Annotated in this window: 104 protein-coding genes and 2 tRNA genes (1 of these 106 cut by a window edge); 57 read left to right on the top strand and 49 right to left on the bottom strand. The window is 63.4% G+C overall.

Annotated elements, in window-relative coordinates:
* Nucleotides 1-24: 24 nt before the first annotated feature.
* The gene (locus tag ACVNHC_RS16220) at nt 25-831 is read right to left on the bottom strand and encodes an undecaprenyl-diphosphate phosphatase (RefSeq protein WP_050473342.1); all 807 of its coding nucleotides are present in this window, start codon (nt 829-831) and stop codon (nt 25-27) included.
* A gap of 181 nt (nt 832-1012) precedes the next feature.
* Here ACVNHC_RS16220 and ACVNHC_RS16225 point away from each other — a divergent pair, with 181 nt between their 5' ends.
* Together ACVNHC_RS16225 and queG are read left to right on the top strand one after the other, a co-directional pair.
* Nucleotides 1013-1705 (top strand): glutathione S-transferase family protein, encoded by a 693-nt coding sequence (locus tag ACVNHC_RS16225; protein ID WP_019963659.1) that lies wholly within the window; start codon nt 1013-1015, stop codon nt 1703-1705.
* A gap of 23 nt (nt 1706-1728) precedes the next feature.
* Entirely contained in the window at nt 1729-2904 is a 1176-nt protein-coding gene (gene queG / locus ACVNHC_RS16230) for a tRNA epoxyqueuosine(34) reductase QueG (protein WP_457168043.1), read from the top strand.
* A gap of 52 nt (nt 2905-2956) precedes the next feature.
* On the opposite strand, the gene ACVNHC_RS16235 is transcribed toward queG, so the two are convergent.
* The 15 genes from ACVNHC_RS16235 to rplU form a co-directional block, all read right to left on the bottom strand.
* Nucleotides 2957-3508 (bottom strand): RNA pyrophosphohydrolase, encoded by a 552-nt coding sequence (locus ACVNHC_RS16235; protein WP_058898331.1) that lies wholly within the window; start codon nt 3506-3508, stop codon nt 2957-2959.
* A gap of 86 nt (nt 3509-3594) precedes the next feature.
* The gene (locus tag ACVNHC_RS16240) at nt 3595-4734 is read right to left on the bottom strand and encodes a divergent polysaccharide deacetylase family protein (RefSeq protein WP_094462803.1); all 1140 of its coding nucleotides are present in this window, start codon (nt 4732-4734) and stop codon (nt 3595-3597) included.
* A 137-nt stretch (nt 4735-4871) separates the two neighbouring features.
* Nucleotides 4872-6224, bottom strand: a complete 1353-nt coding sequence (locus ACVNHC_RS16245; protein ID WP_050473337.1) for a S41 family peptidase — start codon at nt 6222-6224, stop codon at nt 4872-4874.
* Nucleotides 6221-7525, bottom strand: a complete 1305-nt coding sequence (locus tag ACVNHC_RS16250) for a murein hydrolase activator EnvC family protein (protein ID WP_457168262.1) — start codon at nt 7523-7525, stop codon at nt 6221-6223. Before ACVNHC_RS16250 ends, ACVNHC_RS16245 begins: the two co-directional genes overlap by 4 nt.
* A 382-nt stretch (nt 7526-7907) precedes the next feature.
* A complete protein-coding gene (gene rlmH, locus ACVNHC_RS16255) occupies nt 7908-8390 on the bottom strand; it encodes a 23S rRNA (pseudouridine(1915)-N(3))-methyltransferase RlmH (RefSeq protein ID WP_019963653.1) in 483 nt (160 codons plus the stop codon).
* A 90-nt stretch (nt 8391-8480) separates the two neighbouring features.
* On the bottom strand, nt 8481-8879 hold the full coding sequence (gene rsfS / locus ACVNHC_RS16260) for a ribosome silencing factor (RefSeq protein ID WP_072242513.1): 399 nt from the start codon (nt 8877-8879) through the stop codon (nt 8481-8483).
* Between the two features lie 243 nt (nt 8880-9122).
* Nucleotides 9123-9767, bottom strand: coding sequence for a nicotinate-nucleotide adenylyltransferase (locus tag ACVNHC_RS16265; protein WP_094462805.1), 645 nt, complete (start codon nt 9765-9767; stop codon nt 9123-9125).
* Between the two features lie 12 nt (nt 9768-9779).
* Nucleotides 9780-11060: a glutamate-5-semialdehyde dehydrogenase gene (locus tag ACVNHC_RS16270; RefSeq protein ID WP_457168047.1), complete on the bottom strand. Its 1281-nt coding sequence runs from the start codon at nt 11058-11060 to the stop codon at nt 9780-9782.
* A gap of 10 nt (nt 11061-11070) precedes the next feature.
* Nucleotides 11071-12222 (bottom strand): glutamate 5-kinase, encoded by a 1152-nt coding sequence (proB, locus tag ACVNHC_RS16275; RefSeq protein ID WP_457168049.1) that lies wholly within the window; start codon nt 12220-12222, stop codon nt 11071-11073.
* Nucleotides 12210-13256, bottom strand: a complete 1047-nt coding sequence (gene obgE, locus ACVNHC_RS16280) for a GTPase ObgE (protein ID WP_050473333.1) — start codon at nt 13254-13256, stop codon at nt 12210-12212. Before obgE ends, proB begins: the two co-directional genes overlap by 13 nt.
* Nucleotides 13257-13283: 27 nt before the next feature.
* Nucleotides 13284-13850 (bottom strand): GNAT family N-acetyltransferase, encoded by a 567-nt coding sequence (locus ACVNHC_RS16285; RefSeq protein WP_457168051.1) that lies wholly within the window; start codon nt 13848-13850, stop codon nt 13284-13286.
* On the bottom strand, nt 13850-14419 hold the full coding sequence (locus ACVNHC_RS16290) for a GNAT family N-acetyltransferase (protein WP_050473331.1): 570 nt from the start codon (nt 14417-14419) through the stop codon (nt 13850-13852). The genes ACVNHC_RS16285 and ACVNHC_RS16290 overlap by 1 nt, the downstream gene beginning before the upstream one ends.
* Nucleotides 14416-15021 carry a GNAT family N-acetyltransferase gene (locus tag ACVNHC_RS16295; protein ID WP_094462809.1) on the bottom strand — a complete coding sequence of 202 codons (606 nt, stop codon included), beginning with the start codon at nt 15019-15021 and terminating at the stop codon, nt 14416-14418. Before ACVNHC_RS16295 ends, ACVNHC_RS16290 begins: the two co-directional genes overlap by 4 nt.
* A 123-nt stretch (nt 15022-15144) precedes the next feature.
* The gene (gene rpmA / locus ACVNHC_RS16300) at nt 15145-15414 is read right to left on the bottom strand and encodes a 50S ribosomal protein L27 (protein WP_019963644.1); all 270 of its coding nucleotides are present in this window, start codon (nt 15412-15414) and stop codon (nt 15145-15147) included.
* 50 nt (nt 15415-15464) lie between these two features.
* Nucleotides 15465-15839 carry a 50S ribosomal protein L21 gene (gene rplU, locus ACVNHC_RS16305; protein ID WP_050473329.1) on the bottom strand — a complete coding sequence of 125 codons (375 nt, stop codon included), beginning with the start codon at nt 15837-15839 and terminating at the stop codon, nt 15465-15467.
* A 957-nt stretch (nt 15840-16796) separates the two neighbouring features.
* Here rplU and ACVNHC_RS16310 point away from each other — a divergent pair.
* From ACVNHC_RS16310 to ACVNHC_RS16330, 5 genes are all read left to right on the top strand, one after another.
* A tRNA-Ser gene (locus ACVNHC_RS16310) sits at nt 16797-16886 on the top strand.
* A gap of 407 nt (nt 16887-17293) precedes the next feature.
* A complete protein-coding gene (locus tag ACVNHC_RS16315) occupies nt 17294-19021 on the top strand; it encodes a hypothetical protein (protein ID WP_457168054.1) in 1728 nt (575 codons plus the stop codon).
* A 101-nt stretch (nt 19022-19122) separates the two neighbouring features.
* The gene (locus tag ACVNHC_RS16320; protein ID WP_457168056.1) at nt 19123-20127 is read left to right on the top strand and encodes a hypothetical protein; all 1005 of its coding nucleotides are present in this window, start codon (nt 19123-19125) and stop codon (nt 20125-20127) included.
* Nucleotides 20128-20563: 436 nt separating this feature from the next.
* Nucleotides 20564-20749, top strand: a complete 186-nt coding sequence (locus ACVNHC_RS16325) for a hypothetical protein (protein WP_457168058.1) — start codon at nt 20564-20566, stop codon at nt 20747-20749.
* Nucleotides 20688-21428, top strand: coding sequence for a reverse transcriptase domain-containing protein (locus tag ACVNHC_RS16330; RefSeq protein WP_457168060.1), 741 nt, complete (start codon nt 20688-20690; stop codon nt 21426-21428). Before ACVNHC_RS16325 ends, ACVNHC_RS16330 begins: the two co-directional genes overlap by 62 nt.
* 349 nt (nt 21429-21777) lie before the next feature.
* Here ACVNHC_RS16330 and ACVNHC_RS16335 read toward each other — a convergent pair whose 3' ends face one another.
* Nucleotides 21778-24183, bottom strand: a complete 2406-nt coding sequence (locus tag ACVNHC_RS16335; RefSeq protein ID WP_457168062.1) for a replication endonuclease — start codon at nt 24181-24183, stop codon at nt 21778-21780.
* Between the two features lie 273 nt (nt 24184-24456).
* On the opposite strand from ACVNHC_RS16335, the gene ACVNHC_RS16340 reads away from it, so the two are divergent.
* On the top strand, nt 24457-25725 hold the full coding sequence (locus tag ACVNHC_RS16340) for a plasmid recombination protein (protein ID WP_457168064.1): 1269 nt from the start codon (nt 24457-24459) through the stop codon (nt 25723-25725).
* Nucleotides 25726-26375: 650 nt separating this feature from the next.
* Here the strand turns inward: ACVNHC_RS16340 and ACVNHC_RS16345 are convergent.
* The 3 genes from ACVNHC_RS16345 to ACVNHC_RS16355 form a co-directional block, all read right to left on the bottom strand.
* Nucleotides 26376-26675: a hypothetical protein gene (locus tag ACVNHC_RS16345; RefSeq protein WP_457168066.1), complete on the bottom strand. Its 300-nt coding sequence runs from the start codon at nt 26673-26675 to the stop codon at nt 26376-26378.
* A 217-nt stretch (nt 26676-26892) separates the two neighbouring features.
* Complete coding sequence (locus tag ACVNHC_RS16350) at nt 26893-28329, bottom strand: hypothetical protein (RefSeq protein ID WP_457168068.1); 1437 nt, start codon at nt 28327-28329, stop codon at nt 26893-26895.
* Nucleotides 28330-28630: 301 nt separating this feature from the next.
* Nucleotides 28631-29248 carry a TetR/AcrR family transcriptional regulator gene (locus ACVNHC_RS16355; protein ID WP_457168070.1) on the bottom strand — a complete coding sequence of 206 codons (618 nt, stop codon included), beginning with the start codon at nt 29246-29248 and terminating at the stop codon, nt 28631-28633.
* 216 nt (nt 29249-29464) lie between these two features.
* Here ACVNHC_RS16355 and ACVNHC_RS16360 point away from each other — a divergent pair, with 216 nt between their 5' ends.
* From ACVNHC_RS16360 to ACVNHC_RS16370, 3 genes are read left to right on the top strand one after another with little or no spacing between them, the layout of a single operon-like run.
* Nucleotides 29465-30538 carry an efflux RND transporter periplasmic adaptor subunit gene (locus tag ACVNHC_RS16360; RefSeq protein ID WP_457168072.1) on the top strand — a complete coding sequence of 358 codons (1074 nt, stop codon included), beginning with the start codon at nt 29465-29467 and terminating at the stop codon, nt 30536-30538.
* Nucleotides 30535-31620: an efflux RND transporter periplasmic adaptor subunit gene (locus tag ACVNHC_RS16365; RefSeq protein WP_050474310.1), complete on the top strand. Its 1086-nt coding sequence runs from the start codon at nt 30535-30537 to the stop codon at nt 31618-31620. The genes ACVNHC_RS16360 and ACVNHC_RS16365 overlap by 4 nt, the downstream gene beginning before the upstream one ends.
* Complete coding sequence (locus ACVNHC_RS16370) at nt 31617-34709, top strand: efflux RND transporter permease subunit (protein ID WP_457168074.1); 3093 nt, start codon at nt 31617-31619, stop codon at nt 34707-34709. Before ACVNHC_RS16365 ends, ACVNHC_RS16370 begins: the two co-directional genes overlap by 4 nt.
* A 79-nt stretch (nt 34710-34788) precedes the next feature.
* Here ACVNHC_RS16370 and murJ read toward each other — a convergent pair whose 3' ends face one another.
* Together murJ and phnF are read right to left on the bottom strand one after the other, a co-directional pair.
* Complete coding sequence (gene murJ, locus ACVNHC_RS16375; protein WP_457168076.1) at nt 34789-36324, bottom strand: murein biosynthesis integral membrane protein MurJ; 1536 nt, start codon at nt 36322-36324, stop codon at nt 34789-34791.
* A gap of 115 nt (nt 36325-36439) precedes the next feature.
* Nucleotides 36440-37150, bottom strand: a complete 711-nt coding sequence (gene phnF / locus ACVNHC_RS16380) for a phosphonate metabolism transcriptional regulator PhnF (protein ID WP_457168078.1) — start codon at nt 37148-37150, stop codon at nt 36440-36442.
* A gap of 154 nt (nt 37151-37304) precedes the next feature.
* Between phnF and phnG the strand changes: the two genes are divergently transcribed.
* From phnG to ACVNHC_RS16430, 10 genes are all read left to right on the top strand, one after another.
* On the top strand, nt 37305-37766 hold the full coding sequence (gene phnG / locus ACVNHC_RS16385) for a phosphonate C-P lyase system protein PhnG (RefSeq protein ID WP_457168264.1): 462 nt from the start codon (nt 37305-37307) through the stop codon (nt 37764-37766).
* Nucleotides 37766-38392 carry a phosphonate C-P lyase system protein PhnH gene (phnH, locus tag ACVNHC_RS16390; RefSeq protein WP_457168080.1) on the top strand — a complete coding sequence of 209 codons (627 nt, stop codon included), beginning with the start codon at nt 37766-37768 and terminating at the stop codon, nt 38390-38392. Before phnG ends, phnH begins: the two co-directional genes overlap by 1 nt.
* Nucleotides 38392-39492 (top strand): carbon-phosphorus lyase complex subunit PhnI, encoded by a 1101-nt coding sequence (locus ACVNHC_RS16395; protein ID WP_457168082.1) that lies wholly within the window; start codon nt 38392-38394, stop codon nt 39490-39492. The genes phnH and ACVNHC_RS16395 overlap by 1 nt, the downstream gene beginning before the upstream one ends.
* Entirely contained in the window at nt 39489-40379 is an 891-nt protein-coding gene (locus ACVNHC_RS16400; protein WP_457168084.1) for an alpha-D-ribose 1-methylphosphonate 5-phosphate C-P-lyase PhnJ, read from the top strand. Before ACVNHC_RS16395 ends, ACVNHC_RS16400 begins: the two co-directional genes overlap by 4 nt.
* A gap of 14 nt (nt 40380-40393) precedes the next feature.
* Nucleotides 40394-41155: a phosphonate C-P lyase system protein PhnK gene (gene phnK, locus ACVNHC_RS16405; protein WP_208977349.1), complete on the top strand. Its 762-nt coding sequence runs from the start codon at nt 40394-40396 to the stop codon at nt 41153-41155.
* Between the two features lie 3 nt (nt 41156-41158).
* Nucleotides 41159-41842, top strand: coding sequence for a phosphonate C-P lyase system protein PhnL (gene phnL, locus ACVNHC_RS16410; RefSeq protein ID WP_457168086.1), 684 nt, complete (start codon nt 41159-41161; stop codon nt 41840-41842).
* Nucleotides 41843-42050: 208 nt separating this feature from the next.
* Nucleotides 42051-43058 (top strand): sulfate ABC transporter substrate-binding protein, encoded by a 1008-nt coding sequence (locus ACVNHC_RS16415; RefSeq protein WP_457168088.1) that lies wholly within the window; start codon nt 42051-42053, stop codon nt 43056-43058.
* A 124-nt stretch (nt 43059-43182) separates the two neighbouring features.
* Entirely contained in the window at nt 43183-44007 is an 825-nt protein-coding gene (gene cysT / locus ACVNHC_RS16420) for a sulfate ABC transporter permease subunit CysT (protein ID WP_019963628.1), read from the top strand.
* A gap of 3 nt (nt 44008-44010) precedes the next feature.
* A complete protein-coding gene (gene cysW, locus ACVNHC_RS16425) occupies nt 44011-44916 on the top strand; it encodes a sulfate ABC transporter permease subunit CysW (protein ID WP_050474320.1) in 906 nt (301 codons plus the stop codon).
* Complete coding sequence (locus tag ACVNHC_RS16430; RefSeq protein WP_457168091.1) at nt 44913-45956, top strand: sulfate/molybdate ABC transporter ATP-binding protein; 1044 nt, start codon at nt 44913-44915, stop codon at nt 45954-45956. Before cysW ends, ACVNHC_RS16430 begins: the two co-directional genes overlap by 4 nt.
* A gap of 35 nt (nt 45957-45991) precedes the next feature.
* On the opposite strand, the gene mepA is transcribed toward ACVNHC_RS16430, so the two are convergent.
* Nucleotides 45992-47005: a penicillin-insensitive murein endopeptidase gene (gene mepA / locus ACVNHC_RS16435; RefSeq protein ID WP_457168093.1), complete on the bottom strand. Its 1014-nt coding sequence runs from the start codon at nt 47003-47005 to the stop codon at nt 45992-45994.
* A gap of 147 nt (nt 47006-47152) precedes the next feature.
* The gene (locus ACVNHC_RS16440) at nt 47153-48244 is read right to left on the bottom strand and encodes a patatin-like phospholipase family protein (RefSeq protein WP_457168095.1); all 1092 of its coding nucleotides are present in this window, start codon (nt 48242-48244) and stop codon (nt 47153-47155) included.
* 205 nt (nt 48245-48449) lie between these two features.
* Here ACVNHC_RS16440 and ACVNHC_RS16445 point away from each other — a divergent pair, with 205 nt between their 5' ends.
* The gene (locus ACVNHC_RS16445) at nt 48450-50066 is read left to right on the top strand and encodes a pyruvate kinase (RefSeq protein WP_457168097.1); all 1617 of its coding nucleotides are present in this window, start codon (nt 48450-48452) and stop codon (nt 50064-50066) included.
* Nucleotides 50067-50082: 16 nt separating this feature from the next.
* Here ACVNHC_RS16445 and ACVNHC_RS16450 read toward each other — a convergent pair whose 3' ends face one another.
* The 4 genes from ACVNHC_RS16450 to ACVNHC_RS16465 form a co-directional block, all read right to left on the bottom strand.
* The gene (locus ACVNHC_RS16450) at nt 50083-50619 is read right to left on the bottom strand and encodes a GNAT family N-acetyltransferase (protein WP_457168267.1); all 537 of its coding nucleotides are present in this window, start codon (nt 50617-50619) and stop codon (nt 50083-50085) included.
* 136 nt (nt 50620-50755) lie between these two features.
* A complete protein-coding gene (locus ACVNHC_RS16455; RefSeq protein WP_457168099.1) occupies nt 50756-51328 on the bottom strand; it encodes a helix-turn-helix domain-containing protein in 573 nt (190 codons plus the stop codon).
* Between the two features lie 64 nt (nt 51329-51392).
* Complete coding sequence (locus ACVNHC_RS16460) at nt 51393-52211, bottom strand: class II glutamine amidotransferase (protein WP_457168101.1); 819 nt, start codon at nt 52209-52211, stop codon at nt 51393-51395.
* 224 nt (nt 52212-52435) lie between these two features.
* Nucleotides 52436-52813: a tautomerase family protein gene (locus tag ACVNHC_RS16465; protein ID WP_050474326.1), complete on the bottom strand. Its 378-nt coding sequence runs from the start codon at nt 52811-52813 to the stop codon at nt 52436-52438.
* Nucleotides 52814-52945: 132 nt separating this feature from the next.
* On the opposite strand from ACVNHC_RS16465, the gene ACVNHC_RS16470 reads away from it, so the two are divergent.
* From ACVNHC_RS16470 to phnE (ACVNHC_RS16495), 6 genes are all read left to right on the top strand, one after another.
* Entirely contained in the window at nt 52946-53542 is a 597-nt protein-coding gene (locus ACVNHC_RS16470) for a hypothetical protein (protein ID WP_374629197.1), read from the top strand.
* A 130-nt stretch (nt 53543-53672) separates the two neighbouring features.
* Nucleotides 53673-54731 (top strand): aromatic ring-hydroxylating oxygenase subunit alpha, encoded by a 1059-nt coding sequence (locus tag ACVNHC_RS16475; RefSeq protein ID WP_122519116.1) that lies wholly within the window; start codon nt 53673-53675, stop codon nt 54729-54731.
* 276 nt (nt 54732-55007) lie between these two features.
* On the top strand, nt 55008-55844 hold the full coding sequence (gene phnC, locus ACVNHC_RS16480) for a phosphonate ABC transporter ATP-binding protein (RefSeq protein ID WP_050474329.1): 837 nt from the start codon (nt 55008-55010) through the stop codon (nt 55842-55844).
* A 64-nt stretch (nt 55845-55908) separates the two neighbouring features.
* Nucleotides 55909-56808 carry a phosphonate ABC transporter substrate-binding protein gene (phnD, locus tag ACVNHC_RS16485; RefSeq protein WP_058898170.1) on the top strand — a complete coding sequence of 300 codons (900 nt, stop codon included), beginning with the start codon at nt 55909-55911 and terminating at the stop codon, nt 56806-56808.
* A 77-nt stretch (nt 56809-56885) separates the two neighbouring features.
* Nucleotides 56886-57764 (top strand): phosphonate ABC transporter, permease protein PhnE, encoded by an 879-nt coding sequence (gene phnE, locus ACVNHC_RS16490; protein ID WP_050474331.1) that lies wholly within the window; start codon nt 56886-56888, stop codon nt 57762-57764.
* 1 nt (nt 57765) lies between these two features.
* The gene (phnE, locus tag ACVNHC_RS16495; RefSeq protein ID WP_457168104.1) at nt 57766-59097 is read left to right on the top strand and encodes a phosphonate ABC transporter, permease protein PhnE; all 1332 of its coding nucleotides are present in this window, start codon (nt 57766-57768) and stop codon (nt 59095-59097) included.
* 67 nt (nt 59098-59164) lie between these two features.
* Here phnE (ACVNHC_RS16495) and ACVNHC_RS16500 read toward each other — a convergent pair whose 3' ends face one another.
* Nucleotides 59165-59692: a GNAT family N-acetyltransferase gene (locus ACVNHC_RS16500; protein ID WP_050474332.1), complete on the bottom strand. Its 528-nt coding sequence runs from the start codon at nt 59690-59692 to the stop codon at nt 59165-59167.
* Nucleotides 59693-59780: 88 nt separating this feature from the next.
* Here ACVNHC_RS16500 and ACVNHC_RS16505 point away from each other — a divergent pair, with 88 nt between their 5' ends.
* Both ACVNHC_RS16505 and lepA read left to right on the top strand, forming a co-directional pair.
* A complete protein-coding gene (locus ACVNHC_RS16505; RefSeq protein WP_050474333.1) occupies nt 59781-60707 on the top strand; it encodes a LysR family transcriptional regulator in 927 nt (308 codons plus the stop codon).
* A gap of 101 nt (nt 60708-60808) precedes the next feature.
* The gene (lepA, locus tag ACVNHC_RS16510) at nt 60809-62614 is read left to right on the top strand and encodes a translation elongation factor 4 (protein ID WP_122519118.1); all 1806 of its coding nucleotides are present in this window, start codon (nt 60809-60811) and stop codon (nt 62612-62614) included.
* Between the two features lie 361 nt (nt 62615-62975).
* Here lepA and ACVNHC_RS16515 read toward each other — a convergent pair whose 3' ends face one another.
* The 9 genes from ACVNHC_RS16515 to uxaC all read right to left on the bottom strand — a co-directional run bounded on the left by ACVNHC_RS16515 (nt 62976) and on the right by uxaC (nt 72129).
* Nucleotides 62976-64499 carry a UxaA family hydrolase gene (locus ACVNHC_RS16515; RefSeq protein WP_457168107.1) on the bottom strand — a complete coding sequence of 508 codons (1524 nt, stop codon included), beginning with the start codon at nt 64497-64499 and terminating at the stop codon, nt 62976-62978.
* Nucleotides 64500-64511: 12 nt separating this feature from the next.
* A complete protein-coding gene (locus ACVNHC_RS16520; protein ID WP_457168109.1) occupies nt 64512-65933 on the bottom strand; it encodes a mannitol dehydrogenase family protein in 1422 nt (473 codons plus the stop codon).
* Nucleotides 65923-66663 carry a 2-dehydro-3-deoxy-D-gluconate 5-dehydrogenase KduD gene (gene kduD / locus ACVNHC_RS16525; RefSeq protein ID WP_019963607.1) on the bottom strand — a complete coding sequence of 247 codons (741 nt, stop codon included), beginning with the start codon at nt 66661-66663 and terminating at the stop codon, nt 65923-65925. The genes ACVNHC_RS16520 and kduD overlap by 11 nt, the downstream gene beginning before the upstream one ends.
* Complete coding sequence (kduI, locus tag ACVNHC_RS16530) at nt 66660-67484, bottom strand: 5-dehydro-4-deoxy-D-glucuronate isomerase (protein WP_050474338.1); 825 nt, start codon at nt 67482-67484, stop codon at nt 66660-66662. The genes kduD and kduI overlap by 4 nt, the downstream gene beginning before the upstream one ends.
* Nucleotides 67485-67511: 27 nt before the next feature.
* A complete protein-coding gene (locus ACVNHC_RS16535; protein WP_019963605.1) occupies nt 67512-67826 on the bottom strand; it encodes a cupin domain-containing protein in 315 nt (104 codons plus the stop codon).
* A 13-nt stretch (nt 67827-67839) separates the two neighbouring features.
* Entirely contained in the window at nt 67840-69120 is a 1281-nt protein-coding gene (locus ACVNHC_RS16540) for a TRAP transporter large permease (RefSeq protein WP_122519122.1), read from the bottom strand.
* A 1-nt stretch (nt 69121) separates the two neighbouring features.
* A complete protein-coding gene (locus ACVNHC_RS16545; RefSeq protein ID WP_457168113.1) occupies nt 69122-69634 on the bottom strand; it encodes a TRAP transporter small permease in 513 nt (170 codons plus the stop codon).
* 74 nt (nt 69635-69708) lie between these two features.
* Nucleotides 69709-70689, bottom strand: a complete 981-nt coding sequence (locus ACVNHC_RS16550; protein WP_122519123.1) for a TRAP transporter substrate-binding protein — start codon at nt 70687-70689, stop codon at nt 69709-69711.
* Between the two features lie 30 nt (nt 70690-70719).
* Nucleotides 70720-72129, bottom strand: a complete 1410-nt coding sequence (gene uxaC / locus ACVNHC_RS16555) for a glucuronate isomerase (protein WP_457168115.1) — start codon at nt 72127-72129, stop codon at nt 70720-70722.
* Between the two features lie 104 nt (nt 72130-72233).
* Here uxaC and ACVNHC_RS16560 point away from each other — a divergent pair, with 104 nt between their 5' ends.
* Nucleotides 72234-72941: a GntR family transcriptional regulator gene (locus ACVNHC_RS16560; RefSeq protein ID WP_058898161.1), complete on the top strand. Its 708-nt coding sequence runs from the start codon at nt 72234-72236 to the stop codon at nt 72939-72941.
* Between the two features lie 283 nt (nt 72942-73224).
* Here ACVNHC_RS16560 and ACVNHC_RS16565 read toward each other — a convergent pair whose 3' ends face one another.
* Nucleotides 73225-74661, bottom strand: coding sequence for a helix-turn-helix domain-containing protein (locus ACVNHC_RS16565; protein ID WP_123193437.1), 1437 nt, complete (start codon nt 74659-74661; stop codon nt 73225-73227).
* 161 nt (nt 74662-74822) lie between these two features.
* Here ACVNHC_RS16565 and ACVNHC_RS16570 point away from each other — a divergent pair, with 161 nt between their 5' ends.
* Nucleotides 74823-75116 (top strand): response regulator transcription factor, encoded by a 294-nt coding sequence (locus ACVNHC_RS16570; RefSeq protein ID WP_019963598.1) that lies wholly within the window; start codon nt 74823-74825, stop codon nt 75114-75116.
* Nucleotides 75117-75184: 68 nt separating this feature from the next.
* Here ACVNHC_RS16570 and ACVNHC_RS16575 read toward each other — a convergent pair whose 3' ends face one another.
* A complete protein-coding gene (locus ACVNHC_RS16575; RefSeq protein WP_163001181.1) occupies nt 75185-76189 on the bottom strand; it encodes a helix-turn-helix transcriptional regulator in 1005 nt (334 codons plus the stop codon).
* Between the two features lie 125 nt (nt 76190-76314).
* On the opposite strand from ACVNHC_RS16575, the gene ACVNHC_RS16580 reads away from it, so the two are divergent.
* A complete protein-coding gene (locus ACVNHC_RS16580) occupies nt 76315-76593 on the top strand; it encodes a DUF1127 domain-containing protein (protein WP_163001182.1) in 279 nt (92 codons plus the stop codon).
* Nucleotides 76594-76796: 203 nt separating this feature from the next.
* On the opposite strand, the gene ACVNHC_RS16585 is transcribed toward ACVNHC_RS16580, so the two are convergent.
* Entirely contained in the window at nt 76797-77771 is a 975-nt protein-coding gene (locus ACVNHC_RS16585) for a complex I NDUFA9 subunit family protein (RefSeq protein ID WP_123193440.1), read from the bottom strand.
* Between the two features lie 174 nt (nt 77772-77945).
* Here ACVNHC_RS16585 and ACVNHC_RS16590 point away from each other — a divergent pair.
* The 12 genes from ACVNHC_RS16590 (at nt 77946) to ACVNHC_RS16645 (ending at nt 87704) form a co-directional block, all read left to right on the top strand.
* A tRNA-Leu gene (locus ACVNHC_RS16590) sits at nt 77946-78031 on the top strand.
* Nucleotides 78032-78181: 150 nt separating this feature from the next.
* Entirely contained in the window at nt 78182-78802 is a 621-nt protein-coding gene (locus ACVNHC_RS16595) for a ribonuclease D (protein WP_457168119.1), read from the top strand.
* 254 nt (nt 78803-79056) lie between these two features.
* Nucleotides 79057-79716, top strand: a complete 660-nt coding sequence (lptC, locus tag ACVNHC_RS16600; protein ID WP_050474347.1) for an LPS export ABC transporter periplasmic protein LptC — start codon at nt 79057-79059, stop codon at nt 79714-79716.
* A complete protein-coding gene (lptA, locus tag ACVNHC_RS16605; protein WP_050474348.1) occupies nt 79713-80258 on the top strand; it encodes a lipopolysaccharide transport periplasmic protein LptA in 546 nt (181 codons plus the stop codon). The genes lptC and lptA overlap by 4 nt, the downstream gene beginning before the upstream one ends.
* Nucleotides 80259-80354: 96 nt before the next feature.
* Nucleotides 80355-81137, top strand: coding sequence for an LPS export ABC transporter ATP-binding protein (lptB, locus tag ACVNHC_RS16610; RefSeq protein WP_457168269.1), 783 nt, complete (start codon nt 80355-80357; stop codon nt 81135-81137).
* A 72-nt stretch (nt 81138-81209) separates the two neighbouring features.
* Entirely contained in the window at nt 81210-82778 is a 1569-nt protein-coding gene (gene rpoN / locus ACVNHC_RS16615) for an RNA polymerase factor sigma-54 (RefSeq protein ID WP_457168122.1), read from the top strand.
* Between the two features lie 261 nt (nt 82779-83039).
* Nucleotides 83040-83645 (top strand): ribosome hibernation-promoting factor, HPF/YfiA family, encoded by a 606-nt coding sequence (gene hpf / locus ACVNHC_RS16620; protein WP_082206083.1) that lies wholly within the window; start codon nt 83040-83042, stop codon nt 83643-83645.
* A gap of 79 nt (nt 83646-83724) precedes the next feature.
* A complete protein-coding gene (gene ptsN, locus ACVNHC_RS16625) occupies nt 83725-84192 on the top strand; it encodes a PTS IIA-like nitrogen regulatory protein PtsN (protein WP_050474443.1) in 468 nt (155 codons plus the stop codon).
* Between the two features lie 189 nt (nt 84193-84381).
* The gene (locus ACVNHC_RS16630; protein ID WP_457168125.1) at nt 84382-85392 is read left to right on the top strand and encodes a zinc-dependent alcohol dehydrogenase; all 1011 of its coding nucleotides are present in this window, start codon (nt 84382-84384) and stop codon (nt 85390-85392) included.
* Between the two features lie 4 nt (nt 85393-85396).
* Nucleotides 85397-85798, top strand: a complete 402-nt coding sequence (locus tag ACVNHC_RS16635; protein ID WP_457168127.1) for a 6-pyruvoyl trahydropterin synthase family protein — start codon at nt 85397-85399, stop codon at nt 85796-85798.
* Complete coding sequence (locus ACVNHC_RS16640) at nt 85795-86880, top strand: glycosyltransferase family 4 protein (RefSeq protein ID WP_457168129.1); 1086 nt, start codon at nt 85795-85797, stop codon at nt 86878-86880. The genes ACVNHC_RS16635 and ACVNHC_RS16640 overlap by 4 nt, the downstream gene beginning before the upstream one ends.
* Before the next feature lie 20 nt (nt 86881-86900).
* On the top strand, nt 86901-87704 hold the full coding sequence (locus ACVNHC_RS16645) for a class I SAM-dependent methyltransferase (protein WP_457168131.1): 804 nt from the start codon (nt 86901-86903) through the stop codon (nt 87702-87704).
* On the opposite strand, the gene ACVNHC_RS16650 is transcribed toward ACVNHC_RS16645, so the two are convergent.
* Nucleotides 87695-88552: a RibD family protein gene (locus ACVNHC_RS16650; RefSeq protein WP_457168133.1), complete on the bottom strand. Its 858-nt coding sequence runs from the start codon at nt 88550-88552 to the stop codon at nt 87695-87697. The two genes, ACVNHC_RS16645 and ACVNHC_RS16650, sit on opposite strands and share 10 nt — an antisense overlap.
* Nucleotides 88553-88833: 281 nt before the next feature.
* Here ACVNHC_RS16650 and ACVNHC_RS16655 point away from each other — a divergent pair, with 281 nt between their 5' ends.
* The 6 genes from ACVNHC_RS16655 (at nt 88834) to ACVNHC_RS16680 (ending at nt 95788) form a co-directional block, all read left to right on the top strand.
* Entirely contained in the window at nt 88834-89367 is a 534-nt protein-coding gene (locus ACVNHC_RS16655) for a cytochrome b (protein WP_050474356.1), read from the top strand.
* Between the two features lie 251 nt (nt 89368-89618).
* Nucleotides 89619-89867 (top strand): acyl carrier protein, encoded by a 249-nt coding sequence (locus ACVNHC_RS16660; protein ID WP_050474357.1) that lies wholly within the window; start codon nt 89619-89621, stop codon nt 89865-89867.
* Nucleotides 89867-91048 carry an acyl-CoA dehydrogenase family protein gene (locus tag ACVNHC_RS16665; protein WP_457168136.1) on the top strand — a complete coding sequence of 394 codons (1182 nt, stop codon included), beginning with the start codon at nt 89867-89869 and terminating at the stop codon, nt 91046-91048. Before ACVNHC_RS16660 ends, ACVNHC_RS16665 begins: the two co-directional genes overlap by 1 nt.
* Nucleotides 91049-91079: 31 nt before the next feature.
* A complete protein-coding gene (locus ACVNHC_RS16670) occupies nt 91080-91988 on the top strand; it encodes an amino acid--[acyl-carrier-protein] ligase (protein WP_050474359.1) in 909 nt (302 codons plus the stop codon).
* Between the two features lies 1 nt (nt 91989).
* Entirely contained in the window at nt 91990-92988 is a 999-nt protein-coding gene (locus tag ACVNHC_RS16675; RefSeq protein ID WP_457168138.1) for a DUF1839 family protein, read from the top strand.
* A 352-nt stretch (nt 92989-93340) separates the two neighbouring features.
* Complete coding sequence (locus tag ACVNHC_RS16680) at nt 93341-95788, top strand: glycosyl hydrolase 2 galactose-binding domain-containing protein (protein WP_457168140.1); 2448 nt, start codon at nt 93341-93343, stop codon at nt 95786-95788.
* Here ACVNHC_RS16680 and ACVNHC_RS16685 read toward each other — a convergent pair.
* The 4 genes from ACVNHC_RS16685 to ACVNHC_RS16700 are packed head-to-tail and all read right to left on the bottom strand — an operon-like array spanning nt 95776 to nt 101267.
* Nucleotides 95776-97524, bottom strand: coding sequence for an alpha/beta fold hydrolase (locus ACVNHC_RS16685; protein ID WP_457168142.1), 1749 nt, complete (start codon nt 97522-97524; stop codon nt 95776-95778). The two genes, ACVNHC_RS16680 and ACVNHC_RS16685, sit on opposite strands and share 13 nt — an antisense overlap.
* Nucleotides 97508-98662, bottom strand: a complete 1155-nt coding sequence (locus ACVNHC_RS16690; protein ID WP_457168144.1) for a glycoside hydrolase family 5 protein — start codon at nt 98660-98662, stop codon at nt 97508-97510. The genes ACVNHC_RS16685 and ACVNHC_RS16690 overlap by 17 nt, the downstream gene beginning before the upstream one ends.
* Nucleotides 98662-100038, bottom strand: coding sequence for a lipopolysaccharide biosynthesis protein (locus tag ACVNHC_RS16695; RefSeq protein ID WP_457168146.1), 1377 nt, complete (start codon nt 100036-100038; stop codon nt 98662-98664). The genes ACVNHC_RS16690 and ACVNHC_RS16695 overlap by 1 nt, the downstream gene beginning before the upstream one ends.
* Nucleotides 100035-101267, bottom strand: coding sequence for a glycosyltransferase (locus ACVNHC_RS16700; protein ID WP_457168148.1), 1233 nt, complete (start codon nt 101265-101267; stop codon nt 100035-100037). The genes ACVNHC_RS16695 and ACVNHC_RS16700 overlap by 4 nt, the downstream gene beginning before the upstream one ends.
* 226 nt (nt 101268-101493) lie before the next feature.
* On the opposite strand from ACVNHC_RS16700, the gene ACVNHC_RS16705 reads away from it, so the two are divergent.
* Entirely contained in the window at nt 101494-102579 is a 1086-nt protein-coding gene (locus ACVNHC_RS16705) for a polysaccharide deacetylase family protein (protein ID WP_457168150.1), read from the top strand.
* Nucleotides 102576-103733, top strand: coding sequence for a glycosyltransferase family 4 protein (locus tag ACVNHC_RS16710; RefSeq protein ID WP_457168152.1), 1158 nt, complete (start codon nt 102576-102578; stop codon nt 103731-103733). The genes ACVNHC_RS16705 and ACVNHC_RS16710 overlap by 4 nt, the downstream gene beginning before the upstream one ends.
* A gap of 14 nt (nt 103734-103747) precedes the next feature.
* On the opposite strand, the gene ACVNHC_RS16715 is transcribed toward ACVNHC_RS16710, so the two are convergent.
* Both ACVNHC_RS16715 and ACVNHC_RS16720 read right to left on the bottom strand, forming a co-directional pair.
* On the bottom strand, nt 103748-105124 hold the full coding sequence (locus ACVNHC_RS16715) for a UDP-phosphate alpha N-acetylglucosaminyltransferase (RefSeq protein ID WP_374629172.1): 1377 nt from the start codon (nt 105122-105124) through the stop codon (nt 103748-103750).
* Nucleotides 105102-107114 (bottom strand): GumC family protein, encoded by a 2013-nt coding sequence (locus tag ACVNHC_RS16720; RefSeq protein WP_457168154.1) that lies wholly within the window; start codon nt 107112-107114, stop codon nt 105102-105104. The genes ACVNHC_RS16715 and ACVNHC_RS16720 overlap by 23 nt, the downstream gene beginning before the upstream one ends.
* Before the next feature lie 335 nt (nt 107115-107449).
* On the opposite strand from ACVNHC_RS16720, the gene ACVNHC_RS16725 reads away from it, so the two are divergent.
* The 3 genes from ACVNHC_RS16725 to ACVNHC_RS16735 all read left to right on the top strand — a co-directional run bounded on the left by ACVNHC_RS16725 (nt 107450) and on the right by ACVNHC_RS16735 (nt 110582).
* Complete coding sequence (locus tag ACVNHC_RS16725) at nt 107450-108253, top strand: WecB/TagA/CpsF family glycosyltransferase (RefSeq protein WP_208999528.1); 804 nt, start codon at nt 107450-107452, stop codon at nt 108251-108253.
* Nucleotides 108254-108381: 128 nt separating this feature from the next.
* Nucleotides 108382-109254, top strand: a complete 873-nt coding sequence (cobA, locus tag ACVNHC_RS16730; RefSeq protein ID WP_457168157.1) for a uroporphyrinogen-III C-methyltransferase — start codon at nt 108382-108384, stop codon at nt 109252-109254.
* Nucleotides 109251-110582 (top strand): cobyrinate a,c-diamide synthase, encoded by a 1332-nt coding sequence (locus ACVNHC_RS16735; RefSeq protein ID WP_457168159.1) that lies wholly within the window; start codon nt 109251-109253, stop codon nt 110580-110582. Before cobA ends, ACVNHC_RS16735 begins: the two co-directional genes overlap by 4 nt.
* Before the next feature lie 72 nt (nt 110583-110654).
* Here ACVNHC_RS16735 and ACVNHC_RS16740 read toward each other — a convergent pair whose 3' ends face one another.
* On the bottom strand, nt 110655-111983 hold the full coding sequence (locus ACVNHC_RS16740; RefSeq protein ID WP_122519146.1) for an MFS transporter: 1329 nt from the start codon (nt 111981-111983) through the stop codon (nt 110655-110657).
* Nucleotides 111984-112223: 240 nt separating this feature from the next.
* Between ACVNHC_RS16740 and cyoA the strand changes: the two genes are divergently transcribed.
* Nucleotides 112224-113116: the 5' portion of a ubiquinol oxidase subunit II gene (gene cyoA / locus ACVNHC_RS16745; protein WP_050474373.1), read on the top strand. 313 nt of this gene lie beyond the right edge of the window; only the first 893 of its 1206 coding nucleotides appear in the window; it begins with the start codon at nt 112224-112226; its stop codon lies off the right edge, out of view.

A 113116-nucleotide genomic window follows, 5' to 3' on the forward strand; every position in this document is an offset into this window, starting at 1 on the left:
TCATCGAGTGTTGGTATGAGCCGCTTATCCGAAGAAATAGAGACCGGCAAAGCCGGCAAGGCCGACGCCAATGCGCCACCAGGCGAAAGGCGCAAAGCCGTGGCGGGAGACGAAGTCCAGCAGCCTGCGCACCACAAATACGGCGGCCACGAAGGACGTGACAAAGCCGATGGCGATGATCGTGGCGTCGTCCATGGAGAGAACATCGCGGTTCTTGTAGAGGTCATAGGCAAAGGCGCCTGCCATGGTCGGCATGGCGAGGAAGAACGAGAATTCCGCTGCAGAGCGCTTGTCCGTGCCCATCAGCAGGGAACCGGCGATGGTCGAGCCGGAGCGCGACACGCCCGGAACCATGGCGAGGCACTGGACGAAGCCGATGGCAAGGCACAGGTGCAGGGGGAAATCCATGGCGTTGTGATAGCGCGGCTTCAGCGGCAGCCGGTCGATCACCAGCAGTGCAACACCGCCCAGCAGCAGGGTGGTGCAGATCAGGGCCGGTGATTCAAACAGCACCGACTTGATGAAGCCATGCGCCAGCACGCCGATGACGGCCGCCGGCAGGAAGGCAAGCAGGATGCCCGCGACAAAGCGCTGGGCGCGCCGGTCGTTCGGCAGGGCGGTGGCGATGGACCACAGGCGGCCGAAATAGACGCTGAGGATGGCGAGGATCGCGCCGAGCTGGATCAGCACCTCGAAGGTCTTGCCCGTGCTCTCAAAGCCGAGGAAGTGGCCGAGCAGCAGGATGTGGCCGGTGGAGGAGACCGGAATGAACTCGGTCAGACCCTCGACAATGCCCAGAATGAAGGCGCTGATGATCGTATCGCTTGTCATCGGAAATGAACTCCTGAAAAGACCTGTTGAGAGGCTATTGAATCCCGCTGCGGGGCATGATCTATGCGGGCGCGCTGGCTCGCGGGAAAAGAGGGCGGCAGCAACAGGATGCTAACCATATCCTACTAGAGTTGTGGCGGGCGCTTGGGGGGCACCCGGCGCTGAAGGTCCAAATCACTGAATGCTCACGCTTTATCATCATCCGTTCTCGCCGTCTTCCCGTTTTGTGCGTCTCATCCTCGGGGAGTACGGCGCAAATTACGAGATGCACACCATCAATCCCTGGGAACGGCGCCGGGAATTCCTGATGCTCAATCCGGCCGGAACCGTGCCGGTTCTGATCGAGAACGGCGGCACGCCGGTCTGCGGTCCCTATGCCATCATGGAATATCTCGATGAAACGCGCGGCTATGCGATGGGCGACCGGCGGCTGATGCCGGACCATCCGGAGCTGCGGGCAGAAACCCGCCGTCTGGTGGAATGGGGCCTGCGCAAGTTCGATGATGAGGTGGCCGGCCATTTCGTGCGCGAGCGTATCTACAAGCAGGACATGCCCCGCTCTGTCGGCGGCGGCGAGCCTGATTCGGCCATTCTGCGCGTGGCGCGCGCCAATATTCACCATCACATGCGCTATTTCGGCTATCTTGCGGCCTCGCGCAAATGGCTGGGCGGCGACCGGCTGAGCTTTGCGGATTTCGCGCTCGCCGCCGAACTGTCCTGCGCCGATTATCTGGGCGAAGTGCCATGGGACACCGAGGAGAACGTCAAGGCCTGGTATGCGCGGGTGAAATCGCGCCCGAGCTTCCGTCCGCTCCTGAGCGAAAAGATGCTCGGCATGCCGCCGTCGATGACCTACGCGGATCTGGACTTCTGACGCAGAGCCGCAACAGCCCAGCCGTGCCTTCAAACCCGGTGCTTTCGGCAAAGGCTCTGGACCGCCTTTGCCGCCAGCTCAGGGACAAGGCCGCCCAGCTGGGCTTTGATGATCTCGCCATCACCCGGCCCGATGCCATTCCGCTAGCGCCGCAGCGGCTGGCGCAGTTTCTCGCCGATGGTCATCACGGCTCCATGGGCTGGATGGAGGAAACGGCGGACCGGCGCGCCAGCCCCGGCGTGCTGTGGCCGGACGTGCGCTCGGTCATCATGCTGGCCATGAATTATGGCCCTGCCGGGGATGCGCTGGAGAACCTTGCCCATCCGGACCGGGGCAACATTTCCGTCTACGCCCGCCACCGGGATTATCACGATGTCATCAAGGGCAAGCTGAAGGAGCTGGCGAGTTTTCTCGTCTCGCGTGCGGGCGGCGGTGATGTGAAGGTCTTCGTCGATACGGCGCCGGTGATGGAAAAGCCGCTGGCACAGGCTGCAGGCCTTGGCTGGCAGGGCAAGCACACCAATCTGGTGTCACGGCGGCTCGGCTCCTGGTTCTTTCTCGCCAGCATCTTCACCACGCTGGATCTTGCTGCCGCAGAGCCGGAGCGCGACCATTGCGGCTCCTGCCGGGCCTGCCTGTCCGCCTGTCCGACAGACGCCTTCCCGCAGCCCTACCGGCTCGATGCCCGCCGCTGCATTTCCTACCTGACCATCGAGCACGCCGGACCGATTCCGGACGAGTTCCGCGTGGCCCTGGGCAACCGCATCTATGGCTGCGACGATTGCCTTGCCGCCTGCCCCTGGAACAAGTTTGCCGTGGAAGCCCGCGAAGCCAAGCTGCAGGCGCGGGAGGATCTGGAGGCGCCGTCACTGGCCACGCTCTTGAGGCTGGATGATCCGGCCTTCCGTCAGCTCTTTTCCGGCTCGCCGGTGAAGCGCATCGGCCGGGACCGCTTCATCCGCAACTGCCTGATCGCGGCAGGAAACAGCGCCGATGCCGGTCATGTGCCACAGGCCGTGGCGCTGCTGGACGATGATGCGGCTGTCGTGCGCGGTGCCGCCGTCTGGGCCCTGTCCCGCCTGCTTGCGCCGGAAGCCTTTGCAGCATTGGCAGAGGCCCGGCTCACCCCGGAAACAGACGCAGATGTGCGCCGCGAATGGCAGGCCGCAAAGGCCAAGGCGGCATCAGAGACGAGGTAAAGCCGGAGCGGTGCCGCAGGCCCGGACATCATGAATGCGCCCTGGAGCAGGATCAAAGCCCCGGCACCAGCCTTGCGAAGGCCTCGACCACCTGCTGATAGACATGCCGCTTGAAGGGGACGATCAACTCCGGAAGCCTTGCTGCCTCCTCCCAGCGCCAGCCGTCGAACTCCTGCGAATGGCCTTTGGGCGGAGTGAGGATGTCGATCTCGCTGTCCTCGCCTTCAAAGCGCAGGGCATACCATTTCTGCGCCTGTCCCCGGTATCTGCCATGCCGGGTGCTGGCGAGCACTTCGGGCGGATAGTCGTAGGTGAACCAGCCGGGGGCTTCGGCAATCAGCGATGCGGAGCGGACGGAGGTTTCCTCATAGAGTTCGCGGAAGGCTGCGGTCAGCGGATCTTCACCCGCATCGATGCCGCCCTGCGGCATCTGCCAGGCGTATTCTTCCTCGATCTTGCGCCCCTTGTGGGCGGCCTTGGGATCGAACCGGTGACCGGCCCAGACACGGCCTTCCCGGTTGACAAGCATGATGCCCACACAGGGGCGGTAGGGCAGCTGGCCGGGTGCACCCGCACCCGGAAAATCATGCAAGGCCTTGCTCACGTCTTACTCCACATACCGTCAGCCAGGTCAGACTATCACAAAACCGCAGGCTGCCATCCGCTGAAACACGGGCGGCCTCTCCGGTATCAGCCTTGCGGTGCTCTGTCGATGGTGGCGCTGACGGGAACCAGCTGCAGGCCGCGCCGTTCCAGATCCGCGGCCCATTCCTGCAGCGTTTTGATGGTAACGGGCAGGGCCGTGCCCGATGCAACGGCAACGCCGCGGGCCCGCGCCAGAGCCTCCAGCTGCAGAAGCTGGCCGTTGATATCTTCTGCCCGCGGGACGGCATCCAGCACCACATCGACCCGGCTGAAGGGTGTGCGGGCCGCAGAGGCGGCCGCCGGTGCGACCGTGCGGGAGGAGGATCCGTCATCCACATACATCAGGCCCCGCTGGGTGACCTGTTCCAGCAGCAGCTGCATGGAAGGCTCGGCTGCGGTGAAACGGCCGCCTTGCGTGTTGATCACGCCGGCATAGTTGGTGGTCCGCGACAAAAGCCAGCTCAGCCGGTCCAGAAACTCGGGGCTGCGCAGGCTCACCAGCAGCGTGTGCGGGCCGGGATCATTGTCCGGATAATCGAACGGCTCCAGCGGCAGCTGCATCAAAAGCTCATGGCCTGCCGCCCGCGCCTGTTTCATCCAGCGGTCGGGTGTGGCGGCATAGGGCGCGATGGCCAGCGTGACTTCCGGCGGCAGGCTCTTCAGCGCATTCTGGCTGCCCGCTTCCGACAGGCCGATCCCGCCGATGACAACGGCAATGCGTGGTGCGGACAGAAGATCACCCGACAGCGGCCTTGCATAAAGATCCAGCGGCCGGATGCCATCACCGCCAACCTTGGGCAAATAGCCATATTCGACACGCTCTGTGACCCGCTGATCGGGCGTCACCGACAGGCCTTGGCCGATGCGGCTCGGCTGGTTGGCCTCATCGTCAAAGCGGGGCCCCAGGGTGGCGTGCTGCTTGCCTGCCCGGCCATCTTCGTCGGAACTGAGATCCTGCTGCACGCTCAAGGCTGCGATGTCACGGGCAGCCAGTCCCTCGACCGTACGTTCCAGCGGCACCACGGCGGTGGGCTCACCGCCGAGCGGATCATCGACGACGCCCATCCACAGCAGGCCGGTGGTGATGACCACCGTCATCAGTCCCATACCGATCAGGCCGAACGGCAAACGGATCAGTTTCCGCTTGCCCATGCCCAAAGGCGCTGTGAGGTCCTTCGCCGCCATGACGCTCCAAATATCCTTGCGCCGCCTTCCGGGTGACGGAACGCGGCGCCTGCCTGCTGGTTCAGATGCTGCTCAACTCCGGCAGGCCTACAAGCGACGAAGGGCCTGCCGGAGAGTGATTTTGCGGACGTCTCCGGTCAGTTCGGAACAGCCGCCTTCTGCTGGTCAGCCGAGGGCGGGAAGGCGCTGTTGGCCTGCACGCCGCGCAGAAGATCCAGCGCAAGGTTCAGCTGCTTGTCGTCCTTCGGGTCGGCCGGCACATAAGCCTGGCTGCCGGATTCTTCCTTCTGCTCGGCGTCTTCCTGATTGCCGGCCGAAAGATGCCCGCGCAGGCCTGCCTCGCCGGTGGTTTCAGCGCGGCCCTGCATGTCTTCCGGCAGGTCCTGCAGGGCAATGATATCCGGCTGGATGCCCTTGGCCTGGATCGAGGTGCCCGACGGGGTGTAGTAGCGTGCCGTGGTCAGCCGGATCGCCCCATTGGCGCCCAGAGGAATGATGGTCTGCACGGAGCCCTTGCCGAAGGACCGGCTGCCCAGAACGGTTGCGCGGCGGTGGTCCTGCAGGGCGCCAGCCACGATTTCCGAAGCCGAGGCCGAACCGCCGTTCACCAGCACGATGACCGGCTTGCCGCGGGTCAGATCACCGGCGCGGGCGTTGTAGCGCTGGGTCTCTTCGGCGTTGCGGCCGCGCGTCGAGACGATCTCGCCCCTGTCAAGGAAGGCGTCGGAGACGGCAATCGCCTGATCCAGCAGACCGCCCGGGTTGTTGCGCAGGTCGAGCACATAGCCCTTCAGCTTGTCGCCACCGATCTTGGTGGAGATTTCGTCGATGGCCTTCTGCAGCCCGTCATAGGTCTGCTCGTTGAACTGGGTGACGCGGATATAGCCGACGTCGCCTTCTTCACGCCAGCGGACGGAGCGGATGCGGATGGTGTCGCGGGTCAGGGTCACGTCAAAGGGTTCGGCACGGCCGTCCCGGCGGATGGTGACCTTGATCTGGGTCTTGACCGGGCCGCGCATCTTCTCGACCGCCTGGTTCAGGGTCAGGCCCTGCACCTGCTCGCCATCGATCTGCACGATGAAATCGCCGGCCATGAGGCCTGCCTTGGCGGCCGGGGTGTCATCGATCGGCGAGACGACCTTGACGAGGCCGTCTTCCATCGTCACCTCGATGCCAAGGCCGCCGAACTCGCCGCGGGTCTGCACCTGCATGTCGCGGAAAGCCTTCGGTGGCATGTAGCTGGAATGCGGATCCAGCGAGGTCAGCATGCCGTTGATGGCAGATTCGATCAGCTCAGCGTCGTCCGGCACCTCGACATAGTCCGAGCGGACACGCTCGAACACGTCACCAAACAGGTTCAGCTGGCGGTAGGTATCCGAAGCTGCTGCGTTGGCTGCGCCGCTCAGACGAATGGGCAGGTTTGAAAAGGTTGTGACCGCCACAGCGCCGATCAGTGCGCCGGTGAACAGCAGAGAAGCTTTCCGTATCATCCGCGAGCCTTTTCTTCCTCTGTGCTGGCCCACCAGGGGGTGGGGTCAATCGCACTGCCATCTTTTCTGAATTCAACATATAGGACCGGGCTGGTCGATCCCAAGCCATAGGTCGAAGCACTCGCCCATTGGGTGGAGCCCATCACACCGACGGGCTCTCCGGCAAGAACAAACTGCCCCAGTTCGACATCAATCCTGTCCATTCCGGCAAGCAGCACATGATAACCGTCGCCGGCGTTCAGGATCAAGAGTTGGCCGAAGGACCGGAAGGGGCCGGAATAGACCACCCAGCCGTCGCCGGGGGCGGTCACCTGCGCGCCCGGACGGGTGGAGAAGGTCTGGCCTTCCGTCTGCCCGCCATAGTCGTCGCTCTGGCCGTAGTCCTTCAGCATGCCGCCTGCAACTGGCCGTGCCAGCAGGCCTTTTGTCTCTGCAAAGGCGACCGCCGGGCTGAGCCGGCCCGGATCGGGCGGCGCCGTGCGGGAGGGCGCGCGGCCGCTCTGGCGCAGGGCCGTGGCAGCCGCTGCCGCCTCCGCAGCCTTGCGGGCGCTCTCGATTTCCGTCTCCAGCGAGGCGATCAATTCCTTGAGAGATCCAGCCCGCGCTGCAAGGTCCTCTGCCTTCTGGCGCTCTGCGGCCAGTTCCCCGGCCGATCTTTCCCGCTCCTGCCGCTTGGCGGCCATCAGCAGTTCCAGACGTGATTTTTCCTCTGCAAGCCGTGTGGCATCGGCCCGCAGCTTGTCCTTCTCGGCCACAATACCGGACTTGAGGCGGTTCAGTTCCTCAAGATCGGAGGCAAGCGCTTCTGCCTCGATGCGCAGGCCCGGCATCACCGCGTTCAGCAGGATGGCGCTGCGCACCGCTGACAGGGCGTCGCTCGGCTGCACCACCAGCGCAGGCGGCGGACGGCGCCCGATCCGCTGCAGCGAAGCGAGGATTTCGGCCAGCGTGTCCCGGCGCTGCCACAGTGAGGCGCGCACGGTATCTTCATTGGCCGTCAGCCGCTCCAGCCGGCGTTCGGTATCGGCAATGTTGCCTTCCAGTCCCTTGATCCGTCCGGCCGTGCTCAGGATCGAGTTGGTCAGGGATTCGCTATCCCGGTCGAGCGAGGCAATTTCCTGCTCGATTTCCTGCTGGCGCCCGGAGGACAATTCGATATCCCGCGACAGGGCCGCCAGTTCCGCTTCGCGTTCCAGCTTGCGCTTCAGCACCTCTGCCGCATGGCCAGACACGCCGGCCTCCACGGCCGGGACGGCCTGAGCCGCGGCGGGCTGCGGAAGAGCCGAAATGAGCGCAAGCAGACCCGCCAGCGCCAGAGGGCGCCGCGACTGCAAAGCTCTGCTGCTTCCCGCCATTCGCAAGGGCTGCACCACGATCGTCCTGTCAGATGTGCCGGAGGCACCTGTCTCGGCATACCCTCCGCCCGGAGAGTGATTCCACCGGGACAGCCAGATATGTGAGGCGAGGATGCGGCCTTGTCATTAACGAAGCGTTTACCGTCCCGTTCGCTCCACAGCAGAGAAACTAGAGCGCAAATGCGGCGGGATCCGGGCCGGAAAAGCCGGTGCAGATGATCATTTTGTCATCTTGTGTGAAGCTGACCGCAGATCTTGCCCATGCCAGGGCGCTGGGATGCCAGCGCATCACGCCTTGGCCTTGCTCAGACACCGCACGGGCTTGCCATCAAACTCTGTGATAGGGGTGGCCGGACTGGATCGTCAGCGCCCGGTAGACCTGTTCTGCCACCAGAATGCGCACGATCTGATGCGGCCAGGTCATGGCGCCGAAGGCAAGCTTCAGGTCGGCGCGGGCCAGAAGATCGGGGCCGTGCCCGTCTGCGCCGCCGATGGCCAGCACGATTTCCGGACAGCCTTCGTCCATCCAGCCGCGCAGAACCTCTGCAAAGGCGGGGCTCGCCATGGTCTTGCCGGTTTCATCGAGGGCAATCAGCCTTGCGCGCGGATGCAGGCCCGAGAGCAGAACCTGCGCCTCTTCCGCCTTGCGGTCCTCGGAGCGCTGGGCACGGCTTTCCACCGTCTCGGTGACATCGACCGCAGTCACGCCAAGAGCCCGGCCGGTCTTGCGGGCACGGTCGAGATAACGGTCCAGCAGCTCGCGCTCCGGACCGGATTTCATGCGGCCGACAGCCGCTATGACATAGCGCATGAATTACGTTCCCCCGGCGTTTGCTGCCGGGAGCTCCAAGGGCCGTCAGGCCAGATGCCTTTTGCGCATCTGGCCGGGCCAGCTTTGGCCTTACTGCACGTCGTTCGCGTCGGCGGACCACATCTTCTCAAGATTGTAGAAGCCGCGGACTTCCGGACGGAAGACGTGGACAATCACGTCACCGGCGTCGATCAGCACCCAGTCACAATGGGTCTGGCCTTCGATACGGGCATTGCCGAAGCCCAATTCCTTGATGTCGCGCAGCAGGTGGTCGGCGATGGCGCCCACATGCCGGTGCGAACGCCCGGAGGCGATCACCATGAAATCGGCCAGCGAGCTTTTGCCCGCGATGTCGAGGGAGACGATCTCTTCCGCTTTCGAAGCGTCGAGACTGGAGAGGATCGCGTCGATCAGAGTGCCTTTGGGAGCTACGTCCAAAGACGGCTGAGTGGGAGAGGACACGTGTGCCTCTCCGGAGTGCAAGGTCATGCTCAGGTGTTTCGCCTTTCGCCACAGGTTGGATAGGGATGCCCGGGCATCCCCGTTTCGCACCACAAGGACGGCAGAGTTTCAGACCCTGGATCTGCCATCTGCCCCAAGAATAGTGCTTCATATCTGTCATTTTCAAGACACAAGCCGTGTCAGTGTTAATTCTTTGCCGTCTCAGGCTTGGGCTGCCGGACGCAGAGGCATCAGGCCCCGCTCGTGTCCGGTTGCTGCAAGTGCCTGTATTCAGAGCCCTTCCTTCTGTCTGGCGCGCAGGACTGTCGAAGAGACCGGGTCCAGCGGCGCATGCAGGAAAACCCAATGCGGCGGCTTCATGGACAGCGCCAGCGGCGCATCCACTTCGGCCAGCCGGTAGCGGGCAAAGGCTCTTGCTGCGGGAGCAAAGAGAGGTGACAGGGACGCGCCGGGCCGGTTGACCACGGCGACGGTGACCTGATTGAGAATTCCCCGCCAGTCCTGCCAGCGGTGGAAGCTGGCGAGATTGTCCGCCCCCATGATCCAGGCGAAGGCAAGATCCGGCCGCAGGCCCTTCAGCCGTGCCAGCGTCTCAGCCGTATAGGCCGTGCGCAGCCGCGCTTCAATGGCCGTCACCTTCATGCGCGGATGGCGCGCAAGGGCGGCGGCCTGTTCCAGCCGCTGGCTTAGCGGCGCCAGGTCGCCGTGGTCCTTCAGCGGGTTTCCGGGCGTCACCAGCCACCACACCTGATCCAGCTTCAGCCGGTTCAGCGCCGTTTCCGCCACGAGGCGGTGCCCCGAATGGGCCGGATTGAACGAGCCGCCGAAGAGGCCGATCCGGTTGCCCGGCTCCGCATGCGGCAGTCTGGTCCAGCGGGGATCGGCCTCGAACCGGCCGGTGGCGGATGATGTCACGTCATGGGTCCGTTACGGGCGAAGCTGGCCGTTGCCGTGCACGCGGTACTTGAAGGAGGTCAGCTGCTCGACCCCCACAGGCCCGCGCGCATGCATGCGGCCCGTGGCAATGCCGATTTCCGCGCCCATGCCGAATTCGCCGCCATCGGCAAACTGGGTGGAGGCATTGTGCAGCACGATGGCCGAATCCACCTCGGCAAAGAAACGGCGCGCCGCCTCTTCGTCCTCGGTCAGGATGCAGTCGGTGTGATGCGAGCCGTAGGTCTCGATATGCTCGATCGCCTCATTCAGCCCGCCGACGATGCGCACGGAGAGGATCTTGTCGAGATACTCGGTCGTCCAGTCCTCATCCGTTGCGGCAAGCGTGCCGGGGCACAGGTGCTGCACTTCAGCGTCGCCGCGCACCTCGCAGCCCTTGTCCTGCAGCGCTTTGATGATGCCGGGCAGCAGGTCCCGGGCAACGGCGCGGTCCACCAGCAGCGTTTCCAGCGCGCCGCAGATGCCGGTGCGGCGCAGCTTGGAATTGACGATCACATCCGTTGCCTTGGCCGGATCGGCCGCCTTGTCGAGGAAGATGTGCACGATGCCTTCCAGATGCGCGAAGACGGGCACGCGCGCGTCGTTCTGCACCCGTGCGACAAGGCTTTTGCCGCCGCGCGGCACGATCACGTCCAGATTGCCGCCAAGGCCCTTCAGCATTTCGCCGACGGCATCGCGGTCTGCCACCGGCACCAGCTGGATGGCATCGCCCGGCAGGCCGGCAGCCTCCAGCCCCTTTTGCAGGGCAGCGTGAATGGCAAGGTTTGATTGCAGCGTGTCGGACCCGCCGCGCAGGATCACCGCATTGCCGGCCTTCAGGCACAGCGCGCCGGCATCGGCCGTCACGTTGGGGCGGCTTTCGTAAATGACGCCGATGACGCCGAGCGGCGTGCGCACGCGCTCGATCTTCAGCCCGTTGGGCCTCTCCCATTCGGACATGACATGGCCGACCGGATCGGGCAGGGCGCCAATGGCCTCGAGCGCCTGGGCGATATCCTCGATCCGCTCCGCCGTCAGGGTGCCGCGGTCGAGGAATGAGGCAATCTGGCCGTTGGCCGTCATGGTTTCCACGTCCTGCGCATTGGCGGCAAGGATCGCAGGCGTTGCCTCGCGCACGGCAGAGGCCATGGCGCGCAGGGCGCGGTTCTTCTGCTCCTCTGGGGCAAGGCTGAGCTTGCGGGCTGCGGCGCGGGCACGCTTGCCCAGATCCGCCATCAGTGCCGTAATGCTGCTTGCTTCAACCTTGTCCTGCATCGGATTTTCCTCAGGCTTCTTTCTCGAACTGGGCGTCGTCCAGCGCCAGATCATCGCGGTGGATCATCTCGGCGCGGCCCGGATAGCCGACGATGGCTTCGATCTCGCGGCTGTTGCGGCCCGCGATCATGCGTGCCTCTGCCGCATCATAGGCAATGAGGCCGCGCCCCAGCACCCGGCCTTCCGGGGAGAGGATCTTGACCGTATCCCCGCGCGAGAAGCCACCCGAAATATGAGTGATACCCGCAGGAAGCAGGCTCTTGCCGGATTTGAGCGCGGAAACCGCGCCTGCATCCAGATGCACCTCGCCGCGCGGCTCCAGATGGCCGTTGATCCAGGCCTTGCGGGCCGTTGCGGGGGTGGAGGCGGCAAGGAACCAGGTGCAGCGCACGCCTTCGTCAATGGCGCGCAGCGGGTTCATGCGCTTGCCCGAGGCAATCGCCATCACCGTTCCGGCGGAGGTGGCAATCTTGGCCGCGTCGATTTTGGTCTTCATGCCGCCGCGCGACAGCTCCGACCCGGCGCTGCCTGCCATCGCCTCGATCTCCGGCGTGATGCGCGGCACTTCGGGCAGGAACACCGCATCCGGATTGGTGGCCGGGGGGGCAGTGTAGAGCCCGTCGATATCCGACAGCAGCACGAGACAGTCGGCAGTCGTCATGGTGGCGACGCGGGCGGCGAGCCGGTCGTTGTCGCCGTAGCGGATTTCGGACGTTGCGACCGTGTCGTTCTCGTTGATGATCGGCACAGCGCGCATGCGCAGCAGGGTGCCGATCGTGGCGCGGGCGTTGAGATAGCGGCGGCGTTCTTCCGTGTCGCCCAGCGTCAGCAGAACCTGCCCCGCCTTCAGCCCCTTGCGGCCAAGGCATTCGGAATAGGCCTGCGCCAGCGCGATCTGGCCCACGGCGGCGGCGGCCTGGCTTTCTTCCAGCTTCAGCGGCCCGCGCGGCAGGCCAAGCACGCCGCGCCCCAGGGCGATGGAGCCGGAGGAGACCACCAGCAGCTCGCAGCCCTTTTCCGCCAGCGCGGCTAGGTCATCGACGATGGCCTCCAGCCACTCGCGCCGCAGCTTGCCGTTTTCGACAAGCAGAGCCGAGCCAATCTTCACAACAATGCGCTTGAACTCGCCAAGCTGCCGGGCTGCCTGCTTCACGGACGCCATCCCTCTTCAGGACGGGAGGGCACCTCGTTTGCGGCGTCCTCCTTGTCCTTGTCGATTGCCCTGATGATCATGCGCAGCGCCGTGTCCACATTCTCGCGGCTGGCCGACGAGAGGATCAGCGGCTTGCGGCCGCAGGCGGCTTCCAGCGAGGCGGCCCGTTCGGCCCGCAGCTCCGGCGACAGCGCGTCGGCCTTGGACATGGCGACGATTTCCGGCTTGTCTTCCAGCCCGTTGCCATAGGCCTCCAGCTCGCCGCGCACCACGCGGTAGGCTTCGCCCGGATCTTCCACGCCAGAGCCATCGACCAGATGCAGCAGCACGCGGGTGCGCTCGATGTGGCCAAGGAAGCGGTCACCCAGGCCCGTGCCTTCATGCGCGCCCTCGATGAGACCGGGAATATCGGCCAGCACGAAGCCGCGCCCGTCCAGCTCGACCACGCCAAGGTTCGGATGCAGGGTGGTGAAGGGGTAATCGGCAATCTTGGGCTTGGCCGCCGACACGGAGGCCAGGAACGTGGACTTGCCCGCGTTGGGCAGGCCGACGAGACCGGCATCGGCGATGAGTTTCAGCCGCAGCCAGATCCACTTCTCGATGCCCTCAAGGCCCGGATTGGCATGGCGCGGCGCCTGATTGGTGGAGGACTTGAACTGGGCATTGCCGAAGCCGCCATTGCCGCCGCGCAGCAGCAGCAGGCGCTGGCCGGGCTCGGTCAGGTCGGCGATGACGGTTTCGTTGTCCTCTTCGAGGATCTCCGTGCCCACCGGCACGCGCAGCACCACATCGTTGCCCTTGGCGCCCGTGCGGTTGCGGCCCATGCCGTGGATGCCGGTTCCGGCCTTGAAATGCTGCTGGTAGCGGTAGTCGATGAGCGTGTTCAGCCCTTCGACGCATTCGACCCAGACGTCGCCGCCGCGCCCGCCGTCGCCGCCGTCGGGGCCGCCGAATTCGATGAACTTCTCCCGCCGGAAGGAGACCGCACCGGCACCGCCATTGCCGGAACGTACATAAATCTTGGCCTGGTCGAGGAACTTCATCTCATGTCCATTTCTGCTGCCCGCGCGTCAGGCATCACTAGATTCCAGAAAACGCGCGCGCTCAAGGCGTGTGCGGATTGAAGCCGCCGCCGTGCCGGTGGCAAGGCTGGCGCAGGTGCCGGTGCCCGTCTCGCGGAACCCCAGCCTGCGCAGCGCAGCCAGCGACGCGGCATTGCCCGTCATGACCTCTGCCTCCAGAGCCTCATGATCTGTGACGGCAAAGAACCAGCCAAGCGCAGCCTTCAGGGCTTCGCTCATCAGGCCCTGACCCCAGAAGGGGCGGCCAAGCCAATACCCGATCAGGGGGCTTGCGTGCAACTCGCGAAACGTGATCGAGCCAATGAAGGCATCATTCCGGTCAATGACCAGATTGACGATGGTCAGATCCGTCCCGTCCATCGCCGCCTGCAGCCAGGCTTGCGCATGCTCTGCCGTATAGGGATGGGGCACCCGCGCCAGCGTGCGGGAGACCTCGATGTCTCCCGCCAGAGCAATAATTTGCGCCGCATCGGCGGCCCGTGCCGGGCGCAAGGTCAGCCGGGGTGTGGCGAGCGGCAGGCCCTGCCATTTGCCGCCGCTCTCCGCCGCGCCCATCAGGCGGCTGCCTTGCGCTGGCGGAAGGCCTTGCCATCCAGCCGCACGACGATGTTGCGCACCTTGCGGTCCAGTGCCCTTGCATAGCGCTCGGTGATGGCTTCCGGCTGGAAGCCAAGCTTGCGCAAGAGTGCCCGCGAGGCGGCATTTTCCTCGAACACCCGCGCGGCAACGGCCGTGCAGCCATGAGCGGCAAAGGCCCAGTCGAGCGCCGCTTCCGCTGCTTCCCCGGCATAGCCGAAGCCCTGGAAGGGGCGGCCCAGCCAGTAGCCGATGGTCGGGCAGCCGGCCGCTTCCGCCAGTTCGCCCGGCGCGTCGATCGCCATGACGCCGATGAAGACGCCGCCCAGCGTGATGGCGAAGACGGCCGCCTCCTCCACCGGATCACAGGTCATCGCCCGGGCGGTGAAAGCCTCGGCCGAGCCCTCTTCATAGGGCCAGGCCATGCTCGTCAGCCAGCGGACAACCTCGAATTCCTGCCCGCACAGGCGGGCGATGGCCTCCGAATCCTCTCCGCGCAAGGGGCGCAGGATGAGGCGGCGGGTGCGCAGTTCCGGCAAGCGGCTCATGACCGGCCTCCCCATTGCTTCAGCGAGCGCCAGACGGAGCGCTCCAGCACGAAGCGCTCGATGGGCACATTGCCGCCAGCCCCCAGTGACCGGGCCATGCCCTGGTCGCGGTACTGGAAGCCGCTCTTGATCAGCACCCGGCGCGAGGCCGGATTGGTGACGCGGCAGCTGCCCTGCAGCTCATACATGTCGCCGTTGCTGAAGGCGTGATCGACCAGCCGGTGCAGCGCTTCGGTGGCAAAGCCGCAGCCCCAGAAGGGCTCGCCCAGCCAGTAGCCGACCTGGATCGGCCCGCCCGGTTCGGCGGCGGCATACTTGGCCTGTCCGATGAAGCGGCCGGTGGCCTTCAGGCGGATGGCAAAACTTGCGTAATGGGGAGTTGCCGTCTGGCTCTTCTGCACGATGGCCCGCGCATCCTCCAGAGCGAAGGGATGGGGCATGGTGGCCAGATGCGAGGCAATCTTGCGGTTGTTGGCGAGAAATACAATGTCTGCCAGATCGTCCTTGCGCGGCGTATCGAGCCGGACACGAACCCCTTCCAGCGGCATCCGGGCCGCAACCAGACTGCTTTCGTCTAAGTATCCTTCACTCTCGACAACCATAACTTCCTCCGGTCAAAGAAAAACGAAAAGGGGAGATGGCGTCCCATCTCCCCTTGAACTTTGACCGGTTCACCAGAACCGCCGGGTCGATCAGGACGCCGGCGAACATGGTTTCACTCGGCTTTACTCCGCTGCTACCGCTGCCGGCAGCACGTTAATGAAGGTTCGGCCGTTGGATTTGGCCTGGAATTCCACTTTGCCCTCTACGGTCGCAAAAATGGTGTGATCCTTGCCCATGCCGACGCCGTTGCCCGGATGCCAGGTGGTGCCGCGCTGACGTGCGATGATGTTGCCCGGAATCACGGCTTCGCCGCCGAACTTCTTGACGCCGAGGCGGCGGCCGGCGGAGTCGCGGCCGTTGCGGGATGAACCGCCTGCTTTTTTGTGTGCCATGACGAAACTCCTCGTCTTTCGCTGTTCAAGTTGCGCTGAGGTGGCGGCGATTACTCGCCAGCAGCTTCCTCAGCCTTTGCCTTCTTGGTGGTCTTCTTCGCCGGCTTTGCGTCGCCGGTGGAGATGGCCGTCACCTTGACCAGCGTATACGACTGACGGTGACCGTTGCGGCGCCGGGAATTCTGACGGCGGCGCTTCTTGAAAATGATGATCTTGCGGGTGCGGGCCTGGTCGACCACTTCCGCAGTCACGGTGGCGCCAGCCACGAGCGGCGCGCCAACGGTGGTTTCTTCGCCATTGCCGACCATCAGGACCTCTTCAAAGGTCACGGTGGCGCCGGCTTCGGCGTCGAGCTTTTCGACCTTCAGAAGGTCGTCCTGTGCGACGGTGTACTGCTTACCGCCAGTCTTGATCACTGCGAACATGTCTTGCACGTCCTTTTTTTCGTTCTGTTGCCGTATCCCCGGATCCCCTCCCGCCGGTCAAAACCACGCCGCAGGCCGCCTGGCCCATGCCGGAGTTTCTTCTCTTCGGGAACAGCCAGCCCTGCGGAAAAACCGGCAGCAATGCTGGATGGTTGGAGGTCTGGAGACAGCACAATGCACGGAGCCTATTGGCCCCATTTCACTGAGCAGAGGCTGTATAACGCCGCGATCAAAGGAAAGTCAATCCACAACCCGCCGCAAACCGCCATTTTTCCTGCCCCGGCAAAGGTGGGCAGGCATGGTGCGGCAGCTTTTGTCGCGGCCGTCAGACGCAGCGCTGCCAGCATGCACAGTGTCGCCCCGGCCAAGCGCAGCGCGAGCCTGGGTCTACTCGCTTGCAGAGGGGCGCCATCGTCCTGAGCCTTGGCAACGGGTTTCCGCCGGAAGCTCCACCGGCCGCTCTGCGAACGAGTGGTTCCCTGATCTCCGCTGCGCTTCGTCCGGGACGGCGCCTCGTGTGCCGGTCCCGTGCAGTCTGCACATGGGCGCCGGTGGCCTCGGCAGGCGGCGCTGCGTGTATGTTGAGGCGGCGTTGCTGCCGGGCATGACGGCTTGCCATGGGGGGAGCTGTCATCCCCACGAAGGTGGGGATCCAGCATCCCCGGAAGCCACGCGGTCAAGTCCGGCACTCATGACGATGGCTGCCGGGCGTGTGGCGGCTTTGACCGGGGAACGGCCTGCTGCATCACCGGCATACGGGTGGCTGAACGGAAAAAGGACACACAAGTGAAGCCTGCTGCTCCTGAAAACACTCTCAACCCCTTGCCGGTCAAGGCTTTCTGCCGGTCCCGGCTGTGCATGGCAAAAAAACCGGCAAAAGCCGAAATTGCCTCTTGCGGGGGTCGGAACCCTTGTCTATGTTCCGCGCCACTTGAGACCACGTTTGACGTGTGCCGCGGAGAGGTGCCGGAGTGGTTGAACGGGACGGTCTCGAAAACCGTTGTGCGGGCAACCGTACCGTGGGTTCGAATCCCACCCTCTCCGCCATAACTTTTCCCACTCTCCGCCATTTCGGCGAACCGCAGAATTCCGCGAATCTTCAGAGAACGGCCAACTTCGATAAGAGGCTGGTATCGTTCATGGTATCGCGCAAGGTATCGTCCGTCGTCTCCCTTGAAACCGTCCGTCAGGCGCGACGCAATCAATCGTCTCTTCCCCCTTCTGGTACCAAAAACCCCCGACAGTACCGTCTCCCGCCTCCAGGGAGAAATCTCGTCCGCTCGGGAAATGTTTATCTTTTTCAAGTCAGATGGCCGAAACATTTGGATCCGGAACGCCGTGTGGCGCCGATCAGGATCAGTCTAGGCGCATGCCCTCATAGGGAGGCTCGACGTCAGGCTGACCTGCTGATTGGTTATGCACGACGCCTCTTCGGACTGGCGAGACGGCACGGCGTGGCAGACGAGAAAGAAAACAAGAACGACACCTCCCCGGAAGAGGTAGCGGCTTCGAAGCCATGGTACGAGGACGCAGAGCTGCGCGGCGAGTTCATCGGCGAGCTTCGAGCCTTCCAACACATCATTTCCAGCCCTCCGCCGCAGGACAGCGCTGTCGACCAGAAGATCCACGCAGCCATGCGCGGGTTTGTAGGTCTGGCGAAGGAGTTGTCCGACCCGGAGAATGCCAACCCCTTGGTGATCGATAACTTCGATGGCCTCCGCGAAAAATACGCGAAGGATCTCGAGGGCGCTCTGCACGAAAAGAGCGGGGCACAACGAACTCCTCATCCCGATGAACAAACCACTCGGCAAGCCCGTATGCTTGCGGACGGGTTGGGACTGGCTTCCGGATCGATAGCTCCAGCAAAAGAGAAGGGAGCCTCGTCCGTAACAGCCTCAGTCCAATCCGACAGAAGGCACCCGACACCCGACGCCGATTTGACGGCACCTAAATGCGAGCCGCCTATCGCCTCAGTGGCCCGTGTCGACCCGGATCAGGCTCCCGTCCGGATCGATGATTCCCATGTCCCTGTTCATCAACTGGACCGAAGAACTGTTGAACGACAGCCATCCGACAAACCCCTGTTCTCATTTGTCGCCGAAACCTACTTATCGAGCTGGCTCAAACGAAACCCGGAAGCCGCGAAGGATGTGGCGTCTGCTAGGTCGCGGAAGGAGGTGTTCATCGAACTGATCGGAGATCATCCGGTAGACACCTATACAGGGGCCGACCTTCAGGCGTTCATCGAGTTCCTGAAATTCTACCCGTCGAACCCGAACTCTCGTCCATCGGGAAAATCCGCCCGGGAAATAATTTCCGCCAACCAGACGTTGGAACTCACCCCGCTTTCGAAGACCTCCATCCAGATGGTCTACGTGTCAAACGTCAAATCCATGATCCGTCACGGAATAGTCGACTATGAGTATATGGACCCCTTTGATGGTGTCCGCCTCCGATATCCAAACTCCGTTCCTGGTCAGGTCGATACGGAACCTTTGAGCGCCGATCAAATCAGCCGGATCTTCCGGGAGGGCGTCGCATCGGGCCTGATGGACAACACGATGCTGCCCCTGCTAGGGCACCTGACCGGACGGCGCCTTGGCTTGCTCACCTACCTGAAGGGCGCAGACATTTGGGAGAAATTTCCCGGGATCTGGGTCGCTCAGACGTCCGGGATCTATTTCGACGAAGAGATGCAGCGCTGGAGGCGGGTCCCCTACAAGACCGGGGCTAGCACACGGTATTTCGTGCTCCACCCATTCCTAAAGGAGATCGGCTACATCGACTGGGCGTCGAAACAAGAAGTCTGGCTCTTCCCCGGCTTGATGAAGCTGGCCGATCCCGCAAAATCGGCGTCGCAATATATGGGACGCCTTTTCAAGAAGGCTGGTGTCAAAACCCGCGAGCATTCTGGTCGGGAGATCTTCCACTCCTTGAGGGGTGGTTTGATCGAGGATCTACGTGCTCACGGAATCGATGCTCGAGATCGACGTCTTCAGGTCGGCCACAAGCTGGCCGACACCCACGACGATTACGGTTTCAAGTCATTGACCGAGAAGGCAGCTCGCCATCTTGCGCAAGCTCCGCTTAACGAGGAAATCGACTACTCCATGTTTCAGGGCTTGAATTTCAAAGAGATCGCGAAAAACAAGCGATCCCGGGGCAGGAAAAAGTCAAAATAAAACTCAGAGTGGTCGGTTCCAAATGCGTGAGCACGTCTCTACAATTTCCCCGCGATAGGCATCCGAATTGAGGGGATCGCCTCGGCGCAAGGGGGAGTGACATGGTATTCGGATGGTTGAAGGGCGCCGCCGAACGAAAGTTCGCGGACATGCAACGAGCAGAACTTCAGCATTTCATCGACATGCTTGCAGGCGTGGATGATGATCAGCTTGGCCTCATCGTCGCGGTTGCCACGAATTTTCGGCACTCCGTTGGTGGAACTGTTGACCTACTGGATCCGATCAACACCGTTGATGTCAATATCCCGTTGCAGTTCGTCCGCCACTACCAGAATCTCCAGAAAAAAGGACTTCAGGTTTTGGCCCCCGGCGTCGCAGTCTGGTTACATACCACCCGCGCGGTGCATTCACCATCAAATCGAGAACTCGTTCGACAAATGTGGGGCATCCTGAAAAGAGGTTTCCCACATGTCGAGGAAGCCGCTATCGGCTTCAGTTCCATGACGGGTGAATCTCTCGACTACTCAGGTTATGACCAAATCCCGACCGGATTCGAACCCAGAGGTTCTCGCGAGTTAGAAACTCGCGATGGGAAAGGGTGCGCACCGAGTGCTCAATCGCTGCATATTCCTAGTGTAGCTTCTTCGCAGGAAGGAGCCGTTCCAAAAGCGCCGGATGAGCCTGTCGATGACGGTGCCTTGAACCGTGTTCGGGAATTGGTGAAGCGGCTTGGGAACGACCTCACCCACTACGGATCGGGCGTCGCATTGTTGTCGCTGGAGAGTGGCTACAGCGTCGCCGAGACCGCATCCCATATTTCGGTCGTCTCGTTCGCAAGGAATGTGAAGCGAGCGGCAGACGAAGCGGACTTGGATGCCACGATGATGATGCTGAAAATCGGCATGGCAACCCTTGAGATGCTCAAGGAGCTGAAGGATGATGGTTTGATCCGCTCCGAAATCTGGGCCAACGACGCCCAGGCTATCGGGAAGATGATGAGCCCAAGTAAAGAGGCTCTCGAATGGGCTGAAAAAGTGCTCGAAGATCCTGTGATCGCGAGCGACCCAGTGGCGGTAAGTCGGATCGTTTTTAAAGACAAGGGATAACAGCCAACTCGTTGAACGTGGCCAATTCGGATGCCCTCGAATTTACGCCACTATGCGTAAAACAACTGGTGTGTCCGCGGACCCCGATCTTAAAACCGTGCGACTTAAAACCGGACACAAGACAACAACCATAAACTTGTGACATCCAAAGCCAACGACGGAAGAGGAGCGGCGAATGGTGTTCGGAAAGCCCGTGGGCACGGGCGGAGGTGAGTGACCAACCGGTGAAAAATAGTTGTATTCCTCCTTCTAAGCAACTAAGTGTTCGGGTGGCTTCGGCGTTAGCTGCACTCGCACTGGCTGAACCTTGAGTTGGACCTTGGGTACAACCTTGGGACGACTTGGTTTAGCTTCGGGAAATTGATTTTCTCTCAGTTGACAACTCCATCGTGAAGATGAGTTGCAGGTAGCCGAGGCCTAGCATGGAGGTTTCGCTATGAAGAAATTCAAGAAGCGTCTCGACCTTGCTGCGGCGGTTTTGACGGTTACGCTTCTCGTTCTTAAGAACGTGGGCGCCCTGATTGAACTGCTCAGCAAGGTTGTCAACTACCCCGGATCAAATGTTCGACAACTTCAAGTATTCATACTGGAAAAACGGAAAACCAATATTTGCGCCCAGTGAGAGGGGTGTGGAATGGGGCGAGAAGGTAAAGGGAAAAGTCGAAGAGCTTTATAGGTTTGACGACTTCGTTTACCACTTCAAAGATGGCTCGCACGTTAAGGCGCTCCATGAGCATCGCAAAAACTCTTACTTCTGCCGCGTAGATATCGAACGATTTTTCTATAGCGTTCGTCGGAACCGTTTGAAGCGGGTCCTAAAAGACATCGGTATTCGCAAGGCCGAAGAATTCGCAAAATGGTCGACGGTAAAGAATCCCTATCATGAGGGTGGATATGTCTTACCTTACGGCTTTATCCAGTCCCCAATACTCGCCACTCTTATCTTAACAAAGTCTGCGGTTGGCGGTTATCTCCGCCGCGCCAATTCTGATGGCATAACCGTATCTCTTTACATGGACGACATTTGTCTTTCATCGAATGATGCGGCTGAATTGGGGCGTTCGTTCGAGGGACTCAAGGCAGCTGTTGGTGAGGCGGGTTTCGCTTTGAATGGCGATAAAACCCGGGAGCCTGCGAGAATGATAGACATTTTCAATTGCAGTTTGGAGAGCGGTTCCACCGAAGTATTACCAGAGCGAATTGATGAATTTTATTCCGTCGACAGAACGGAAGCCAGTGTCGAAGGTTTCGAAACCTACGTCGACATCGTGAAATCCCATACTTGGCGCGCGAAGAAATAGGCTGTCCAGCGCTCTGTCGGACGTTCTTGAATCCTTTGCCGGGAAGCGGGTGAATGACGCGCCGATGGCCGTCCATGCTCGTTCACGGGCATGACCCTTCAGGGGCTGCCCGCAGGCCGACAGGCCGAACGAGACGGCCAGCGGTGGGTCAAGGGCGGTGTCAGGATCTAGCGCAACCAATACCGGAAACCTTGGCCATAGGCCGAAGAAGGTTTCTGGGATTGGCTTGTCCGGACGCACCGCGGACGGATTGCCTGGATGCCGCCCGTTTCACCCCAGCGGCTCTCATACACTGACTCTTGTCCACGTTCTGGAAGCCTAATTTTATCGTTATGGACGTCGCTCTCGGTCATGACGGTGGCGGCTCCCCTGACTGACCTGCCCCAGTTGAGCCCGGAGGGCTCATACTTGGGTCGGTTGGATTATCTGATAGATGATCCAACCGTTTCGAATCCCTTCCCATCACCTCCTTCCATTCAGCGAGCATTTCCTCTGCCGTGTTGGCGTCGGTGATGACCCAATCCCGATCAGTTCGAAGGATCATCTCACCGGACAGGTCGAAAGCGACGACCGTCCCGTCTGGCCGCTTCGAGAACTGAATTCCAGCCTGTCGCAGGCCCTTCAACAGGTTGCCTCGTTCTCCACGTTCATCCTCGTGGACGTCGGTGGAATTCACTTCCAGCTTCCGGGCGAGACGGCGAAGGGACGCCGCACTCCTGAACTGCTCCAGCGTCAGGATCGCACGAGGGACGGGTGACACGACGCCGATTGTCGCTGCCCGCCGCTCACCGTAGGCCGTTTCCCGAATATCCCGGAGCGGCATCGGTGGGAGGTCCGCTGCAAGTCTCTGGCAGATCGAATTTGCACCGTCGGACGACAGGTCATGAATCCTTTCGGGTCGCACGTCGCCCTGTTGTCCCCCGTCAAGGGCTGCGGTCTCGGTCCTGAGCCATTCAATCTCCTCAGGTGCAAGATCGCGGTCGGGCCACAAGCCTACGGCAATCCCTGCGTGCCACGCCCGATGTGCCGCCTTGGAGGATTCGGCTTTGATCAGATCCCGGGAATGCTCCAGGTCTTCACCTTCGAGGGTCTCTTGGTGACGTCGCAGGTCGGCAATCAGATCGATGCTCTCCTGCACCTTGCGCATCATGCGGATCGCGAGCCGCATGCGCGGGTTCTCCGGATCCGCGTTTTCACCGTCGCGAGACGCTTTTGCCCAGAGCGTGTCCCACATGGCAGAGGGCGACCGTCCCGCATCGAATCCTACCCAGGTGTGCGTACGTACGCGTCGGCTTGACGCCCAAGCGGCATGCCGAAGGAATTCGCCGTCGTTGTCGTCGGTGAGATCCGGATCGACATGACGGCTCGCATAACGAGCCATGTACTTGGCGATAGACGCCGCAGTTTCCTCCTGGCCGTTCGTTCCTTTGGGCGGCGCATAGGCCGGGTCACTATCACCGACGACATATGCGCGGCATCCGGGGTCACTCTGGCGGGCTTCAGCCTGTCGTGAATCCTTCTCCACCGAAGCGAACTTGTCCCAGAAGGCATCGCACACGGCACGGGCGTCGTCGCACGTCGGACAAGCCAGAAGGAGATGCCGATGAGGCGTCCCCGATTGCTGGGCCTGTGCATTCCACCATCCCATTGGACGAACTCCCCGCTCCCGGAGCAGGCACATGACGTCATGGTGCATTTTCTGAATGGCCTTCAAGGCTTCCTCGGGGCCAAGTTCCGGATCCCATTCCGTCTGGCGGCATGTTTCATTGGTGGAGTGAGAAACGAATTCGCCCGGAAGTGTGATCGTGATCCAGCACAAGTGCATTCCCAGCCCCTCAATCCTTGCAAGGATCGCATCCATAAGGAGCCGCCGTTTGGCGGCGTCGGCCTTTTTCTTACGGGCATTCAGCTCTTTCATCGGGATCTGAATCGACGGATCGTCAATGCAGACCAGTCGGAGCCCCTCGAGGATCTCCTCGGTCGTTCGGAGCTGCGCCTTGTAGGATTCGAGCGAATAGTCCGAGACGTAGAGCGGACGGCCCGGCACGTTGGGCCCGCCGGCGGCACCAACGGCGGCCTCGACATACAGGAGCGCACGACGCTGGCGCTTCCGGAGTTCGCGACGCCACCATTTCTCGCAACGGCGCTTGCGGTGATACGTCTCCTGATGGATCGGTGCACCGTTCTCATCACGCGGGGGGAATTCCCGGAAGTAGCGTTTCGCACGGGTCGACGCCGACAACGCTACTGCTCCTGGCTCAAGGCCGATAAGGGAGAGGTCTTCCAAACCGACATACTCCCGGATCGCCGCCTCCCTTTCGCGACGTCGCGCCGGGTGCATGCGGTCGAGAAAGATCCGGAGTTCCTCCGGAATGGGCGTCCGAACATCCGCCTGTTCGGCGTCAAGCGCTTCGAGATCCTCGCGAAGGTGATCTTCTATGGATTTCGGGGAGGGATTTGCCGCCCGGATGAACGCATTCAGTTCGTCCGCAAGACGTCGGCCGCGCTCGTCTTCGGTCCCACTGATATCGTTCCACCACCGCTCCCGGGCGTCGCGTGTTCCGAGAAACGGCATGTCGTCGAGGAGCTGTTGGCGAGACCGCGGACGGCACCACAGAAGCCGATCCGGAAATTCGCCCGCGGCGATAGCGTCAGCCGCCAAAGGATTGGCAGACAACCACGCGTCAACATTTTTGGGTCTGAAAATTTGTAGAGTGGGGCTTTGCCGGAACGCAGAAGGATCCGGCCGGAACACTACGTATTCCTCATGTGGCGTCCGGATCTGGACGTCGCTGAAACGTGCATTTCAAAGCCCTTAGTCGTCTGCCTGTGAGTAGGCATATGACTAAGGCTTTATCGTCGGCGCGCATGTGTCAAACCGCCGACGAAAATCCCGAAGGGCCCTCGGAGAGCCGATGCTATGAAGGGCACCGCAATAGCTTTAGTCGGTCACTAATTCTTACCCGCCAGCGGCATAAAACACCGTCGGCTTGTTGCGCCGGCAGTCCCTGTAACGAACAATTTCATAATGGGGTTTCAATTTATACACCTAGAGGCCTATGCCCGGAAAAAAGACGCCCAAGGCCGAGATATCGGCTGGGTGCTCGCCGAAGCGCGACGCGACCCGGAAGCTTCCCTGCATGTCGAATCCCCCGCGCGTCCGGAACTGGTCCGCGGCATTGGGCTGGACGAACTGGCCGCGCTCCACGAGGAACTGGCGGACGCCGCGACAACAACTCTGAAGAATGGACAAACGCGAAAGGTCCGGAAAGACCAGAAGAGCCTTCTGACCGTCGTGGCGTCTTACCCGACGCCATTGAAGGAACTGGATGGAAATCCGGCAGAGCATGAATCCCTGAAGAGCTGGGAGCAACGGACCGTCGAGTGGCTTCACTCCCAATTCGGCGACGACCTGATGACGGTGATCAGACACACCGACGAACGATATCCGCATCTCCATGCTTTTGTACTGCCCCGTTCGGACCAGGAGCTCAGAGCACTCCGGATGCATCCAGGGCACGAGGCGAAGCGCCGCGTGATGGATTCACACCCGACCAGTGACAGCAAGAAAGACCTCAACCGCATTGGAGACCGCGCCTTTCGCGACGCCATGAGGGGGTGGCAGGATTCGTATCACAAGGCCGTCGGGGTGCCTTCCGGGCTCACACGACTGGGACCCGCGCGGCGTCGCCTTTCCCGTGAAGCATGGCATGCCGAGCAGGTGGCGGCGCAAGCCGTGAAAGCGGCGGAAGAACGTGCCGCCAGATATGTGGAGGTAGTTAAATCCAAGGGCTCCGCATACGCAGAAAGGATCAAAGCTGAAGCAACCAACATCCGGAACGACGCGGAGCTCCGGGCGGCGGAGGCGAAAGCCGCTCAAGCCCGGGCGACTCGTCTGGAGCGACAGGCTCAGGGAGTTCTTGAACGCGCCAGGCGGGAGGCGGCTCGAATTCTTGAGGGCGTCGCGCCGTACCGAAAATTTGGGGCGTTCCTCCGGTCGATTTGGGATGGGGTGAATTCTTCGAAGATCCGAAGGCAAACCAGATCGGAATTCGCCCAGCAGATCGAAAACCTTTCCCGGGAGGCGTCGGAAGAACGGGCGTCGCGACGTCGTGCCGAGCAACGGGCGTCGGAACTTGAAAGCGCCATGAGGAATTCAGGCCTGGTTGAGGCCGCGACGTCTCGAGAGGTCTCCCGCCTGAAGAGGCGCCTGGACGCCGAAATCGACAAGAATTCAAATGTGTTGACGCCAGAATCGGCCCTCACAGCACCTTCCGGAGGTGGCAATGGGTATTAGGTCGCGGAAATCCAGTTTTGAACCCTCGATCTCTCGCGGACGTCGACGATCGTGTCTCGATAGATGGCGGCACGACGCCCTTGTCCGTATCCGGAAGCGACGTCGTGTGACGACGCGCCGAAGGGCGGTCTGGCTTTTCCTTGTTCTCGCTTGGCTTTTGTCCCCCTCACGACCAACAATCTTTGCACCATTTTTCAGGAGAAATTCGTATGCACCACACCGAAACCCGACGCCCGATGAAACTTCTGATCCGCGACGTCCTCAGGGCACGTCACGGACGGAGGGATTTTCTCGAACACCCATCCGTCGCAGAAATTCACCGGAGGCTTCCGGACGATTTGCTCGAGTGGTTCGAGAGGGTCGTGATTATCGACCGCGATCCATTGACGATCCTTTGCGGTCCGATCGAAAAATCAGACCGGGGTTATTTTGAGATATGGAGGTACATGAGGGATCGAGATTGCCCGGGCGCTGATCCAGAGAATTCGGGAGGCGGTCCCGACGGAGGCAACGACGGAGATCCGGGAGATCCCGGCGGAATGCCGCTCAGGCTATGAGCAATAAAGCCAGCTGCTTTTTTCTAGTGTTTTCGGCCGTTTAGCTTTTGTTTGACTGCCCATTCAGCGGCGATTGGCCTCGAAATACCATTTCTAATCTTCAGAAGCTTCTGTGCATTCAATGCAGAGTATTTCGGTCCAGCCCTCCTCCGTCGCAACTGCGTATGTTGAGTTGCCATCAATTATTTCCCAAAAACCGTTACGACGCCTAACTTCAATTGGCATTCTTTTCGGCACCTCTCCAACAGCTGCCTTTTCCATTAATAATCGCGCATTTTTGATCCCCTCTGGTCGAGCTCTCATCGGTTTCAGCGCATTTAATGGAACCCGAAAGGCCCCAACGACGTTTTCGAAATAGAGGTTTAGATCAGGGGTTAGAATGCGATTGGTCATTGAAAAACCTATTGAATCTCGATTTGTTAACCATATATTAATTCCTGTGGATTAAGGCATTAAAAGGAGCTATAAAGCTCTGTTTGGAGAGGCTACCAGAAGGTAAGCTGTACCCGTCTGAAAAAGTAGGAGCTAAAAATGATCACAATCGTTAAACGTCCCTTTCTTCGTCGCCCATTTCTGCGTGGTCGGCCATTTCTTGGCTGACCACGGCTTATCAATTCCGCTCAGCTAAGTCGAAATATCGACGCCATCCGACTTGCATTCTCCATTCTGCATAAGCAGCTGCGACTTCGGCCTCCTCATCTGGGGCGTCTTGAGCTGACTTAATGCAAAGATCTATTCCTTCCCTTATATCTGCCTTTGTCTCTCCGAAGACGATTTTGACCAAGCCTTCAGTGTCCTCAAACGAAGATGCCATCTCCTCATCGAGAGACGCTTTCAGCTCCTCCAGTTGCTCAAGCACTTGAACCTTAATCTCCTCTTTGCGCTCCCGTTTGCTGGGATTTAATATTTCACGCTCACATAGCCAAGTCAGCCTGTTAAACTTCATAATTAATTTTCGTCTTTCAGATTTAATAATCTCTCTATTATCATTCATTATTCTTTCAGTATATTCAAATGCCCTCTGAAAATCTTGCACTACATAAAACAGCAATGGGATAGTGGTTAGTTCTCTTTCGAAAATTTCCACTTCTCTTTCTTCACTAGGGATACTTGTATTTATATTGTGAAGAAATTCGTCAATTATTTCTTGAAATCTCTGTACTAATACAGGATGCGGCCTACAAGCGATCAACTCCCCAAAAAGAACCCAGCCAAACCGTGTATTTGGGCCAGATGCGCAATGCGGAAGTATTTCATTCCATAGATCTCGAATTATACCATCATCTATCTCACACTCACAAATTTTACTGGAATTATCTCTAATTTTTCCGGCGATTCTGAAAAACTCTTCCGTACCTTCACTACCCCACGAATCTTGAATTACACTAGATACGCCTTTAAAAAGGACTTGCAGACTCTCATCGAAAGGTCGTCTTTCTGATATTTGTCTCGAGGTAATCATGTCACGCATGATCTTGCTTTGATATTCAATTCCCTCAATTGCTTGACTCACAGACTCGACGAGTTCTTTGATCCTATCATCTAATGAACCTTGCGGCTTATAGGTCAAATCATGCATTTTTGCCGACCAAGCGTCGTGCAACATAGTTTTACATTGGACTTCACAAGGAATATTATGATGCAATGCGCCTTTACTACGAAAAATCGAATGGGTAGCAAAGTATATTTCCTTATGCTCCTTCCTATATTCTTCTAACACATTCTTTTCTTCCAGTTTCCCCTTCATAAAATCCAAAACCATTGGGATTTGATCTAAGTATTGCACAACAATAGTAATGCCAATTATATCTGTAACCTGTAGTAAGGTTCGTAACGAAATCGGCCTCTCACAGGCCAGAAGTATCTTTAGCGGCTCTTTAATCTCACTGTCGCCTTGTTTGGCTGACCGCGAGTAGACGCGAAGAATTACCGACTTCCCGAAAAATTTCTCGGCATCTTCCGCAACCTTCTTCACCAGCTCTAGGAACCCAGAGAACTCCGCCCGCTTTTCATCGATTAACGCCCTTATTCTGCCAATTTCGTACATATCTACCCCCTATTTGAAATCAATTTTATAAATTGACGAGAACAAGAATTGCAACCCAAAGCCGAACAAATGGCGGCGGCGCTTTGCGCACATAAGAGAGATACAGTACGCTTGACGCTTGGTATCGGCCGCGGTATCGCTCCGGGTATCGCAACGTGTTGGCCGCCTTGAAGAATTGGCGGAATTCTGCGCTCTTTGGGTATCGCGGAGTGGAATCCCACCCTCTCCGCCATTCACTTCCCTGAAAATTGACACGCGTCCGCAGCTGCGCAACGGGCCAGCGCTTGCAGCGGCGTGTCCTCTACGCTTTCAACCCCGCCATCACCAGATCCAGATGCCCGGCGATGTGGGTGTCGAGGTTGATGGGCTGGCGGCCGGCGAAGATGAGATGTTCGACCATCATGGCCAGCACGGGACCTGCGATGACGCTGGCGGTGGCGGTGGGGCTTTTGCGGAATTCGCCTGAGGCGATGCCTTCGTCGAGAATGCGCTGGATCTGGTCCATCAGCGGCTCGACGAACTGGGTGTGGTGCAGGTCGACGACCTGCGGAAAACGGCTGCTCTCCGAAACGACGAAGCGCATCAGCTCGCGCATGCGCCGGTCCTCCACCACCTTTTCATAGCTGAGCAGGATCAGCCGCTGCAGCCGCTCCGTGCAGGTGCCGGTGAGGCTGCGGGTTTCTGCCACCAGATCTTCCAGCGGCACCGCAATGTGATTGAGCATGGCGGTGAACAGTTCGTCCTTGGTGGGAAAATAGACATAGACCGTGCCTTTGGTCACGCCGATGCGCTCGGCGATATCTTCCACCCGTGCGGCGGTGAAGCCGTGTGTCACAAATTCCTCAAAGGCCGCATCCAGAATCTGGGCGGGGCGCAGGGCCTTGCGTTCGGCGCGGGTGAGCTTGGCCTTTGGTGTCATTCTTCCGGGTCCGTTTTTTGTTCTGGCGCAGCATTTCCATCAAGGCTTTCGATGCTGACGCATCACGCCTTGAAGAGGCTCAATCGCTGCACGGGTTTGGCCACTGCCCGGTGAGGCAAGCTCATCGGGCCGTGGCATTTACCTGATTGCTGTTTTTTCATTGACCTTCGAGTCAGTCAATAATAATTTGCCGCATCTTTCTACGAAGGGGCAATCATGCGACGGATAGCCACACATATTCCCTGGGCGCTTGCTGCCGGCCTTCTGGCGGCCTGCGGGCCGCAGGGTGAGCCGCAGCAGAAGCCTGAGCGGCTGGTTCAGGTGACGAAGGTGCACGAGGTCTCCGTGCCGGACACGGTGACGGCGACGGGGGAAATCCGCGCCCGGGTGCAGTCGAACCTCTCCTTTCAGGTGACGGGCCGGATCATCGCGCGGCTGGTGGATGTGGGCGACCGCGTCACCGCCGGTCAGGTGCTGGCGCGGATCGATCCGAGCGAGCAGCAGGCGGATCTGGACGTGGCGGTTGCCTCGCTCAATTCCGCCATGGCCGAACGCACGCAGGCGCAGCAGGCCTTTGACCGGCAGCAGCGGCTGTTTGAAAGCGGCGTGACCACGCGGGCCTCGCTGGACAGCGCCCAGGAGCAGCTGACGCGCGCGCAGGCGAATGTGGAAGCCGCGCAGGCGCAGGCCGGCCGGGCGCGCGATGCGCTTGAGCGGACCAGCCTCAAGGCCGATGCGGACGGGGTGATCACCGCCCGCAGCGCCGAGGTGGGGCAGGTGGCGCAGGCCTCGCAGCAGGTCTTCTCCCTTGCCCATGACGGCCCGCTCGATGTGGTGCTCAATCTGGATGAATCGGTCTTTCTGGACCGCAAGCTGGAACCGCTGGTGCTGGTCTCGCCCCTGAGCGGCGGCACGCCGGCCAAGGCGGTGATCCGCGAAATCTCCCCGGCGATTGACCCGTCCACCGGCACGATCCGGGTGAAGATGCAGCTTGAGGACACCGCCTCCCTGCGCCTTGGCAGTCCGGTGACCGCCACCTTGAGCTACCAGCCCGTGCCTGTGATCGAGCTTCCTGCCCCGGCGATGGCCTCGGATGCCGGGCGCACGGCTGTCTGGGTGGTGGACCCGGCAGAGCGCAAGGTCTTGCTGCGCCCGGTCGAGGTGCTGGCCTATAGCAGCGGTGCCTTCACGGTCGCCTCAGGCGTCACGGCGGGGGAACTGGTGGTCATCAACGGCACCAAATTCCTGAGTCCCGGCGAAACCGTCAGTTTTGAGGAGGCCGCCCAATGAGACGCGCTGCCAGTCTTTCATTCCTGTTGCTCGCCGGCTTTTCTCTGGCGGCATGCGAGCCGCATGAGGCCGAAGAGGCTGCACCGGTGCGCCCGGTGCTGTCCGTGCGGGTGGAGGAAGCGCCTGCCACCCGCCTGACCCTGCCCGGCACCGTCGCGGCCCGTGTCGAGACGGACTACGGCTTCCGAGTGCTCGGCCGCATCGTCACCCGCGATGTGCAGACGGCCGACATCGTCCGCAAGGGCGATGTGCTCGCCACCATCGATCCGGTGTCACTGGAACTGGCGGTGAAAAGCGCCCAGTCCGATCTGGTCAATGCCAATGCCCAGCTGAGCAATGCCATCACCACCGAAGCGCGGCAGAAGACCCTGTTCGAGCGCCAGTCCGGTGCTCTGGCCACTTTCGAGACGGCCGAGCAGGACCGCAAGATTGCCGAGGCGGCCGTGGCAAGGGCCAAAGCCAATCTGGACAAGGCGCAGGAGCAGCTGGGCTATGCCCGCCTGCTGGCCGAGTTCGACGGAGTTGTCACCGGCACCTCGGCGGAAGTGGGGCAGGTCGTCACCGACGGGCAGACCGTGGTGACGGTGGCCAAGCCGGACGAGCGCGATGCGGTGATCGACGTGCCCGAGGAAGCCAGCGGCACGCTGAAGCCGGGGGCCGTCTTTGGTGTGGCCCTGCAGCTCGACCCCAGGGTGCAGGCAAAAGGCATCGTGCGCGAAATCGGCCCGGAGGCTGACGGGGCGACCCGCACCCGGCGCGTGCGGCTGACACTGGTGGACCCGCCCGAGGCATTGCGGCTGGGTGCCGTCATCATGGCCTTTGCCGATGTCCACTCCGAAGCCCGGTTCTGGCTTCCGGCATCCGCCATCCGCGCGGAAGGGGATGCGCGGTCGGTGTGGGTGGTGGACGAGGCCGCCGGCAAGGTGGTCTCCCGCAAGGTGAGCGTGGATGAAACGGCCGCTCAAGGCGGCCGGGTTGCGGTTTTGCAAGGGCTTGAGGCGGGCGACCGCGTGGTCGTGGCAGGTGTGAACATGCTCACGGAAGGCCAGGCCATTCGAGTTGATCAGGAGACGGTCAAGTGAAGAAGTTCAATCTCTCTGACTGGGCGCTGGAGCACCGTTCCCTCGTCTGGTACTTCATGATCGTCTTCCTGCTGGCGGGCGTCTTCTCCTATATCAACCTTGGCCGCGAGGAAGATCCGGCCTTCACGATCAAGACCATGATCGTCAGCGCCCAGTGGCCCGGCGCCTCTGCGGAGGAAATGCGGCTGCAGGTGACGGACCGGATCGAGCGCAAGCTCGAGGAGCTGGAGGCGCTGGACTACACCCGCAGCGAAACGCGGGCCGGCCAGACGACGGTCTTCGTGGAGCTTCTGCCGACGACAAAGGCGAAGGACGTGACCGGCAACTGGCTGCGCGTCCGCAACATGATCAATGACATCAAGGGTGAGTTCCCCAGCGGTGTGCTCGGGCCGTTCTTCAACGATTCCTTCGGCGATGTGTATGGCAACATCTTTGCCTTCACGTCGGATGGCCTGACCCAGCGCCAGCTGCGCGATCTGGTGGAAGATGCCCGCGCCAAGCTGCTGACCGTGGAAAATGTCGGCAAGATCGACATTCTGGGTGCGCAGGACGAGGTGATCTTTCTGGAGTTCTCCACCCGCAAGATTGCGGCGCTGGGCATCGACCAGCGGGCCATCGTCGAGACCCTGCAGGCGCAGAACGCTGTCACCCAGTCCGGTTTCGTCGAGGCCGGAGCCGAGCGGATCGCCCTGCGCGTCAACGGCCAGTTCACCTCGGAAGAAAGCCTGAAGGCGATCAACCTGCGTGTGAATGACCGTTACTTCCCGCTGACGGACATTGCCACGATCAGCCGCGGCTATGTGGACCCGCCGTCTTCGCTGTTCCGTTTCAAGGGCCAGCCTGCCATCGGCCTTGCCATCGGCATGAAGGCAGGGGCAAACCTGCTGACCTTCGGTGAGGAGCTGGAAGCCGAATTGCAGCGCGTCGTCCGGGATCTGCCGGTCGGGGTGACTGTGGAGCTGGTGTCGAACCAGCCCAAAGTGGTGGAGGAGGCTGTCTCCGGCTTCACCAAGGCCCTGTTCGAGGCGGTGGCCATCGTTCTGGCGATCAGCTTCATCAGCCTTGGCATGCGCGCCGGCCTGGTGGTGGCGATCTCCATTCCGCTGGTGCTGGCCATTACATTCGTCTTCATGGAATACACCGGCATCTCGCTGCAGCGCATTTCGCTGGGCGCACTGATCATCGCGCTGGGCCTTCTGGTGGATGATGCCATGATCGCCGTGGAGATGATGGTGTCGCGCCTGGAAGCGGGTGACACCCTCAGGAAAGCGGCCACCCACGTCTACACGTCCACCGCCTTCCCGATGCTCACCGGAACGCTGGTGACGGTCGCGGGCTTCATCCCGGTGGGGCTCAACAGCAGTGCGGCGGGCGAGTTCACCTTCACGCTCTTTGTCGTCATTGCCGTGTCGCTGATCGTGTCCTGGATCGTGGCGGTTCTGTTCACGCCCCTCCTTGGTGTGACGATCCTGCCGAAGACGATGAAGGCCCATCACGAAAAAAAGGGCCGCACCGCTGCGGCCTTTGCCTGGATGCTGAAGCTTGCCATGCGCTGGCGCTGGGTCACCATCATGTTGACTGTCGCGGCCTTCGGCCTTTCGGTTGGCGGCATGAACTTCGTCCAGCAGCAGTTCTTCCCGGCCTCCGACCGCGTCGAACTGATCATCGACTGGAACACGCCTCAGAACAGCACGATTGCCGAAACCAACCGGCAGATGGCCCAGCTGGAGCAGGAAAAGCTGGCCGGCAATCCGGATATCGACCATTGGTCAACCTATGTCGGCCAGGGCGCGCCGCGCTTCATCCTGTCCTATGACGTACAGGCGGCGGCCCCGTGGTTCGGCCAGATCGTCATCGTCACGAAGGATCTGGAGGCCCGCAACCGGCTGCGTGCGGATCTGCAGGCCTATGCGGCGAAGACCTTTCCCGGCAGCGATGTCTTCGTGAAGCTTCTCGACATCGGGCCGCCGGTGGGCAAGCCCGTCCAGTACCGCATCAGCGGCCCGGACGTGCAGCAGGTGCGCCAGCTGGCGCAGAAGTTCGGCACCATCTTCAACGCCCATCCGCTGCTTTCAAACGTCGCCTATAACTGGAACGAGCCCACGCGTGTGGTGAAGGTGGATGTGCTGCAGGACAAGGCCCGCCAGCTCGGCATTTCCTCGCAGGATATTGCCTCGGCGCTGGGCAGCATCGTGCAGGGCTCCTCGGCAACCCAGGTCCGGGACGATATCTACCTGATCGATGTCATCGGCCGCGCCCAGGCCTCCGAGCGGGGCTCCGTCGAGACGCTGAAGAACCTGCAGCTGCCCAGCACCAGCGGCAAGTCCATCCCGCTGTCGACGGTCGCCCGGTTCCGCAATGAGGTGGAACAGCCGCTGATCGCCACCCGTGACCGCATCCCCACCATCACGGTGAAGGCTGCGGTGATCGGATCGACCCAGCCGGCGACGATTGTCAATCAGTTGAAGCCGCAGGTGGAGCAGTTCCAGAAGGAGCTTCCGGCCGGCTACAACATCGAGATCGGCGGTTCGGTGGAATCGAGCGCCGAGGCGCAGGGGCCGATTGCGGCCGTGGCTCCGCTGATGCTGTTCATCATGGCCACGATCCTGATGATCCAGCTGCAGAGCTTCAGCCGCCTGTTCCTGGTGTTCGCCGTGGCACCGCTTGCCCTCATCGGGGTGGTGGCGGCGCTGCTGCTCAGCAATGCACCGATGGGCTTCGTCGCCATCCTCGGTATCCTTGCCCTCATCGGCATCCTCATCCGCAACTCGGTCATCCTTGTGGTGCAGATCGAGCATCTGCGGCAGGAGGGCATGCCGGCGTGGAAGGCGGTGATCGAGGCAACCGAGCACCGTATGCGGCCGATCATGCTGACGGCCGCGGCGGCGACGCTCGCGCTCATCCCGATCTCCCGCGAGGTGTTCTGGGGGCCGATGGCCTATGCCATGATGGGCGGCATCGTGGTGGGCACGGTTCTGACGCTCCTGTTCCTGCCCGCGCTCTATGTGGCCTGGTTCCGCATTCCGCGCGATGACAGCCCGTCAGAGCCGCATGGTGACGCGCACGAGGGTGGAGCCTCACACGCCTGAGGTCAGGGGTGAGATGAAAGAAGACGGGCGGCCAGCTGGAAGACTGGCCGCCCGTTTTGCATGTCAAGGGAGAAGGAAATCAGCGCCTGCGGCGGCGCAGGAACCCGCGGGCCGGGTAGAGCATGACGGCGTAGAGGCCGAGGGCGGCACCTGCCAGCAGCGTCAGGGTGGCAAAGGGCACGAGCGCACTGAGGCTTTGCGGCAGCAGGCTCGAGAACAGCACCAGCGTCTGGTCCTGCAGCAGCATCAGGCCCGCCATCAGCACCGTGCCGCTGAGCAGCAGAACGGTCAGCCGGGCGGGCGGGGTGCCCATGTAGTCGCGGTGGCGTGCCGTCAGATAAAGCCCCATGGCGTAGATCCACACGCCTGCGGAGGTGCCTGCCGCAAGGCCAGCTGCTTCCCAGGGACCGGAGAGGGTGGCCTTCAGCGCGACATTCACCAAGGTTGCCACGGCGAGGATCTTCAGCGGCGTCACCATGTCGCCGCGCCCGTGGAAGGAGGCAACGAGGGAGCGGACAGCCAGAGCCGCAGGCAGACCGAGCGAATAGGCCAGCAGCACCGCGCCTGCCCCGGCGGTGGCGGCGGCATCAAAGGCCCCGCGCTGGAAGAAGGCGGCAATGGCCAGTTCCCCGAGCCCCGCCATCAGCACCGCCACCGGCAGCCCGACGGCAAGGCAGATGTTGAAGGCCTGATCCATGGTGGCGCGCAGCTTCTGCCGGGCTTCGTCCGTCTCGGCTGCTGCGCCCCGGCTCACCTCCGGCAGCAGTGCCGTTCCCAGCGCGATGCCGATGACACCCAGCGGCAGCTGATACAGCCGGTCGGCATAATAGAGGTGGGAGAGCGCGCCGGAGGGCAGGAAGCTGGCGAGGATCGTGTCGGCGAAGATGGCGATCTGCACGACGCCGGAAGCAAGCAGCGCCGGCCCGAGGCGGCGGAAGAACAGGCGCACGCCCGGATCAAGCTTCGGCAGGCAGAAGCTGACGGAGAACTCACTGCGGAAGGTGGCTGCCGTCAGCAGCAGAACCTGCGCAATGCCGCCCGCCAGCACACCCCAGGCCGCCGCGCTGCCTGCATCGGGGAACTGGCTGACGGCCAGCAGCGTGCCGATCATGGCGATGTTCAAAAGCACGGGCGCAGCCGCGGCCGCAGCAAAGCGCCGCTCCGCATTCAGCACCGCCGACAGCAGCACCACGATGGACATGCACAGGAGATAGGGGAAGGTGATGCGCGTCAGCTCGATGGCCATGGGCCGGGCGGGGTCTTCTGCGCCCAGCCCCGGCGCCAGCAGGGTGATCAGCGTTCCCGTTGCCACCCAGGCAAAGGCGAGCAGCGCCAGATTGGCGAGCATCAGCCAGGACAGGATCTGCGATCCGAAATGGCGTGCCTTGTCCGGCCCGTCCTTTTCCAGCGTCGCCGCATAGGTGGGCAGGAAGGCCGCGTTGAAGGCGCCTTCGGCAAAGATGGCGCGGAAGTGGTTCGGCAGGCGGAAGGCCAGCATGAAGGCATCGGCAATAGGGCCTGCCCCAAGCACGCCAGCCATGATGAGGTCGCGGATGAAGCCGAGCAGCCGGCTCAGAAGGGTCAGTCCGCCGATAAGGCCAAGGCGACGCAGCATGTCTTAACGTTCCGCACATCAGGCCGGACACCGCGCCCGCCTGCGGCGTGCTGCTTACCCCATATCCGCGCCGCCGTCACGCCGCGGCCGCTGGGGTCTTCTGTTCTCCGGCGGCCTATTCCGGTGCCATGGTGAGGGACACCCGGTCCCCGGCAAACCAGGTGATGCCATATTCGATCGGCTTGCCATCCTCCGTCACATTGACCGAGACGGAGCGCAGGATCGGCGCGGCTTCGGCGATCTGCAGCGTCAGGGCCTGCACGGGGCGGGCCAGCTTGGCTGTCAGGCGGGTCTGGGCACGGGTGTAGTCGGCGATGCCGCAATCGGCCAGCGCCTCGGTAATCGACTGCCGCCCCGCCATGGCCTGCAGGAAGCCGGGCACGCGCGCGGCCGGAAAGACCGAGCGGAACAGCGCCAGCGGCACCCCATCGGCCAGGGATACGCCCTCCACCACATGCACCGGGTCACCGGGGGCCAGTTGCAGTGCTTCGGCTTCCTTTTCGCCGCAGGCCCGGGTTTCCATCAGGCTGATGCGGCGCGAGGCCATGCGGCCGCTGGCGGCAAGGTTCTGCTGAAACCGCACCCGCCGGCCGATGGCATAGTCCGTCGGCTGGATGGTGACGAAGACACCCGCCCCGCGCCGCGAATGCACGGTGCCCGCCTCTGCCAGCGCGCCCAGGGCATGGCGCACCGTATGCCGGTTCACGCCAAAGCGGGTGGCCAGCTGCGCTTCCGTCGGCAACTTGTCCCCCGGCTTGTAGTGGCCTTCGGCAATCTCCGCCGAAAGCGTGTCCACGATGGATTTCCAGATTGCGCTGCGCGCCATTGCCCTGCCCCGAAGTCTCTGCCTGCCCGATGCTGAAAGCCGCCCGTCGCAAAAATTTCACAAGACGGCGGTTGAGCCGGATGGCCCCTTGCGATATCAATATGTCTAGTTGTCTACTATTATATAGACAGGATCCAAAGATGTCGAGGTGCCGATGAAGCCCGCCGTTTCCCCCCAGGAGGACGAGCCGCACAGCCAGCGCAAGGGCTGGCTGTCGCTGCTGGCCAAGGCCAGTCCGGCGCGTCTGGCCGTGCTGTTTCCGGATCTGCCGGACCACACGCTGCTGCGCCGTCCCGAAGTCGGGGCGGTGATGGTGCGCGGGCGGATGGGCGGCACGGGCGCGCCCTTCAATCTGGGTGAGATGACCATCACCCGCTGCTCCGTCCAGCTCCCCGGCGGCGAGGTGGGCCATGCCTATGTGCAGGGGCGCGGCAAGGCCCATGCCACCCGCGCGGCCTGTGTGGATGCGCTGATGCAGACGGAGGCCGCCGCAGATCTTCAGGCCCGCGTGCTGGATGTGCTGGCCGCAGAGGCAGCCAGCGCCCGGCAGCTGCGGGCGGAAAAGGCCGCCGCCACCAAGGTCGATTTCTTCACCCTCGTGCGCGGAGAAGACTGATGACGCCCAACAACGCCCAGACGGGTGCCCAGACCGGTGCCCTGACTGGCGGCTTTGCCGAAGCGCCCATCGAGGCTGCGCGCGCTTTCCGCTGCCTTTTGGAAGCCCTCGCCCGCCCCGGCGCCATCCACACGCTGGACGCGGCCCAGCCGCCGCTGCCCGTTTCTCCAGCCGCCGGAACCGTGCTCCTGACCCTCGCCGATACCACGACGCCGGTGTTTCTGGCGGGGGCTGCCGATTGCGAGGCCATGCGCGGCTGGATCACCTTCCACACCGGCGCTCCGGTGCTGACGGCGGCCAGCCTTGAGGCAGGGGCTGATGCCGCCAGCATCCGCTTTGCCCTCGGGCGCCTTGAGGACCTGAAGCCCTTCATGGAGCAGTTCTCCATCGGCGACCCGGATTATCCGGACCGCTCTGCGACGCTGGTGCTGGAAGTGGAACGGCTTGCTGCCGAAGGCTGCCGCCTGACGGGGCCGGGCATTGCGGATGAAGCCTTGCTGAACCTGCCCGATCCGGAGCTGTTCCGGCAGAACCATGCACTCTTTCCGCATGGGCTCGACTTCTTCCTGACCGCAGGCCGCCAGATCGCCGGGCTGCCGCGCACAACCATCGTGGAGGCTTGCTGATGTATGTCGCCGTCAAGGGTGGCGAACGCGCCATTGGCAATGCCCATGAGTGGCTGGCGGAGGAGCGGCGCGGAGACACCTCCGTCGCCGAACTCACCGTGCCGCAGATCCGCGAGCAGCTGAAGCTCGCCGTCAACCGGGTCATGGCGGAGGGCAGTCTTTACGATCCTGATCTTGCCGCCCTTGCCATCAAGCAGGCGCGGGGCGATCTGATCGAGGCCATCTTCCTCATCCGCGCCTACCGCACCACCCTGCCGCGCTTTGGCGCCTCGCTGCCGGTGGAAACGGCCGGCATGGCCGTGGACCGCCGGGTCTCGGCCACGTTCAAGGACCTGCCGGGCGGGCAGATCCTCGGGCCGACCTTCGACTACACCCACCGGCTGATCGACTTCAAACTGGCCGCCGAGGGGGACGCCGACCCGGCCCCGCAGGCTCCGGCGGAGGGCGGGCCGGTGCCGCATGTCACCGGCTTTCTTGGCCGTGACGGGCTGATCCAGGAGGAGCCGCCGAGCGATGCCACCCCGCCGGACCTGACCCGCGAGCCGTTGGAGTTGCCCGCCAGCCGCCCTTTGCGGCTTCAGGCGATCACGCGCGGGGATGAGGGCTTCATCCTGTCGCTCGCCTATTCCACCCAGCGCGGCTACGGGCGCACCCATGCCTTCGTCGGCGAATTGCGCATCGGCACGGTGGCGGTGGAGATGGATGTTCCGGAGCTGGGCTTTGCCATCGAAATCGGCGAAATCGAGTTGACGGAATGCGAGACCGTCAACCAGTTCACCGGCTCGCGCACCGAGCCGCCGCAGTTCACCCGCGGCTACGGCCTCGTCTTCGGTCTGTCGGAGCGCAAGTCCATCGCCATGTCGCTGGTGGACCGGGCTCTGCGCTGGCAGGAACTGGGCGAGGACTACATCGGCGCCCCCGCGCAGGATGAGGAATTCGTGCTGTCCCACTGCGACAACATCCAGGCGACAGGCTTTCTGGAGCACATCAAGCTGCCGCATTACGTGGATTTCCAGGCGGAGCTGGAACTGGTGCGCCGCCTGCGGGCGGAAGCGGAAGCTGCCCGCAACGCAACCGCTGACAGGGAGGCCGCCGAATGACAGATGATGCCTACAACTTCGCCTATCTGGACGAGCAGACCAAGCGGATGATCCGCCGCGCCATTCTCAAGGGCATTGCCATTCCCGGCTATCAGGTGCCCTTTGCCAGCCGCGAAATGCCGATGCCCTATGGCTGGGGCACGGGCGGTGTTCAGGTGACGGCGGCCTGCCTTGTGCCGGAGGACCGGCTGAAGGTGATCGATCAGGGAGCGGACGACACCACCAACGCGGTCAGCATCCGCCGCTTCTTCCAGCGCACCGCCAGCGTTGCCGTGACCGAGCGGACCGATGAGGCAACCCTGATCCAGACGCGCCACCGCATTCCGGAAACGCCGCTGACCGAGGGCCAGATCCTCGTCTATCAGGTGCCGATCCCCGAGCCCCTGCGCTTTCTGGAGCCGCGCGAAACGGAAACACGCAAGATGCATGAGCTGGAGGAATACGGCCTCATGCATGTGAAGCTCTATGAGGACATCGCCCGCCATGGCGAGATCGCCACGGCCTATGATTATCCGGTGAAGGTGGAAGGGCGCTATGTGATGGACCCTTCGCCGATCCCGAAATTCGACAATCCGAAGCTTTCGGGCAATCCGGCGATCCAGCTTTTCGGCGCGGGGCGCGAGCAGCGCATCTATGCCCTGCCGCCCTACACGCAGGTGGTCAGCCTCGACTTTGACGATCACCCCTTCGTTCCCGGCAAGGCGCCGCATGCCTGCGACCTGTGCGGGGCGGAAGACAGCTATCTGGACGAGGTGATCACCGATGACGCTGGCAGCCGGATGTTCGTCTGTTCCGACACCGATTATTGCGGCCAGCGGCAGGCCTGCGGCCACACCGGGCGGCTGAGTGCAAGCCCGGTTGCCGGGGCAGGGGAGATGGTGCGATGAGCCTTCACCAGACCATCACGGACACACCGCTTCTGAAGGTGTCCGGCCTCACCCGGCGCTATGGCGCCCGCATCGGCTGCGCCGATGTGTCCTTCGATCTTTACCCCGGCGAGGTGCTGGGCATCGTCGGGGAAAGCGGTTCGGGCAAATCCACCCTGCTGTCCTGCCTTGCCGGACACCAGCAGCCGGATGAAGGGGCTGTTCTCTATGACGGGCGCGACGTGCTGGCCATGGCGGAAACCGCAAGACGGCGGCTGTCGCGCACCGAATGGGCCTATGTGCACCAGAACCCGCGTGACGGCTTGCGCATGGGCGTTTCCGCTGGCGGCAATGTGGGCGAGCGGCTGATGGCTGTCGGCGCCCGGCATTACGGCGCGATCCGCGACAAGGCCACGGACTGGCTGGGACGGGTGGAAATCGCCGCCGACCGCATCGACGACCGCCCCTCCGCCTTTTCCGGCGGCATGCAGCAGCGCCTGCAGATCGCCCGCAATCTGGTCACCGGCCCGCGCCTCGTCTTCATGGACGAGCCGACCGGCGGGCTGGACGTGAGCGTGCAGGCGCGGCTTCTCGACCTGCTGCGCGGGCTGGTGCGCGACCTTGGCCTGTCGGTGATCATCGTCACCCATGACCTTGCGGTGGTGCGGCTTCTCGCCGACCGGCTGATGGTGATGAAATCGGGCCGCGTGGTGGAGCAGGGCCTCACCGATCAGGTGCTGGACGATCCGCAGCATGCCTATACCCAGCTTCTCGTTTCCTCCGTCCTGCAGGTGTAGGCCATGATCCGGATTGTAAACCTGTCAAAGTCCTTCACTCTGCACAATCAGGGCAGCGCCGTAATCCCGGTGATGGAAGGGGCGAGCCTCACCGTCGAACCGGGCGAGTGCATCGGTCTCACCGGTCAGTCAGGCGCGGGCAAGTCCACGCTGATGCGGATGATCTACGGCAATTATCTGGCTGCCGGCGGGCAGATCGTCGTGGGCGGCACCGATGTGACGAAGGCCGAGCCGCGCCAGATCATCCGCCTGCGCCGCGAGACGCTGGGCTATGTCAGCCAGTTCCTGCGCGTGGTGCCGCGTGTGCCTGCACTGGATGTGGTGGCTGAGCCGCTGCTGCAACTGGGCACGCCGCTGGAGGAGGCCCGGGCGCGCGCTGCGGATCTGCTGCGCCGGCTCAATATCCCCGAAAGGCTCTGGCAGCTTTCCCCCACCACCTTCTCCGGCGGGGAGCAGCAGCGCGTCAACATTGCCCGTGGCTTTGCCCATGCCTATCCGGCCCTGCTACTGGATGAGCCCACCGCAAGCCTTGATGCCGCCAACCGGGAAGTGGTGCTCTCCTTCATTCAGGAAGCCAAGGCGCGCGGCGCTGCCATCATCGGCATTTTCCACGACGAGGAAGCCCGTGCCCGCATCTGCACCCGGCTGGTGGATGTGACCGGCTTCACGCCCAAAGCGGCGGCGTGATCCGGTGTCACCTGCCGGGCATTCTTTAAGGACGCAGGCCATCCTGCGTCCTCCTCCCGGTCCTTTGCTGTCAACAGGAACAGCACACCCCGGATTGGCAGCAATTTGGCATAGGTTTTTCCTCTTGGCGCCTGCCGAAGACCGCCATGCCTCGTGTCCTGCCATGCCTTGATTATGCTTTGGGCAACATCAAACGGGGGTTCTCATCATGACGTTCAAGGCTCTTCTGGCAGCCGGTGCTGCTGCCGCCGCACTTCTGACCGCGCCGCTGCAGGCCTCTGCCGCCGACAAGCTGCTCAATGCCTCCTATGACATTGCCCGCGAACTCTTCGTCGAGGTCAACGAGGCCTTCATTGCCGATTACAAGGCAAAGACGGGCAAGGATGTCTCCATCGACCAGTCGCACGCCGGCTCTTCCAAGCAGGCCCGCGCCATTCTGGAAGGCATGGAAGCAGACGTGGTGACCTTCAACCAGACCACGGACATCAACGCTCTGGTCAAGGGCGGTGCCGTGTCGGCGGACTGGGTGGAAGACTTCCCGAACCGCGCGTCTCCCTATTACTCCCTGCCGGCCTTCCTGGTGCGCGAGGGCAATCCGAAGAACATCAAGGACTGGAGCGATCTCGTCCGCGACGACGTGAAGGTGATCTTCCCGAACCCGAAGACCTCCGGCAATGCCCGCTACACCTATCTGGCGGCCACCGCCTATGCCCGTGAAGCCTTCAACGGCGACGAGGCCAAGGTGGACGAGTTCATCGCAAAACTCTTCGCCAACGTGCCGGTGTTCGACACGGGCGGGCGCGGCTCCACCACCACCTTCGTGGAGCGCGGCACCGGCGACGTGCTGATCACCTTCGAGGCCGAGACCAAGGGCATCGCCAAGGAATTCGGCGAAGACAAGTTTGATCTCGTCACCCCGTCCGTCAGCATTCTGGCCGAGTTCCCGGTCGCCATCGTTGACCGTGTGGTCGATGCCCGCGGCTCCCGCGATCTCGCCAAGGCCTATCTCGACTTCCTCTATGCGCCGGAAGGCCAGCGCATCGTGGCCGCCCGCGGCAACCGGGTGCATGATGAAGCGGTGAAGGCCGAGTTCAAGGACAGCTTCCCCGAAGTCCGCCTCGTCACCGTGGAAGACGTCTTCGGCGGCTGGGACAAGGCACAGGAAGAGCACTTTGCCTCCGGCGCCAAGCTTGACAAGCTGTTCGGAAACCGCTGATTTCCCTGCGCAATCAAAGCATCTGAGATCGGCGGGCCCGTGCCTGCCGGTTTCGGCTTGAAAGGGGCCGCGCCCCGTAACCTGAGGACCGTCACCTGAGGACCGCCACACCAGGAGAAGCCGGATGAGGCACCGCCGCGTCCTGCCGGGACTGCCGCTATCGCTCGGCGTCACGCTGTTCTATGTCAGCCTGATCGTGCTGCTGCCGCTGGGCGCGCTGGTCTACAAGGCCGCCAGCCTCGGCCCAACGGCCTATTGGCAGATCGTCTCCTCCGAACGGGCGGTGGCGAGCTACATGGTCACGGCCGGTTCCGCACTGGCGGCAACGCTGTTCAATCTGGTCTTCGGCCTCATTCTGGCCTGGGTGCTGGTGCGCTACGAGTTTCCCGGCAAGCGGCTGATCGATGCCATGGTGGACCTGCCCTTTGCCCTGCCGACAGCGGTGGCCGGCATTGCGCTGACCACGCTCTTCGTGGAAACCGGCTGGATCGGGCAGTTCCTTGCGCCTTTCGGCATCAAGGTCGCCTACACGCCGCTCGGCATCATGGTGGCGATGGCCTTCACCAGCCTGCCCTTCATCGTGCGCACGGTGCAGCCGGTGCTGGAGGATCTTGATCCGGCGCTGGAGGAAGCGGCGCAGTCGCTCGGCGGTTCGGATGCGCGGATTTTCCGCAATGTGATCCTGCCGCTGCTGACCCCGGCGCTGCTGGCTGGCACCTCGCTCGCCTTTGCCCGCAGCCTTGGCGAATTCGGCGCCATCATCTTCATTGCCGGCAACCAGCCGTTCCAGACCGAGATCACGGCGCTTCTCGCCTTCATCCGGCTGGAGGAATACGAATATCAGGCCGCCGCCGCCATCGCCTCGGTCATGCTGATCACCGCCTTTGTCATGCTGGCCATCACCAACCTGCTGCAGGCTCGTGCCCTGCGCTACATGTCGAGGGGCTGAGCCATGGCCTATGCCCACACCTCCCGCAAGCCGCCCCGCGTCGGCGACAGCCCGGCCATCCGCCGCACGCTGATCGGCATCGTGCTGGGCGTTGGCGCCATCGTGCTGCTGGCGCCGCTGCTCGTCATCTTCGCGCAGGCCTTCAGCAAGGGCTTCGGCTTCTTCGCGGCCACCATCGCCCAGCCGGACACGCTGCATGCCATCGGCCTGACGGTGCTGACCGCGCTCATCGCCGTGCCCATCAACACGGCCTTCGGCATTGCCGCCGCCTGGGCCGTCACCAAATTCGACTTCCCGGGCAAGCGGCTGCTGATCGTCGTCATCGAGATCCCCTTCTCCATCTCGCCGATCGTGGCGGGCGTCGCCTATATGTTCGTCTATGGGCTGCAGGGCCTGTTCGGGCCGATGCTCCAGTCGGCAGATGTCAAGATCCTCTTTGCCCTGCCGGGCATCGTGCTTGCCTCCATGTTCGTCACGGCTCCCTTTGTGGCGCGCGAACTGATCCCGCTGATGCAGGCGCAGGGGCGTGATCTCGAAGAAGCGGCGACCTCGCTGGGCGCTTCGGGCTGGCGCACCTTCCTGACGGTGACGCTGCCGAACATCCGCTGGGCCATGCTCTATGGCGTGGTGCTGTGCAACGCCCGCGTCATGGGCGAGTTCGGAGCGGTTTCCGTGGTATCGGGTAATATCCGCGGCCAGACCAACACGCTGCCGCTGCATGTGGAACTGCTCTACCACGACTACAACACGGCTGGCGCCTTTGCGGCGGCCGCCATTCTCACGGTGCTGGCGCTGGTCACGATCATCGCCAAGCTGCTTCTGGAACGCGTTGGTGCAGGCCGTGCCTCGCGCCCGGCGCTTGCCGGTGCTCCGCTTTCCGGTGATCAGGCCAAGGGTGAAAAGCCATGAAAATCGTCCTCGACACTGTGGTGAAGACCTTCAACACCTTCCGCGCGGTGCGCGGTGTCTCGCTGGAAATCGAAAGCGGTGAGTTGGTCGCCCTGCTCGGTCCTTCGGGCTCCGGCAAGACGACGATCCTGCGCATGGTGGCGGGCCTGGAATATGCCGATGAGGGCCGCATCCTCTTCGGCACGGAAGATGCCACAAACATCCCCGTGCGCGACCGGGGTGTGGGCTTCGTGTTCCAGCACTACGCCCTCTTCCCGCATATGACCGTCGCCGAAAACATCGCCTTCGGCATGAAGGTCTCCAAGACCCGACGCAGCCGTCAGGAAATCGCGGACCGGGTGGCGGAACTGCTGTCGCTGGTGCGTCTTGCCGGTCTTGGCGACCGCTTCCCCTCGCAGATTTCCGGCGGCCAGCGCCAGCGCGTCGCTCTGGCCCGGGCGCTCGCCGTTGACCCGAAGGTGCTGCTGCTGGACGAGCCTTTCGGCGCGCTCGACGCCAATGTGCGCCGCGACCTGCGCCGCTGGCTGCGCGAGATCCATGACGAGCTGGGCATCACCACGCTGTTCGTCACGCACGATCAGGAAGAGGCGCTGGATCTGGCCGACCGGGTGGTCATCCTCAATGAAGGCCGCATCGAGCAACAGGGCACCCCGCGCGATGTCTGCCGCACCCCGGCCTCGCCTTTCGTCACCCGCTTCCTCGGCGATGCCAACCGCTTCACCGGCGAGGCCCGCGATGGCGCGCTGCTGGTGGATGGCCAGCCGGTGGGCACCAGCGGAGAGGCGAGCGGGCCGGTGGAAATCTACGTCCGCCCCGCAGATCTTGGCTGGCAGAGGGAAGCGGACGGCGGCATCCCCGCCACCGTGCAGCGCGTCATCGACCATCCGGGTGGCCGCCGCCTGATCGTCCGCGCCACCGGCAACGGTGCGCCGGGAGAGGCTCTGGAGCTGGAAGTGCCGTCGACCACGGATGTCAACGCTGGCGAAACCGGGCGCCTCACCATCCGCAAGGCCGACATCTTCCCGCTGGCCGGGCTCTGAGCTTCAGACCCGCCGGGCCTCAGCGGCCCAAGCCTTCAACGGGCGGTCAGAACCTCGCCGCAGGTCTTCGGCAGGGCGGCAAGGGCCAGCGGGCGTTTCTTCTGTACGGGGGGCGGCTTGCCGGTTTCCGGGTCGATCTTCGGCACCCACGGGCCGTCCGCCAGCCAGGACGCCAGTTCCGTGCCGCAGCCGTCGCCCTGCGGCGGCTCGTCCTGATCGGCACAGCCCACGCTGCCCGCCGGGCAGGACATGCGCACGTGGAAATGATAGTCGTGGCCCCACCAGGGCCGCACCTTGCGCAGCCAGGCCCGGTCGCCGGTTTCGAACTGGCACAGCGCCTTCTTGATCGCCGGATTGACGAAGATGCGCGCAACGCGCCGGTCTTTCGCCGCAAGGCGGATCAGCGCCGCATGAGTATCGGTCCAGCGCCGCGGGTCCACGCTGCGGTCGGCGCCTGCCACATCCTGCGGCTGCTTGACCATGGAGATGGCGGAGATGTTTTCCCGCTCGTCCCGGCTCAGCACCCGGTCCGGCATCGGCGTCAGCCAGATATCCGCGTCCAGGCCGATCTGGTGGCTGGAATGACCTGAGGTCATCGGCCCGCCGCGCGGCTGGGACAGATCGCCCACCAGCAGCCCGCGCCAGCCCACCTTCGGGGCCTTCGTCGCGAAGTCCTCCAGAAAGCTGATCAGGGCCGGATGGCCCCAGTTGCGGTTGCGCGACAGGCGCATGACCTGCCAGGAGGGGCCATTGATGGGCAGGGCCGAGGCCCCTGCCAGGCAGCCCTTGGCGTAAGAGCCGATGGCGCGGGAGGCGAGCGGCGCCGGGTCTCTCATGGCACCGAAATAATCCTTGGCCGGAGCATTGGGATCCAGATTGCGCGGCTGCCGTGACGCCGCCGCCTCGCGTGCGGCCGGCTTTGCCACAGGCGTGCCGGAGGCTTCCACCACCTGGGCAGCGTCAAACAGGCCGGAAAGCCCCAAAGCGGTGAGGGCAAAAGCAAGACGCCGGGCCGCAGTTGGCCGGGGAACACAGGAAAGATAAGCCATGAGCACTGAAATCCGTGGCGCGGGCCATGATGACCCTTGCCGGTGAATCTCAACAGAGTCGGGCGCTGAGGGCAAGCCTGCCGCGATCACGGACATGTCAGCCACCGCTTCCGGGCCGGTCTTTCATGTGTCCTTTTAGCCCCCTTTTCAGGCCGCTTCCCGCTCCTTTCCGGCAGTCGTGCCGGCCTCCTCAGCCTCTTCGTAGCTGGCTGCAATCAGTGCCGCCAGTTCATCCAGCACCAGCGTCTGATCGCGGATGATCCGGTCGGCCGCGCCGTTGAGCAGGATGAGATTGCCGGGCCGGCCATTGTCCATCTCCTCGGCCTCCGGCGGCAGCTCGCCGTCAAAGCGGTAATAGGCGGGGCCGTCGAGATCGGCGAAAACCTGTTCCGCCAGACCGGCGGTGGCGGCCGCATGCCCGTCCTGCAGCACCGAGAGCAGCGGTGCGCCGTTCGACGGCAGCATCCAGCCGAGCGCGCCCCAGCGGCAGGCAGGCCCGAATTCGAAGGCCCGTCCGCCAGCATGGCCGGTACCCAGCGAGATCACCACGATATCTTCCGCCGCCCAGCCCATGCGGCGGGCCTGCGCATAGGCGGCCAGCGCCGGATTGCCGAGCATGGCCGAGCCGCTGATCATCGCCTCGTTGCAGCCCCGGGTGAGATTGTCGATGCGGGCAGGCTCAAAGAACGACGGCTCGGCCATGGAGGCGCGCACCGCTTCCCAGAAGTAATAATCATCCGGCCGCGCCCCATCGGTCCCCGGCGCGCTGGACATCATCACCAGATTGCGCCGTTCGATGTCATAGGCCGGCAGCATCACATGGGTGAGGGCGCTGGCCATGGAGGTCCAGCCGAACCGGTCCTTCAGCATCCGCTCCAGCGGGCGGGCATCATAGCGCTCGTCGAAGAGGCCAAGCGGGTTGGTGACAAAGCGGCCCAGGCGCTTGCTGAAGCTGTAGGTGAACAGCTCGCGCGCCTCGACCTCGAAGAAATGGCGCAGGTCCGACAGGGTGCCCGCCGCTTCTCCCCCGGCGCCGCCGTTGCGCGGTGCGGCAAGGGCCGCTGCAACAAGGCCGCTGGCAGAGGTGCCGCAGATCAGACTGAAAATCTGGTGCAGGGGCCGGGTCACGCCCGCGCGGCGCAAGCGCCCGTCGAGGGCCTCCAGAACGCGCAAGGGGATGATGCCTCTGATTCCGCCGCCGTCCATGGACAGGATGAAATGCTTCGCCTTTCTGCTCACCGCAGGCCTCCTTGGTCTTCTCCCCGGCCAACAGATCCCTCTCCCCCGAGTGAAGATCACTGCCGGGCGCTGTCCCGTACCCGGCAGTGAGTGTTGACGAGGATTGCGACGAAGGGAAGGCGGAAGACGGCGTGTTTTCCGTGCCGCTTGCGCAAGGTCAAGGTTCTGTCATGGGCGGATGCTACCAAAATGGCGGAGGTGCGCCATGGATGAGCATGATATGACCGCCGTAAATTCTGCCGCTGATGCAAAGCCTGCAACTGCCCGCAAGAGCCCGGCCCGGACACGCAAGCCTGCGGCGTCAAAGCCGAAGGCGCCAGAGGGCACGGTGCTGCCCGCAGATCCTGCACTGGTGGAGTTGCAGGCAGATGTGGCCCACCTTGCCGCCTCCGTCGCCGCAGATGGCGCTGCACTGGCCACGCGTTGGGACGGCTGGGTGGAGACGCCGGAATTTGCCCCGAGCGCAGCGAACCTTTCGCATTATCTTGCCCTGCGGCACAGGGATCTGCGGCCGCTGCAAAGGCGGCTGATGGCGGCGGGCCTGTCCTCCCTCGGCCGGGCGGAGAGCCGCGTGATGCCAACGCTCCATGCGGTGGAGCGCCTGCTGGGCGCCGCCACGGGGCAAGAGCTGACGGCATCCGTTTCATCTGCGGCGCAGGTTGAACATTTCTTCGCCGGTGAGGAGCGCATCCGGGAGAGGGCCGATGCTCTGCTGGGTGCCTTGCAGGAAACGCGCCCGGCACGGCTGCTCGTCACGGTTCCGGGGGAGGCTGCCGGCGATCCTGCCTTCTTTACTGAGCTGGCTAATCTTGGTGTGGAAGCGGTGCGCATCAACTGCGCCCATGATGGGGAAAGCGCCTGGGCTTCGATGATCGCCCATGTGGAGGCCGCCGCCCATGCCACCGGCCGCCGGATGAAGGTGATGATGGATCTGCCGGGCCCGAAAATCCGCACCGGGGCCCTGAAGAAAGGCAAGAACGGCAGCCGGGTCTTCCCGGAAAGCGAATTGGCCGTGGTGCGGCCGGGCCACCTTGACGCGGCGCCGCGCAAACTGCCGGCAATCGAATGCGAGCTGGGTCAGGCCCTGGAAGCGGCCGAACCGGGGCACCGCGTCTTCATTGATGACGGCAAGCTGGCCGCAACCGTTCTGTCGGCACAGGACTGGGGGCTGGTGCTGGGCATCGACACCGGTCCTGAAATCGAAGGCTACAAGCTGAAGCCCGAGAAGGGCATCAACTTCCCCGACAGCGATGTGCTGGTGCCGGCCCTGACCGCCGATGACCGGGAGTTGCTGCCCTTCGTCGCGCGCCATGCAGACGGGGTGGAGTTCTCCTTCGTGCAGACCCCGGAAGACGTGGAAGAGCTGCAGGCAGCGCTTGCCCGGGAATGCCCGGAAGACTGGCGCAGCATCGGCCTTGTCCTGAAGATCGAGACCCGCCGCGCCGTGCGCAACCTGCCGGACATGCTGGTGCGCGCAGCCGGGCGCCAGCCCACCGCCGTGATGATCGCCCGCGGCGACCTGGCGGTGGAAATCGGCTTTGCCCGGCTGGCAGAGATGCAGGAGGAAATCCTCTGGCTCTGCGAAGCCGCGCATGTGCCGGTGATCTGGGCGACGCAGGTGATGGAGAGCCTGATGAAGACCGGGATCGCCTCACGCGGGGAAATGACCGACGCCGCCATGGCCGCACGCGCCGAATGCGTCATGCTCAACAAGGGTCCGCATCTCTTCCGGGGCATTGCCGTGCTGGAAGGGCTGCTGACGCGCATGGGCGGGCACATGCACAAGAAGGCCCACCTGCTGCGCAGCCTGCAGAGCTGGTAGGCTTCACCTTGGGTTATCAGCCTGGAGACGCCAGCACCTTGTAGAAGAAGGTGCAGCCCTCCGGCTCACCGCTCTGCGGGTGATTGGCATAGGCGGGAATGCGGCCGAGGATCTGGTAGCCGAGCTTGAGATAGAGCTGTTCGGCTGAATCGCCTTCGCGGGTGTCGAGGGTGATGAGGCTGCGGCCCCTCTCGTGCGCCAGCCACTCCACCTCACGCATCAACCCTTCCGCTATGCCACGGCGGCGGAAGTCCGGATGAACCAGCAGCTTGCGCACATCGGCCCGGTGCAGCTGGTTGGGCGGGGTGTCGCAGGCCAGTTGCACCGTTCCGGCAATGCGGCCCTCCACAACGGCCAGCAGCAGATCGCTGTCGCCGCTGGCGACGGACGGGGCCACCTTCTGTTCAAAGAAACGGCGGGCGTCCTCCCGCGTGAAGGGCTCCACGAAACTGACGCTGGCACCGCCGCTGACGCAGCCGAGGAGCACGTCTGCAAGGCCATCAAGGCATGCATCATCCAGCTGCGCCGGGCTACGGCGCAGGTCAAGGGTCATACCGGACAAGGAAGATCTCCTACGTAGGGGGGCTTGTACCAAGGCTTTCGATGCTGGCGCATCACGCCTTGAAATTGCTCAGGTGCCGCACGGGCTTGACCAACTCCCGATGAGTCAAGCTCATCGGGAGTTGGTCTCAAACCATGAAAATCAGGTAGCAGGCGCCGGTTTCTGCCGGCGTTTCGAAGCTGTTGCCGCCGTAGAGCTGAAACCGCAGGCAGTCACCGGGCGCCAGCGCATGCGCTTCGCCGTCGAGCGTCACGGTCAGCTTGCCATCCAGCATCACCAGATGGTGCTCAAGGCCGGGGCGGGGCGGGGCTTCATAGGTGATGGATGTGCCGGGCGGCAGAACGGACTCCAGCACCTCACCCGACAGCGCGCTGGTGGGGGGAGAGATGACACGGCGGCGGTGGCCGGTTTCCGGGTCCGTCCAGACGGGTTGGGCCTCCCGCCGCACCACGGCGGGAAAGGCATCCTCCGCCATCTGCATCAGCCGCGACAGGGTCAGCCCATGCGCGGTGCAGAGCTTGGCCAGTACGGCCGTGGTCGGGCTGACTTCGGCATTTTCCAGCCGTGACAGGGTGGCGCGGCTGACGCCGCTGAGGGCCGCCAGCTGATCAAGCGAAAGCCCCTTTTCCTGGCGCAATTGGCGCAGGCGCTGGGCAATCTGCTGATCAAGTTCAGCTTGGTCTGATTTCTTGTTTTCCATATTTGGGATTAAATCCCAAATATGGAAAGTCGTCAAGCGAGGATGAGGGCAGGTCTGAAAAAACTCAGCAGGCCGCTTCCAGAACGCGCTCTGCCGTGCCGCTCAGGGGCACGGCCAGCGGCGTTTGCTCAACACCGGTCGCGGACAGGCGGTAAAGGTGGCCCTGTTCCACCGGACGCCAGCGCGCGCAGGCGCCTTCCAGCGGCTCCGAAGCAAAGGCGCGGCCGCCATGGTCCAGGCATTCGGAGATGTAAAGCGTGGGCGCTGCCGCATCGTCGGCGTAGCGGAAGGCGAAAAGCTCCGTGCCTTCGGTGAAGACACAGGTGAGCCGGATGGGCTTTTCGCCGGTGGTCCGCCGGGCGGCGATATCCAGCACCTGCGTGAGCGTCAGATCCAGCGCGGCACGCGGGTTCTCCTCCAGGCCGTTGGTCAGGAGCAGCAGGAAGAAGAGTTCGGAATCCGTTGTGCCCCGGCGCAGCGCGTAGAAATCCTCATTGATGAGCATTTCCATCTCGCGGCGGATGCGGGCGAAATCACCGATGTTGCCATTGTGCATGAAGGCCCAGCGGCCATGGGCGAAGGGATGGCAATTGTCCCGTGACGTCGCTCCTGTCGTCGCTGCGCGCACATGCGCCAGAAACAGCCGCGACGTCACCAGCCGGCAGATGCTCTGCAGATTGGTGTCGGCCCAGGCCGGCAGCACATCCTTGAACAGGCCGGGCTCTGCTGCATGGCCATACCAAGCAATGCCGAACCCGTCGCCATTGACCCTGAGCTTTGCCTCCTGCGCATCCAGGCTCTGCACGAGCAGGGAATGCCGGGGCTTGGCAATGATGTTTTCGAGCGGGATCTCGGTTCCGAGATAGGCAGCCAGACGGCACATGGTTGGGGGCGACCTGCAAACTGTTGCGACAGGGAGGGAATGGGCGGCAGCCAGCGAAGCAACCTTCCAATCCCGGCAAGATTAAGGACACTGAGCCGGGATTGGATACGGATTTTCCGTCAGGATCCGTCCTATCCTGGGGAATCGTCCCACCCAAGCATTAACACTTCGATATTTTTCGCCCCCGCGGGGAGATTGGGCCGCGTGTTCCAGAGCGGAACGGGTCAGGTGTATTGCGCAATGCCCCGGCCGAAGGACCAGCAGTCACGCGGCACTTCGATGAGGGAGACCATCACATCGTCATGCAGGACGCCCGCCTTACGGCCGAGCTTGTCGCAGATGGCCTTGTAGAGGTTTTTCTTCATCTCGACGCTGCGGGTGTTGCTGACGGTGATCTGGATCAGCAGAAAGGCATCACTGCGCTCCATCTCGGGGAACGAGCCAAAGAAGAAGTCCTCCCGCGTCTTTTCATTGAAGACCATGTACTGGTCGTCATGAGGGATGTCGAAGCGGGTCATCAGCGCCTCATGGATGCATTCCATGATGAGCTGTTTTTCCTCGGCGCTGCGGCCGGGAAGCGAGAAGATCTGTGTGACCGGCATAATCGTTTCCTCCGTTTCAATCCTCCCCGGCCCGGCCCCCCAGCCCCCGAAAGATTGGTTAATGATGCGTTAATCTTTTCCCCCGAAACTCCACTTCAGATTCGCCGCCCGCAGCCCAGGATGGAGCCCGGAATGCAGCTTTCGATCCAGACGACGACAACCTCCGCCAGCCTGCTTTCCGTGACCCAGTCCTCCGCTGGTGCGTCCGGCAACCCGGCGGCAGGCAAGGCTGGCTCCGGACCTTCAACCAAAGATAGCGCAAGTACTTCTCTTCTGGAAGCTGCAGCCAAAAAAGCTGAAGAAGATGCTGTCGTCATCAATGCCCTGCGCGACGCTGCGCAGAAGGGCAAAACTGACGAAAAGGAAAGCGGGAAAAAATCTCTCGCCAGCATTGAAGATTATACGGATACCGCCAACAAGATCCGTTCGGCCATCGGTGAAAATGCGAGCGGCAGCTCCGGTTCCGCGTCTGTTGCCTACGAAAGCGCAACCATTACGGAGACCCTGATCGAAGGCGAGATCGGCGGCCAGAAGATTTCTGCCTCCTTCGTGTCCTATGACCGCGTTTCCTATGACAGCGCGACCGGCCTTTCGGCCCGTTCCGCCAGCGCAGGCAGCATCAATGTCAGCGGCAATGGCGTGTCCTCCAGCTACCAGAGCGCGTCGGTTTCCTCGCTCTATGCGGGCACGCGCGAACAGATCGGCACGCTTCTCTCCAGCGCCGCCTGAGGCCTTCCTGTCCGGCCAGCATCCGTAATGCTGCGGACCGGGCCGCTGCATCGAAGCCTTGAGCCTGCCGTCCTGCTCGGGTACACCCGGACAAAAGAGGCTTCGGCGGCCGGTTTCAGGGTGACTTCAGGTGGATAATCTCAAGGCGGAACTTCTGCGCGGTCTGTGGTACGTGGCCTGTCCGGGTGCGGAGATCAAACCCGGCGTGATGACCGGCAAGAAGCTGATGGGCGACATGGTGCTGCTGGGCCGGGACAAGGCCGGCAAGGTGTTCGCCCTGCGCGACATCTGCCCGCACCGGGGCATCCCCCTGCGCCACGGCAAGTTCGACGGCGAGACCGTGCAATGCTGCTATCACGGCTGGCGCTTTGATACGGATGGCGTCTGCGTCGATATTCCCTCTACCCACGAAGATCAGACCATCGACTTTTCCAAGATCACCTGCGGCGCCTATCCCGTCGTGGAGCAGCAGGGGCTGATCTGGGTCTATTTCGCCGCCAATGGCGAAAGCCCGGCGGAAGGCCGCCAGCCGCAGCCGCCGATGCTGCCGGACTTTGCGGTGGAGCAGGGGCCGGCCCTGCACATCATGCAGCACTTCGTCTGTTCGGTGGACCATGCGGCCCTCGGCCTGATGGACCCGACCCACGCGGCCTTCGTGCATACCTCCTGGTGGTTCAAGAAGAACGCTGCGAAGCTGCGCCCCAAGCGCAAGCTGTTCGAGCCGTCCGAACTGGGCTGGGCCATGGTGCGCCACAAGCTGCCGCCGCAGAACATTGCCTACAAGCTGCTGGGCGATGATGTGACCACGGAAATCCGCTACATGCTGCCGGGCCTGCGCATCGAGCATATCAAGGGCTCGAAGCACTCCGTCGTCGGCCTGACCACCATCACCCCGGTGAGTGAGGACGAGACGGAAGTGCGGCAGATGTTCTGGGCCAGCATGGGCTGGATCGGGCCGTTCAAGCCGCTGATCCGCCACCTGATGAATGTCTTCCTCGGTCAGGACCGCCGCGTCGTCATCCAGCAGCGTGAGGGGCTGGAGTACAATCCCAAGCTCATGCTGATCAATGATGCAGATACGCAAGGGCGCTGGTGGATGCAGTTGAAGCGGGAATGGTCCGCCTCACAGGCCGAGGGGCGCGCGTTCGTCAATCCGGTGCGTGGCCGTGAGCTGCGCTGGATGAGCTGAAACGTCTGCCACAGCCTGCCTTGTCATCAACCTCCCGGCCTTCCCCCGAAGGCCGGGATTTTTGTGAACGCCTGCAGGTCATCTGAACAGCGCAGTGCAGGGTTGATATTTAGCCGAAGAATAAACCTTTCAGGATTTCTCTTTTTATTTCAGTATATTGCTGCATAAAATAATGAAAAAGATAACTGGCTAAATCTATTCGCATGATCTTCATGCTTCCTACAAGAAACTGTCACACAGGAGCACTAGGTTACGCCGAGCAAAAAGGGGTGGCCAATGCTGGAAGTCAGGGAAGTTACGCGTCTGTTCGGTCAGAAGGCGGCTGTGAACCGGATCAGTTTCGAAGTCACCGGTCCCGCCTTCGTCGGCATCATCGGCCGGTCCGGAGCGGGCAAGTCGACTTTCCTGCGCATGATGAACCGCCTGACGGATGCCAGTGCCGGTGAAATCCTGGTTGAGGGCCGCAACATCCTGGCGCTGAAGGGGGCGGCCTCGCGGGCCTGGCAGTCCCAGTGCGCCATGATCTTCCAGCAGTTCAATCTGGTGCCGCGCATGGATGTGGCCTCCAACGTGCTGCACGGCATCCTGAACCGCCGCTCCACGATCGAGACGATGTTCAGCCTCTGGTCCCGCGCCGATATTCTCAAGGCGCTCGAAATTCTGGACCGGCTTGGCATCGCCGAGCAGGCGCCGAAGCGGGCGGAGGCTCTCTCCGGCGGCCAGCAGCAGCGCGTCGCCATTGCCCGCGCCCTGATGCAGGATCCGAAGATCATTCTGGCTGACGAGCCGATCGCCAGCCTGGATCCCATGAATGCGCAGATCGTCATGGACACGCTGAAGAAGATCAACGTGGAAGATGGCCGCATGGTGATCGCCAACCTGCACACGCTCGACACCGCGCGGCGCTACTGCGACCGGGTGATCGGCATGCGCGACGGCGAAGTGGTGTTTGACGGCACGGCGGACGAACTGACGACCAGCGTTGCCCGCGAGATTTACGGAGCCGATGACAGCTTCAACGAAGCTGCCACCTCCACAAGCATTCCGGCGGATGCAAAGGCTGACGACCCGGCGTGGTCCCAGCCCGCCTACGCCGCCGCGATGGTGTCCTGACGGTCCCGGCCTGATTCCGGACCCAAGCCGGTTCAGGCCCCTATTCTGTGAAAATGGAGTTCTCATGAAGAAGCTGCTTCTGGCGACTGCCCTCTCGCTTGCCTGCACCACCGTTGCCGGTGCGCAGGAAAAGATCACCCAGTTCAACATCGGCATCCTCGGCGGTGAAAACGCCCAGGACCGCATGACCTCGAACGAGTGCTTCCGCGTCAAGGTGGAAGAAGCCCTCGGCGTTCCGGTCAAGCTCTTCACCCCGGCCGACTATGACGGCGTGATCCAGGGCATGCTCGGCGGTTCGATCGACTTCGCCGGCCTCGGCGCTTCGGCCTATGCCAAGATCTACCTGACCAACGCTGAAGCCGTTGAGCCGGTTCTGACCAAGCAGAATCTCGACGGCTCCACCGGCTACTACTCGATCGGTTTTGCCCGCAAGGACAGCGGCATCACCTCGATCGAAGACGCCAAGGGCAAGCGCTTTGCCTTCGCCGATCCGAACTCCACCTCCGGCTATCTGGTTCCGGGCGCAGAGCTGCAGGACACCTATGGCAAGCTGGACCAGTACTTCGGTGAAGTGCGTTTCTCCGGCGGCCATGAGCAGTCCATCGTTGGCGTCGCCAACGGCGACTTTGATGCCGCTGTAAGCTGGGCTGACGGCCTTGGCGAATGGGAAGACGGCTACAACTCCGGTGCTTTCCGCAAGGCAGCTGACGCCGGCATCGTGGACATGAACGATCTCGTCGAGATCTGGAAGTCCAAGCTGATCCCGGAAGGCCCCTTCGTGATCCGCAAGGCTCTGCCGGACGACGTGAAGGCCAAGGTCACCGCCATTGCCGACACCATGTGGCAGGATGATCCCAAGTGCGCCTATGCCCTGTCGCATGGCGACGCCAAGGATCTGGTGCCGGTGACCCATGATGCCTACCTCGGCATCATCGCAGCCCGCAAGCTGCAGGAAGCCAAGTAAGCCTTCCGCATATCCATGCCGGGCTCCAGTGATGGAGCCCGGCACTCGCATTTTTCAGGGCACCATTTCAGGGCACCATGACCAATCTCGCGTACGGAGCTGATGGCGGCAGCCGCAAGGGCGTTGCCTCGCATCATGAAGCCTATCTGGAGATGACGCGGCGCAAGCGCCTTTATGGCGGCGTGCTGCTGCTGTTCTTCATCATGCTGTTCTCCTCCGGCTGGATCATGGCCGACGGGCGCAATGCCGGCGGCTTCTGGAACGGCCTGTCGCAGGTTTTCGACTTTCCCTCCGAAGTGCTGGCTGAAGCCTGGGCCAAGCGGGCGGTGCTGCCCGGCCTGATGGCCGATCATTTTGCCTCGCTGATCGAAACGGTGAACATCGCCGCCACGGCAACACTCATGGGCGCGCTGGCCGCCATGCTGCTGGCGCTGCTGGCCACCCGCAGCCTTGCCCGCTGGCCCCGCCTTGTGCCGCTGTTCCGCCGGATGATGGACGCCCTGCGCGCCATTCCGGAGATCGTCGTGGCGCTGGTGCTCGTCTTCATTCTCGGCGGCGGCCCCGTGCCGGCCGTTATCGCCATCGCCCTGCACACGGCAGGCGCGCTTGGCAAGCTCTTCTCGGAAGTGGCGGAAAACGCAGATCTGAAGCCGGTCGAAGGCCTCGCCTCCGTGGGTGCCTCCTGGATGCAGAAGATGTGGCTCGGCATCATTCCGCAGGTGTCGCCGAACTGGCTCTCCTATGCGCTGATGCGTTTTGAGATCAACGTCCGCGCTTCCGCCATTCTGGGCTTCGTCGGCTCCGGGGGCATCGGCTATGACCTGAAGATCGCCATGCAATGGGGCCAGGGCCGCTACGACGAGGTGGTGGCCATCTTCCTGATGCTCTTCGTGACAATCGTGCTGATCGACCGGCTGTCGGACCATGCCCGTCACAGGCTGGTGAAAGGACACTGACATGGCCACCATGGACATGCCGCAGACGGCGGACCTCAACAGCACCATCCTCACCCGCTTCCGTAACCGCCGCATCGCAGCCTTCGCGGTGCCGGGGCTGATCCTGGCCTATCTCGCCTATGCGGCCTTTGCCTTCGATCTGGCGGGCCTTGCGCAGCGGGCAAGACTGGACAATGCGGCCATCCTGCTGGCGGACTTCTGGTCCTACAAGGTGCATGTGACGCGCGACAACCGCAACGGCGCCTTGTCCGTGGCCGTCGAAGGTGAAAACAAGGGCACCTATCCGGAAGGCATGCTGCCGGACTGGGTGACCAGTGACGGCACCACGACCGTGGTCGATCTGGGCGATGGCCACGTCGTCACCTATGACGCGGCAGGGGCGCGCTATGACGTGCCGGGGTATGGCGTCATCGATATCCAGCCCGAAGGCAATGGCCTGAAGCTGACGGCCCCGCAGCCGCTGCCGGACTGGATCAATGCCTCGGACACCCGCGTGTCCGTGACGACCAAGGCCGGCCGCTTTGCCTACACCCGCTCCAAGGTGGAAACCTTCCGCTATTTCCCGGGCTGGGAGCTGTTCTTCTTCACCCTCGACAGCCCCTTCTACGGCAAGGGCCCGCTGGAACTGATGAACCTTGCGCTCTGGGGCGAACGGCTCAATCCGGAACTGGCCAATGCGTCGGCCATGCTGCATGACTTCTGGACCAACCGGATGTGGCGGCATGGGGATGTGATGTGGGCCATGTTTGAAACCATGCTGATGGCTTTCCTCGGCACGGCTGGTGCCGCGCTGATCGCCTTCCCGCTCAGCTTCCTTGCGGCGCGCAACTTCAACCCGCTGGGGCCGTTCCGCTTTGCCGCTCGCCGCGTGTTCGACTTCATCCGCGGTGTGGATGGCCTGATCTGGACCATCATCCTGTCGCGCGCCTTCGGCCCCGGCCCGATGACCGGTGCCCTGGCCATCATGATCACGGACACGGGCAGCTTTGGCAAACTCTTCTCCGAAGCGCTGGAAAACATCGACGAGAAGCAGGTGGAGGGCGTGCGCTCCACCGGCGCCAATGCGGTGCAGCGCGCCCGCTTCGGCGTCATCCCGCAGGTGATGCCGGTGCTGCTCAGCCAGGCGCTCTACTTCCTTGAATCCAACACCCGCAGTGCCACGGTGATCGGTGCCATTGTGGGTGGCGGCATCGGCCTGCTGCTGACGCAGGCCATCCAGACCCAGCGCGACTGGGAAGAGGTGGCCTATTACATGACGCTGATCGTGCTGATGGTCATGGCCATGGACAGCCTGTCCGGCTGGCTGCGCAAGAAGCTGATCAAGGGCGAGTGAGCTGGGGCGAGTGAGCAGGGGCGAATACTACAAGATCCCGGTGAGGCTGCCTCACCGGGAGTGGGTATCAGATTGCAGAGCCGGCCGGCGGGGCGGCGGTGTCTGACAGCACCTTGACGACAAAGATCAGGTCCATCCACTGGCCGAACTTGAAGCCGACCTGCGGCAGGCGGCCTGTTTCGGTGAAGCCGAACCGGGCGTGCAGGGCGAGGGAGGCGGCATTATCCGCATCCACCGCGCCCACCAGCGTATGCAGCCCGGCGGCCTTGGCCCGCTCGATCAGCTCTGCCAGAAGCGCCTTGCCGGTGCCTTTGCCCTGCGCCGCCTTGCTGACATAGATCGAGTGCTCCATGGTCAGGTTGTAGCCCTCCTTGGCACGGAAGGGGCCGTAGCTGGCGTAGCCCAGAAACCCGCCATCCTCATCAACGGCGACGATCACCGGCAGGCCTGCGGCCTGACGGCCCTCCAGCCATTTCTTGCGGTCCTCCAGCGTTTCAAGCCGGTCGGTCCAGATAGCCCGGAGCTCCCGCACGGCGGTGTTATGGATGTCGAGAAGGGCGGGCAGGTCGTCGTGGGTGGCGGGGCGCAGAAGCATGGTTCAGGTTCCGGATTGCATTAGATTTCTGCTTTCTATACCCTCTGAATGCAAAAGAAATTATCCGATCCATAAGAAAACTCAATCGATGGACTTCGATCAGCTGCGCACTTTCGACCGTGTGGTGCGTGACGGCAGCTTCACCCGCGCCGCTGCCCGGCTCAATGTCACGCAGGCGACCGTTTCCATGCGCATCAAGGCGCTGGAAGATGCGGTGGGCGGGTCATTGTTCCTGCGCGGGCGCAATGTGCGCCTGACGGATGTGGGCATCAGCTTCCTGCCCTACTGCCGGCGCATGCTGGGCGTGATGCAGGAGGCGCGTGAGGCTCTCAAGCGCGCCGAGCGCGGACGTGTCGCCATCGGTACGCTCAGCACCATGATCATGCCGCTGGTCAGCCGCGCGCTGCTGCGGTTCCAGCGCCGTCATGCCGGGGTGGATGTGATTGTGCGCGATGGCCGCCACACACATGTGGCCACCATGCTGCATGAGCGTGAGGTGGATCTGGCCGTCATGTGCTGGCCCAACATCGATCCGCTGCTGACCCATGTGGAGCCGCTGTTCGTGCTGCGCGAGGATCTGCCGCTGGTGGCGGCCCCTGCCGTGGCGGAGCGGATCGGCGAGGCACCGGATATGCAGGAGGCCCTGCGCCTTGCGCCGCGCTTCCTCAATCTGCGCTGGTGGCAGATCGCACCGGCGCGGATGACGTCGCTGACCCTCGCCGCTCCCTCCTGTGTGGAGCTTCCAACCGAGCCGGGGCGCTATCTGGTGGAGGCGGGCGAGGGGATCGGCTTCTTTGTCCGCTCGGCCGTCGAGGCGTCGCTGGCAGCGGGGCGTCTCGTCGAAATCCGCCCCGCCGACTTCGAGCCGCTGACCCGTGACATTGCGCTGGTGGTGCAGTCGCGCAAATCACTCGAGCAGGAAATGCTGCTCGACTTTGCCCTCGAAATTGCAGACGAAGCAGCCCGGTTCGGCACCATCCTGCGCCGCGATTTGCCGCCCCGGCCCGGGATTTGAGTCAAGTCTTCGCATCAGGGTTAAAAAATACGCCGGAAACCCATGCGTCAACCGCTGCAATCCCCTTTGCGGAAGCCAAAGGGAGTGGTAAACGGGCAACCATGACGAGCCAGCCCATTTCCAATATTCGCAACTTCTCCATCGTGGCCCATATCGACCACGGCAAGTCCACGCTTGCGGACCGTCTCATCCAGATGACGGGCACGCTGACGGACCGGGAGATGACCGATCAGGTTCTTGACTCGATGGACATCGAGCGGGAACGCGGCATCACGATCAAGGCGCAGACCGTGCGCCTCGTCTACAATGCCAAGGACGGGCAGCAATATATCCTGAACCTGATCGACACGCCGGGCCACGTGGACTTCGCCTATGAGGTCTCGCGCTCGCTGGCGGCCTGCGAGGGCTCGCTGCTGGTGGTCGATGCCAGCCAGGGCGTGGAAGCCCAGACGCTGGCCAACGTCTATCAGGCCATCGACAACAACCACGAGATCGTCACCGTCCTCAACAAGATCGACCTGCCCGCCGCCGAGCCGGACCGGGTGAAGGAACAGATCGAGGAAGTGATCGGCATCGATGCCACCGATGCCGTGATGATCTCCGCCAAGACAGGCCTTGGCATCGAGGATGTGCTGGAAGCCATCGTCACCCGTCTGCCGGCGCCGAAGGGCGACAGGGACGGGCCGCTCAAGGCCATGCTGGTGGACAGCTGGTACGATCCCTATCTGGGCGTGATGGTGCTGGTGCGCATCATCGACGGCACGCTGAAGCGCGGCCAGCGCATCCGCATGATGGGCACGAATGCGTCCTATGAAGTGGACCGCGTCGGCGTGATGACGCCGAAGTTCCTGCAGGTGGACCAGATCGGCCCCGGCGAGATCGGCGTTCTGACCGGTTCCATCAAGGAAGTGGCCGACACCCGCGTGGGTGACACGATCACCGACGAGCGCAAGCCCTGCGCCGAGGCGCTGCCGGGCTTCAAGCCGGCGCAGCCGGTGGTGTTCTGCGGCCTCTTCCCGGTGGATGCGGGAGACTTTGAGGATCTGCGCGCTGCCGTCGGCAAGCTGCGCCTCAACGATGCCAGCTTCTCCTTCGAGATGGAAACCTCTGCGGCACTGGGCTTCGGCTTCCGCTGCGGCTTCCTCGGCCTCCTGCATCTGGAAATCATCCAGGAGCGCCTGTCGCGCGAGTTCGACCTCGACCTCATCGCCACGGCGCCTTCGGTGGTCTACCAGATGACGCTGACCGACGGCTCGGAGATGGAGCTGCACAACCCGGCGGACATGCCGGATGTGGTGAAGATCCAGGAGATCCGCGAGCCGTGGATCCGCGCCAACATCATGACGCCGGATGAATATCTCGGCTCCATCCTGAAGCTGTGCCAGGAGCGGCGCGGCGTGCAGGTGGATCTGGCCTATGTCGGCTCGCGTGCCATGGTCACCTATGACCTGCCGCTGAACGAAGTCGTCTTCGACTTCTACGACCGCCTCAAGTCCATCTCAAAGGGCTATGCCTCCTTCGACTATTCCTTGTCGGATTACCGCGAGGGCGACCTCGTCAAGATGTCGATCCTAGTCAACGAGGAGCCGGTCGACGCCTTGTCGATGCTGATCCACCGCTCCCAGGCCGAGCGCCGTGGCCGTGCCATGTGCGAGAAGCTGAAGGATCTGATCCCGCGGCACATGTTCAAGATCCCGATCCAGGCTGCCATCGGCGCCCGGGTGATCGCCCGCGAAACCCTCGCCGCCCTGCGCAAGGACGTGACCGCCAAGTGCTACGGCGGCGACGCCACCCGCAAGCGCAAGCTTCTGGAGAAGCAGAAGGAAGGCAAGAAGCGGATGCGTCAGTTCGGCAAGGTCGAGATCCCGCAGGAAGCCTTCATCAAGGCTCTGAAGATGGACGAATGAAAGAAAATACCCGGCGAGCCTGCTCTGCCGGGTATTGTTTTCAGTCTGCAAGGATCTGCCAAGGCATGGCGCCAGCGCCATGCCTTGAGGTCGTTGACAAAGCAAGAGCTCTCCTCTTTCGTCATGGTCGGGCTTGTCCCGACCATCTGCAAGCCATTGATTTGGTTAGATCCTCGGCACAAGGCCGAGGATGACGATGGAGAGGCCGAAGGTTTGTCAGCAATCTGAAGGCATGGCGCCAGCGCCATGCCTTTTTCATTGTACCAAGGCTTTCGATGCTGACGCATCACGCCTTGAAAATGCTCAAGCGCCGCACGGGCTTGACCAACTCTCGATAAGTCAGGCTCATCGAGAGTTGGTATTACATCACGGCACCAACCTGCCAGGGCACGAACTCGTTGTCGCCGAGGCCGAGGGCTTCGGACTTCGACTTCTGGCCCGAGGCAACCGCAAGGATCATGCCGAGGATTTCCTCGCCCTTGGCTTCCAGGCTGATGCCTTTCGACAGCACGTCACCGGTGTTCAGGTCCATGTCTTCCGGCATGGCATTGAACAGGATGTCATTTGTGGCCACCTTGATGGTGGGTGCGGGCTTCGAGCCGAAGGCAGAGCCGCGGCCCGTGGTGAAGACCACCAGCTGCGCACCGCCCGCAATCTGCCCCGTTGCCGAGACAGGGTCATAGCCGGGGGTGTCCATGAACACGAGGCCGGGCTCGGTCACCTGTGCGGCATAGTCGTAGAAGGCGGTCAGCGGCGTGGAGCCAGCCTTTGCAACGGCGCCCAGCGACTTTTCCAGAATGGTCGTCAGCCCGCCCGCCTTGTTGCCGGGGCTCGGGTTGTTGTCCATGCTGCCGTCGTTCATCCCGGTGTAATGCTCCCACCAGCGGATGCAGCCGATGAGATCGTCTGCCACCTTCTGGGTGGCGGCGCGGCGCAGCAGCAGCTGTTCGGCACCGTAGATTTCCGGCGTTTCCGACAGGATCACCGTGCCGCCAAGGCCGACGATCATGTCCGATGCCTTGCCAAGCGCAGGGTTGGCGGTGATGCCGGACAGGCCGTCCGAGCCGCCGCACTGCAAGCCGATGCGCAGGGCCGAGACAGGGCAGGGCTGGCGCTGTGCCTTGTTCACCTCGGGCAGGATCTCCAGCACCTTGGCCTTGATGGCCGCGATGGTGGCACGGGTGCCGCCGGTGTCCTGAATGGTCAGGCCGTGGAAATGGCCGGCCCCTTCCGCCCCGAAGGTGTGCTTCATGCGGGCGATCTGCATCACCTCGCAGCCGAGGCCGACAAAGACAGCCGCCCCCACGTTGGGATGGGTGGCGTGGCCCCACAGCACGCGCTGCAGGATGTCAAAGCCGCGCCCTTCCGAGGCCATGCCGCAGCCGGTGCCATGGGCAAAGGCGACGATGCCATCCACATTCGGATAGTCTTCGAGCACGCCGGAGTTTTCAAGCTCGAAGGCTGCCCGGCGGATCACGGTGGCAGAGCAGTTTACCGTGGCACACAGGGCGATGAAGTTGCGGGTGCCAACCCGGCCGTCCTTGCGAACATAGCCGTCGAAGGTGCGCGGGGCGGGCGAGGGCACGGCAGCCTTCGCCCGCTCCAGATCGGCACCGGTCTGATACTGCTGATCGTGGTCCCCGAAGGCGCAGTTGTGGGTGTGCACGTGCTCCCCGGCGGCAATGCCCTTGCTGGCCCGGCCGATGATCTGGCCGAACTTGAGGATTTCCGCTCCTGTGGGGATAGCGGTCAGGGCCACCTTGTGGCCCGGAGTGAGGGGTGTGGCGAGTGGCACACCCAGCCCGAGAGGATCGCTGCCTGCGGCAAGGCGCTCCTTCACGATACCCACATTGTCGTCGGGATGAAGAACGATCAGCTGGCTCATGGCTTGCCTCGGTTACAGGGACTGCAAGGTCTTGCGGGCACCCTGGCTCAGCAGCAGGCCAAGGGCCTCTGCCACCGGGGCCTGCAGCTGGCTGGCAAGGGCGGGATCAAAGATCTCGCGCACGCCCAGAAGGGCTGCGGCCTTGCCTTCCGCCGTTGCGGCGCTGTCGAAGAGCTCACGCAGGCGTGCGGCCAGCGGGTCCTTCACCTCGATCGGCACACCCGTCTCGTCCACACCACCCACATAGCGCATCCATGCGGCCACCGCGAGCATCAGGCGCGGGCTGTTGCGGCCGGCCTTCAGGTTCTCGCCCAAGGTGGAGAGAATGCGCTGCGGCAGTTTCTGGCTGCCGTCCATGGCGATCTGCCAGGTGAGGTGGCGGATGCCGGTGTTGGCAAAGCGGGCCTTGAGGGCTGCTGCATAGCCGGCGAGATCCACGCCCGGCGGTGGGGTGAGCGCGGGGATGATCTCCTCGCTCCACAGGCGGGTGACGAAACCGGCCAGAGCCTCATCGGCCATGGTGTTGGCGATCGTCTTGTGGCCCGAGAGGTAACCGAGATAGGCGAGCGAGGAATGCGCACCGTTCAGCATGCGCAGCTTCATGTGCTCGTAGACGGCAACATCGGACACCAGCTCGACGCCGACGGCACCGAGATCCGGGCGCTCGCCGCCCACGAAGTCATCCTCGACCACCCACTGGCGGAACGGCTCATGCACCACGAGGCCGTCTTCATTGCGGCCGGTGACGGCGGACAGGCGCTCGATGTCTTCCGGTTTGGTCGCCGGGACGATGCGGTCCACCATGGTGGAGGGGAAGCGGCCTTCGCGCTCGATCCAGTCCGCAAGGGCCGGGTCGATGAGGCGGGCGAGATCCAGCACGACGCCGCGCACCACCTTGCCGTTGTGGGGCAGGTTATCGCAGGTCATGACGGTGAAGGGGGCAAGGCCAGCGGCAAAGCGGCGCTGCAGGGCACGCACCAGATAGCCCGGCGCGGAGACGGGCAGGGCGTTGACCAGATCCTTCTGGATGTCCGGATGGGACTGGTTCAGGCGGCCGGTGCTCGGCTCGTGGCAATAGCCCTTCTCGGTGACCGTCAGCGTGACGATCTTCACATCGGGGCTGGCCATGGCGGCAAGCACGGCATCCGGGCTTTCCGGGGCCACCAGCACATCACGGATGATGCGCACGTCGCGGCGGGTTTCCCCGTCGGGGCCCAGCTCCACGGCGGTGTATTCGAAATTGCGCGGTGCCATGCGGTCGCGCGTCGCCGGGCTCTGCAGCGAAACGCCGGTGATGGCCCAGTTGCCGCCGGAGCGGGCAACGGCTTCCTCGATGAAAATGGCACCATGGGCTCGGTAGAAGGCACCAAGCCCCAGGTGGACGATGCCCACCTTGGCATTCACGACACGTTCGATTTCCAGATCAGCGGGCAAGCCAGCCTCCGTCAACATTCAGCACTGCACCATGGATGTAATTGGCAGCCGGAGAGGCAAGGAACACGGCGGCTTCGCCGATGTCCGAGGCCTGGCCCCAGCGGCCGGCAGGGATGCGCTCAAGGATGGCCTTGTTGCGCACCGGGTCCGCCCGCAGTGCTTCGGTATTGTTCGTTTCGATGTAACCGGGGGCGATGGCATTCACATTGATGCCCTTCGCCGCCCATTCGTTGGCCAGAAGCTTGGTGATGCCTGCAACACCATGCTTCGAGGCCGTGTAGGACGGCACCCGGATACCACCCTGGAATGACAGGAGCGAGGCAATGTTGACGATCTTGCCATTTCCTCCACGGCCAAGAACGGCCTTGCCGAAGGCCTGGCAGGTGAAGAACACGGCCTTCAGGTTCACGTCCATCACCTCATCCCAGTCGGCCTCGGTGAAATCCACCGCATCGGCGCGCCGGATGATGCCCGCGTTGTTGACGAGAATGTCCACCGGTTCGGCAGAGAACACGTCACGGGCGGCCATCGGGTCGGCGAAGTCGAGCACCAGTTCGCGCGCCTTGCCCTTGCTGCCAGCAATGAGGCCAACGGTCTCCGCACAGGACGAGCGTCCCGCGCAGATGACGTCCGCCCCGGCGCGGCCAAGCGCCATGGCGATGGCCTGACCGATGCCCGTATTGGCACCGGTCACAAGGGCGGTCTTGCCCTCAAGCGAGAAGGGGTTCACCGCAGATCCTCCATGGCGACCATTTCCACGTCCTTGTAGTCGACGTTGTCGCCGGCCATGGCCCAGATGAAGGTATAGCTGCCGGTGCCTGCGCCGCAGTGGATGGACCAGGGCGGGGAGACCACCGCATCCTCGTTCTTCATCACCAGATGGCGGGTCTCCTGCGGCTCGCCCATGAAGTGGAACACGCGCTGCTCCGGCTTCATGTCGAAATAGAGGTAGGCTTCCATGCGGCGGTCATGCACGTGGGCGGGCATGGTGTTCCAGACAGAGCCGTTGTGCAGCTGGGTGTAGCCGACGACGAGCTGGCAGGAAGTCATCACCGCCGGATGCACGAACTGGTAGATGGTGCGGTCGTTGGAGGTCTCGGCCGAGCCGAGCTTGACCTTCTCGGCTTCGCCGATGCGGATCAGGCGGGCCGGATAGGCAGCGTGGGCCGGAGCGGAGAGAATGTAGAAGCGGCCTTCGCCTTCGAAGGTCACCTTGCCCGAGCCCAGCGGCAGATAGAGCACGTCGCCGCGCTCCATGGCGTAGGTTTCGCCTGCTGCAGAGACCTTGCCGCTGGCGCCGACATTGACGACGGCCATCTCGCGGCGGTCGAGGATGCTGGCGGTGCCGCATTCCTTGACCTGATCCAGCACCAGCGGCGCGCCCGAGGGCACGGCGGCGCCGACGATCATGCGGTCATAGTGGGTGTAGACGAGGCGGATCTCTCCGGCAGCAAACAGGCTGCCCATGTGGAAATGCTTGCGCAGCTCTTCCGTGTCCATCCGCTTTGCGGTCTGCGGATCAATGGCGTGGCGGGTTTCGACGGTCAGCATGGAACGGATCCTTCCTTAACTTCAAACTCAGAGAAAATCGTCACGGCGGGGCGTGAAGGTGTCGATCAGGGTGCCGGGCTCAAGGCAGCGGCAGCCATGGATGGCCATGGAGGGGATGACGAAACTGTCGCCCGGCCCCACCTCGGTCTCCTTGCCGTCCACCTGAAACAGAAAACGGCCGCTTTCCACATAAGTGGACTGGATGTGCGGGTGGTTGTGCAGCTTGCCCTCGGCCCCCTCGTGGCCGAAGCGGAAGGCAACGACCATGAGTTCCGGGCTTTCGGACAGAACCTGGCGGGTGACGCCAGGATCTGCAGGGACAGCGGGATAGGTCTTCAGCATGGGACAGTCAGCCTCAATGGAAGAGTGAAGGGAGCCAGAGCGAGAATGCCGGCACATAGGTGACCAGCATCAGCACGGCCATGGCCGCCCCGTAGAAGGGCCAGATGGTCTTGATGGCATCCCAGACGGAGATCCGCCCCACGGCACAGCCGACGAAGAGCACGGCGCCCACGGGCGGGGTGCACAGGCCGATGCCGAGGTTGAGGATCAGGATCACGCCGAAATGCACCGGATCGACACCAAAGGCGGTGGCCACGGGGAGGAAGATTGGCGTGGTGATGACGATCAGCGGCGACATGTCCATGAAGGTGCCGAGGAACAGCAGGGCGACGTTGATCAGCAGCAGGATGATGATGGGATTGTCGGAGACGCCGCGCAGCAGTGCGACCATTTCCGCCGGTACCTTCAGGAAGGCCATCAGCCAGCCGAAGGAGGCCGCGCAGCCGATGACCAGCAGCACCATGGCCGTGGTGCGCACCGCCGCGAAAGTGGAGGCGGTGAAATTTTCCCAGGTCATGGTCCGGTAGGCCAGAACCGTCACCACCAGCGCATAGACCGCAGCGATGCACGAGCTTTCGGAGGCGGTGAAGACGCCCGAGCGCACGCCGAAGAAGATGATGCCGATGAGCAGCAGGCCGGGAATGGCATTGGCGAAGAGCCAGCCAAGCGCCTGCCAGCCGGGGAAGGCTTCGGTGGGATAGCCGCGGCTGCGCGCCACCCACCAGGCGGCCATCATCAGGCTGAGTGCCAGAAGGAAGCCGGGGATGATGCCTGCCGTGAACAGATCGGCGATGGAGATACGCCCGCCTGCCGAGATCGAATAGATGATCATGTTGTGCGAAGGCGGGATCATCAGGGCGATGATCGAGGACACCACCGTCACATTGACCGCATAGTCGACGCCGTAGCCGCGCTCCTTCATCTGCGGGATCATCAGCCCGCCGATGGCCGAAGCATCGGCCGCTGCGGAGCCGGAGATCCCGCCGAACATGACGGACGCGGTGATGTTCACCTGGCCAAGGCCGCCGCGAAGATGCCCGACAGCGGCCCCCGCAAGAGCCACGAGACGGCGGGCAATGTCACCGCGCACCATCAGTTCGCCGGCGAAGATGAAGAAGGGAATGGCCATCAGCGCGAAAACGGAAACACCCGAATTCAGCCGCTGAAACACGATGACCGGCGGCATGCCGAGATAGAGCACCGTCAGCAGCGACGAGATGCCGAGGCAGAAGGCCACCGGCGTGCCGATGAGCAGCAGGACGGCAAAGGAGCCGAACAGAATCCAGAGTTCCATCTCATGCCTCCTGCATGTCGGTTTCGCCGAAGCGGGCGGTTGGCAGGCCTGCGGCCCGGCGGGCGATGCGCTCCAGCGAGAACAGGAAGACGAGAATGCCGCCGCCGATCAGCGGGGCGAAATCATAGGCACCGGAGATGCCGATGGACGGCAGCTTCACGTTCCAGGCAGACAGGGCAAGCTGCAGCCCGTACCAGAACATGCCTGCCCCGAAGAGGGCGACGAGGGAATCCGACACGGTGTAGAGAGCCAGTTTGGCTTTCACCGGAATGACGTAGAGCAGCACGTCGAAGCTGAGGTGATAGCCTTCCCGGATGCCGACTGCGGCGCCGAAGAAGATGAACCAGCCCATGAGGATGACCGCGAGCGGTTCACTCCAGATGAGGCTGTCGTTCAGAACGTAACGGAAAAAAACCTGAGCCGAGATAATGGCGGTCATCAGGACGAGACCGGCGCCAGCCAGCCAGAGAGCGAGGCGAGCGATGAGGCCCAAAGCCTGCGCGATTGATTTCATGGTGTCCTGCACCTGACGTCTCCACGCAAAAGAAGGCCCGTGCCGCAGGGCGCGGCACGGGTTTGGGCTTCACATCACTCGGTTGCCTGAATGCGGGCAACGAGATCCTTCAGCTTGTCGGACGTCACGTGCTTCTCGTAGACCGGCTTCATCGCGTCGATGAAGGGCTGCTTGTCGATGTCCGTGACGACCGTGGCACCGGCAGCGCGCACCTTGTCCTCCGAGGCCTTTTCACGGGCCTGCCACATCTCGCGCATCATCGGCACGGAGTCCTTGGCGGCCTGGCGGACGGCGGCCTGGTCTTCGGCGCTGAGCTTGTCCCAGGATGCCTTGGACATCACCAGCACTTCCGGAACGATCAGGTGCTCATCCAGCGTGTAGTAGCCTGCGACCTCGAAGTGGCCGGAGGATTCATAGGACGGCCAGTTGTTTTCTGCCCCGTCGATGACGCCGGTCTGGATCGAGGAATAGACCTCGCCATAGGGCATCGGGGTGGCATTGGCGCCGAGGGCGGACATCATGTCGACGAAGATGTCCGACTGCATGACGCGGACCTTCATGCCCTTCAGGTCGTCGATGGTTTCGATCGGCTTCTTGGCATTGTAGAAACTGCGCGAACCGCCGTCGTAGAAGGCGAGGCCGACATAGCCATGCGGTTCAAAGGCGGTAAGGATTTCCTCGCCGATCGGGCCATCCATCACCTTGTGCATGTGATCAACCGAACGGAAGATATAGGGCAGCGAGACAACCTTGGTTTCTTCAACGAGGTTGTTGAAGGGGCCCATCGAGACGCGGTTCATGTCGATGACGCCGAACTTCGTCTGCTCGATGGTGTCCTTTTCCTGGCCGAGCTGAGCCGAGTGGAACACTTCGATGCAGAGTTTGCCGCCGGTGCGCTCCTCGAGCATCTTGCCCATGGCCTTGACGGCCTCGACGGTCGGATAGCCGTCCGGGTGGGTATCAGATGACCGGAGCGTTACCTCGCAGGCCGTTGCAGCCCCGGTCATCATTACACTTGCCAGCAGTGTGGCTTTCGCAATCTTCATGAATGTCATTTGGTTCTCCTCCCAAGTGAACGGCCCTCCTCAGAGCCGGTAGGCTTGCTTGGCAAGCCTGTAGGTGACGTCATAGGCGACCTCACCCGCCTCGTCCTGGTCCAGCCGCCCTGTGGCGACCAGATGGGCGAGGTAAGCGCAATCCACGCGCCGGGCCACATCGTGGCGGGCGGGGATGGAACAGAAAGCACGGGTGTCGTCGTTGAAGCCGACGGTGTTATAGAAGCCCGCAGTTTCCGTAACCTGCTGACGGTAGCGCATCATCCCTTCCGGGCTGTCGAAGAACCACCAGGCGGGCCCCAGCTTCAGGGCCGGGTAAACGCCGGCGAGCGGTGCAAGCTCGCGCGAGTAGGTGGTTTCATCGAGCGTGAAGGCGATGATGGATACATCGTCCCGCATGCCGACTGCATCCAGCAGCGGCTTGAGCGAGCGCACATAGTCGGTGCGGCTCGGGATATCGAAGCCCTTGTCGCGGCCAAAGGTGTTCAGCACCGGGCCGGAATGGTTGCGCGAGCTGCCGCAGTGGATCTGCATGACGAGGCCGTCGTCAATGCTCATGCGGGCCATCTCGGTCAGCATCTGGCCACGGAATGCATCTGCCTCCTCCGCAGTGCATGCGCCGCGCAGCGCCTTGTCGAAAAGATGAGCCGCCTCAGCTTCGCTCAGATTCTCGGTGCGGGCCGTGGCATGGCCATGATCACTCGAGGTGGCGCCGCCCTGCTCCTTGAAATAGGCGCGGCGGATGCGGTGGGCTTCCAGATAACCGGACCACGTCGTGGCATCGGTGCCGCACAATTCGCCCAGCTTCTCGACGGTTTCGGTGAAGCCGGCATATTCCGGGTCAACGGCCTGATCCGGGCGGTAGGCGGTGACGACACGCCCCTTCCAGCCGCTTTCGCGGATCATGCGGTGCCACTTCAGATCGTCCAGGGCGCCTTCCGTGGTGGCGATCACCTCGATGCCGAAACGCTCGAACAGGGCGCGGGGGCGGAACTCGGGACGCTGCAGGCAATCGGCGATGTGATCATAGGTCTCGTCTGCGGTTTCCGCAGACAGGCGCTTGGTCACGCCGAACACGTCCTGGAAAGCGTGATCCAGCCACATGCGCGACGGAGTGGCACGGAACAGGTGATAATTGGAGGCAAAGATGCGCCAGATCTTGCGGCCATCGGTCTCCGTCCAGCCGCCGTCGGCGCGCGGCACGCCGAGGCTCTCCAGCTTGATGCCCTGCGAGCAGAGCATGCGGAAGACGTAGTGATCCGGGGTGACGAAGAGCTGGGCCGGGTCCGGGAAGGGATTGTTTTCTGCAAACCAGCGCGGGTCCGTATGACCATGCGGGCTGATGATCGGCAGATCCTTCACGCCTTCGTAAAGGCCGCGCGCAATGCTGCGAACGCCGGGTTCAACGGGGAACAATCTGTCAGAATCCAGCAGCGCCACGCTTGCTCTCCTCCCGAATGATGACTTAAGCCGGAGAACGGCTCTTTTCTTCGCGTATTTCAGCTAATATGCTAGTATCCAAAAGGAGTCAATGGGAGGAAAAAATGCCGGATTCGCTACACCTGCAAGCGCTGGAACCTGTCGGGCGGCCGCTCGTCGCCGATGCGGTTTTCGAGCAGCTCCACCGGCAGATCCTGTCGCTGGAACTGCCGCCCGGCGCCAAGATTTCGGAGATCGACGTAGCCAGGGCGATGGGGGTTTCGCGCCAGCCCGTGCGCGATGCCTTCTACCGTCTGTCCAAGCTCGGCTTCCTGCACATCCGGCCGCAGCGGGCCACATCCGTGTCGGTGATTTCCGAGCGTGCCGTGTTTCAGGCGCAGTTCATCCGCACCGCCATCGAGGCGGAAACCGTGCGCGTGGCCTGTGCCCAGCTGACGGAGGCAGATCATCAGGCGCTGGTGGATATCATCGAGCAGCAGCGCGAAGCCGTCACAGGCCAGCGGCCGCTGGATTTTCATGCGCTGGACGATCTCTTCCACAAGGAGATCTGCGAACGCTCCGGTCACGCCCATGCCTGGGAAATGATCCGCGAGAACAAGGCGCATATGGACCGGGTGCGCTTCCTGTCGCTGGCCTTCGCCTCGCAGGATGCCTTTGACGATCATTGCCGGGTGCTGGAGGCCATCCGCCAGCGCGACGCCGATGCGGCGGTTGCCCAGATGCGCAGCCACCTTGCCCGCATCCGCCAGCAACTGGAACGCATCCGCGCCGGCCACATGAAGTACTTCGCCCACGAGACGGGAGAGGCGTGAGGGGAAGCGGTTTCAGGGGGGATGAGACGGAATTGCCCCGCCACAGACTCGGCGTCGCCCCGGACGCAGCGGAGCGGAGATCCGGGGGCCACTCGCTTCCAGAGCGGTGAAACTGAAGCGCGGCGCAGGGGCTAACTTAAGTTCGCTCTGCACTGCGGCTTGAGACAACGGAAGCTCTCTGCAAACGAGTAGACCCCGGCTCGCGCTCCGCTTGGCCGGGGTGACTCGGTGCCTGCTGCCAGTGTGTGCTCCACAGTACCGGCCTTTCACCTCTTCTCCCGCTTCACCGCAGCGAAAACGGCACGATGCCGCGGGAGTCGCGTTCCACCTGGATTTCCTTGTCGAGGGCGGGGAAGGCCCGTTCCGGGCAGCTGGCGCGGGGGCAGATGCGGCAGTTGATGCCGATGCGGGCCGGGTTTACCCGGTCCGTCAGGCCCAGTTCATCGCCATAGACCAGCATGTCCGCATATTTCAGCTCGCAGCCAAGGCCAAGGGCATAGCGCCGCTCGCGCTCGCCGAAGCGGGTGGCGGGCTTGGAAATGCTGCGGGCCAGGCAGAGATACTGCGTGCCGTCCGGCATCTCGCCCACCTGCGCCGAGACGCGGCCCTCGTTCAGCTCAAAGGCCTCATGCACGTTCCACACGGGGCAGGAGCCGCCGTAGCGGGCGAACTGGAAGCGGGTGGCGCTGTGCCGTTTGATGACATTGCCCGCCCGGTCCACCTTCAGGAAATAGAAGGGCACACCCTTTTCCCCCGTTCGCTGCAGGCTGGAGAGCCGGTGGCAGATCTGCTCAAGGCTTGCCCCCGTCGTTACCATCAGCCGGTCGAGGTCATGCCGGTAGGATTTGGCGAGGGACAGGAAGGCGCCGTAAGGCAGAAGCAGGGCGCCCGCGAAATAGTTGCGCAAGGCGAGGCGGCAGATCTCCCGTGCCGCCAGCGTGGAGAAACCGGCCTTTTCCACATGACTGGAAATGAGCTTCTCCGCCGTCAGGTCCGCAACGATACAGCCCAGCTGGAATTCCATGGCCGGGCGCGGCAGGCCCCGGTCCAGCGTCACGAGCCTTGCGCGGGCATCAAAGGCGACGATGGCGCCATCTGCCGCCTGCCGTTCGGTGACGTCCACCCGCACGCCGTGGGTGTCCCGCAGCCAGGCACTGAGCCGGCCGAAACGGTCCGGCGTCCAGGCAAGGCTCAGTTTGCTGGCCAGTTCCTCGGCGCTCACATCCAGCGCATCGACATAGTTGTCGATGTAGTGGAAATGGTCGCGCACCTGATCATAGGGCGGGGTCATGCGCGGGGCACGGCCGCTGGTCTCCCCATGGGCGTCAATGGCATCGTCCAGCGAGGCCTGCTGCTCACTCATGCGCCTGAGGGTGCCGTAGAGATCCAGAAAGGCGCGGGCGAAGTCCGGCGTGTGGGTGGCAACGCTCTTCAGGTCCTGCAATCCGACGCTGCCGTCATGAAAGCGGGTGTCCGCCAGCGCCTCGCCAAGGTCGGCCACCAGCCGGTCAAGGTCGCTCGCCTCGAAACTGGCGAGGTCGGCACCGAACTCACGGCTGACGGCGATCAGCACCGAGGCGGAGACCGGGCGGATGTTGCTCTCCAGCTGGTTCACATAGGAGGGCGACAGATCCAGCCGGCTGGCAAAGGCCACCTGCGTGAGACCTGCCCGTTCGCGCAGCTTGCGCAGCACATGTCCGGCAAAAAGCTTTCTGGCCATCGGTTTCTCAAATTGCGAAGATTTTACAGTTTAACATGACACACTTTTGCATATCGCAGAAGGCCCGCCAAATGGCTATGGTCCTTGCATCACACAGGCCCGGGAGGAGGTGGCTGCCCGGGAGGCGCCGCCGGACGGGCCTGCAACGAAAGGGAGCGCACATGCTGGATCAAGTCGTGGAGAGCTGGCACCATCCGGTCGAACTGCATCCGGTGATGCCGAAGCCTGTTGCCGGACTGACGGTATCGCAGGAGCGGGTTGCCCTGCTCACCGAGCGCCAGAAGGACGTGATGCGCATGCTGGCCGATGGTCTGATCAACAAGCAGATCGCGCACCGCCTCGACATCAGTGTCGCCACCGTGAAGACCCACATTGCTGCCGCCGTGCGCCGCATGCGCGCCAAGAACCGCATTCACGCGGTGGCAATGCTGATTCGCGCCGAGGGTGGTTGCTGACAAGCCCGTGTGGCGCCTGAGTCTTGCCAGGGCAGCCAGGCAAACAGCTTCTGGGAGGAAGCCGCCGCTCATCCCTGATGGGCCGCGGACATCGCGGCGAGTTCCGCCGCGAAGAGAGGCCGGAGGGCGCTGGGCTCGATGAGCTCGGCGCCCGGGCCCAGCCAGCGCAGCAGCGGGAACAGCCGGGCCTGCGTTGTGTCCGTCAGGGTGATTCGCACCTTGCCGTTTCCCGCCGGTGAAAATACCGCATGCCGGTAGTACCAGTCCCGTGCCAGCGTGCGGGCCTGCTCATCACTCACCAGAATGATGCCGGACGGGTCTTCCGACTGCCAGCGCCGCATGGCGCGGGACAGCCAGGCACCATTCAGCAGGGCCTGCACCGAAAATTCCTTCGGCGGACGGAAGCGCAGGCCGCTGACCTCCATGTTGAAGATGCGGTCGGCCCGGTAGATCCTGAGGTCATCCGCCTCGACGGAGCGGCCTGCCAGATACCAAAGATCCCGGTCGAAGATGACGCCTAGCGGCTCCACCTCATGGGCGCGCGGTTCCTTCCGGCTGGGGTTATGATGCTCGAAGCGCACGCGGCGGCCTTCCAGCAGCCCTTCCATGAACCGGTCCAGCGCTTCCTGCCAGCCTGCATTGGGCTCGATCGAGGGCGAATCATGGAAAATGTCCGGCGGCAGCGGCTCGACCCCGACGATTCGCTCGCCGTTTGTCAGCAGCTCCTGCGCCGGGCGGGGCAGGGAAGCGATGAGCTTGCGCTCCGCCGTTTCAAGATCAGCCGCCAGCGGCGTGGTGCGCAGGCCGCGCGCCACCGACAGCACGATCAGCAGCGCCGCCGTCTCGCGGCGCGTCAGGGCGACGGGCGGCTGGATATAGCCCTTGGCAAGGCGGTAACCGCCCTCCGCCCCGCGCTCTGCCTCCACCGGCACGCCAAGCGCAATGAGCCGGTCCACATCCCGGTATATGGTGCGCAGCGACACCTGGAACCGCTCCGACAGGGCGGTGGCCGTCACCAGCTTGCCGCTGCCAAGCAGCAGCAGGATGCCAAGGGCACGTTCGATCGGGTTCATGTCGGCCTGCCGGTTTTCAGGTAACAAAAAAGAATCAGAATGAGAACATAACAGGATCAAACCTGACTCGCAGCTGTCAGGTTTGGGCTGGCATCCTTGCTTTCACTGGCCCGGCAAGAAGGGACTTGAGCGGGCGCGTGAGAGGAGACAGGACGATGCATGGAAACGAAACTTCAGACCGCAAGGCATCCGCAGCATCAGGGTTCCTGCCGTATCTGGCGGGCATTCTGGCACAGTTCAGAGACTGGCTCCATGAGGAGCGCCTGCGCCGCATACGCCGCCGCAACATCGCGCATCTGGATGAGAGGCTGCTCAAGGACGTCGGGCTGACGCCATCGGGCCACTGGCTGGAGCCGAGGCGGAAAAAGGGCGCGAGCACCCAAAAGAACAGGGGCGTCAAATGACGCCCCCAGAGAATCGCCCCTCTCGATCGTCATACCGGACGGAGCGAAGCGCGAGCCGGGATGACGATGGGGGCAAAAAATGAGGGGCGCCAAATGACGCCCCTGCAAATTCAACCGTGTTCCGTGGCCCTTCAGGCCACTCAGAATCCCTTTCTCTGCGTGGCCCTTCAGGCCACCCAGAAACCCTTTCTCTGCGTGGCCCTTCAGGCCACGCGGTGGGCATCATACTGCCCGTGCTCGCGGAAGCGGGTCAGGTAGGACGGCAGGATGGCAGCGAGCGAGGACGGGTTGATGCCGAGCCCGGCCAGAGTGCGGCCTTCGGCTTCGGCAGCTGCCGAAACCACGTTGTCCACACGCAGCATCTTCACCTGGTCCACCGTCAGCAGCGGCTTGGGCAGCAGCTGCAGCACCCGGGCCTGCATTTCGGCCGCACCAAAGGGCAGCGGCAGCAGCAGGCGCTTGCGGCGGGTGATCTCCAGCATCAGCTCAAGGCATTCCTTGAAGCTCTTCACTTCCGGGCCGCCCAGTTCGTAGACGGTGCCCGGCTTGCAGCCGCCGTCCACAGCCTTGGCAACCGCGGCGGCAACATCACCGACGTAGACCGGCTGGAACTTCGTGACCCCGCCGCCGACGAGCGGCAGGACCGGGGACATGCGCGCCATGGCGGCGAAGCGGTTGAAGAAATCATCTTCCGGGCCGAACACGATGGACGGGCGCAGGATGACGCTGTCCGGCAGCGTCTCCAGGACACCAGCCTCGCCGGCGGCCTTGGAACGGGCATAGGCGGCGGGGGATGCTGCGTCAGCGCCGATGGCCGAGACGTGGACGATGCCGTTCAGGCCTGCAGCGCGGGCGGCTTCCGCAATGGCGCGCGGTCCGAAGCCCTGCACGGCATCAAAGCTCTGGCGGCCGGACTGATAGAGAATCCCCACCAGATTGACGACCGCATCCGCCCCCTCGACGGCGCGGTCCACAGACCAGCGGTAACGCAGGTTCGCCTGAACCGGCATGATCTGGCCAACGCCGCCCAGCGGCTGCAGGTGCTCGGCCAGATCCGGACGGCGCACAGCTGCGCGAATCCGGTAGCCGCGGCGTGCCAGTGCAAGCACCACATGGCGGCCGAGAAAGCCGGAAGCACCGAAGACGGTAACGAGTTTTCCATTGAGCGCCGAATGCATAGCGGCCGGCTCCTTGTCGCGTCACTTGAAGCAATGGGCCGCCCGGATGGCGGCGCACCTTGGGTTCTTAGCCCTTTGCTCCCCGCCTGTGAAGGCGGCATGTGTGCAAATGCATTTTTCTCTCAAAAGGACGATTGACAAGCCCTCAGAGCACCCCTAAAAGCCCTCCTCACAGCCCAGGTGGCGGAATTGGTAGACGCACTAGTTTCAGGTACTAGCGCTCACAAGGCGTGGAGGTTCGAGTCCTCTCCTGGGCACCAAATTTCTGGATCACTACCAAGGTCCAGATCGAAAAGGTCCGCGAAAGCGGGCCTTTTTCGCTTTCAGGCCTCCTTCATGACTGCGCCGGATCTTGCCCGGTGCCGGGGAATGTGCTGAAAGAACCCGACGCAACTTCAGGATTTCCGCCGATGACCATCCGTTACCACAAGAACGACCTGCCCGATCTGTCCCACTACGAGGGTGTGGAGGCCGTGGCTGTGGACACGGAAACCCTGGGTCTCAACCCGCACCGCGACCGGCTCTGCGTGGTGCAGCTGTCGCCCGGCGATGGCACGGCGGATGTGGTGCAGATCGCCCGGGGCCAGAATTCGGCGCCGAATCTCGCTCGCCTCTTCACCGATCCGGCCAAGGTGAAGATTTTCCACTTCGCCCGCTTCGATCTGGCGGTACTCTACCAGTATCTCGGCATCACCGTGTCGCCGGTCTGGTGCACCAAGATTGCCTCCAAGCTGGTGCGCACCTACACGGACCGGCACGGCCTGAAGGACATCACCCGTGAGCTGGTGGGTGTGGACCTGTCGAAGCAGCAGCAGAGCTCGGACTGGGCGGCTGAAACGCTGACGGATGCGCAGCTTGCCTATGCGGCTTCCGACGTGCTGCACCTTCATGCGCTGCGCGCCCAGCTGCAGATGATGCTGGAGCGTGAAGAGCGCACCGGTTTTGCGCAGGCCTGTTTTGAGTTCCTGCCCACCCGTGCAAGGCTTGATCTGCTTGGCTGGGAAGAACAGGATATTTTTGCACATAGCTGAACAGGCGCTTCCGGCTGCTTGATTGTCCTTGCGTTGCATCTTTTTAACGTTCGTCGCATACCCCATATGCGGATGCATGTTTGGAAGGCAGAGTGACGCAATTCCCGCATGGCGTGCAGATGCGCGATCACGGTGCGGTGAGCCTGTGGGTGCGGCCATGAATCCGGCGCAAGTCTGCGCCAGGTGAATGGGGCCGGCCCCTTGCAGGCGGGGTTCGCATGACGGTGTGACGCGGCCGTGAGCCGGGAGAGAAGATGGATCAGACGACACAGCGCTCCGGGAATGTGACAGGCGGGCGGGTCAACAAGGCCCGTGCAAACGCACGCCGTCATTCAGGCCGTGTGCGTGCGCTTCGCATCCTGCTGCCTGTGCTTGGGCTGGTCGTGCTGCTGGGCATGGGCGGGCTGATCTTCGTCTTCAATCTCCTCAACAGCCTCGGCATTGGCAATGTGACGCTGACTTCCGAGGGGCTGGTCATGGACCGGCCGGAACTGTCAGGGAATGATGGTGAGCGCACCTACCGGGTTCTGGCCGAGCGTGCGATCCAGCGCCTGACCAATCCGCGCATCATCGACCTGGAAATGATCACGGCAGAGATCGTCTCCAACCCGGAAGAAAAAGCGCAGATCACGTCCGACAAGGGCACCTATGACAGCAGCGCCGAGACGCTGAAGCTGTTCGAGAATGTCAGGATCAACTGGAGCGGCAAATATGCCATCGAGTTCCAGCGCGTTGATGTGGACATGAAGACGGGCGCGGTCGTGACCGACCGGGCGATGCAGGTGCAGTCGGACGGCGGTGATATTCAGGCCAATGGCTTCACATATGATCAGGAAAATGGCATTGCCCGTTTCACTGATGGTATCAAGATGGTGCTGCGACCCGGCGCCAACAAAACGGAGAACCCGCAATGAAGGGTATCAGGACTTTGCTGACCCTCGCCGCACTGGCGATTGTACCCGTCGGGGCCTCCGCCCAGACCTTCAACAACGCGTTCCAGGGCTTCGGTCAGGACAATGACAAGCCCATTCAGATCGAGGCCAGGGAGCTTCAGGTCGAGGACAACTCCAAGGTGGCAACCTTCACCGGCGACGTGGTCGTGGTGCAGGGGGAGACCACGCTGAAGACCCAGCGCCTGAAGGTGTTCTACGATGGCTCGGCCACCCAGGGCGCCCAGCAGGATATCTCGCGCCTCGAGGCTTCCGGCCGTGTCTTCATCACCTCGAAAGACCAGACGGCAACGGGCGATGAAGCCAACTTCGACATGGCCACAAACATGATGGTGATGACCGGCCGCGAGGTCGTGCTCAGCCAGGGGCCGAATGTGGTTGTCGGCAACAAGCTGACGGTCAATCTCACCACCGGTCAGGCGGATCTTGAAGCGCCCAAGTCGGGCCGTGTGAAGGTCCTCATTCAGCCCAACAGCCTGAACAACACTCCGCCCGCCGGAAACTGAGCCTGTCTTCCGCCGCAAGGGAGAGCGGCGGCCGGCTGGCCCAGGGTGTGTGCAAGAGCTGTCTCTTACCGTCAGGATGCTTCCCGCGTGAAATGGTTGCCCTTCCCCTTCTCCGGCCGTGACGCCGCCGGTCCTGTATCCGACGAAGCCTATGCCGGCGGCGCATTGACGGTCGAAGGCATCGGCAAAAGCTACCGCAAGCGCCAGGTGGTCAAATACGTCTCGCTGACCGTCAACCCGGGCGAGTCCGTCGGGCTGCTGGGGCCGAACGGGGCGGGCAAGACGACCACCTTCTACATGATCACGGGTCTCATCCGCCCGGATCAGGGGCAGATTACCCTCTCCGGCTTCGATATCACCAGCCTGCCCATGTACCGCCGCGCCCGCCTCGGCATCGGTTACCTGCCGCAGGAGGCCTCGATCTTCCGGGGCCTCAACGTGGAAGACAACATCCGCGCGGTGCTGGAAGTGGTGGAACCAGACAAGCGCCAGCGCGAAGCCGATCTGGACGGGCTTCTGGCCGAATTCGGCCTCACCCATCTGCGCAAGTCGCCCTCCATCGCCCTGTCGGGGGGCGAGCGCCGCCGCGTGGAAATTGCCCGCGCGCTGGCAACCCGCCCGTCCTTCATGCTGCTGGACGAGCCTTTTGCCGGTATCGATCCCATCGCCGTGGGCGACATCCAGCAGCTGGTGCGCCATCTCACCCAGCGCGGCATCGGCGTGCTGATCACCGACCATAATGTCCGCGAAACGCTTGGCCTCATCGACCGCGCCTATATCATCGCGTCGGGCGAAGTGCTGACGGAAGGGGCCCCGCATGACATCGTGGCGGACCCGGATGTGCGCCGTCTTTACCTCGGAGAGCAATTTACGCTTTGAACAGGGCGGTGGTGCTAGGTTATAAGCAAGAAACGGACCAAAAAGCACCAGGATAGGAAACGCCCCCCGCCCATGGCAATCTCGACCAAGCTTGAGATGCGGCAAAGCCAGTCGCTGATCATGACGCCGCAGCTCATGCAGGCGATCAAGCTGCTGCAAATGTCCAATCTCGATCTGGTTGCCTATGTGGAGGCGGAACTGGAGCGTAACCCCTTGCTGGAGCGCACGGAAAGCGGCGACGGCACTGGGGCGGCCGACGGGCAGGGCGGTGACCACGATGGCGCCTCCGATGCATCCGGCGGGGATGATTTCGAGGCCGGCGGCGGCGAGTTCAGCAGCAGCGATGGTGCCCCCTCCGAGTGGCTGAAGAGCGACCTTGAGCCGCAGGCCGAGAGCATCGCGTCGCAGATGGACACCGACCTCGGCAATGTATTTCCCGATGAGCCCGGCGTCTCCGCAGCGCCGGAACCGGCCTCGCTTCTGGGCATCGACAGCCACCGGGCGAGCAGCTCAGCCTCCTCCGAGGACTATAATCTCGAAGCCTTCGTGGCGGAGGAAGAATCCCTCATTCAGGTGCTGATGGACCAGATGCATCTGGCCTTTGCCGATCCGGTGGACAAGATCATCGGCCAGCACCTGATCAACAGCCTCGATGAAAACGGCTATCTGCAGCTCGATCTGGAGGAAGCCGCTGCGCAGCTCGGCATTCCTGCGGCCCGCATCGAGGCCGTTCTTGCCGTGATGCAGGGGTTCGAGCCGTCCGGCGTCTTTGCCCGTTCGCTGGCCGAGTGCCTGGCCCTCCAGCTGAAGGAGCGCAACCGCTTCGACCCGGCGATGGAAGCCATGATCGCGCATATCGAGCTGCTGGCGCGCCATGACTATCCGGCGCTGCGCCGCATCTGCGGCGTGGATGAGGAAGACCTTGCCGACATGATCGCCGAGATCAAGGCGCTGGACCCGAGGCCTGGCCGCGCCTATGGCTCGTCGATCGTGCAACCAATGGTGCCGGATGTGCTGGTGCGCCCTGCTTCTGACGGCGGCTGGACGGTGGAGCTGAACACCGACACCTTGCCGCGCGTGCTGGTCAACCAGACCTATTTCGCCTCCATCACCCGCACGGCTCGCAACGAGACCGAGCGCAGCTATCTGACCGATTGCCTGCAGACAGCGAACTGGCTGGTGAAGAGCCTCGACCAGCGGGCCAAGACCATCCTCAAGGTTGCGACCGAAATCGTGCGCCAGCAGGATGGCTTCCTGACCTATGGCATCGAGCACCTGCGGCCGCTGAACCTCAAGACCATTGCCGATGCCATCGGCATGCATGAATCCACGATCAGCCGTGTCACCTCAAACAAGTACATGGCAACGCCGCGCGGCATCTTCGAGCTGAAGTATTTCTTCTCTTCCGCCATCTCGGCGACGGAAGGGGGCGATGCCCATTCGGCGGAGGCGGTGCGCCACCGCATCAAGCAGATGATCGATGCCGAATCGCCGGACGATATACTTTCCGACGACACGATCGTGAAGCGCCTCAAGGACGACGGCGTGGACATCGCCCGCCGCACTGTGGCCAAATACCGCGAGGCCATGCACCTCGGCTCTTCCGTGCAAAGACGCAGGGAAAAGAAGGGCTTGTCCTGAAGACAGCAAAAATTAATCGGACTCTCGTCCAGTAGGTGCTCACAAAGCCAAATTGTGATCCTATATGTTTTGGACGGGAGGTTTGATCCGCCCGGCCACTGAGGCTGTCAGAGCCGCCAATTGACTTTATGGGCAGTGCCGCCTATAGCACCGCCCGCGAAAGCAATGTCTGGGGTGTGGCGCCGAAGTGCCGTTTGGGTCATGCTGTTCCGTCCGGGGCGAAAGCTCCGTGAGCCGGCTCCCGCCGGCAGGAAACGGTCCATGAAACAAGAAGAGGTCCCCATGACACTGCGGATTTCGGGTAAGAACGTTGATGTTGGCGATGCAATGCGCGTCCATGTCAACGACCGGATCGCCGACGCTTTGTCGAAGTATTTCGACGGCGGTTTTAACGGGCACGTCACGCTGACGCGCGAAGGCGCGGGCTTCAAGACGGAATGCTCGCTGCATCTCGACACGGGGATCGTGTTGCAGGTGTCCGGAGAGGACCATGATCCGCGCGCGAGCTTCGACCGCGCAGCGGACAGGATTGAGAAGCGGCTTCGCCGCTACAAGCGCAAACTGAAGGCGCACAACAGCGCCAACGGTGCGCGTGAGTTCTACGAAGCCCCGTCCTACGTGCTGGCTTCGCCGGAGGAGGATGAGGAAGTTCCGGCGGATTTCAATCCGCTGGTGATTGCCGAGACCTCGGCCCGGATCAAGACCCTCACCGTCGGCATGGCGGTCATGGAGCTGGATCTGTCCGAAGCTCCGGTCGTCGTCTTCAAGAGCGCCGCGAATGGCGGGGTGAACGTCGTTTACCGGCGCCCGGACGGCAATATCGGCTGGATTGACCCAGCCTTGATTGGACAGCAAGCGGCCAACTAGGCCATCTTGTCCTCAAGTTCTGCACTCCCGGCGGGGCAACCTGCCGGGAGCGTTTTTGAGGACCAAACGGAAAAGAATGATGGATCTGAGCGATCTGATATCTCAGGAAGCGGTTGTCGTCGGGTTGAAGGCGAGCAGCAAGAAGCAGGCTATTCAGGAGCTGGCCACCAAGGCCGCGGAACTGACGGGCCTGTCTGAACGCGAAATCTTCGACACGCTGCTGCAGCGTGAGCGGCTTGGGTCCACCGGCGTTGGGCATGGCGTGGCCATTCCCCATGGCAAGCTGGTGAAACTCGACAAGCTGGTCGGAGTCTTCGCAAGGATGGAGAAGCCGGTCGACTTCGATGCGCTGGATGACCAGCCGGTCGATCTCATCTTCCTGCTGCTGGCCCCGGAAGGGGCAGGTGCGGACCATCTCAAGGCATTGGCCCGGATCGCCCGCCAGCTGCGCGACACCAAGATTGCGAGCGGCCTGCGCACGGCCATCGACGCGGAAGCAGCCTTTGTGCTTCTGACCCAGCCGCAGTCGTCCTCGAACGCGGCCTGACCGGCGGGCACCTTGGGCGGGCACCTCCCGCTCAAGCACCGAAGAGTTTTCAAACACCCTGCCTGGGATCCTAGGCGGGGTGTTTTTGTATGATCTATATTTTGCGCCCTCAGGACCTGTGCGAACTGCTCCAGTCTGTGCGACCCTGCGTATGAGAAGCAAGACATGCCAACTGCAGGACAGGCAGCAATGACAGCTGATGAGAACGCCGGGAACGGGCAGCGGGCAGCCACGGCGCTCTGGTATGTGGCTAATGGTGCCTGCGAGCTTCGCCGAGAGCAGCTTGCTCTTCTGGAGCCCGGCCGCGCACGGTTGCGCACACTGGCAAGCGGTGTCAGCCGGGGGACGGAGCGGCTGGTGCTGAGCGGGCTGGTGCCGGAGGCCGAGTGGCAGCGCATGCGCGCGCCACTGCAGGAGGGCGATTTTCCTTATCCGGTCAAATATGGCTATGCCGCCGTAGGCCGCGTCGAGGCTGGTTCGCCGGAACTGCTTGGCCAGACCGTCTTCTGCCTGCATCCCCATCAGGATCTGTTCGATGCGCCGCTGGAGATGCTGGTGCCGGTGCCGGAGGGCATTCCGGCGGAGCGGGCCATTCTGGTGGCCAATATGGAAACCGCGCTCAACGCCCTATGGGACGGTGCGCCCGCCCCCGGTGACCACATCTGCGTGGTGGGCGGCGGCGTTCTGGGGTTGCTCTGCGTCTTTCTGGCGGCAGGCATTCCCGGCACCCGCGTGACGCTTGTGGACATCGATCCCTCCCGCGCAGAGATTGCTGCGTCCTTTGGGGCTGGCTTTGCCTTGCCCTCTGAGGCGCCCAGGGATCAGGATCTCGTCATCCACGCCAGTGCCTCGCCCGAGGGGCTTGCCACCGCGCTCACCTGCGCCGGGGATGAAGCCACCGTGCTGGAGCTGAGCTGGTATGGCGCAAAGCCGGTATCCGTGCCGCTGGGGGCGGATTTTCACAGCCGCCGTCTGGTGCTGAAATCAACGCAGGTCGGGCGCATCCCGGCGCAGCGCCGCAACCGCTGGACCTTCCGCCGCAGGCTGGAGACGGCGCTGTCGCTGCTGGCTGATGACCGGCTCGATGCGCTGCTGCACCCCGTCCTTTCCTTTGCCAGCCTGCCCGAGCGCCTGCCGCAAGTGTTGTTGCACGACCGTTCGGCTCTGGCACCGCTTGTTGTTTATGACCAACCGGAGTGAGTGAATGTTTGCCGTTGAAGTTCGCGACCACGTGATGATTGCCCACTCCTTCAAGGGCGAGCTGTTCGGCCCGGCGCAGGCGCTGCATGGGGCGACCTTTGTGGTCGATGCCGCCTTTCTGGCCGACAGCCTTGATGCCAACGGCGTTGTCATCGATATCGGCCGGGCCCATGAGGCGCTGAAGGAAGTGCTGTCACCGCTGAACTACCGCAACCTCGATGAGGTGCCGGAGTTCGCCGGGATCAACACGACGACGGAGTTCCTGACCAAGCATGTGCATGATCATCTGGCACAGGCCGCAAGAGACGGCCAGCTGGGCCGTCCCGGAGCCGAAATCCGGGCGATCCGGGTGACCATCTCCGAGTCGCATGTGGCCCGTGCCTGGTATGAGGCGCCTGTGGCATGACACGTGAGGCCTTTGCTCCCAAAGTCCCCATTGTCTTTGCCTTTCCGGGCAATCTCGACATGCCGACCGGCGGCTATGGCTATGACCGGCGCATCATCGCCAGGCTGAGGGAGCTTGGCCGGGACGTGGAGCTGCTGGAACTGGGCGAGGGGTTTCCCTGTCCGGAGCCGGAGGTGCTGTGCAAAGCTGAAACGGCCCTTGAGGCCCTGCCGGACGACACGCTGCTGGTGGTGGATGGCCTTGCCTATGCGGTGCTTGGGGCTGTTGCGGCGCGGCTGGCACCCCGCATCACGCTCGTCTGCCTGCTGCATCATCCGCTGTGCCTCGAAAACGGTCTGGATCCGCAACTCGCCGGTCAGCTTGAGGCGGCCGAACGCGAGGCCTTGCGCCATGCCCATGAGGTGATCGTCACCAGCCATGCGACGGCGGCACGGGTGCGTGAGCTTTTCGCCGTGCCGTCTGCGCATCTGCATGTGGTGGAGCCGGGCACGGACCGGGCGCCGCAGGCGCTGGGCAGTGGCGGGCCGGGGCTGCGTCTTCTGGCCGTTGGCTCCATCGTGCCGCGCAAGGGGCATGATGTGCTGGTGGAGGCGCTGGCGGGCCTGACGGAATTTGACTGGCAGCTGGACGTGGCGGGCGGTTTTCTGGACGAAGCCTGTCACGCTGCGCTGGTGCGGCAGATTTCGGCGCATGGGCTGGAGCGGCGGATCACCCTGCGCGGCGCACTGTCCAGCACCGTGCTGGAGGCCGCCTATGCAGCGGCAGACCTCTTCGTGCTCGCCAGCCACTATGAGGGCTTTGGCATGGCCTTCACCGAAGCGCTGGCCCGCGGGCTGCCGGTCATCGGCAGTGGCGGCCCTGCGGTGGAGCGCAGCCTGTCCGGTGGCGGCGGGATCTATGTGCCGCCCGGCAGCGTAGAAGATTTGCGTTCAGCACTGCGCAGGCTGATGGCGGACAGCGCCTTGCGCCGGCAATTGGCGGGAGAAGCGCGCGAAGCAGCTGACCGCATGCCGGACTGGACAGAGACCGCTCGCCAGTTCTCGGCTGCGCTCGACGCTGCTGCGATCCGCATCCCGGCGTGATCAGGAGAGAGGAAAGACGGATGGCGGGATTTTCAGCTGAATGGCTGGCATTGCGCTTCCCCCTGGATGAGGCGGCGCGCAACGCCGCTGTGGAAGGGGTGTTTCTTGACGCCCTGCCTGAGGGGCGGCTGCCGCATCTGACGGATCTGGCCAGCGGCACTGGCGCAACCGTGGCCGCGCTTGCGCCCAGGCTGGGCGAGGGACAGCGATGGCTGCTGACCGATCATGATCCGGCCCTGCTGGCACAGGCCAGAGCACGGCTTTCGGGGCTGGCGGGAGTTGCCATCGAGTACCGGGAAACCGATCTTGCCGCAGGTTTTGGAGGCCTTGATCTGACTGCAACGGATGGGGTGACGACCTCGGCCTTTCTGGATCTGGTCACGGCCGGATTTGCCGATGCTCTTGCCGCTGCGGTCAGCGCTGCGGGCAAGCCTTTTTTCGCCAGTCTCACCTATGATGGCCGGGCCGTGTGTTTCCCGCCCCATCCGCTGGATGAAACCGTGCGTCTTGCGATGAATGCGCATCAGCAGACGGACAAGGGCTTTGGCCCGGCGCTGGGCCCGGATGCTGCGCCTTATGCTGCGCGTGCTTTCGAGAGAGCTGGCTACCGGGTGGTACAGGGCACATCCGACTGGCAGGCCGGGCCGGAGCATGGTGCCTTTCAGGAAGCGCTTGTGCGCGGCTGGGCGGATGCCGCCCTCGAGATGGGCATCGATGCTGCGGGCGTTGCGGGCTGGCTTGCCTTCCGTTTGGCGGAAATCGCCGCCGGCGGCTCAACCCTTCAGGTCGGGCATCTCGACATCGCTGCCTTGCCTCAGGAATAAACCGGGCAGGACCGCAGGTCGCAGTCGAGCAGCACCTCGTCACCGGCCTGATGCGGCGTCATGCGCGGGCGCAGGGCCTCCTGCAGGGTCTGGATCGGCGAGAGCTCCAGCCCCATCTTCCCCGCGCCGATGATCATCGGTGCGATGAGCAGGTGCAGCCGGTCGAGGCTGCGGGCGGTGATGAAGCGGGAAATCGTCTGGCTGCCGCCTTCGATGAGGATACGGCGCAGGCCCGCCTTCGCCAGTGCCTGCACGATGGCCGAGGGGCAGAGCCCGCCGCAGGCGAGCCGCTCCAGCCGCAGCACCTCCACCCCTTCGGGCCAGTCTCCTTGCGTCTCTGCCGCCGTGATGACGAGACGGCGCACGCCGTCATCCTCGAACAGGCGCAGGCCGCACGGCACGCGGCCATTGGGATCAATGATGGCCCGGGCCGGGTTCGGCCCTTCCACAAGGCGCACATTCAGCTGCGGATCATCGGCAATGGCCGTTCCGGCGCCAACCACCACCACATCACAGACCGCGCGCAGCCGGTGCAGATGCGACAGGCAGCCGGAGCCGTTGATATATTTGGAATGACCGCTGACCGTGGCGATACGCCCGTCGAGGGACTGGCCAAGCTGGCCAACCACGCGGGTTTCATCCGGTCTCAGGTGGATCAGCGGACCAAAGAGGCTTTCCCACCGTTGCGGCAGGGGCTTTCCGGGCGCGCGGGCGGCGGCCAGCACGGCACGCCAATCCTCGTCATCGGCAAAGGCGGTCAGGCGGAGAGCAGGATCACGCTGAGGCCGAAGCGTCGCCGCTTGCGTCGCCGTCTGCGTCGTTTGGCCTGCCGTCGGGGCCGCTGGCATCCGTGTTGACCTCACCTTGCGCCTCTCCACCCTCTGGTTTCAGGGCCAGTGCTGCTGCGGCATTCTGCCCTGAAATACTCAAGCGCCGCTCTGGCACACGCTGTCCCGAAGTTCGCCCCCGAACCAGTTTTAGCAGAGGTAAATAGGGTTTACCTTGCCTTTGTCGACACTACGCATGGCGGAGGCGTTCCGATGCAGGGCTCACGTAATCGTGACAGGCCTTGCCTTCGGTGTCCCGCATGCGATCCTGTGTGACGCAAAGGCAGCAGGGAGAGGCTGTGATGAGCAGGGATACGTTCCGGTATGGTGGCGGTGCCCGCCTGTTTCACTGGGTAACGGCGGGGCTTGTGCTCGCCATGGTGCCCGCCGGGTTTGTCATGATCCGTGTCGGTCCCGGCAGCCTGCAGAACAGCCTGTTCGACTTTCACCGCTCGGTCGGCGTCGTGCTGATGGTGCTGACGCTGGCGCGCCTCTTCTGGCGGCTGCGCCATCCGCCGCAGCCTTTGCCTGATGCCATGCCTGTCTGGCAGCGCCGGGCGGCGGGCATCGTCCATGGCTTGCTCTATGGCTTTCTGCTGCTCAATCCGCTGGTCGGATGGGTGGCGACCTCGGCCTTTGGCGCGGCGATAGAGGTTTTCGGCCTCTTCACCCTGCCGCCGCTGACGGGGCAGGACCGGGAGCTGGCGGCCAGTCTCTTCCGCCTGCATATGGCGCTGGGGCTCGCCTTCACCGCGCTCATCTTCCTGCATATCGGAGCGGCGCTGCATCATCATTTCGTGCTGCGGGATGATACGCTGCGCCGGATGCTGGGATGAGGCAAGGCAGCTGTTCTGCTCGAAAGCCTCATGCGGGTATGCTGCTTTGGCGGTTTCCTAAGGGAAAAGACCTAAGCACGCAGAGTAAGTTTATCGCAGGTTAATGAAAACGGACGAATTGCAGTCTTGATTTAACTGTATTGTATCTTTGCGCGTGCCATGATCCCCGCGATTGCCTATCCTCGCCGCCAAGTTCCATCACTGGCCCGGTGCGAGAGGGTAGGGCTGGCGTTGTTTGGGGTTGATAATTCATGACTGCTACGATCCGTGACCTGATTTCCCGGCATGGCGGATTGCCTGTGCCCGTCGATACGCTGCGCGATGAGGATGACCTTTACGAAGCGGGCCTGTCGTCCTTTGCTTCCGTGCAGCTGATGCTGGGGCTGGAAGATGCCTTCGATGTAGAGTTTCCCGAGACGCTGCTGAACCGCAAGACCTTCGCCTCGATCGCGGCGATTTCTGCGGCCGTTGCCTCGCTGACAGCCGGACAGGTGGCGTGATGAACGAGTTGCGGCCGGTTCGTGCCCTTGCCCTGGCGGAGCGTGCAAGGCGCGCTGCGGCTGTGGCTGGCGCTCATGCGGATGATGTGGATGCCTCCGGCCGCTTCCCGCAGGAGGCGCTGGATGCCATGCGGGCCGAGCGTCTGCTTGGCTTGCAGATCCCCGTGGCCCTCGGCGGCGAAGGCGCCTCCACGGCGGAGCTGGCGGAAGTCTGCTCCGTTCTCGGTCAGGCCTGTGCCGCGGCGGGCATGATTTTCGCCATGCACCAGATCAAGGTGTCGAGCCTTGTGGCGCACGGGCAGGGCGATGCGTGGCACGAAGGCTTCATGCGCCGGATCGAGGACGAACAGCTTCTGCTCGCCTCCGCAACCACTGAAGGCGGCATTGGCGGCAACCTGCGCAACTCCATCTGCGCCGTCGAGGTGGCGGACGGGATCTGCCGGCTTGAGAAGGACGCGACCGTCATTTCCTATGCGGAGGCAGCGGATGCCATCCTCGTCACCTCGCGGGCAAGGGCCGACAGCGCACCGTCCGATCAGGTGATGACCGTGTTTCTGAAGGGCCAGTACAGCCTCGACAAGACCCATCACTGGGACACGCTGGGCATGCGCGGAACCCGTTCGGACGGGTTTCTGTTCAAGGGCGAGGCGCCGGCCTGCCAGATCCTGCCCAAGCCCTTTGCCGAAATCGCGGCCCAGTCCATGCTGGTCTATTCCCACATTCTGTGGAGCGGCGTGTGGTTCGGCATTGCCGCCGATGCTTTTGCGCGGGCACAGGCCTTCGTGAAGGCGGCAGCACGCAAGAGCCCCGGCTCCGTGCCGCCCGGCGCCTTGCGTCTGGCCGAGGCGTCCAACCTGCTGCAGCTGGTGAAGTCCAACATTCTGGCGGCGCTGCAGCAGTATGAGGCAGCGCGGGAGGACGAGACGCGGCTGTCCTCCATGAGCTTTGCCGTTTCCATGAACAATGTGAAGATCGCATCCTCGCAGACGATCCTCGACATCATCAATCATTGCCTGCTGGTCTGCGGCATCATGGGCTACAAGAACGGCACGCCCTACAGCCTTGGCCGTCATCTGCGCGATGCGCATTCGGCGCAGCTGATGATTTCCAACGACCGCATTCTCGGCAATACCTCCACGCTTCTGCTGATGAACCGGCAGGACACCAGCCTGCTCGGCTGAGACATTCCAGACACAGACCTCTGGGGGACACATGGACATGCAGGCTTCCCTTCTCGACCGGCTGTTTGCCGCCGGTCATCTCATCGACACGGGCGTTGATGGCCTCTATGGCCGGGGCGGGGTGTTCGAGGATGTGATCCAGCGCTTCGATGCGCTTGTGTCGGCCTTCGGGGCGGACCAGCATGCCGAGGTCATCCGCTTTCCGCCGGGCATGAACCGCGCCCATTTCGAGGGCTCGGGCTACATGAAGAGCTTCCCGCAGCTGGCCGGTACCGTGCATAGTTTCTGCGGCTGCGAGCTGGACCATGTGAACCTGCTGCAATGCATGGCCGAGGGCGGTGACTGGACCAAGGGGCAGGAGGCAACGGATATCGTGCTGACGCCGGCCGCCTGCTATCCGCTCTATCCCACCGTGGCGCGGCGCGGGCAGTTGCCGGAGCGCGGCGGCATCTTCGATCTTCAGTCCTATTGCTTCCGTCATGAGCCGTCGAAGGATCCGGCGCGCATGCAGCTGTTCCGCATGCGCGAATATGTGCGCATGGGCACGCCGGACGAAGTAATGGCCTTCCGCCAGTCGTGGATGGAGCGCGGACAGGAGCTGATTGCCAGCGTCGGCCTGCCGGTCGCCATCGATGTGGCCAATGACCCGTTCTTCGGCCGTGCCGGGCGCATGCTCTCCAACAACCAGCGCGACCAGAACCTGAAATTCGAGCTGCTGGTGCCGGTGACCTCCACCGAGAAGCCGACCGCATGCCTGTCCTTCAACTACCATCAGGACCATTTCGGCAAGACCTGGGGCCTGACCACGGCGGACGGTGAAGTGGCGCATACGGCCTGCGTCGGCTTCGGCCTTGAGCGCGTGGCGCTGGCGCTGTTTGCTCACCACGGCCTCGACACCGGCAGCTGGCCGGCCGGGGTGCGCAAGGTGCTGTGGGGCTGAGATGGCCGTGACGGACAAGGTGTTTCCGGCGCTTTCGCCCGAGACCTATCAGCGCCATGCCCTGCATGACCTGTCGCGCGACTGGCCGGAAACCAACTGCTATCTCGACATATGGATCGAGGTTCTGGCCGCGCTCGGCCTGCCGCCGGAGGCAGCGCTGGGCTTTGCCATCACGCAGGATTTCGAGGGCGACCAGTTCACCTTCTTCAAGGTGCCGCTGGAGGATCTGGAAACGCTTTTCGGCCTGCGGGTGACAGAGCTTGCCATCTACGACCGGGTGGAGTTGCATGTGGCAGAGCAGATCCGCCGGGGGCGGCTGTGCCTCGTCGAGCTGGACAGCTTCTTCCTGCCGGACACGCAGGGCACCGCCTACCGCAAGGAACACGGCAAGACGACCGTGGCCATCAACCGGCTCGACCTTGAAGCCCGGCAGATGGACTATTTCCATAACCTTGGCCTGCACCGGCTGGAGGGGGAGGATTTCGACGGCATCTTCCACCGCAATGCCGCGCCGGACGCCCTGCCGCTGCTGCCCTATACCGAGTTCGTCAAGTTCCCGGCTGCGTTGCCGCAGGGGCCGGAGATTGCGCAGCGCGCCGCGAAGATCCTCGCCCGCCATGTTGCCGCAAGGCCAGCTGCCAACCCGGTGCGCAGCTTTGCCGCTGTCTTTGCCGGGCAGGTGGAGGCGATTGCGGAACGGCCCTTCGGCTTCTTCCACCTCTATGCCTTCAACACCCTGCGCCAGCTCGGCGCAAATTTCGAGCTGTTTGCTGCACACCTTGACTGGCTTTCCGCCAACCAGGCGCAGCTTGGCGGCCTCGCGCCGCTTGCCGCTCATGCCCGCACCATTTCGGCCAGTGCCAAGTCGGTGCAGTTCCAGCTCGCCCGAGCCGTCATGCGCAAGTCCTTCGACCGGCTGACACCGGCGCTGATGCCGGCTGCCGATGCCTGGGATGAGCTGGCGGCGGGGCTGGTGGCGGTTTGTGATACATCTGTTTGAGGGTACGCGCTGCCGTTCTGTTCTTGGTGTGCCATGGCATGTAAACACCTTGTTTGAAGCCGGTCGTGGGCTAGGACAAGGCGGCACCAAGTCATTCAGGCACTGCCTTTCAGCCCCCCTCCCCCTCGTGGGGAGGGGTAAGGGGTGGGGGGCTCTAAGCTCGCAATCACCTGATGAACCGTTGTTTTATTGAGTGGTGGGGAAGCGGTATGGCGGTTCGGAATCATGCAATTTCTTGCCGCCAGGAGAGGCCGTATCCCCCCACCCCTACCCCCTCCCCACGAGGGGGAGGGGAGCGGAGAGGCTGTGCCAAGGAAACGGTCCTTGAGGCCACCCATGGAGGCCAGGGCGCATGAAGTTGGCTGGGCGAAAACCGGTCACCACAGACTGGCGCATGGTGGCGCTGCCGGTTGGCACTGCTGCAAGGCCTGAAGAGCTTGCCGGGCTGGAGAGCATTTCCGCGCCCGTGCCCGGAACGGCGGCGGAAGCCCTTGCGCGGGCGGGACGGTTTGATCCGGCAGTCCCCATGCCGCTGCAGGACCGGGATATCTGCTACAGCGCTGAGGTCACCGTCCACCCCGGCCGTCACCGGCTCATCTTCGAGGGGCTGGCGACGCTCTGCGAGGTCTGGTGGAACGGTACTTGCGTGCTGGAGACGGATAACATGTTCCGAAGCTACGCCGTTGAGGTGGAGGCTGAGGCCCGGAATACGCTTGTTCTCGTCTTCCGGGCTCTGACCGGGCTGCTGGCCCGCAAGCTGCCGCGCGCCCGCTGGAAGACCATGCTGATTGATGAGCCTGCGCTGCGCGGCATCCGCACCACGCTGCTCGGCCATATGCCCGGCTGGTGCCCGGAGATCGAGGCCGTGGGACCTTGGAAGCCGGTGTGGATCGAAAGGGCGGATGCAGATGCGCCGGTTCTGCAGAGCATGGCGGCACATCTGGATGAAGACGGCACTGGGCATCTCGTTGTGCACATGTGCGCAGCTGGACGAATGACGGGCGCCGTGATCCACTGTGCCGGTCACTCTGCGGAGCTGAAGCAGACCGGCCCCGGCACATTCACGGCTCATCTCCATCTGCCCGGCGTGGCCCCCTGGTGGCCCGTAACCCATGGCACCCCGGCTCTGCATGATGTGGTGCTGGAGCAGGGCGGCATTGAGACCCGGCTTGGCCGCACCGGCTTCCGCCGCATCGGGGTGGACCGGGGAGCGGATGGCAAGGGCTTCGGCCTGATCCTCAATGGCGTGCCGGTTTTTGCCCGTGGCGCGGTCTGGACCAGTGCGGATCTCTTGGCGCTGCGCGATGACCGCGAGGTCTGCCGCCCGCATCTGGAGGCGGCGGTGGCGGCCGGGTTCAACATGATCCGCGTGCCGGGCCTGGGCGTTTATGCCAGCGATGATCTGCTCGATCTGTGCGATGAACTGGGGCTGATGCTCTGGCAGGATTTTCAGTTCGCCAATTTCGATTATTCGATGGCGGACGAGGCCTTTGCCGCCTCCGTCGAGGTGGAGGCGCGGCAGGCGCTGGCCCGTCTCAGCCCGCATCCCTGCCTCACCGTGCTGTGCGGCGGCAGCGAAATGCAGCAGCAGGCGGCGATGATGGGTCTGCCTGCAGAGCGGCGCGCCTGTTCGCTTTCGGGAGAGTTGCTGCCGCGCCTTGCGGCGGAAGAGGCGCCCGGTATCCCTTATGTGCCCAACTCCCCTTCTGGCGGCAGCCTGCCGTTCTATCCGGGGGAAGGCATCGGCCATTACTACGGCACCGGGGCCTACCGCCGCCCGCTGGAAGATGTCCGCCGCGCCAATGTGCGCTTTGCCGGCGAGTGCCTTGCCTTCGCCAATCTGCCGGGTGACGCAGGCCTTGCAGGCCGCAAACCGTCAGATGCGGACTGGAAGGCGCTGGCTCCCAAAGACCGGGGCGCCGACTGGGATTTCGCGGATGTGCGGGATCATTATCTGAGGGAGCTTTACCGGGTGGACCCGCAGGCGCTCGCGGCGGAAGACCCGGCGCGCTATCTCCTGCTGTCGCGCGCCGTCAGCGGCGCCGTGATGGCGGAGACCTTTGCCGAGTGGCGGCGGGTTGGCTCCTCCTGCCGGGGCGCGCTGGTGCTGGCTCTGAGCGATCTTGCCCCAGGCTGCGGCTGGGGTCTGATCGCGGCGGGCGGTGAGCCCAAGCCGGCGTTGCAGGCCCTGGCCCATGTGCTGCGCCCTGTTCAGGTGCTGGCGCTGGACGAGGGCACCAACGGCCTCGACGTGTATCTTCTCAATGAGACGGCAGAGCCGCGCCGGGTGAAGCTCACCTTGCAGGCTCTGCGCGATGGCCATGTGCCGGTGCTGAGTGCTGCCCGCGAGATGGAGCTTGCCGCCCGTTCGGGGCAGATCATCCCTGCGGTTGATCTGATCGGCAGCTTCTTCGACATCACCTATGCCTACCGTTTCGGCCCGCTGCCGCATTCCGTCACGGTGCTGCGCCTTACGGATGAGGAGACGGGCGAATGCCTCAGCGAGGCGTTCCATTTTCCCGCAGGCCGCAATCTGCCGCTGCAGGATCTGGGGCTGACGGTGGCGGTAGAGAGGTGCGAAGACGGCAACTGGGCGCTGGAGGCGGCGGCGCGCCGCTTTGCCGAAAGCCTGCATGTGGAGGACCCATGCTTCATTGCGCAAGACAACTGGTTCCACCTTGCGCCCGGAGCACCGCGCCGCATTCGCCTCAGGCGCAGAGCCTCTGCACCGGCTGATGCGGCACCGCGCGGTCTGGTCTCGGCGGTCAATGCGCTGGCAGGTGCGGGCTACGAGGGCTGAGCCGCCTTCAGCAGGTGAGCGAGCCACACAGCGCGTGCCTCAGGCGGTGTCAGATTGTGATCCGCCTTTTCGAGGAAGCTAACGGACACACCCGGCAGGCTGGCTGCCTTGGCGCCATCGGGCCCAAGCGCCTGTTCCAGATAGGGCAGGCCGGGGTCGTTGGGGCTGTAGATCAGGTCTATGGTCTGATCGCGTCCGGAGACAAGCGCCAGATCGGCGGCGATCTGCCGTTGCAGGCGGGATGAGGGCGTCAGGCCCATGGCCCAGGGCGCCGTTTTCTCTTCGGCCTTTTGCAGCGCCCGTCCGGCCATGTATTTCAGGAGCCGCAGCACCGGCACGCCGCCGGAGAACAGTTTGCGCAGCTTGTCCGGGTCCAGCAGCTTGCCCGCATAGCCGGCGGCATCGTCATGGCCGAAATGCAGCAGGTCGCCGATATCCTCGCGCCGGTCCCACAGCAGCCGCTGCAGGTTGACGCAGACGGCTGCCTTGATCCGTGTGTCTGCCACGGCCCCGCGAAGGGCGAGATAGGCGCCGCTGCAGGCACCCGTTGCGATGACTTGGGAGTAGCCGCGTGCGCTCAACCAGTCGAGCGCATCCGTCACGTCCTGCATCTGCGGGGCGCTGTAGTGCACCGGATAAAGCCCCTCGGGTGCGGCCACGCTGTCGCCAATGTCGGAAGCATCGACCCGCAGCGAGGCGATGCCCTGTGCGGCCAGCGCCCGCGCCATGTCCCGCATGCCATGGGCCCAGCCGGTGCGCGGCGTGCCGCCTGCGGAAAAGGCCAGAACCACGGGGCCGGGTGCTTCCGGCGGGCTCACGGGCTTGCACCAGGTTCCGGCCATCTGGCCGTACCGGCCCAGCATGACGGTTTCCTCGGTGAAGCTGGCGGCGGACAGGATCGCCGGACTTGCCGGGGCAGCAGCGCGGGCGGGGGCCTCGGGCAGCAAGGCCTGTTCCAGCCACAGGGCCAGTCCGGCGAGATCATCCAGCGGCGCCTGCGACAGGGTCGGGTCCGTGACCATGGCGTCATAGCTGGTAAAGTCGAGCCGCGTTGCCTTGGCATGCGTGGTGGCAAGATCCGAGGCAAAGTCCTCTTCGGCCGTCCGTTCGGGACGGGGCATGACGAGGACAGGCAGGCTGGCCGGAATGTCCTGCGCAGTCATCCGGCGTGAGCGGATGGCAGCAGCCAGCCCCTCAGGCATGGCGATCCCGGCCACACGAAAGGCGATGCCCGGCACCGGCGGCGTGGAAACACCCGTGCGCTCCGCGATCATGGCCGCATTCAGCTGGTTCTCCCGCAGCCAGTTGCGGCCCGAAACGGGCGGGGCCATGAGGATCAGCGCGGCGGCACTCTGCGGCTGACGGGCCACCCGGTCCAGCGCCAGAAGCGCACCAAGGCCGAGCCCTGCGAAAATGAAGCGGTTGCAGGCGCGGGCGGCGCTCAAGGCTTCGGCCGCCTCATCAAGGGCGGTTGCGGCCTGTTCCAGCCCGTCGATCTCTTCCGGATTGCGCAAGGAAGCGCCCATGCCGGGCAGGTCGAACCGCAGCACCGGATAGCCGGCCGCGGCCAGCCGCTCGGCCAGCAGCCGCATGCTGCGGCGGGCGCAGAGGCCGGTGTAGCCCCAGTCTTCGATCAGGATCACGCCCGTTTCTGCGGGAGGCCCCATCACCAGCGCGGGCTCATGCGTCAGGGCAACCGGGATCTGTGCCGTCACAGTGTCAGCGCGCGGGGGCATCGGCGGAACCGGTCTCTTTCTGGTGCCCGTCCGGGCCACGCAGCTGCCATGCCCCAGCCGGAGCCAGCGAAGCGCAGGCCGGGATCTGTCCGGTCACGGGATCAAGGATATAGCGCTGCACCATCCGCATCTGCGGCCGCTCGATGCCATTGTCATCGGGCTGGATGGAGAGCGGATAATCGCCCCACCAGTCACCGGCGGCCCAATAGGTCCAGCCGATCCAGGTGTCCGGGTTGTCATTGACGAAACCGGCCATGCGGCCGATGGCGTCGAGACAGTCCGGGCTGGCGGTGCCGCCGAACTCGCCCAGCAGCGCCCGGTTGCCGGTGGCCTTCAGCCAGTCCGACACCCGGCTGAGGGATTCAATCGCCGTATCCGTCGCCGGGCAGGTTCGATTGGTGCCGGAAAAATCGTGGTCGGGATACTGGTGGATGTCGAAGGCGAAATTGTTCAGAGGATCAATCACGCCGGTCATCACCTCAGCATTGCTGCCGCCGTTTTGCTCCGCGAACCAGTGATAGGCGCTGGTCCAGATGGTGCCGGGCACCAGGATCATGTTGTCCGCGCCATTTTCCCGGATTGCTGCGATGGCCGCATTGACGGAGGGCAGCCAGAAGGCCGCATCCATGTAATCCGGCTCGTTCTGCAGCTCGAACATGACTTGAGGATCGCCCGCGTGAAAGGCGGACATGCGGCGCCAGAAATCCACGAAGGCGGCGGTTGGCACCTCCGGCGAGCCGATCTGCTTGCCGGCAAAGCGGGCGTTGGTGTGCGGGTCCAGAATGACGGTGAAGCCCATCTGCCGCGCCATGGCAACGCTGGCCAGCAGGGGCGTCAGTTCCCGGTCATCCAGCGGGCCGTAGAGTTCGGGCTGCAACCGTTCCCACTTGAAGGGAAAGCGGACGATGTTCATGCCCTTGCCGGCCAGATAGGTGAGGGTCTTCTGCGTCGGGTAGAAATGGGTGGTGCCGAGCTTGCCGACCGTATCGCCAAACTCTGCCCCGGCCACATTGGCGCCGCGCAGGCAGGTGAGGGTCTGCGCTGATGCGGCGGAAACAGCAGGCAGGCACAACAGGGCTGCCAGCAGTCTGGCGATGAGCCTTGCGGGTGCAGGCCCGGCCGCTGCGCGCCCCGCCATCACTGCCCGTCCTTGCGGCCGGTGGCCGCGCCTGCCACCCCGCCCTGCCGCCAGTTGCGCAGCACGGTGACGATGGTGCTGGCCATATTGTCCACCCCCATGTGCTTCAGCGACCAGTTGCGGCAGAGATAGAGCACGGCAACGCTGTGCAGCGTGCCGATGGCCGCAATGCCGGCCATGCCATAGACCGGCGCGGCCAGCGCCAGTGCGCCGATATAGAAGGCAAAGGCGACCGACCGCATGGCCAGAAAATAGCGCTCGCCGCCGCCGATCATCAAAAGGCTGGTGCCGGGACCGAAGAAGGCATGCAGCACCGGCAGCAGGCACAGGATCACCAGAACGTCGAAGTGTTCGGCAAAGCTCGGCTCGAACAATCCGAGCGCAAACTTGCCGATCAGCATCATGAACACATAGGCGAGCAGCGTTCCGGCAAAGCTGGCGGCGGAGAGGATCGAGATCAGATATTGTGCCCCGGCGGTGTTCCGCTCCTGCAGCTTTGCAGAAACCATAGGCACGCCGACGGTGTCGATGATGGTGACGGGCAGCATCAGCAGCGCGGCAAGGCGGAAGGCGACGAAATAGAAGGCGGCGGCCTCAAGGCTCAGGAAGATGCCGATGAGGATGGTTTCCAGATAGAGCGAAGCCGAGACAAAGAAGCTGTTGGCGGTGAAGAACAGGCTTTCATGTGTCCATTCCCGCTTCTGGCTGCTGCCGCCTGCCATGTGCGTCTGCCGCAGGAAGCCCCGGCCTTCCAGCGCCAGCATGCGCAGCACCTGATAGCCGACCACCAGCACCAGAAGCACCGTGGTGATCTCCATCGCCCTGGCCCCTGAATCCATGAAACCGGTCCAGGTGAAGAACGGGAAGCAGAGAAGTGTGAGGATGCGCCAGATGTTCTCGCGCGGCGTCAGCGCCAGCCCGACATTGCCCTTCACCCGGAAATAATACTGCATGTACTCGCTGATGGAAAAAACCGCAGCGAACACGAAGGCCACATGCAGGGCCTGATAATGCAGCTCAAGACCCTGCCGGAAGGGATAGATGAGGGCCGTGGCGGCCGCCAGAAACAGGGCGCCGCAGGCAAGCCAGACCGCGTTCATGCGCAAGAGGGCCGCATTGCCGGGCGCGTCTTCCGGCTTGCCGGTGTTGCGGTAATGCTTGAGCAGCAGCACGTTCTGGCCGAGCACCAGCACAAGACCCAGCGACGAGCCGACCGAGAAGAGGAAGTTGTAGAGGCCGTATTCCTCGATGGTCAGCATGCGGCTTGCCATCAGCAGAACGGAAAAGCTGAGCACGGGCGAGGCCAGCCGGCTGACCAGCGACCAGAGAAATTCCTTCACATTGACGCGGGACAGGGCCTGACGGATTGCATTCATTCGGCGTCGGCCTCTTTCAACACCGGTGCGGCCGCTGTTTTGCGCCTGCGGATATGCTCCAGGAAGCCGCTGAACTGCGGTCCGATCACCTCAGGCAGATAGGTCCGGGCAGCTGCCAGCGCGCCGGCACTCAGCGCGGCATAGCGGTCTGCACAAGCAGCAGTTTTCAGGATTGCCTCCTTGAGGGCGGCCGCATCGGCCGGCGGAACATGGAACCCATTGACCCCATCTACGATGTTTTCGGCCACGCCGCCTATATTGGTCGAAATGACAGGAATGGCATGGGCAAAGGCTTCGATCGATGACCGGCCGAAGGCCTCGCGCCCGATGGACGGATAGGCCAGAACGTCGATGCCTGCAAGGAACTCGTCCGCCTTCACCCAACCGTGAAAGACCGTATTGTGCTGAGGAAAGCGGGCGCGGACCTCTTCGGCGTAGTTGTCCCGCGACGCGCCTTCTCCGGCGATGTGGAATTCGAAGCTGCGGTCATCCGCCAGCAGGCGGGCGGCATCGGCGAGATAGGCCAGACCCTTGAAGTGGCTGTGCAGCCCCAGAAAGCCGACCCTGAGCGGCCGTTCTTGCGGGAAGGGGCGCGGCGCAGAGGCCAGCAGTCCGGGCAGAACGGCGGGGATGCGGCGCATTTCCGCGTTGGGGAAATAGCCCTCCAGCCGGTGCCGGTCCAGCACGTCCTGCGACTCGCCCACCACCCCGTCGACAAAGCGGGTGAAGCCGCGCTTGCCCAGAGAGCTCAGCTTGCAGCTGGTACACTGGCGCGCGCAGTTTTCCGACCGCTTCTGCATCACCGAGTTCCAGCAGATGAGGAAGGAATTGAAGGCCGTATGCACCACAGGCAGGCCTGCCATCTTCGCCGCTGCCCAGCTCGCCACATTGATGTTCTCGATGCTGACGGTCAGAAACAGATCCGGCTGCGTGCGCGCAATCTGCCGGCGCATGGCCGAAAAGGCGAAGGGGTTGCCGTTCTCCAGAGCATGCCAGACCGGCTTCTTCCAGCCGGCCTTGCGCTTCATGTAGTCCCAATAGACATTCGGGCTGGCGATCCGGTGCACCCGGATGCCGGACACCTCTTCCTCCGCATCCGTGTCGCCCACATTGACGACGGTCAGATCCGCTCCCTGCGACTGCAGCATCTTTGCCAGCATGAAGGAGGACGTCTGGGCTCCTCCGGGCAGGTTGGGGGGGAAGGCGGCACAGGCCATCAGGATGCGCATAGTCTGGGCTCGTCGTCGTTGCGGTTGGTCCTTGATAGCTGAGGAGTCTTGAGGAAACGTAAGGTCAGCCGCGGAGCAGACACGATTACGCCGCCCGTATTGGTCAAATCTGACCCTGCGGTAAATGCGGGTTTGATCAAGCCCTTGTTAAAAGAGCTGTGCGATTGTCGCCTTCAGATGACGGCAGCAGCTGGAAGCGGCAGATCGGAAACGGAAACAGGCCCTCATGACACCAGTGGTGCCCGGCATTCCCCTGAAGGCGAGGATCAGGGCGTCGGTTCTTTCGGGAACCGCGCGCCTTCTGCATGGCCTTGGCCTGGATGCCGTTGTCGGTCGGCGCTATGGCGGCTGCGGCGTGGTGCTGATGTTCCACGAATTCGTCCGCGGCAGCGCGCAGACGCTGGGGCAGGGCTGCCGGATCGATGATTTCGAAGCCATCCTTGCCGGACTTCAGCGCCAGGGCCGCGCGTTCGTCACGCTGGACGAGGCGCAGCGGCGGCTTGAGGCTGGCGATACGCGCCCCTTCGCTGCGCTGACCTTTGATGATGGCTACCGCTCCAACGCGGAACTGGCCCTGCCGGTGATGGAGCGCCACGGGGCGCCTGCCACCATCTTCGTGCCAACGGACATGCTCAACCGGTCCATCAATGCCTGGTGGCTGGGCCTGCGCGAACTGGCATTGCACCATGACAGGCTCGCCATCGAGCCCATGGGGCAGATCATCGAGAGCCGTACCCGGGCTGAGAAGGCAGCGGCGCTGGAGCATATGACCGCCTGGGTCTGGGCTGACTTTGCCAGAGCCGCCCTGCTGCCGGATGTCTTTGCCGCCCACGGGCTGGACATGCCGGGCCTCGTGGACCGGCTGGCGATGACAGCGGAAGAGGTGAAGGCCATCGACCGGCACCCGCTCGTCGAGATCGGTGCCCATACCACCACCCACCGGGCGCTGGCGCTGCTTTCAGAGGCGGACGCGGAGGCGGACATCGCCGCCAACAAGACGCATCTCGAAGCCTTGCTCGGCCGTGAGGTCCGCTGGTTCGCCTATCCCTATGGCGCGCCGTCGATCAGCGGCACCCGGGAGGCGGAGATCCTGCGCAGGCTTGGCTTCCATGGCGCGGTAACCACCGAGCCGGGCTGCCTCTTTCCGCAACATGCGCAGGCGCGCTGGCTCTGGCCCCGGCAGAATGGCGAGTTCGCCGCTCATGCCGTGCCTCAGGCGCTCAGCGGTGCTCATGGTGTCTTCCGGGCGCTGCGCAGCGGCTGGGGCGAGCCTGCCGTCAATACGCGCCCAACCTCAGGACCTTCTTCATGACGGCACCGCTTCCCGAACCTGTCTCGCCTTTCGCAGGCAAGACCATCGTGCACGTGGTGCGCCAGTTCTACCCGATGATCGGCGGGCTGGAGGATGTGGTGCGCAATCTCGCAGGCCGCCAGACCGGCCGCTTTGGCCGGGTGAAGGTGGTGACGCTGAACCGCCTGTTCATCGAGCCGGACCGTCTGCTGCCTGCGCAGGAGATGATTGACGGCTTCGAGGTGCGGCGCATTCCGTTCCGGGGCTCGCCGCGCTATCCGCTGGCCCCGTCCGTTCTCGCAGAGATTGCGGGAGCCGATCTCATCCACGTGCATGCGGTCGATTTCTTCTTCGACAGCCTTGCCTGGACATCGCCTTTCCGCCGTACGCCGATGGTGGCGACCACCCATGGCGGCTTCTTCCATACCGCCGATCACAAGCGGCTGAAGACGCTCTGGTTCAACACCGTCACGCGGCTTTCCGCCAGCCGTTACCGGGGCATTGCCTGCTGCAGTGAAAGCGATCTGGCCACCTTCGCCCGCATTGCACCCTCCCGCGTGCGGCTGATCGAGAATGCGGCGGATCTGGAAAAATTCGGCGGCGCCGCCTCGCCCGTGCCGGTGAAGGGGCTGATGACCATCGGCCGCTTCTCCCACAACAAGCGGCTTGATGCGCTGCTCGACATGATGAAGGTGCTGGTGGCAAAAGACGGCGCGTGGCATCTGCACATCGCGGGCAGCGGCTCGGACTGGAGTGAGGCGGATGTGCGCGGCATGATCGCGCAGCGCGGGCTTGAAGCTGCGGTGTCGCTGCACTGCAATCCGTCCAACACCCGTATCCGCGAAGTGATGGGCCGTTGCAGCCTGTTCGTCAGCGCCTCGAATTACGAGGGCTTCGGCGTTGCCATGATCGAGGGGCTCAGTGCAGGTCTCCTGCCGGTGGTGGAGCCCAATACGGCCTTCGTTTCACTCGCCCGCAAGCATCCGATGGTCCGTCTTGCCAGCTTTGCCGATCCGGCCAAGGCGGCGCAGGCGGTGGAAGAGGCATGGGCGGCGTTGACGGCAGACCCTTCGGCCCAGCGTCAGGCGGCCATTGCCTCGGCGGCGCAGCACGGCTGGGCCGGAACGGCAGCCGCCTATGAGCGGCTTTATGCGGATGCCTTGAAACTTGTTTGATGATGTAAGGCCGCTCAGGCCCTGCGGCCCTTTTCAAAACCTGGCGGAAGTTTCCAGCGGCTGGTGACGGCGGGCTGAGGCCGCGTGCGGCGGCGGAACAGGGCGGGCATGGCAAGGCGGCTGGCTCCGGCAGGGTGCTTGCCGTTCCAGGCATCGGCGGCCCCGGCGCAGAGCCAGAGCAGGCCGCCGGTCTTGATGGTCGAAAGCGAGTAGGACACGATCATCAGCAGGCAGATGTAGGCGACCATCAGCACCTTGAAGCGCCAGCCCGCATCCGATTCGGCCGGGGCGTAGACATAGAGCACCCAAAGGCCCAGAAGGCCGATGGCCCCCGTCTGGAACAGGGCAAAGGCATAGCCGCTGTCGGACAGATAGGTCTCCATGGTGGAAATGCCGAGAATGCCCTTCCAGTCCAGCTTCATCAGCAATTGGCCAGAGTAGAGCCAGCGGCCTGTCAGCGTGTCGTCCCAGCCGAGCCTGTTGCTGGCAGCGGCATAAATGATGAGCAGCAGCACGATCAGGATGGGCGCTGCCACCAGCACGGCGCGCGGGGTGATGCGGTTGAGCGGGGCAATGAGGAAGAAGCTCAGCGACACGAACATGCCGAAGCGGGCATCGCCCAGGATGATCACCGCAAAGGCCAGTGCAAACAGCAGCAGACGGCCCTGCATGTCCTGCCGGAACACCGCCCACATGACGAGAAAGGCACCGAAGTTGCCCATCGACACCGGTTCCAGGAACACCGACGAAACACGGTGGGTGCCAAGAAAGGCAAAGAAATTGCGCCCGCCCAGCCGCACGCCGCTGTGGAACAGGGGACTGTCCTCACCGAGGAAGTTGCTGTCTGCCGTGATGGTTCCACGGGCGACGTAATAGTCGAAGATGTTGATGTTCTGGAGAAACAGGTCGAGGAACAGATACTCGATCAGGCCCACGGCGATGACGAGCAGGGCCGACCAGAGCACCAGCCGGTCCACCTGCCGGATGTCATGGATCTGGCGGCCGATGAAATAGAAAATCACCGGCACCAGCGCATCGCGCACCGATTTGGGATCAATGACCCCGCGCAGGGCCATGATCATCAGCATGTAGGCCAGGTAGACGCCGATGACCACATAGAGGTTTGCCCGGCGTGTCATGGCCAGCAGCAGGGCGCAGGCGGTCAGCAGCAGCTCGCTCAGCACCACATGGTTCTGCGAGATGCCCATCACCCGGGTGTTGAGGAAGGCAAGACCGAGGTTGAAGACGAGCGTGCCGAAGATGACCGCATAGACGGCCATCAGCCAGGCGGGGCTGCGCTCCTGCGGACGTGCGGGGAGCGCCCTTGCGCCGGCCGGGGGCAGGCGGAAACGGGTGTGGGCCGTTCCCTCAGGCCGCTTCAAGGACGACATTGCCGATCACCCGGTCCTGCCAGGGTTGGATATAGGCGAGCACCCGGTCGAGGTCCGCCATCCGCGTGGCGCCCAGCTGGCTCACCAGCACGATGGCATCGCAGTTCTTCAGAAGCACCGGCAGGATCGGATTGCTCTCGGACGGGCCGCAGTCGATCAGCAGGAAATCCTGGCCTTCGTCCATCAGCGAGGCGGGCCCGGCATATTTTCGCCGTTCATTGACCCGTTCGACGCTGAGATAGCGCGACAGGGCGGCATTGCGTTCCGGCGCGTCACCGGTTGTCCTGGCCAGATCGCCCTTGCGCGGCTTGGGCCGGTCTTCCGGCGTGCCTTGTTCTGACTGCGGCAGCGCCTGGGCCAGCAGCACATCCTCGTTCATCTCGTGCAGCGCCTCGGCGATGCCCCGGGCGACGGGGCGGGTGTCCAGCATGTCGGAGGTGCGCAGGATGAGAATATTGGCGGGAAGCTCTTCCGACAGGGCATAGCGCAGGGCATAGGCGACACGGGTCATGCCCATCTGCGCCTCGTTGCGCAAGGCAAGCGGCTTGCTGCCGCTATTTTTGCCCAGAAGCTTGCGTGCGGGGGCGGCTGCCAGAACCGGCAGGTTTGTGAGGACAGGAGCGCCGGTCCAGTCCACGAGGTCCCGCTCGGAGTTGAGCCGCCCGCTGACGATCTCGGCGCCGACAGCCCCGCCTGCGGACAGCACAAGCCCAAAGATGGCTGCAGCGGCGATGATGAGCACGGAAGACGGCCCGTTGGCCGAAAGCGGCGGCTGGGCAGCGGAGAGGATGCGGGAATTGGTGGCCGTCACGTTCTGCTGTTCGGCCAGTTCCTGCGCGCGCTTCATGAAGAGCTGATAGACGCCCCGGCGTGTGTCGGCCTCCGCCTCCAGCTGCCGCAATTCGATCTGCGCCCGGCTCTGGGTGGAATTGGCGGATTTCAGCTGGTCGATCCGGGCCTCAAGCCCGTTGAGATTGGCCTGCGCCCGCTCGAAGTCGCTGCGGATGTTGCGCTGGACGCGGGACAGCTCATCCGAGATCTGGCGGCGGGTGTTCTGCATCTGCGCCGCGATCTCACGCATCTGCGGATGATTGGCGCCCAGTGTTGTGGACGCGCGGGCCTCCTGCTCGGCAAGGTTCGCATATTGCACCCGCAGCGAGCTCAGCACCGTGTTGGCCACATCCACCGGAATGGCTCCGGCCTCAATGTCGGAGGGGCTCAGGCGGCGGATCAGCTCGAAGGTGTTCTTGGCCTTTTCCAGGTCCACCCGTGCCTGGGTCAGCTGGGTGTTGAGATCCTGCAGCTGCTGGTCCACCACAAGGCCGCCCTGCGTGGTGGAGATCAGGCCATTGTCGGCGCGGTATTTTTCCACCGCAGCCTCGGCCTGCTGCACCTGCGCCTGCAGCTGGTCGGCCTGCGTCTTCAGCGACTGGCTGGTGCGCTGGAAGCCTTCCGAGCGGGCCTTGGCGGCTTCCGCCAGATAGGCCGCAGCTGTGGCATTGGCGATATCGGCGGCCCGGTCCCGGTTGGGATGTGTCGCGGCGATCTGGAAGATGAAGGTCTTCTCGATCCGCTGCACCTGCAGCCGCTTGCGCAGCGCCTCGATCACCGCCATCCGCCGTCCGGCCGGATCGGGCGCGGAAAACAGGAAAGGCAGCAAGGTCTGCCGCAACCCCTTGCCGGAGAAGGCCGGATCATTTTCCAGCTCAAGCGAGGACACCACCCGGTCAAGAACCGGGGTGGACATCAGCACGAAGGCCTGGCTGTCCACGTCGAAACCCTCGAGAGGTGATGCACCTTCGCGGCCGGAGAACTCCCGCCCAAGGATCTGCAGGCTCGGCGGTTCCACGAGAAGTTCTGCCGACGCCGTGTAGGCCGGAGCGCGCGTCAGCGCGAAAAGCACAGCCAAGCCGGTCAGCAGCGCGGGAACAACAATGATCCACCGCAGGCGGCGCGCGAGAATTGCCGGAATGTCAGAAACTTCAACCATGACTGAAAACCGTTGGCGAGGCGATGGGCGGCAAACCTCTGGAGCTGACCGGGGCGGCGGGCATGCCCGTGCCGTAATGTTAGGAAAGATGAAGAGATATGATTAACATTTGGAAAATGCGGTGCTATCCCGGATTGAGGCTACCCTAGCGTTTGCAAACGGACCGGGGCATCATGGTAAATGAAACCATGACGAGAATGTAAGAATTCTTGGGGTGGCGTTGACGGCCGGTAATCTATAAAATGCCTTTGTCTTGGGAGTTAAGGCGTTGTTGAGTTGTTTTAGCCAGTTTCCCTCATGCAAAACTCTGTTGATGTGGGGCGCTGGGGATGTTGATGCCTGAATTGACCTTGGGGATGCCTTTGGGGGCTGGGGTCGCGCAAATTGGTCCGCTTGGTATCAATAGATTATCACGCGCGCAGGCCATTGATATGCTGCGCACATCCCAGTTGTTGCGGATCAAGATGGATGTCGCCATCTGCAACGCGCACACGGTCCTGCAGGCTCTTGATCATCCGGAATATGCGGAGACCTTATCCCGCATGACGCTGTTCAATGACGGGATCGGCGTAGACATTGCTGCGCGTGCCATCACGGGCAAGGCGTTTCCGGCAAATCTGAACGGCACCGACCTTGTGCCCGCGATTCTGGAGAACATTGGGCTGCCCTTGCGGATCTATCTGCTGGGGGCAAAACCGAGTTCGGTGGCAGGAGCGGCAGAGTATATTGCTGCGCATTACCCGCAGCATCACGTCGCAGGTTTCCATGACGGCTACTTTACGCGCGAAGACAGGGATGCGGTCATTGCGCGGATCAACGCCGCCAATGTGGACCTGCTGCTCGTCGGCATGGGAAATCCGGCGCAGGAACGCTTCATTGTCGAGAACCGGGACAAGCTTAATCCGACCATCTGCATCGGTGTTGGAGCTCTGTTCGATTTCCTGTCCGGGGAAGTGGTGCGGGCGCCGCGCTTTCTTCAGGCTGCGGGTCTCGAGTGGCTTTTCCGCCTGATGCAGGAGCCGCGCCGCCTGGGCAAGCGCTACACGGTCGGCATCTACCGTTTCCTTTCTGCTGTCTTGCGGCTGCGCGCCGAAGCCCGCCGTGACCGGCCGGGTGGCCGGGCCATGCCCCTGCTGTAACGCCCGCTCCGGTTCGCACGAGAGCGCAAGGTCCTCCGCACGGCCATCTGTGGCCGCTGCATCAGACATTCGGCGGAGGCCGGTGCATCCGGCTTGGCCGCTGGCGGCAAGGCGGGTAGAACGGGGGCATGACACGTTCTGCCACATCCCTTGCGCTGCCGCTTGCCCTTCCGGTTTTCGAACCCGGCTGGGTGTGGCTGGCGGGTGCCGGCCCCGGCGATCCGGGGCTCCTGACGCTTCACGCCCTCAACGGACTGCAGCAGGCGGACGCGGTGGTCTATGATGCGCTGGTCGATACCAGCATCCTCGATTTCGCCCGGCCCGGCGCCTTGCTGGAATATGCCGGCAAACGCGGCGGCAAGCCGAGCCCGAAGCAGCGCGACATCACCCTGCGGCTGATTGAATTGGCGCGTGAGGGCATGCGGGTGCTGCGGCTGAAGGGCGGCGATCCCTTCGTCTTCGGCCGGGGCGGGGAGGAGGCGCTGGGCCTTGCCGGCGCGCATGTGCCCTTCCGCATCATTCCCGGCATCACCGCCGGCATCGGCGGTCTGGCCTATGCGGGCATTCCCGCCACGCACCGCGACACCAATCAGGCGGTCACCTTCTTGACCGGGCACGACCAGACAGGTCTTGCACCGGAGGCGATCAACTGGAAGGGCATCGCCGAAGGCTCGCCGGTGATCATCATGTATATGGCGATGAAGCATCTTCCGGAGATTTCGCAGGCGCTGATAACCTGTGGACGGCCTGTGGATGAGCCTGTGGCTATCGTGTGCAATGCGTCGCAGCCGGACCAGAAGGTTCTGGTGACAGCGCTGGGCCGCTGCGCGCAGGATGCAGAGGCTGCCGGGCTGGAGCCGCCCGCCATCGTCTGTGTCGGCAAGGTGGTGCGCCTGCGTGACGGGCTCGACTGGATTGGCGCCATGGCGGGGCGGGTGCTCGTGTCCGATCCGCTGGGCCTGTCCGGCGATCCGCAGCAGGCTGCGGGCAACGGCGTATGAGCCCGCCTCTTCCGCCTGCACTCATGCTGGCCGCGCCGTCCTCCGGCTCGGGCAAGACGGTGCTGACCCTTGCCCTGCTCGCCGCCCTGCGGCGCAACGGCCTTGCCGTGCGCGGGGCCAAATGCGGGCCGGATTACATCGATCCGAAGTTCCATGAGGCAGCCGCAGGCGCGGTTTCCGTCAATCTCGACCCCTTCTCCATGCCGCCGCCCGTGCTGCGCCAGCTTGCAGCGCAAGCCGGGCAGGGGGCCGATCTGCTGCTGATCGAGGCGGCCATGGGCCTTTTCGATGGCGCTTCCGATGGTTCCAGCAGTGCCGCCGATGTGGCGGCGGCGCTGGGTGTGCCGGTGGTGCTGGTGATCGATTGCGGCCGTCAGGCGCAGTCCGTGGCGGCCGTCGTGCGCGGCTTCCGCGATCACCGTGCCGATGTGGAGGTGGCGGGCGTTATCCTCAACAAGGTGGGCTCTGGCCGCCATGGCGCCATGCTCCGGGCGGCGCTCGCCCCGCTTGGCCTGCCGGTGCTGGGCGAGGTGCCGCGCAGCGGGGCGCTGGTTCTGGCCGAACGGCATCTGGGGCTGGTGCAGGCCTCCGAGCGGGAGGATCTGACGCAGTTTCTTGAAGGAGCAGCGGATGCGGCTTCCCGCTCCGTTGATCTTGCAGCGCTGGCCGCGCTTGCCCGTCCGCTTGCGGTAGCTGAGGGTGTGCCGTCCGGCTGGCCCATTCTGCTGCCGCCTCCAGGGCAGCGCATTGCCGTTGCCAGTGACGTTGCCTTTGCCTTTGCCTATCCGCACCTTCTGAGGGGCTGGCAGGCGGCGGGGGCTGAAATCCTGCCCTTCTCGCCCCTTGCGGACGAGGCGCCGGACGCAGGGGCCGATGCGGTCTATCTGCCGGGCGGCTATCCGGAGCTTCATGCAGGCCGGCTTGCGGCAGCCTCCCGCTTCAAGGCCGGGATGCAGCAGGCGGCGGAACGCGGCGCTGCGGTTTACGGCGAATGCGGCGGCTACATGGTGCTGGGTGAGGGGCTGATCGATGCAGGCGGCGAGAGGCATGCGATGCTGGGTTTTCTGCCGCTCGTCACCAGCTTTGCCGCGCGCAAACTGCATCTGGGCTACCGGCGGCTGACCGCGCTGGGCGGCCTGCCCTTTGCGGGAGTGGAAAAAGGCGCGGCGCTCGCCGGGCACGAATTCCACTACGCCAGCATCATCCATGAGGGCGAGGCTGAGCGGCTGTTTACCGCCCGTGATGCGCTCGGCGATGAACTTCCTGCAATGGGGCTGCGGTGCGGAATGGTTTCGGGCTCATATGCCCATCTGATCGCCCGCGTCTGATCCCTCCCGGACATGCAAAAGGCCGCCGGTTCCTGTCAGAACCGGCGGCCTTCTGTTTCAATGGTTCGCCGCTCAGCCTTCGCGCGGCTGCAGGGCGATCTGCCGGGCCACGGCCAGCGACAGCAGCGTGCAGACAGCACCCGAGAGCAGATAGAGCCCTGCGGCAAAGAGGCCGAACCAGGTGGAGAGCAGCAGCGCGCAGAGCGGCGCAAAGCCTGCGCCGAACATCCACGACAGGGCCGAAACATAGGCCGATCCGGTGTAGCGGTTGCGCTGGTCGAACAGCGATGCCACGGCGCCGGAGGACTGGGCCAGGTTGAAGCCGAGGATCAGGAAGCCGATCATCAGATAGGCCGTAACACCGGCCGACCCGCCATTCAGCAGCAGCGGCGCGCTGAGGGCAAAGGCAGCAATGGCCCAGGCACCCCAGACGAGGATCTTCTGGCGGCCGATACGGTCGGACAGCCAGCCGGAGAACAGCATGGCGAGGATGCCAAGCCCGGCTCCGGCAGCCTCGATCAGCAGGAATGAGCCAAGGGTTTCATCGGTGTAGAGGAAGATCCACGACAGCGGGAAAACTGTGACCATGTGGAACATGGCAAAGCTGGCCAGAGGCACGAAAATGCCGACCAGCATCGTGCGCCCATCCTGCGACAGGGTGGTGGAAAGCCGCGTCGGCGTCAGCTCGTTCGACTTGAACAGCTCGGTGAACTCCGGCGTATCGACAATGCGCAGGCGGGCAAACAGCGCCACCACGTTGATGGCAAAGGCCACGAAGAACGGATAGCGCCAGCCCCAGTCGAGGAAGTCGGCGGAAGACAGCGTCATCACCAGATAGGCAAACATGACTGCCGCAACCGCAAGGCCGGCGACGGCCCCAAGCTGCGGGATCATGGCGTAAAAGCCACGGCTGCTCTTCGAGGCGGTAATGGCTAGCAGCGGCGCAAGACCGTCCCACGTGCCGCCCAGAGCCAGGCCCTGGCCGAAGCGCAGCAGCACCAGCATGCCGACGGCCCACCAGCCTGCGGTCTCGTAGGACGGCACGAGGCCCATGGCCACCGTGGAGGTGCCGAGCAGGAAGAGCGCCACCGTCAGCTTGGTAACACGGCCATGGCGCCGGTCGAGCGCCATGAACATCGCCGTGCCCAGCGGACGGGCGACGAAGGCAAGCGCCACGAGGGCGAAAGACCAGAGCGTGCCGGTCAGCGGATCAACGAACGGGAAAATCCGTGCCGGAAACACGATGACCGAGGCGATGGCGAAAACGAAGAAGTCGAAGAACTCCGACGTGCGCCCGATGATCACGCCGACCGCGATATCGGACGGGGAGACATCATGCTCCGACGTGCCGCGCCCGCTCGAAGAGGAATTCGTGGATGAGATATCGGCTGTGTTCGCCATCGGATCCGGCCACTTTCATGAGGACTGACGGAGTGCGGCTGCAAGCCTGCGGCCTGTTGCTGCACCGGTAAATACGTATTTAGGGCTCAATGCCGCAGTGCGAAATTTTTTTACAGGTGACAAATTGTCGTATGTGCGCACGCACAAAATCGCTCTAGGTGCATTGCGCAAGATCAAATCGCGTCAGTTTGCGTTCGGGGGGAGGCGGCTGACGGGTGTGGCAAACTGTCAGGGTAAACCATGTCGAAGCTTCGCCTCCCGAGAATACTCGCTGCGTGCGGCGCCTTTCTGCTGCTGTCCGCATGCAAGGCCGAGGTCCTTGCACCATCCGGTGATGTTGCAGCGCAGCAGCGCGACCTGCTGGTCATCTCCACGCTCTTGATGCTGATCATCATCATTCCGGTGATGCTGCTGACCTGCTGGTTCGCCTGGCACTTCCGTTCTGCGAACAGGAAGGCGGCCTACGAGCCGGAATGGTCGCATTCCACCAAGCTGGAACTGGTCATCTGGGCCATCCCGCTGCTGATCATTGTCTCGCTGGGCGCGATCACCTGGGTTGGCACCCATCTTCTTGATCCCTACCGCCCGCTGGACCGCATCGCCAAGGGCCAGCCGGTGAGCCCGGACGTGGAGCCGCTGCAGGTGCAGGTGGTGGCGCTCGACTGGAAGTGGCTCTTCATCTACCCCCAATATGGGGTGGCTTCGGTGAACGAGCTGGCGGCGCCGGTGGACCGGCCGATCCAGTTCACGCTCACCTCCTCCTCGGTGATGAATGCCTTCTACATTCCCGCCATGGCCGGCATGATCTATGCGATGCCGGGCATGCAGACGACGCTGCACGGCGTCTTCAACGAAGAGGGCACCTATCAGGGTCTCGCCTCGCACTATTCCGGTGCCGGCTTCTCCGGCATGCGCTTCAAGGCTCTGGCCAGCGATGCTGCCGGATTCGAGGCCTGGGTCGAGGCCGCACGTGCAGGCGATCAGACGCTTGACCGCCCGTCCTATCTGGAGCTGGAACGCCCCAGCGAGAACGTGGCACCGGCCACCTTCGCCAGCGTCGATCCGGAGCTTTTCCCGCGCATCGTCAACATGTGCGTCGAAAACGGCAAGATCTGCATGGCCGAGATGATGGC

The organism is Pannonibacter sp. Q-1, assembly GCF_054073275.1.

Bases quoted from the DNA above. Each gene is read 5' to 3' on its own strand.
- ACVNHC_RS16220 (WP_050473342.1), bottom strand. From the start codon at position 831: ATGACAAGCGATACGATCATCAGCGCCTTCATTCTGGGCATTGTCGAG.
- ACVNHC_RS16225 (WP_019963659.1), top strand. From the start codon at position 1,013: ATGCTCACGCTTTATCATCATCCGTTCTCGCCGTCTTCCCGTTTTGTG.
- ACVNHC_RS16240 (WP_094462803.1), bottom strand. From the start codon at position 4,734: ATGGCGGCGAAGGACCTCACAGCGCCTTTGGGCATGGGCAAGCGGAAA.
- ACVNHC_RS16245 (WP_050473337.1), bottom strand. From the start codon at position 6,224: ATGATACGGAAAGCTTCTCTGCTGTTCACCGGCGCACTGATCGGCGCT.
- rlmH (WP_019963653.1), bottom strand. From the start codon at position 8,390: ATGCGCTATGTCATAGCGGCTGTCGGCCGCATGAAATCCGGTCCGGAG.
- rsfS (WP_072242513.1), bottom strand. From the start codon at position 8,879: ATGACCTTGCACTCCGGAGAGGCACACGTGTCCTCTCCCACTCAGCCG.
- ACVNHC_RS16270 (WP_457168047.1), bottom strand. From the start codon at position 11,060: ATGCAGGACAAGGTTGAAGCAAGCAGCATTACGGCACTGATGGCGGAT.
- proB (WP_457168049.1), bottom strand. From the start codon at position 12,222: ATGGCGTCCGTGAAGCAGGCAGCCCGGCAGCTTGGCGAGTTCAAGCGC.
- obgE (WP_050473333.1), bottom strand. From the start codon at position 13,256: ATGAAGTTCCTCGACCAGGCCAAGATTTATGTACGTTCCGGCAATGGC.
- ACVNHC_RS16285 (WP_457168051.1), bottom strand. From the start codon at position 13,850: ATGGGCGCGGCGGAGAGCGGCGGCAAATGGCAGGGCCTGCCGCTCGCC.
- ACVNHC_RS16290 (WP_050473331.1), bottom strand. From the start codon at position 14,419: ATGAGCCGCTTGCCGGAACTGCGCACCCGCCGCCTCATCCTGCGCCCC.
- ACVNHC_RS16295 (WP_094462809.1), bottom strand. From the start codon at position 15,021: ATGGTTGTCGAGAGTGAAGGATACTTAGACGAAAGCAGTCTGGTTGCG.
- rpmA (WP_019963644.1), bottom strand. From the start codon at position 15,414: ATGGCACACAAAAAAGCAGGCGGTTCATCCCGCAACGGCCGCGACTCC.
- rplU (WP_050473329.1), bottom strand. From the start codon at position 15,839: ATGTTCGCAGTGATCAAGACTGGCGGTAAGCAGTACACCGTCGCACAG.
- ACVNHC_RS16320 (WP_457168056.1), top strand. From the start codon at position 19,123: ATGGTATTCGGATGGTTGAAGGGCGCCGCCGAACGAAAGTTCGCGGAC.
- ACVNHC_RS16325 (WP_457168058.1), top strand. From the start codon at position 20,564: ATGAAGAAATTCAAGAAGCGTCTCGACCTTGCTGCGGCGGTTTTGACG.
- ACVNHC_RS16330 (WP_457168060.1), top strand. From the start codon at position 20,688: ATGTTCGACAACTTCAAGTATTCATACTGGAAAAACGGAAAACCAATA.
- ACVNHC_RS16340 (WP_457168064.1), top strand. From the start codon at position 24,457: ATGGGGTTTCAATTTATACACCTAGAGGCCTATGCCCGGAAAAAAGAC.
- ACVNHC_RS16345 (WP_457168066.1), bottom strand. From the start codon at position 26,675: ATGACCAATCGCATTCTAACCCCTGATCTAAACCTCTATTTCGAAAAC.
- ACVNHC_RS16350 (WP_457168068.1), bottom strand. From the start codon at position 28,329: ATGTACGAAATTGGCAGAATAAGGGCGTTAATCGATGAAAAGCGGGCG.
- ACVNHC_RS16355 (WP_457168070.1), bottom strand. From the start codon at position 29,248: ATGACACCAAAGGCCAAGCTCACCCGCGCCGAACGCAAGGCCCTGCGC.
- ACVNHC_RS16360 (WP_457168072.1), top strand. From the start codon at position 29,465: ATGCGACGGATAGCCACACATATTCCCTGGGCGCTTGCTGCCGGCCTT.
- ACVNHC_RS16365 (WP_050474310.1), top strand. From the start codon at position 30,535: ATGAGACGCGCTGCCAGTCTTTCATTCCTGTTGCTCGCCGGCTTTTCT.
- murJ (WP_457168076.1), bottom strand. From the start codon at position 36,324: ATGCTGCGTCGCCTTGGCCTTATCGGCGGACTGACCCTTCTGAGCCGG.
- phnF (WP_457168078.1), bottom strand. From the start codon at position 37,150: ATGGCGCGCAGCGCAATCTGGAAATCCATCGTGGACACGCTTTCGGCG.
- phnG (WP_457168264.1), top strand. From the start codon at position 37,305: ATGAAGCCCGCCGTTTCCCCCCAGGAGGACGAGCCGCACAGCCAGCGC.
- phnH (WP_457168080.1), top strand. From the start codon at position 37,766: ATGACGCCCAACAACGCCCAGACGGGTGCCCAGACCGGTGCCCTGACT.
- ACVNHC_RS16395 (WP_457168082.1), top strand. From the start codon at position 38,392: ATGTATGTCGCCGTCAAGGGTGGCGAACGCGCCATTGGCAATGCCCAT.
- ACVNHC_RS16400 (WP_457168084.1), top strand. From the start codon at position 39,489: ATGACAGATGATGCCTACAACTTCGCCTATCTGGACGAGCAGACCAAG.
- phnL (WP_457168086.1), top strand. From the start codon at position 41,159: ATGATCCGGATTGTAAACCTGTCAAAGTCCTTCACTCTGCACAATCAG.
- ACVNHC_RS16415 (WP_457168088.1), top strand. From the start codon at position 42,051: ATGACGTTCAAGGCTCTTCTGGCAGCCGGTGCTGCTGCCGCCGCACTT.
- cysT (WP_019963628.1), top strand. From the start codon at position 43,183: ATGAGGCACCGCCGCGTCCTGCCGGGACTGCCGCTATCGCTCGGCGTC.
- cysW (WP_050474320.1), top strand. From the start codon at position 44,011: ATGGCCTATGCCCACACCTCCCGCAAGCCGCCCCGCGTCGGCGACAGC.
- ACVNHC_RS16430 (WP_457168091.1), top strand. From the start codon at position 44,913: ATGAAAATCGTCCTCGACACTGTGGTGAAGACCTTCAACACCTTCCGC.
- mepA (WP_457168093.1), bottom strand. From the start codon at position 47,005: ATGGCTTATCTTTCCTGTGTTCCCCGGCCAACTGCGGCCCGGCGTCTT.
- ACVNHC_RS16445 (WP_457168097.1), top strand. From the start codon at position 48,450: ATGGATGAGCATGATATGACCGCCGTAAATTCTGCCGCTGATGCAAAG.
- ACVNHC_RS16450 (WP_457168267.1), bottom strand. From the start codon at position 50,619: ATGACCCTTGACCTGCGCCGTAGCCCGGCGCAGCTGGATGATGCATGC.
- ACVNHC_RS16455 (WP_457168099.1), bottom strand. From the start codon at position 51,328: ATGGAAAACAAGAAATCAGACCAAGCTGAACTTGATCAGCAGATTGCC.
- ACVNHC_RS16460 (WP_457168101.1), bottom strand. From the start codon at position 52,211: ATGTGCCGTCTGGCTGCCTATCTCGGAACCGAGATCCCGCTCGAAAAC.
- ACVNHC_RS16465 (WP_050474326.1), bottom strand. From the start codon at position 52,813: ATGCCGGTCACACAGATCTTCTCGCTTCCCGGCCGCAGCGCCGAGGAA.
- ACVNHC_RS16470 (WP_374629197.1), top strand. From the start codon at position 52,946: ATGCAGCTTTCGATCCAGACGACGACAACCTCCGCCAGCCTGCTTTCC.
- phnC (WP_050474329.1), top strand. From the start codon at position 55,008: ATGCTGGAAGTCAGGGAAGTTACGCGTCTGTTCGGTCAGAAGGCGGCT.
- phnD (WP_058898170.1), top strand. From the start codon at position 55,909: ATGAAGAAGCTGCTTCTGGCGACTGCCCTCTCGCTTGCCTGCACCACC.
- phnE (WP_050474331.1), top strand. From the start codon at position 56,886: ATGACCAATCTCGCGTACGGAGCTGATGGCGGCAGCCGCAAGGGCGTT.
- phnE (WP_457168104.1), top strand. From the start codon at position 57,766: ATGGCCACCATGGACATGCCGCAGACGGCGGACCTCAACAGCACCATC.
- ACVNHC_RS16500 (WP_050474332.1), bottom strand. From the start codon at position 59,692: ATGCTTCTGCGCCCCGCCACCCACGACGACCTGCCCGCCCTTCTCGAC.
- ACVNHC_RS16505 (WP_050474333.1), top strand. From the start codon at position 59,781: ATGGACTTCGATCAGCTGCGCACTTTCGACCGTGTGGTGCGTGACGGC.
- lepA (WP_122519118.1), top strand. From the start codon at position 60,809: ATGACGAGCCAGCCCATTTCCAATATTCGCAACTTCTCCATCGTGGCC.
- ACVNHC_RS16515 (WP_457168107.1), bottom strand. From the start codon at position 64,499: ATGAGCCAGCTGATCGTTCTTCATCCCGACGACAATGTGGGTATCGTG.
- kduI (WP_050474338.1), bottom strand. From the start codon at position 67,484: ATGCTGACCGTCGAAACCCGCCACGCCATTGATCCGCAGACCGCAAAG.
- ACVNHC_RS16535 (WP_019963605.1), bottom strand. From the start codon at position 67,826: ATGCTGAAGACCTATCCCGCTGTCCCTGCAGATCCTGGCGTCACCCGC.
- ACVNHC_RS16540 (WP_122519122.1), bottom strand. From the start codon at position 69,120: ATGGAACTCTGGATTCTGTTCGGCTCCTTTGCCGTCCTGCTGCTCATC.
- ACVNHC_RS16545 (WP_457168113.1), bottom strand. From the start codon at position 69,634: ATGAAATCAATCGCGCAGGCTTTGGGCCTCATCGCTCGCCTCGCTCTC.
- ACVNHC_RS16550 (WP_122519123.1), bottom strand. From the start codon at position 70,689: ATGACATTCATGAAGATTGCGAAAGCCACACTGCTGGCAAGTGTAATG.
- ACVNHC_RS16560 (WP_058898161.1), top strand. From the start codon at position 72,234: ATGCCGGATTCGCTACACCTGCAAGCGCTGGAACCTGTCGGGCGGCCG.
- ACVNHC_RS16565 (WP_123193437.1), bottom strand. From the start codon at position 74,661: ATGGCCAGAAAGCTTTTTGCCGGACATGTGCTGCGCAAGCTGCGCGAA.
- ACVNHC_RS16570 (WP_019963598.1), top strand. From the start codon at position 74,823: ATGCTGGATCAAGTCGTGGAGAGCTGGCACCATCCGGTCGAACTGCAT.
- ACVNHC_RS16575 (WP_163001181.1), bottom strand. From the start codon at position 76,189: ATGAACCCGATCGAACGTGCCCTTGGCATCCTGCTGCTGCTTGGCAGC.
- ACVNHC_RS16585 (WP_123193440.1), bottom strand. From the start codon at position 77,771: ATGCATTCGGCGCTCAATGGAAAACTCGTTACCGTCTTCGGTGCTTCC.
- ACVNHC_RS16595 (WP_457168119.1), top strand. From the start codon at position 78,182: ATGACCATCCGTTACCACAAGAACGACCTGCCCGATCTGTCCCACTAC.
- lptC (WP_050474347.1), top strand. From the start codon at position 79,057: ATGGATCAGACGACACAGCGCTCCGGGAATGTGACAGGCGGGCGGGTC.
- lptA (WP_050474348.1), top strand. From the start codon at position 79,713: ATGAAGGGTATCAGGACTTTGCTGACCCTCGCCGCACTGGCGATTGTA.
- rpoN (WP_457168122.1), top strand. From the start codon at position 81,210: ATGGCAATCTCGACCAAGCTTGAGATGCGGCAAAGCCAGTCGCTGATC.
- hpf (WP_082206083.1), top strand. From the start codon at position 83,040: ATGAAACAAGAAGAGGTCCCCATGACACTGCGGATTTCGGGTAAGAAC.
- ptsN (WP_050474443.1), top strand. From the start codon at position 83,725: ATGGATCTGAGCGATCTGATATCTCAGGAAGCGGTTGTCGTCGGGTTG.
- ACVNHC_RS16630 (WP_457168125.1), top strand. From the start codon at position 84,382: ATGACAGCTGATGAGAACGCCGGGAACGGGCAGCGGGCAGCCACGGCG.
- ACVNHC_RS16635 (WP_457168127.1), top strand. From the start codon at position 85,397: ATGTTTGCCGTTGAAGTTCGCGACCACGTGATGATTGCCCACTCCTTC.
- ACVNHC_RS16640 (WP_457168129.1), top strand. From the start codon at position 85,795: ATGACACGTGAGGCCTTTGCTCCCAAAGTCCCCATTGTCTTTGCCTTT.
- ACVNHC_RS16645 (WP_457168131.1), top strand. From the start codon at position 86,901: ATGGCGGGATTTTCAGCTGAATGGCTGGCATTGCGCTTCCCCCTGGAT.
- ACVNHC_RS16650 (WP_457168133.1), bottom strand. From the start codon at position 88,552: ATGCCAGCGGCCCCGACGGCAGGCCAAACGACGCAGACGGCGACGCAA.
- ACVNHC_RS16655 (WP_050474356.1), top strand. From the start codon at position 88,834: ATGAGCAGGGATACGTTCCGGTATGGTGGCGGTGCCCGCCTGTTTCAC.
- ACVNHC_RS16660 (WP_050474357.1), top strand. From the start codon at position 89,619: ATGACTGCTACGATCCGTGACCTGATTTCCCGGCATGGCGGATTGCCT.
- ACVNHC_RS16665 (WP_457168136.1), top strand. From the start codon at position 89,867: ATGAACGAGTTGCGGCCGGTTCGTGCCCTTGCCCTGGCGGAGCGTGCA.
- ACVNHC_RS16670 (WP_050474359.1), top strand. From the start codon at position 91,080: ATGGACATGCAGGCTTCCCTTCTCGACCGGCTGTTTGCCGCCGGTCAT.
- ACVNHC_RS16675 (WP_457168138.1), top strand. From the start codon at position 91,990: ATGGCCGTGACGGACAAGGTGTTTCCGGCGCTTTCGCCCGAGACCTAT.
- ACVNHC_RS16680 (WP_457168140.1), top strand. From the start codon at position 93,341: ATGAAGTTGGCTGGGCGAAAACCGGTCACCACAGACTGGCGCATGGTG.
- ACVNHC_RS16685 (WP_457168142.1), bottom strand. From the start codon at position 97,524: ATGCCCCCGCGCGCTGACACTGTGACGGCACAGATCCCGGTTGCCCTG.
- ACVNHC_RS16690 (WP_457168144.1), bottom strand. From the start codon at position 98,662: ATGGCGGGGCGCGCAGCGGCCGGGCCTGCACCCGCAAGGCTCATCGCC.
- ACVNHC_RS16695 (WP_457168146.1), bottom strand. From the start codon at position 100,038: ATGAATGCAATCCGTCAGGCCCTGTCCCGCGTCAATGTGAAGGAATTT.
- ACVNHC_RS16700 (WP_457168148.1), bottom strand. From the start codon at position 101,267: ATGCGCATCCTGATGGCCTGTGCCGCCTTCCCCCCCAACCTGCCCGGA.
- ACVNHC_RS16705 (WP_457168150.1), top strand. From the start codon at position 101,494: ATGACACCAGTGGTGCCCGGCATTCCCCTGAAGGCGAGGATCAGGGCG.
- ACVNHC_RS16710 (WP_457168152.1), top strand. From the start codon at position 102,576: ATGACGGCACCGCTTCCCGAACCTGTCTCGCCTTTCGCAGGCAAGACC.
- ACVNHC_RS16715 (WP_374629172.1), bottom strand. From the start codon at position 105,124: ATGTCGTCCTTGAAGCGGCCTGAGGGAACGGCCCACACCCGTTTCCGC.
- ACVNHC_RS16720 (WP_457168154.1), bottom strand. From the start codon at position 107,114: ATGGTTGAAGTTTCTGACATTCCGGCAATTCTCGCGCGCCGCCTGCGG.
- ACVNHC_RS16725 (WP_208999528.1), top strand. From the start codon at position 107,450: ATGCCTGAATTGACCTTGGGGATGCCTTTGGGGGCTGGGGTCGCGCAA.
- cobA (WP_457168157.1), top strand. From the start codon at position 108,382: ATGACACGTTCTGCCACATCCCTTGCGCTGCCGCTTGCCCTTCCGGTT.
- ACVNHC_RS16735 (WP_457168159.1), top strand. From the start codon at position 109,251: ATGAGCCCGCCTCTTCCGCCTGCACTCATGCTGGCCGCGCCGTCCTCC.
- ACVNHC_RS16740 (WP_122519146.1), bottom strand. From the start codon at position 111,983: ATGGCGAACACAGCCGATATCTCATCCACGAATTCCTCTTCGAGCGGG.